The organism is Algoriphagus sediminis, from assembly GCF_030403435.1.
Taxonomy (GTDB): Bacteria; Bacteroidota; Bacteroidia; order Cytophagales; family Cyclobacteriaceae; genus Algoriphagus; species Algoriphagus sediminis.
This window is the reverse complement of record NZ_JAUEPH010000002.1, coordinates 461,373-576,715: the sequence shown is the minus strand read 5'-3', so window position 1 is coordinate 576,715 and position 115,343 is coordinate 461,373. Positions and strand designations below refer to the sequence as shown.

Here is a 115,343-nt window from a genome sequence, read left to right as displayed (position 1 = left end):
TTGAAACCGCTTTAGAAACTTTGGCAGAACTTCATAAAAAATATGTTGAACCAGAACATTCACCGGTCGAGAAAATTGTCTTATTCACCTGGCCTGCAAAAAAGAAGATGCTCAAGTACAGGTCTGATGCCTATGATGCAGAACAATCTGGTTTTGCTCTGGCTCGTTCTATGGGTAGTCTGAGAGAGTTTTTCAGAGAAAAATTCGTGAATGAGAAAAAACCTGGTTGCGATCAGAATATTCATCTCATGTGTCATAGCATGGGAAACAGAGTTTTACAGAGCATGATTACGTCTATTGAAAGTATGGATCTTCCTATCACGAATATTTTTGGTCAAATCGTTTTAGTAGCTGCGGATGTTGATTATGACGCAATGCAGGAGCCAAAAGCTCTTTATAAGACCATTGACCTGGGGTCAAGGGTGCATATTTATTATAACAATAAGGACTTTGCGCTAGAGATCTCAGAGACCACCAAAAATTCCTTCAATCGTTTAGGCCGATGGGGGGCCAAAAAAACCGATAGACTACCAGATGATGTGTACGAATCAGATGTAACGGAGACTATGGATACAAAGGGCATCTCGAATAGGATCACCAATCATAGTTACTTTATCGCTTCCGAAGATGTAGTTCAGGATATCATTGAAGTACTTAGAGGTGAAAGTTCCATCTTTAATTTCTAGAAGATGAAATTTTCAGATTTACATACGCATAATCATATGCGCGCTCACTTTTGGATGCAGGAAAACCCTGATAGGTTTAAAAAAAATAAAAGCTTTAGCCCTTGGACGGTAATTGCTTCAAATAGAAAGGGTTACCTAAAGGGAAAAATGGGAGCATCCTATAGTCAAGCCGATCTAGTAAAAGCGTGGAATGGAAATGTGCGATTGACTTTTAATTCACTTTACCCTCTAGAAAGGCAGTTTGTCAAAGGTTTCAAGCCCACTCCAGGGAAAGATAAATGGTACCGGTTTTTGTTAAGTTTTGCCACCACACATAAATTACCTTTAAGAGATTTTATTCAAACGGCCTACATGAGAATTCCTGATGAGGCAGTGAATTTTTTCCAATCGGAAGACTATGATTATTGGGATTCCTTGAATAGAGAAATGGAATTCGTAAAAAGCCAATCAGGCGAACGAATTAAAAAGAATAAAATTTTTTCCCCTGGGATATTCAGGAGGGTCTTCGAGTCGAAGAAAAAGAGGAGAGCAAAATACGCCGATGAAAATGACGCGAAAGACGCTAAGTATTTTATTCCCTCTTCCAAGCAAGAACTTGCTAAGTCACTAAAGAACGATAGTGAAATCACCATGGTTATCACCATCGAAGGTGCTCACGCATTAGGAACAGATAAAGCCCCTGTCAGTGAAATTAGTAAGCGCATCAAAAAAGTGAAAAATGACTGGCCCATTCCGGTCTTCTTCATCACTTTCGCTCATCATTTTGACAATAAGCTTTGCGGTCACGCACATTCGATTCCTGATGTGGGAAAATTACTTCTGGATCAGACTATTCGAAAAAATGAAGGGTTTAACAAAAACGGATTTAGAATCGCGAGGGAACTATTGGGATTAGACTCGAATAATAAAAAAGACCCTGATTTAGGCTATCGTATTCTACTGGATGTCAAGCATATGAGTGCCAAATCCAGATCCGAATACTATTCTGAGATTGTCAGGCCATGTCTGGAAAATGGGGATGTGATTCCCGTCATTGGATCGCATTGTGGGTATTCAGGTAGGAAAACCTTGGAGCAACATATTCAGCTTCTGGATAGTGAAAGAGATGACTATTGTGAATTTTGCGAGGATGAGACCAAGCTGAGTAAATCTGAAAGAAAAGATCTGATCAAATCCATGAGTCCGGGAAAATTCAATTCTTGGAATATTAACTTATGCGATGAAGACATCGAAATCATTGTTCAAACTGGAGGACTTTTCGGACTGTCTTTCGATCAGCGTATTCTGGGAATTAAGTCTTCTGATTCGGATAAAAGAAATGGGGTTCAGTTGATCTGGGAGAATATCGAAGCTATCGCAAAAGCTGCGTTCCGCAGTAAAAAACTAACGGATGAAGAAAAACCACAAATTTGGAAGTGTCTCACAATAGGTACCGATTTTGAAGGCCTTATTGACCCACCAGATCATTACCCTTCCGTTTTGGAGTTCAAATTGGTCGCAGGAAACCTAGTTCATGAGATAGAGAAAGCCCGGCAAAAAAAGAGCGCAAAGCATCTTTCACACTTAAAAAGTATAGAAGACACGCGCGCTCTGGTTGAAGACTTTTCGTTTAATAACGCTGAAGCCTTTGTGAAAAAGCACTTTCCCAAGTGATCTAATCTTCTGAATCCTTTCCGAAAATTTCTTTAACCACCCAGCCTTTCCCCCACTCTTCTATTTCCTTTTGTGACCAAAGCTCAGGAAAGAAAATTACTTTCTGGAATCTAGGGGGAAGGTATTTCTGCCAGTTGGTACCACCGGTAGCAGCAATATCTACAGGATCCCTCTGAAGATATCTCACAGCAGATTTATAGTGAGCCAAAGGCCAAAAAACATTTGCTTTCAAGTCAAACTGGCGCATCAATTCCGTCAACTGCTCAGTGGGATTATTTATGGAAAGATATTTCTGCCAAATGTTTTTTCTCCTATAATTTTCAATGGTTTCGATCAGCTTCTTTCCATACTTTATCTCAAAGTTTTTGAGCGTAAGGGTTTTCTCGCCTGTTGCTAATTCTATTGCTCCCTTTTGCCAATATAGATGCTCAAAAAGATCATCAGATGGAGAGTGATAATCGTGCTCATCCCTGTAATCAAGAGAAACCAAATTAAAAGCATCTGCGGCCATCAACTCAATCTCACGATATTGAGCGCTTTGGAAACCACTGGAAGGCAAAAGAGACATTCGGAATTTTAAAAACTGTTCCCTCTCCATTCCTTTCCACATCATCGCAAAAGAACTTATCAGGTGATCGAAATACATGAGAATCCTATCAAGTCTTTGCTTGAAAAAATCTTCCTCAATGTCATCCTGATCAGAAATTTGCTCCATTTCAGAAATAATGAGCTTGAAATAAAGCTCCGTAATCTGATGATATATAATGAAGATTTTCTCGTCTTTAAAAGATGTTTTGGGTTGCTGAAGTGACAATAAGACATCCAGATTAATATACTCCCAGTAAGTCAGGTAATCGGCGTAGAGCAAACCTTCGAGATAAGAAAGCATGTCCTGACCTGATGCCTTAAACTTTTCTTGGAGTTGATGTATTTTATCTAAAATCTTTGGGTCAAAATCTGATTCGTGCATGGGTATTTTGTCAAAAAGATAGCTTTTTAGCCGCTTTTCTGTTTATTTCGAATAGCGGTGAAATATCAAACTAAGGGCAAAATTGTCTTTAATAATTCAATAAAAAAAATGAGTATACAAGCACCAGAAATTCAAAAATCGCAAAAGCAGGACCTATTCGAGGGAGTGGATTTTCTTGATTTAGATGACCTGCTTACCGAAGAGCATAAACTAATCCGAAGTTCAATCCGGGATTTTGTCAAGCAGGAGATTTCACCTTACATCGAGGACTGGGCTCAAAAGGCTCATTTTCCTTATGAAATTGTTAAGAAATTCGGGGATGTGGGAGCTTTCGGTCCTCAAATCCCTGCAGAATACGGTGGCGGCGGCTTAGACTATATCTCCTACGGTCTGATTATGCAGGAAATCGAGCGCGGCGATTCCGGTATGAGATCTACTGCATCTGTGCAAGGTTCTCTGGTGATGTACCCTATTTATAAGTTTGGCTCTGAAGAACAAAGGCAAAAGTATCTGCCCAAACTAGCTTCTGGTGAATATCTGGGTTGTTTTGGTTTGACTGAACCGGATCATGGATCCAACCCGAGCGGTATGACCACAAACTTCAAGGATATGGGGGATCATTATTTGCTCAATGGAGCAAAGATGTGGATTTCGAATTCTCCCAAAGCCGATATAGCGGTGGTTTGGGCAAAGAATGAGGAAGGGAGAATCCATGGACTAATTGTAGAAAGAGGTATGGAAGGCTTTTCCACTCCCGAAACTCATGGAAAATGGTCCCTTAGGGCATCATGTACCGGAGAACTGGTTTTTGACAATGTCAAAGTTCCAAAAGAGAATTTGCTTCCTGGAAAAAATGGTTTGGGTGCTCCTATGATGTGCCTTGACTCAGCAAGATTTGGGATAGCTTGGGGCGCAATTGGCGCAGCCATGGATTGCTATGAGTCTGCCAGAAGATATGCTGCTGAAAGAATTCAATTTGATAAACCTATAGCTGGTTTTCAGCTTACCCAAAAGAAATTGGCGGAAATGCTAACTGAGATAACAAAGGCGCAGCTATTGGCCTGGAAGGTCGGAAAAATGATGAATGACGGCACTGCCCGGACTGTTCATATTTCTATGGCTAAGCGAAACAACGTGGAAATGGCTTTGAATATCGCTAGAGAAGCCCGGCAGATTCATGGTGGAATGGGTATCACTGGTGAATATCCCTTAATGCGCCATATGATGAACCTTGAATCCGTTTTGACTTATGAGGGAACGCACGACATACACCTATTGATTTTGGGGCATGAAATAACGGGAATCCCAGCATTCAAATAAGAGAAAAAGGCGATCAAATTTTGATCGCCTTTCTTTATCTCTTTATAATTTTACCTATGTAGAGTTTCTGGGAATCTCCGATTATCCTTATGAAATAAACCCCTTGAGGAACCAAGTCTAAGGAAAGATCAAACTCAGTGTTTGAAAGTGCATTAACCGTTATACTCTGGGTCACTGATTTTCCTTCTACAGAATAAATTTCCATACTGTTCATCTTAAAAGTAGGGTCAGAATCTATCTTCACCCGTGCTTTTGAATCTGCTGGATTGGGATAGATGACCAATTGTTCCGCTTTGACCACCGGTCTTCCAAAGAGACCTGAGATAGTCACCTCAACTGCAGGAAGTTTACTTGCACATCCATTTTCATTAGTTAATTGTACTGAGTATTCACCGGATTCATCTACTAATAAAATTTGACCAGTTTCGCCATCCAGAATTTCATCGCCTTTGAACCATTGGTAAGTAAAATCACCACTTGGGGCAATTAATTCTTCTCCATTCTCCTCAATCTCACCTGTTGGAGCCTCTAATACGGAAACTTCAAAATCCATGGATTCCCAAAGACATCCTCCTTCATATCGGATCAAAGCCGAATACACTCCCTGCTCTGACACGGATAGGGTTTTGTCATTTTCATCTGGTATTTCTTCACCGTCCAGTCTCCATTCCAACACCTCAAACTCGGCATCGGAGTCAAGAGTCAAGATTCCTTCTTCTCCTTCGCAGAACTCTGCATCTCCAGAAATTGTCAATGGGGCGCTTACCTCACCTTTTACTGTAACTACCGCTACTTTCTCGGTTTCATTTCCAGATTGATCTTTAGCGAGAATGACAATTTCAACTTCTTTACCTATGTCCTCGCAGTTAATCGAGTTTCTTGAAAGGATTACCTCCTCAATACCACAATTATCACTCACTGAGGTAACGAAATCATCAGCAACTAAGGTGATTCCACCGAGAACCCGATCAAGGGTGATTTCTAGATTCTGTACTTCTAATTCAGGTGAAATTTGATCTCTCACAAAAATGGGTAGAGAGAATTCCCATGCGTTTTCCATTTCATCCTTTACAAGAATTCCAATTTCCCTGTCACCTAAATCTTCACAGGTGAAAAGAGATTGACTTGTTTCCACAGTGAACTCTCCTTCCTCAGGAGGCCAACTTTCAAACAAATCTTCAGGGGTAAGTCCTGCAATTCCATCCTCATTTAAAGAAATGATAACCTCTTCTTTAAATGAAGGGAAAGGAAGTGGCTCTTGATTGATTTCAATAACTTCAGAGATCACAGGGCATCCCGATAAAGGTTCTAACTCAGCAAAGTATCTACCCCCTTCCTCAATTTCAATCACTTTCCCTTTAAGGCCCTCTAACAACTCCCCATCCTTGTACCAAGCCATGACCTCATAATCAAACTCATCTCCGAGCTCAAGCATGGTGGTACTCTGTTCGAATAAGATTCCAGCTGAAGAGAGAGAAACTGTATCTGATGGGACCCACCTTACAAGGAGAGTACCCGTATCAGGTTCGGATTTATTTCCTGACTGGTCAACAGCCACTGCAGTTATTTCGATAAACTTTTCAACATCTCTCCATCCTATATCTGTACAGGTTATCTCTTCCTTAGAAAGTTCAAAGTCATAGGAGGTAGTACAATTATCATAGTCGATTATTGGGTCAAAATCGAAAATTATAAGTTCTACTGAACCTCTAAGTGGGTCAAAATCAATGTCAGCTGCGGTTATATCCAACTGTGGAGCTATTGTATCCAAAACATATAAATCCAAAATGGACTCCATAGACTCATTATTCTGTCTATTAGTAGTTGTGATCTTTACTTCATTTTTACCAAGGTCTAGACAATTAAAAATAAAACCTCTTGATGACTCAAACTCAAAAGCCTCTGCCGGAGGATTAACCAGAAAATCCTCTGGTTCAAGTGTTGCAGTCGCGGAAAAAGAAGGTGGGAAATCCCCGCTGGAACTAACATTATTTAGATAAATCGCCACTGAATCCCTTATAGTAGGAAACTCTAAATCATCAAGTTCTTCCAATTCCAAAATGAATGTCCCGAAGGTTTTATCCGAATGGACCACCTGATGTGGAATATTCCCTTTGGGTTGCAAGGACTCGTTCCAGGTCATCGGAAATGTAATGGATCCTCCTCCATATTCTCCTGATACTGCTTGGTCTTCATCAAATGGGTTTTGTACATCCCTAATTAAATAGCGCTGACCTTCGATAATTCCCTCTCCAGAAAAATCTATGGCAACCTCATCCAGACCTTCAAGGTTCAGAATGGTCACATAGTATAAACTGGGATCATATGCGTTTTTGGTCACCAGTACCTCAGTACTTTTATCTGGTGAATTCAGTAAAGTACTTCCTGAATCAAACCCGTACTCATCCTTCCAACCTTGAAAAGTCAAATCATCGAATGCACTGTCTTCACCGATAATATTCACGTATTTGTTCTGATCCCAAGTGGCACTTGGGAAGGACTTATCATCATCATCTAGAAAGTTAACAAAGGCCCCGTGGGTGTTATAAAGGGTGTTGCCTGTGAGTCTAAGCCTCGTAAGAGGTAAAAGTTCAATTTGATTTCTACCTCCGTAGAGTACATTTCCAGTAAACCTGAAATCTGAGTTTGGGAAAAAAGTTCTTCCCAAAGTGACGTTGCTCACACCATTTGGCTGTAATCTTCCGCCTTGTAAATCAGAGTAGAAAATATTGTCTGAAACTCTCATTTCCAGACTAATATTATTTTGTGAGCCTATGCTAAAATTATGAGGAGGCCTAAACAATGCCGGTACAAAATCCACCGTGACCCCAGTATTAAAGGAGACATTTCCGGTCACGTTTACTCCTGCATTAGGAGGATTTGTGGTAAAAATATTTATCCCCTGAGAAGCATTTTGAAATACAAAGTTGTTCTGAATTATTTTCGGCCTATCCACGTCATCATGCTGTATATACATTCCATGACCCGTACCTCTGAACTGACCTTGGTAGCCATTATTAAAAATTACACAACCATAAACCTCCAGATTCAACCCAGTTCTCCAGAGCTCCAATCCACCTCCAACTACATCATAGACCCAGCAATTGATTAATTTATTAAAATCACCAAATACGGCAATTCCAGATTCATATGGGATTGTAGCATTGCCATTGCTTTCATCAGACTTTTTAATGGTAGATGAGGAGGTGACATGGAGCCCTACAAACCAGGTATAACTTCCATTTATTGTTAATGCCGTCTCAGCAGTCCTGTTTTTCCCAACATCAAATATTGCTTTGCCTGGGTTTTGGGCCAATACAATGATCGGGTTACCTTGGGAGCCACTGATTTCAGAGACATAATTTCCTTCGTAAGTACCATCCAGTAAAATTAAACTATCACCCGCGCTGATACCTGAAGAAATGCTTAAACCATGAGCAAGGGACCAAGGGGACTCTAAAGTTCCGGAATTGGAAGGGTCTCCATTTGGGGCAACAAATTTCTTTTCAGCTGAGGCACTGAACGCAAGAAAAAAACAAATGAAAAAAAATAAATCTCTTATCATGCAAGCTTACAATTAGGATTCCTATTTCCGGAAAGATGAATCACAGCCAGAATTTTATTAACGGAAACCTTAAGATACAAATATCATTGAATTCTGCTTTTAAGAATCAATGACTGAATTGGGTTTATTGGATCATTTGAAAAAACATAGATATTTCTTTGGTCACGACCAAATCTCCCCGAAGGATCGAAGATTACTTTTAGAATCAGTGATTGTCCAGGGGCTATTTTGTCATCATTCATTTCAAGCCTCATACAAGTGCAATTTCCCTGAACTTTTCTGATTTCTAATATTTCCTGCCCTCTGTTAGTCAATATAATCTCTTCTTCCTTTACCTCAGAATCATCAATGTCTCCCCAGTCTATTTCTTTTCTTGAAATGCTCAACTGTGGCACCTTTCGGAAATTTGCTTTTTCCACTGGAGGAAAATATTCAAAGACATCAGCAATTACGTCGACGATCACACTATCAGAAGAGTTCCACTTTAGAAATACCTGATCCTCGAAAAAGCCTAAATCACCTTTCTTTAAACCATCATAAGATAGACTAATTAATCCCCTACCTTGGGCTGGAATGCTGTCTGAGGCTTTAATTACCCCAATATGCTCAGCACCTGAAATGGCAATGCTATCCGCATAAATAGTTTCAGCCCCAAAGTTAAAGACTTCGACAGTCTTCAATTTGGGTTCATTGGTATAGACATTTCCAACTCTGACTTTCCCCTGCCTAAAACCTAAATCCAATTTTTTAACTGGGTAGTCAATCAATGGGTTGTCCGGATAGGGAATCGAATGCCCTTCTATGTATAGGGTATCTTCCAAAGACTGAAGATTTCCCTTGACAATGACCATCCTTTCAAAATCTCCAACCGCCGAAATTGGGTCAAACTCAATTTGAACCAACCCCTCTCCTCCTCGGGATAGGCTATCTCGTGTAAAGTTGGCGGTGGCACAACCACAGTCAGTGAGCACTTCCTCAATTAACAAAATAGAATCAGCGGTATGGGTAAATTTAAACTCTGCTATTTTCTTTCCTTCTTCTGCCAGAATAGTTCCAAGGTCGATTCTGTTAACCTCCCAAACAGCTTTATTCGCAATGCTTTCTTGTGCAATCGAATGGATTGAGAAAAGTGATAAAATCAGAAAGAATAAAGTAAATAGTTGGCTTCGGGTCATGCATGCAAATAACGAATAAATTCAGCCGAATTATAGGCTGATTTATTTAATTTGCGCCAAAATTAAACCAATGGCTAGAGTTTTAACAGGAATTCAAAGTAGTGGCAGACCGCATCTGGGAAATATTCTTGGGGCAATTGTTCCTGCAATTGAATTGATCAAAAAGAACGAAGAGGAATCCTTTATTTTCATTGCAGATATGCACTCTTTGACCAGCTCCAAAAATGCAGAGTTAAGAAGAGAGAATACCCTTTCCGTTGCTGCCGCCTGGCTTGCCTTTGGTTTGGACATTGAAAAGACTGTTTTCTATCGACAATCGAGACGCCCTGAGGTGGCTGAATTAACCTGGTATCTGAGTTGCTTCACCCCTTTTCCTATGCTGGCGAATGCCCATAGTTTTAAGGATAAATCCGAGAAACTTTCGGATGTCAATGCAGGATTGTTCACTTACCCCGTTTTAATGTCCGCGGATATTCTTCTTTATTCGGCTGATTTGGTGCCTGTAGGTAAAGATCAGATGCAGCATCTTGAAATGTGTAGAGATATAGCCTCTTCTTTTAATCATCAATTGGGAGAAGAAATTTTGACTTTGCCGGAGGCAAGAATCTCAGAGGAAGTAAAGGTGATCCCTGGAACGGATGGTCAAAAAATGAGCAAGTCCTACAATAACTTCATTGATATCTTTCTTCCTGAGAAAAAGTTAAAGAAAAATGTGAATGCCATTATTACGGATAGCACCCCGCTTGAAGAACCCAAGAACCCAGATACCTGCAATGTCTTCAAACTATACAGTCTACTAGCGGATGAGGACCAGATTCAGGAAATGAGAAGTAAATATCAGGGTGGGAATTATGGTTATGGCCATGCCAAAAAAGAATTTCTCGAACTGATATTGGACAAATATGCTGAAGAGAGAAAAGCGTTTGATCTCTACATGAGTAATCCTCAGGAAGTAGAAGCAAAACTCGCTGCCGGGGAAGAGCAAGCCAAAGCTGTGAGCATGGAATTACTCCACAAAGTCAGGGAAAAACTGGGATTTAATTGATAAAAAAACACCGGATAATTCCGGTATTTTCTTTTATATCATAGACTATTATCGACTTCGCCACAGATCCTTCATCTGCTTTCCACTTACGATCATTGAAAAGCGAGTTGGATTAGGAATCAATACAATTCTCACATCTAAATTTTCGAATTGTTCGGATTCAATAGGTACTCCTTGTTTACCTTCCACCTCATAGCTGATTATTCCTCTTGCATCCGGTAAAAGTGGTTTGTAAGTATTCGCAAGATATGCTGTTGGGAGAAGAATATCTGTATCAGAGAGAAGCTGCTCATGAATTTTCTCAAGTTTTTCTTCAAGTAGAGCCTCATATTCTTCGTTGAAATCATCTTCCAAGTCATGAAGCTCTTCTTCCAGGTCATCATAGCTTTCATTGCTATAATCCATGGCTGCCAGTTCATTTCTCTTTTCTACAATCTCCGTTAGGGCTTTATCAAGCTTATCAAAATCCATTTGCACTAATTTTATTTTGACTTACAAAGATGGCTATTCCTTATTTGAAGATGAATTTTTTTTCAAAAATTTCGAAAGGGATTAACTGACTATGAGAATCTTTCCATTTCTACCAGCAGTCTCATATGCTTCCAGTGCAGATTTGAAATCTTCCAAAGGATATTTGGCGGTCACATCCACTTTTTCGGAATTTTGAATCAAAAACCCAAAAACTTCCTGAAATGCCTTAGCTCTTTCGGATGCGGACATACTTTCCATATAGGTTGTCAACCAAAATCCTTCAATTTTCAAATTCCGGAAAATCAACAATCCGCTATTCATCGGAATATTTTCCAAACTCAGCAATCCAAAAACCATCATTTTGCCTCCTGGCTTTAAACTAGCCAAAGCTCGTGCTCCCAAAACACCCCCGACAGCATCAAAAACGACCGAAACTCCTTCTCCTGTTTTTTCCATGATGACCTTTTGGACTTTTTCATTTTCAGAATTCACCACAAGGTCTGCTCCTAATCTTTGAAGAACTTCCTTTTGAGCATCATGCCGAACGGTACATGCCACTTGTATCCCTTTTGCTTTGGCCATATGGATAGCAAACTTGCCAAAAGCAGAAGCGCCCGCAGTGATAAGTAACCAATCTCCTTCTTGCAAACCAGATTTCTGAATCATACCGTAAGCAGTCATCGGATTTACAAATGCCTGGCAAGCCACTTCATCCGGCATTGGCTCAGGAACGGGAATAACCATGGCAGCGGGCACGCAAACGTACTCCTTCCATGTTCCTATCGAGGTAAACATGACCCGGGTTCCTTTAGAAACTTGTCCTTCGGAATCACTTTCCTCTACCACGCCACACGCCTCGAATCCTGCGCTGCTAGGCAGTTTTGGAGTGATTCCATACATTCCTCTGACAAACATTATATCAGAAGGATTGATATTCCTAGCCGTCACCTTAACCAAAACTTCATGAGGCTTTGGCTTTGGAGTGGGTTCATCCACTAATTTTAATACTTGTTCAGGCATACCTACCTTCTCAAAAATCACTGCTTTCATCTGGTTTTATTTGAGTTTATAATTATCACTGTTTATTCTATCAAAACTATGGATATATTCTAAGTCCGGTTCCTCTGATGAGGTATTTTTTCTAACTTAAGATTTCAACCTTTAAAACAAGAGATTCATGGATTTGTCTTCACTTTTTTCACTTGATGGGAAAGTCGCATTAATCACTGGGGCCAGCAAGGGTATTGGCCTAAGCATTGCCACAATTTTTGCTGCAGCTGGCGCAAAAGTTGTCCTAAGCAGTCGCAAACAGGATGATCTAGATCGAGAATCAGCAAAACTTAATACTAAAGGATATTCTACAAAAGGCATAGCTTGTAATGTTGGGAATATGGAAGAGCTAAAGCACTTGGTAGACGAAACAGTAGCAACTTTTGGAGGAATTGATATCCTGGTGAATAATGCGGCTGCGAATCCTGTTTTTGGTCCCATTCACCATACAGACATCTCAGCTTTTGACAAAATCATGGATGTGAATTTAAAAGCTCCCTTTGAGTTGAGTAAGCTCTGCTTCCCACATTTGATCAAATCAGCTTCTCCATCAGTTATCAATATCAGTTCAATCGGTGGCTTATCACCCGAGCCCGGACTTGGAATTTATAGTGTAAGTAAAGCAGCCCTAATTTCCATGACCAAAGTATTTGCAAAGGAGTGGGGCGAGGCTAAAATCAGGGTGAATGCAATATGCCCTGGTTTGATCCAAACAAAGTTCTCTGAAGCCCTTTGGTCCAATGATAAAATCATGGCAATGATGATGAAGCAATTACCCATTAAGCGTGTGGGAACACCTGAAGAAATCGGAGCTATGGCACTTTTCTTAGCTTCTCCAGCCTCCACCTACACCACCGGATCGGTATTTACAGCCGATGGTGGATTTACGATCTAAAAAAAGAACATGACCCAAAGTAAATTCAAGGAGGTAGATATAGATCCTCTCCTATCGAAATACCAGTCCTTTTTGGAAGAACACTTATTTCCAAGGGATTTGGAACTGGTAACAAATCCGTTTTTCCAATCTGAGCCTTTATTGAATGAACTCAGACAAAAAGCCAGAGAACAGAATCTTTTCGCTCCCCATTTATCAGAAGAGGATGGCGGATTGGGGTTATCTCTAACAGATTTTGCAAAGGTTTCTGAAGTTCTGGGACAAAGCCCCCTTGGACATTATGTTTTCAATTGCAATGCACCTGACATCGGAAATATGGAACTGCTCCATATGTTCGGATCAAATGAGCAGAAAGAGAAATACCTAAAACCTTTGATGAGGGGAGATATACGAAGTTGCTTTGCCATGACTGAACCTGAGCATGCCGGAAGTAACCCCATCCATATGTCCACTACTGCCGTGCAGGAAGGGAATTTCTGGGTAATCAATGGTCATAAATGGTTTACTACATCTGCAGATGGAGCCCAATTCACAATCGTAATGGCTATCACAAATCCTCAGGCTGAGTCCCCTTACCAAAAGGCAAGCATGATCATTGTTCCATTGGATAACCCAGGTTTTATCAACGTTCGCAATATTCCAATCATGGGAGAAGCGGGCGAAGGCTATCTTTCACATAGCGAAGTTAAATTCCAGGATTGCAGAGTTCCATTAGATAATATAATCGGTGAGCCAGGTCAAGGATTTGCTTTGGCACAAGAAAGGTTAGGGCCAGGAAGAATCCATCATTGCATGAGATGGATTGGAATCTGTGAAAGAGTCTTTGATATGATGTGCAAGCGGGCAGTTTCCAGGGAACTAAACCCTCAGAAACCGCTGGCGGAGAAGCAGACCATCCAACATTGGATCGCTGAGAGTAGAGCCTCTATTAATGCTTCAAGATTAATGGTAATGGATACAGCGGAAAAGATGCAGCGGCTAGGCGCCAAAGCTGCGAAACAGGAAATATCTACAATCAAGTTTTTCGTGGCCGATGTACTTATGAAGGTAATCGATCGAGCTGTACAGGTTCATGGTGCTCTTGGAATTACTGACGACACCTTACTGTCTTTTTGGTATAGACATGAACGTGGAGCCCGAATTTATGATGGACCGGACGAGGTTCACAAATCGTCTCTTGCCAGAAGCATTTTAAAAAAATACCTACATAAAGGATAGGCCATGACAGATCAAATGGACCTCAACCCTTTGCGTAACTTTCTAGCGGATCACTTTGAGGTGGATTCTAAGGAGTTGGCTATTAGCCAATTTAAAGGAGGTTTTTCCAATCTTACCTTTTTAGCTCAAATCGGGCAAAAATCGATTGTTTTAAGAAGACCTCCTTTCGGTGAGAAGATTAGTAAAGCTCACGACATGAAAAGAGAGTTTTCTGTTTTGCAAGCGCTCAAAAAAGCAGGTTATCGTAAAATTCCCAATCCAATCTTTTTTCAACCAGATGAATCCATTTTCGGAGCACCTTTTTTCGCAATGGAATTTGTTGATGGAGTGATCCTTAGAAATAAATTCCCTGAGCTTAAAAGTTTCAGTGTGGAAAATTTTAGAAAGCTTTCTCAAGATTCGATAGATGTTTTAATCGAATTACACCAACTGGAACTTGATGAATCTGGATTGGGAAATCTTGGTAAACCAGAAGGTTATGTTGAAAGACAAGTAGAAGGCTGGTCTCAGCGATACTTCCGAGCAAAGACAGATGAAATTCAGGAAGTAGAAAAAGCCATTGAATGGCTTTTAAAAAACATACCTAAATCCAATCAATTAGGTTTCATTCACAATGACTACAAGTACGATAATGTGGTTTTAGATCGAAACTCCCCTCATGACATTAAAGCCATTCTGGACTGGGAAATGGCAACAGTTGGGAATCCATTAATGGACCTTGGAACCAGCTTGGCCTATTGGGCACAATCCGATGATCCAGAAATATTAAAGATGTTTAATCTTACTCATCTTCCTGGAAATTTCAGCAGAGAAGAGGTGGTAGATTACTATTTCAGCAAAAGCGATTGCAATAAAGAAAACATGGTGTTTTACTATGTTTTTGGACTGATCAAGGTAGGAGTCATTGCGCAGCAGATTTATAAAAGATTTAAAATGGGACATGCAAATGACCCTCGTTTTGCTGCTCTGATCCAAGTGGTCCAAGCCGCCGGAATGCACGCAATAAAAAGTATAGAAACAGATAAAATCTAATATGAAAATTGAAAATGTATGCATCCTTGGAGCGGGTACTCTTGGGACAAGAGTGGGCCTTCAGTCAGCCATTTCGGGTTACAATGTCTCCATTTATGACATCTCCCAAAAAGCTCTTGACGGGTCATTCCAAGTAATGAAGAAAATTCTTCATCAGCTAAAAAAGTCCGATCTAATCACTGAGGATGCCTCTGTGGAAGCTTTAGCCAAAATTCATTTCACTATGGATTCAAAAAAAGCTGTTGCCAATGCAGACTTAATAAGTGAAAGTGTCACTGAAGAAGTAGATATTAAAAAGAAAGTTTGGAAGCAGTTTGGCGAAATCGCACCCGAAAAAACCATTTTCACTACAAATACTTCCTACATGCTGGCTTCTATGTTTGCCGAAGATTCAGGAAGACCCTCTAAATTTTGTGCGTTTCACTTTCATGATGTCTTTTATTCAAGGGTGGTGGATATTATGCCACACCCTGGAACAGATGAAAGTTTAATTCCAATTCTTGAGGACTTTGGTCGAAGCATCAACCAAGTTCCGGTTTTTGTGAAAAAAGAAAACCCAGGATACATTTTCAATAGTATGCTTCTGGCACTGATTGGGGCTGCTGGTAGACTTTTAACCAATGAGATCGCAGAAATCGAAGCCATCGATAAATCGTGGATGGTCAATTTCCATATGCCAATGGGACCCTTTGGAATTTTGGACAGCATAGGCCTGGATACCGCTTGGCATGTGACTCATAATAGAAGGGATTCTGCATCTCAAGCCTTTGCAGCAAAGCTTAAGAAATACATTGATCAGGGGAAATTAGGAGAGAAAACTGGGGAAGGGTTCTATACCTACCCTAATCCCTCTTACAAGGACCCTGACTTCATCAAATAATCATAGCCATTAGATAAATTCAGCTTTTAGATATTTGATTCTCTCTCCCTTGGCGGAAAAAATACTTTCATATCTGGTCTGGATTCCATAATGCACATCCTTCCATTCGCTCGAATAGAAGTCATGGGTATGCAGGTGGATTTTAATGTCATCACGCTGCTGAAAAAGTTCCAAGGTATAGTCAAAAAGGCCCGAATTATCGGTCTTGAAATGGATCATCCCGCCTTTCCTCAAGAGAGGTTTGTACATTTCTAAAAACCGAGGAGAAGTTAGTCGTCTTTTTTCATCCCCATCTCTCGGAAAAGGATCAGGGAAGGTGATCCAAAGTTCTGAAATCTCATCTTTTTCAAAGAATCGATCTAGTTTCTCGATTTGAGTTCTAAGAAAGGCTACATTTTCCAACCCTTCAGCTATGGCCATGGTGCTCCCCTTCCAGATACGGCTTCCCTTTATGTCAACCCCCACGAAATTTTGGTCCTGAATCTGCCGGGCAAGACCTACCGTGAACTCTCCTCTACCACAAGCAAGCTCCACCACTACTGGATTATCGTTTTTGAACTGAACTTCATTCCAGTTACCAAGAATCTTTTCAAAGATTTCCTTCCCTTCCTGGATGACATTGTCGTTTTCTTCATTTTGCCTGAATCTGGCAAGCTTATTTCGGCCCATTTAAAGTTCTTCAATTTCTGCGACCACAAAGGTACTTCCTCCAATAAAAATCAGGTCATCCTCTGCGGCATTTCTTTTCGCATGAGCCAAAGCTGAATTGACTGAAGGAATAACTATTCCTTTTAAATCATGACGAGACGCAAATTCATTTAACTTTTCGGCATCCATCGCCCTTGGCAAATCTGCCTGGCAAAAAATATAATTTGCACTTTTTGGAAGCTTACTTAAAACTTTGTCTAGGACCTTATCTTCAACAAAACCTAAAACCATCCAAAGATCTTCATAGCTGTAAGTAGCTAATTGACTCAAAATAAACTCAAAGCCCGATTCATTGTGTCCTGTATCACAAATAATCATTGGACGCTCAGATAGAATTTGCCATCTGCCCTTTAACCCAGTTTGTTTTGAAGCCACAGATAATCCCTTTTTGACAGATTCATCTCCAAGTGACCAACCCTTACTTTTCATCACCTCCAGGGTTTCCAAAACTCCGGGCAGGTTGAATTTTTGGTAACTACCAAGTAAATCAAGATTTAGAGGCATGACTTTATCTCCATGTTCAACCTGAAATTCTGCAAGTCCATTGGATGATAAAATTGGGGTAACTTTCCAGTTTTGATCAGCAAAGGAAATGGGGGCTTCAAGGCCTTTTGCTTTGTTTTCGAAAACATCTGTAATTTCCTTCTGGGTTTGAGAAATAATCACCGGAGTTCCTGACTTTATTATTCCAGCCTTTTCTCCGGCGATCTCGGGAAGAGTAGTACCCAAATACTGCATATGATCATAACCTATCGTGGTAATCAAGCATGCTTCGGGTGAAATGACATTGGTACTGTCAAGTCGGCCTCCCATACCCACTTCGATTATTGCTATGTCTACCTTCTCATAAGCAAATTCCCAAAATGCCATAGCAACCGTCATTTCGAAAAAACTAGGTTTGAGCTCAAGGAGAAAATCACTTTGCTCCTCAACAAACTGAATCACTCTTTTTTCTTTAATAGGAATTCCATTAATCCGGATTCTTTCCGTAAAGGATTTTAGATGAGGGGAAGTATACAGTCCCGTTTTATAGCCAGCTGACTGAAAAACTGAAGCAAGCATGTGGGAGCTGCTCCCCTTTCCATTCGTTCCAGCTACATGAATCGATTTGAATTTGCTTTCCGGGTTACCCAGATGGGCACAAAGCTTTAAAGTGTTTGAAAGGTCTTTCTTAAAGGCAGATGCACCTACCCTTTGGAACATAGGAAGTGCAGAATATAAAAAGTCAATAGCCTCCTGATAGGTCATGGTTTAATCCACCTTGACAATAAAAGTGATTTTACCTGTAGAAAATTCTGCTGTGGGGCCGCCCTGTTTCTTGAATTGAACCCGGTTTACCACCTGACGATAGTAAGCTAAAACTTCGTTTGAGACATTGTATTCAAGGGGAACAGCCTGAACCACTTTTCCGGCGTCATCTACTGTAATCTTAAAAACTATTCGGCCATTTCTGGTAGATACCCTATCGTTGATTTCTGGACGTGCTGCAAAATCCCAACCTGCCAAATCAAGGCTATACCCTGAACCTGAACTTTCTCCTTTTCCAGAACCCTCACCCATGAGGGCTCTTCCATCTACGGTTCCTTTTGGATTTCCAGCATCTCCCTTTGTGTTTGAATCACCTTCAGCTCCACCAGAAGCAGCCTTATTACTTTTCCCGGAAGTTCCTCCAGCCCCAAATATTGCTCGTTCATCCACTTTTGGTTTTTCTGGAGCTTTTTCTACAGTCTTTTCTGCCTCGGCTTTCGCGGGAGTTTCTACTACCTCTTTTGGTTCTACCTTTTTCGGCTCCGGCTTCTTTGTACTTTCTACTGCTTTCTCTTCTCCTTTCAATGGGGATGGAGTTTTGGATACGGCCTGGTTAGTAGCTTGAGTAGTCTTTGGCTGAGGCTTAGCTGTTTCCGTTACAGGACTTGGTGCTGGGGTTTTAGGCTCAGTCACTACTTCATTCACCTCACCGGGAGCAGGGCTCTCATTAGTTTGGCTCGGCTGTTCAGAAGGAGGATTAGGATCGCTTCTTTCTCCAGAACCTGTGGGAGTAAATCCTAGATTTAGTTCTAATCCAAAAGTAGGTAAAGGAGGAATGGGTTGCTTCCAGACTACAATAAAGTAGAAGGCAATAAGCAAAAGAATATTAAAGATAAACGTAATTATCCCCGCCCTTTTACGGCTTTTATTCTCTTCCCTATCCGCGTCCCAGTATTCCATTTAGTATGGTTTTGTGGCTATAGAAACATTCGCTTCTAGTCCGGCAGCAATTCCACCAATTTCTACCAGATATTCTACAGGCACGTCTTTATCAATATGCAAGACTACCTGACCCTTTTTATCTGCTAAAAGACTGGTCAACTCTGCCTTTACATTTTCCCGACTTACTACCTTATCATTTACGGCAAATCGCAGGTCTTTAGTTACACTTACCGTTACTTCCTGCATTGCTATGTCAGAAGTTTCACTTGAAGGCAGGTTCACTTCTAATCCAGAAGGTGTGATAAAAGAAGAGGTAAGCATAAAGAAAATCAAAAGCAAGAAGATGATGTCTGTCATTGATGACATGCTAAAAGCTGCATTTACCTTATTTTTTGACTGAAGTCCCATGATTATTTATCCTGAAGTAAATCTATGAACTCAATGGAGGAATACTCCATATTATGGACAAGCTTTGATACTCTGGAAACCAAATAGTTATAACCCAAATAAGCCATGATTCCCACCACAAGTCCGGCAGCAGTTGTGATCATAGCCTCATAAATTCCTGTGGAAAGAAGCTTTGGTGAAACCATACCTTCTTCCTGCGCTACAGCAATAAATGCCTGAATCATACCTGCAACAGTTCCCAGGAACCCAATCATTGGCGCAGCACCAGAAACAGTTGCCAAAAGGTTTAGATTCTTTTCCAATTTATAAATCTCGATTTTACCGACATTTTCTATGGAGACTTCGATATTCTTCAATGGACTTCCGATTCTGTCCACTCCCTTAGCAATCATATTTGCTACAGGTGAATTTTCACTCGCACAGATGATTTTAGCCTTTTCTACCTGTCCGCTTTGGACGAGTACTTTTACCTGATCCATGAGATGTGCAGATGGCTTTGAGGCTTTCTTCAGTGTAATCATCCTTTCCACAAAGATGAAAATGGCCAGAATGAAGAGAAGATAAAGAGGTACCATCATGTAGCCTCCTTTGATCAAAAGATCGAGCAATCCAATGCTCTCATTGCCGGCGTTCATGGCCAGACTATCTGCTGCGGACATGGTGTCCGTAGAGAGGGTTTGAAGAAGAATCATATTAATATTTCAAAATCCATAAAGCTTCTGTGTATTCACTTTTGACGCGTTGAAGCTCAGCATTTGCTGGGGTAAAACCGTTGAATCTACCAATGGCTAGACGATAATTTTCAGAATCTTCGGTAGGGCTGAGCAAGTACAGCTCATTATTTCGGTCCCAATACTTAGAAGCTTCATTTAACGCTAATCGCTCATTAGGCAAACTCCCAACAATAATGAAATATTGTGAAGGACTTGGTTTAGTTTCCACACGGATCAACTCGCCTGGATTATTCTGATCAATAGTTGTACCACTTTCTACATTTTCTGGTACTTCAACTGTCGGATTTTCCTCTACTGCCAAATTTTCAACTGGTCCTTGAGGCTCCGTAGATGAATCTGTGGATTCTGAACCATTGTCTATAGGGGCATCTATTTCGGAATCTGAAACAATCTCACCAGGCCCCTCAGATTCGCCCACTGCTTCAGCCAGGACTTCATCAGAAATAGGAGCAGAAGTATCTACCTTAATCAATTGCCAGGTAATCGCAGAGACAAGCGCCAAACCAATTAAAGCAACCCATAAAACCCAGGATTTCGATTTCCGGGGTATTTCTTTTTTCGGAGTAGCCGGAACAGCTTTTTCTTCAGAAGCTACTATTTGCGAAGTCTCTTCTATTTTTTGAGCCTCTAACTTTTTGGCAGCCATAGCTTTGGCAGCCAAAACCATTTCTTCAGAAGTTTTATCTTCTTTATGAACTTCAGGCTTTTTGGGTTCAAATACCTTTTTCTCCTCCACTTTTGTGGATTTCCTTTTTACTAAAGGAGCGATATCCACAGGGGGTAACCCAAAATCTTTTGGGTCAGTCCAAATATGTTTTGAAGAGTCCTTTTTGGCCATAAGAAAAAAGAAAAACGAAGCTAACCCAATTGTCTAAATACTGTCAAGTATTTAGTGAGAAATTTAGAACTTATACGAAAGTCCACCTACAAGTTGAATCCCTCTGACTGGGTACATTAGCCATCTGGCATTAGAACCGTTGAAAATATTATTTCCTTGAGCAAAGACAGAAAATCTTTCAGTTATGGCAAAGTCAGCTTGAAGCTGAAGATCAGCAATTGTAGGAAGGGTAATGACATTAATGGCATTGCTTTCCTCCAGCATCATGCCTCTGGCCTTTACTCCTCCCATAAAATTTAAATTTGCCTGGATCAAAAGAGATTCGATAGGCCGAATCTGATTATTTATCGATACTTCCCAAACTGGTCGGTGCCAAGCTTCGGATACCTCATTCAATGAATACTGAAATAAATTGATTTCTGAACCTAGCTGATAAGTGTCTGAAATCTTCAGTCCCACCTCCCCTTGGATAGAAATCACTGTTGATTTATCATCGTAAATAATATCAAACTGGGACATTTCATTTGCTGAGTTCACAAAGAAGTAGAGTTGGTTAAATCGATCCACATTCACCGAACCCATGTAATTAAAGACTTCATTGAACTGTCCTTGAATACCTCCTTCAAGGTGATAGTTATTTACTGTATTCAAAATCCTATCTATAGGACCCAGAAAGGGATTTTCACTTACGAAAGAGTGATACGTCTGTCTGTTCACGTCTCCAGAAAACTCAGCAAAAAAGCCAAACTCTTCCGCGAATTGATAATGTGCTTTTAAAGCTGGGAAAATTCTAAAATCACTTGATTTATCCTGAATAGAATCATTTTCAGAAATAATATTTATACCTGCCTCAAAATCAAAATCACCATAACGAAATTCTACAGATGGCCTGATGGAAAAGAAATTTCTGCTTGCTGAATAGTTCAAATTTTCAACATTGGTTCCAGAAAAATTCAATCCTGTTTTGATGGTCCAGTCGTCATTTAATCGGTATTTGACATTTCCACCAAACATGATATCACTCTCTTTGGCTTCATAGCTATCCTCAAAATTTCTAAACCCAACTTTGGCTTCATAGCTCAGCGGGCCTACTTTTTCTATGTCCCTCACTCCTCCATGGATGGAAATTGTATTGAAAACATTGTCCGGTGTCTGAAAATCTGCCGCTTCAAACTCTTCTGGATCAAAACCATAGAAGGAGTATCCATCTTGATTCCAGTGTAATCCTCCGAAAATCTCTACCAAATCCGTGTAGTACGAACCATCAAAACCTGCGTGAGAGTGAGATTCTTTTGACTCTTCTCCTCCAAGTGGTCCTTCGCCAAAACTCTGATGATTCAGCTGAGCAGAAAAGTTAAACTGATCCACTTCTGTAGCCATATACCTTGCTTCAAAAAGTGGAGAAGCAAAATTACCATACCCTGCTTTTACGTAACCCGGATATAGGTCCCTCCTATCCTTTCGATAAACTTTTTGAGCTGCTGTAGTCTCAAGGCTCAAAGGACGAATATTTAAACCATATCGGTTGATTGTGTATTGGAAATCTTCCAATCCTTTTGGCTGGGGTAAAATGGGAAGTTTTTCATAAGCCCTTGGCTGAGTCGGCAAAGTCAAAACCCTGTCCTTTCTGATGATAAACTCCTGATCGGAAACCTCACCTCTTGTTTCTGTTTGAGCCTGAATTTTGGACACCCCAAAAAAGACAATGCCTGCGAGAATAAATATTTTGATCGCCTTTTTCATGATCCCTGCAAATTTTGAAGTTTAGCTTCTGCCATGGCTTTTACCTCTTCGTTTATTGACTTTTCAACGATAGATTCCAATGTGGCTTTGGCCTGAAAATCTTCCCCGGTATCCACATAGTTATCTGCTAGAAGAAGAAACATCCTTCCGTACCAGTAATCAAAGTCCACAAATGGCCCAGAGAAGTCGAAAATCGTTTCGTTCGACTGGGCGTAGTTCTGGGCTTCCCTAAAGTTTAAAGCAAGTAAATAAAGGCCCTCTGCCCCTTGTACCGTTTTGTATTCATTGACCAGTTCCATCAGCGTATCAACGGATTGATCAGAGCGGCCCATGGCTTTCTGTGCTTTCGCCTTAGTCAGAAGTGCATTTGGAGTGGTCTCTGGAAGGATTCCATCCAAAGTCAAAAGCTGATCGGAACTCTGAATCGCTTTACCAAAATTTTGAGTCTCGAAATACGCAATCATCAATCCCTGAACAGCTTCGGCCTCTTCAATTTTATTTCTTGAATTGGCGGCTGCCATCTCCAGATAAGGGATAGCCTCCTGATAATTCTCTCTGGAAAGCTCTATTGATCCAATTCGTTGCATGGCCCTCAGCCTCCTTGGTGACGCTTGTTCACTCTCCAATTTTCTAAAGTTCTCCAGGGCTTTTTCCACCTGATCCGCTTCAAAGTAGCTATCCCCAAGGAAATAGATTGCGTCTACTTTCTGTGCGGAATTTGGATAGCTCCCCAAGTAGTTTTCCAAGGCTGTGATGGCTTTGCTGTAGTTTTTGTCGAAGTAAAGGGCTTTGGCAGCCTCAAATTCCAAAGCCTGTAAACTTCCGCTTGCCGGGTTTGAGGTTTTATAGTCCTCAAGGTAATTTCCAAATTCACTAGACCTACCCTGCAAGGCAAGTGTTTCCTGTAATCCTTTCAAAGCTGTTTCAGAGTTTTCAGAATTCGGGTAATCGCTGAGAATTCGCTGATAATCTACCGCGGTCTGATCATAGTTTTGTAAGGAGAAATTAGCAACAGCTCTGCCTTCTAACGCATATGGTACAAATGGACTACTAGGTCTTCCTCGAATCAAAGATGTGAAAGCATCAACCGCTTGCTGATAATTGGTTTCTTCCAGGTGTACCTGAGCTTTCTGATATAATGCGTCTTCATAATACAGACTATTTGGATAGCCAGAGATCAGTCTATCCAATTGATACAAGGCATCTGCATTTTTACTTTGAAAGTTTTGAACCACTGCTAGTCGGAAATAGGCGTAATCGATTCCTGCATTAGATTCATTTATGGCTCGCAAAAAGGTAGCTTCAGCTTCGGAAAAGCGTTTCTGCACATAGTAGCAGTCTCCAAGCCTCAGAAGTGCATCATCATAATATTGCTTATCCTCTGCGCCTCTAAGCTTCTCGGTATAAAGCTTGAATTGCTCCTCAGCCCTTGGATATTGCTGTGAATTGAAATACGTATATCCTAAACCATAATGAGTTTTTATCAAATATGGGCCAGATGAAGCTGGTCTTAATCTTGTCAATGCCTCATAAGAGCTCGTCGCTGAAGCTAAATCTCCCTTGGCCGAATGAACCTCACCTTCCCAAAACTTAGCGGCCAGCATAAGTTCAGAGTCAACGGGATAGGTCTGAGATTTTTCTAGGTAAGCCAAAGCCGGATTGTACTTTTTATCCCGGTAGTAATTCATCGCCTGATAGAATGCTACTTTTTGGTAGGCTTCTTTGATACGCTCAGATTTATTCGTGATGCGCTCCATTTGTTCCAAAGCCCTCAAGTAGTCACTGGTGTTCATCAAAGCCTGAGATAATAAATCCTCGGCTTGCTGACGATAAATTCCATTTGGATAATTATTCAGGTAATCATCCAGTGCAGTGATTCCTAATTGAAAGCTTCCGTTCTGTAAATTCACCTTGGCGTAATTAATCAGGGATTCTTCTTTCATTTCCTGATTAAAATCGAGTTTGGAGGCAGCGCTGAAACTTGTTGAAGCAAACTGATAATTTTCGAGCTTCACATAGGATTGTCCCAAATAATAACTTGAGGCCTGAGCAATTTCATCATCCCCATTAGCTGAAACCTTTAAGTAATCAGATGCTCTTTGGTAATTTTCGATTTGAAATTGAGCCATTCCGCCTTTATAAACCTCTTCTCTGGAAAGCTCTCCTTTTCGGGAGTTTATAAAGGCATCATAATTTTCAGCAGCTTTGGCAAAGTCTTCTTTTTCATAATAGGCTTCCGCCAAATAAAGATGGATTACTTCCTTTCGATCCAGATTAGTCCCAGAAGAAATCATGGGTTCGGCATAAGAAATCAATTGATCATAGGAGCCCTCCTGATAGTACAATGCAGAAAGAAGATATGGTGTTTTGGTTCGGTATTGGGGACTAACTGATGCTCTTTCGAGATCATTTATTGCTTTGGATGTATTTCCATTTTGCATGGCAATGTATCCACTGTAATAATATGCATCCGGACTAATCTGGGCGTTTAGTGCTTTGGCCTGATCGAAAAATGGTGCAGCCTGGTCTGTTTCCTCTCTCATAAAATGAGCATAACCTTGCTTAAAAAATAGATCTGCTTTCTCTTCATTGCCAAGACCATTTGGATTGACCAGTTTATAGCCTTCCAAGGCCTCCGGATAATTCCTTTTATAGAAGAAGTGATCCCCAAGGTAAAGTCCTGCCGTAGCTACCGATGGATGATTTGGATTATCCAAAATATAGGATTTCATCAAACCCGAACCGTCTGGGCTTTCTAACTCCAAAGCTGATATTGCCCTATGCAATTCAGATGTGTACTCCTGATCGTAATTTGGATTTAGGTCAAGTACTTTGGTGTGATCATATAATGACCCCGCGAAAAGATCTTTTTCGAATAAAAGAAGTGAATTATCTAAAGTTCGCTGAGTACTGGTTTGGTATAGCGTGGATTGGGCGAGCACATTCGCAGCCGTAAGGCACGAAAAAAACAGCACCAGGTAGGTTTTCATAAAGTGGCTTAGCTTTTCAATGCAAAATCTTATAGAGCAACTCTCGGAGGATTTCTCCATCGCGCATACTCACGGAATCTACTCCTTTTAAACGCATGTCGGCCTCCTTGAGGTATGAAAAGACATCAATTATCTTGCCTAAATTATAATTTCTGGCTGCTGATCTATATTCTTTAACAGCGAATGGTGGCACACCTAACTTCCCAGCTAGCTCCCCGTCAGAAGCATTAGGTGAGGTTTGGATTTTCGCCACCCTTGCGAAATAATTGTATAGCAGTGAAAAAAGTGGAATAATCGGATGAGCCTTGGGGTTCTGACTAAAGTAGTTCGCGATCTTATTTGCTTTGATTACATCCTTATAGCCTATGGCACGAATGAGCTCGAAATTGTTATAATCCTTGTTAATTCCAACAAATTGGGAGATGTGATTCACCGTCACTTTGGTCGGCTCCTTAAAATTGATAATCATCTTATCAATTTCATTACTGATTACTTCCAGATTATTCCCAATGGAATCTGATAAAAGCTGGACAGCCCTTGGGTCAATATCATGTTCTATTTCGTTGAAATAGTCTTGGATCCAGTTTGGTATTTTGTAATCCTGAATCTTTTTAGACTCTACGTAGACGGTTAACTTTTTTAATTCCTTTGCCAGTGAGGTCCTCCCATTTAGCTTTTTCTGTTTGTGTCCAAAAACCAGAATCGTACTCGGCTGAGGATTCTGAATATAGTTTATGAGAAGCTTTTGGGAATCTTCTTTTCCAAAATCAGCAAGAAACTGAGCCTCTTTAACCACAACCAGTTTTCTCTCTGCCATCATTGGGAAGCCCCGGGCCTCACCTATGATTTGGCCCATATTACTGTCCTTGCCGTAAATGACAACCTGGTTAAAACTTCTTTCAGCTTCAGGAATCGCATTTTTCTCGATTAACTTTACTATGTAATCAATGAAATAGGACTCTTCGCCTTCCAGAAAATAGACTGGAGCAAATTTTCCAGATTTTAAATCTTTGATTACGCTTTCAGGGCTGTGACTCATTGTGGATTTGGGACTGGGTTTAAAGATAACAGCCACTTGTAAATGATCGCAAAATCCGATTAAACTTTGTGAAGAAAACTATTCCAGGTCTAATTTTGTATTAATAAAAAACAAATAATATGAGCTTCGAAAAGGGTATACAGCAGTACAAGGATGGGAAGTATGAAGAAGCGCTTGAAACCTTCACCTATCTAGTAAAAGAAGACGGGAAGATTGCACAGCATTATCTATTCAGAGGCCGGGTTCTTTCAAGGCTTGGAAAATTTGACGAAGCTCTGGAGGATTTTGATAGAATCACCGCCATGGAACCGTACAACACGGACTGGATGAGTGATAGAGCTGTGGTTCTCCACCTGATGAAGAGAAATGAAGAGGCATTAGTGGAATTTGATCGAGCTGTAAATCTTGATCCGGGTAATCCGTACAGATATAGCAGTAGAGCATTTTTTAAAGACCGAATCGGAGACCTTGAAGGTTCAATCGCAGATTATACCAAAGCCATCGAATTGGATCCTGAAGATGCTGTTGCCTATAATAATCGTGGATTGGTAGAGGAAAAGTTGGGCTACAAACAGAATGCCCAGAGAAGCTTCAAGAAAGCAGATGAGCTCGTTGGATATGACCCTGAAAAAACAAAGCCTAAGGGTAAAGAGAAAAAAGAAACTCACAAAAAAGCCCCTGCCCCTCCTAGCCAGCTTACCGCCCAATCATCTGAAAATAAGCTTTCATTGGGGCACTATTTAAATGTTCTACAATCCATATTCACCGACTCAAAAAGTCGATCTGAGTTCGGGACATTTTTGAAAAATATGTTCACGAAATCAAAATGATTTAATTACCCAAAGTGGGGTACTTAATGAAAAGGCCAATTTCTTCGAAAGGCTTCGATCAAAAAGACGATCCCAAACAGTCTGGGGAAAACTAAGTGTAAATAATATTCCCACTTTTTCATTTTCGCAGTAATCCTGGATACTTTCTACAAGGGAATCTTCAATTGGGAATAGCTTAAAATTCAGTTCTAAATTTCTGGAGAAAGGCTTCAATTCTTCCTGCATTTCAGAGTTCAAAAAGCGGTTTCTTTCATTTATCTTCCTTTCGAAGTGGACCACATCTAGAGTTGATTTGAAGAAATTAGCTACATCACCAACTTTCTGAATGGCTATTTTATCCTCTTCAAGGTAATCCTGAGCGTAGGCAATTTTCTCCATTTCCTTGAAATAAGAGGCTCTTGGAATCACCAGCACATCTTTTTCTGAATTATCGACAATTTGACTGGCCCGGGAACCCATTTTTCCAGAACGGTTACCATTCACTCCATCGGTTCCTATCACGATCAAATCATAGTTCCCGTCTTCTGCAATTCCACAAACGGTATCTACAATTCTCCCCTGAATGATCAAGGTATCACAAGTAGCTAATCCCTTCGGAATGGATTCTTCAACCACTGCTACCTTTAGGTTTTCGAGTTTGGTTTTGATGAATTGCTCCTGCTTTTTACTATCAGTTTCACCGGGAAATAGCTTAAAATAATCCTCCGAATTTACAACGTGTACCAAGGTCAATTGGGATTGATACAGCTCCCCTATCCTTGCAGCGAATTCTATGGCATTCAGTGAGCAATCTGAAAAGTCAACAGGACAAAGAATTTTGTGATTTGATTTCATATGGATGTTTTAATAGCCTTTTTCTCTGTCTACTAAATTAAGCAATTCCTTCCCTTCTTTGAGCCTATCCAGATTTTCTAGCACTTGCGGTGCAGCGGCTTTCGGGTTGGTCACACTTGCAATGTGTGGAGTAAATTGAATCTTTTCATGAGCCCAAAAAGGATGATCTTTAGGAAGAGGTTCCACACGATACACATCTAATAGTGCCCCCGACAAATGCCCGGAATCCAAGGCCTCTATCAAATCTTCATCAACAAGATGCTTACCCCTAGCCACATTGATAATGTAGGTCCCGGGGTTACACTTTTCAAAAAGTTCTTTATTGAGAATGTCTTCCGTATCCTTGGTTAGCGGTAGTAAACAAATGAGGACATTAATCTCATTCAGAAACTCTTCTAATCTATCTTTTGAATAATAAGGATAATCCAGCCCTGTCTTTTCAGAAAATCCATAACCCAAAACCTCAAAATCCATATAACGCAGCTTATCTATCACATCCCCACCAAGAGCGCCCACACCCATAACTCCAATGGTAACCGGAATTTCAGGGTTGGACATATCCCAGACCTTTTCTTTTTGGTCCTTCTGGTACCTCTTGATTTGGCGATGAAAATTCAAAACTCCCATCACGACATAATTTGTCATGGACCATGTCAATTTTTCATCGACTATCCTTACTATCGGAACCTCCGAAGGTATTTCCTTATCCGTCAGAATATGATCCACTCCAGCTCCCATGGAACTTACGAGTTTAAGGTTTGGAAATTCTGACAGAATACCCGGGGGATGCTGCCAAACCATGACTGCCTCCACTTTTTCAGGATTATTAATATTCGGGTAGACTTGAATGTCTAAATCTGGCTTTTCTTTTTTGATCACATCGATCCATTCCTTAGGGTCTCGTCCCGGACTAATGATAGCTAAACTCATTGGTTATTATGGTTCTATTTTTGTTTAAATTAGGGCCGCTTTGGGGATTTGTTTTGTAACAAATCATTCCCCAAAATAATTACAGTAATATGAGAAACTAAGATTCCAACTTTATGAAAATTTACCAAAAAACCCTTCTATCAGTATTTATCTTTTTTTTCGGAATTAGCCTTGTTGCTCATGCCCAGCTAAATATGCCACAGGCTTCTCCATCTGCAAGACTAGCCCAAAAAGTGGGCTTAACGGACGTTACAGTGGATTATAGCAGACCAAGTATGAAAGGACGAAAGATATTTGGAACCCTTGTTCCATATAACGAAGTCTGGAGAACTGGAGCAAATGCAGCCACCAAGTTAAACTTCTCTACCGAAGTGGAAATAGGTGGAGCAAAATTACCAGCTGGTTCCTACGCTCTTTACAGTATCCCTGGAAAATCCGAATGGACCATTATTCTTTCCAAAAACACAGAACTCTGGGGAGCCATGGGTTATTCGGATGCTGATGACGTTGTTCGCTTCAAGGTGAAACCTTCCAAGACTGGAAAGAAATATGAAACCTTTGAAATCACATTTAACAACATGACCGATAACAGCGCTGACCTCTCCATGAAGTGGGAAACTACTCGGGTTGATTTCAAAATCAGCACAGAAGTCGATCCGATAGTAATGGCGCAAATTCAGGAACAGGTAATTGATGCAAAAACCGATAACCCAAGTCTTCTTTATTCGGCTGCCAGCTACTATTACAACAATGAAAAAGATCTTGATCAGGCATACGAATGGATCACCCAGTCAGTAGAAAGCGATCCTAAATATTGGACCATGCACCTTAAGGCAAAAATTGAATTGGGTTTGGATAAGAGAACTGATGCTTTGGCCTCGGCTGAAAAATCAGCAGAAATGGCAGAAGAAGCTAACAATCCAGATTACGTCCGACTAAACGAAAGACTTATGAAGTCCATAAAATAAGAAAAAGGCCTCCTTCGAGGCCTTTCTTATTTTCTACTCAGGCCTTGAATGATCAAAGCAAAAAGCATCACACTAAGGCAACCAATCGCGTTGTACCAGAGATAGCCGATATTCCAGTGGAATCCAAAGAGTCCTTCTCCATTCCTGAAATGGATCAGGAGGATTAAAGCTTCGGAAAGAACAGCTGAAATAAAAACCGCTCTGCCCTTGACCCATTTCATGAAGAAACCTACCAAAAATATCCCCAGAATGGTTCCATAAAAAAGTGAACCAAGAAGATTGACAGCCTGAATTAAATTTTCAAATAATGAGGCGTAGGTAGCAAAAAGGATGGCCCCAAGCCCCCAAAATGCTGTGAATGCTTTCGAAGAAAGTAAATAATGACGGTCAGAAGATTCTTTTTTGATGGAACGCTTATAAAGGTCCACGGTAGTGGTAGAACCTAAAGCATTTAACTCAGAAGCAGTAGATGACATGGCCGCAGAGAAAATCACCGCGAAAAGCAATCCGATTATTCCAGTTGGCAAGTTATCCATCACGAAACGCATAAATACGTAATCTGTATCTCTGGTTTCTGCTACAGGATCATTTTTAAGGATTAGTTCTTTAACCTCATCTCTGATCTCTTCTTGTTCGGTTTTAAGATTTTGAAGTTCTTCCTGAATTTGAGTTTCTCTGGCCTCATCCTTTGCATCAATTGCAGATAGCATTTCGAAATAGGAGGCTTTGCTTTCCTCAAATGCCATTGAATATTCTGATTCTAGCCTCTCAAACTCCTCACTATATTCACTATTCCGAAGATTCTCAGTTTGTACAGAGTTAAATACAACAGGAGGCTGGTAAAACTGGTAGAAAACGAAGACCATCACCCCTATAAAAAGAATGACAAATTGCATGGGGATTTTCAGAAAGCCATTCATAATTAATCCCATTCGGCTTTGAGACAAAGTCTGTCCCGAGAGATATCGCTGAACCTGGCTTTGGTCCGCACCAAAATAAGAGAGAAAAAGAAATAGTGCCGCAGTAACTCCAGACCATACATTATACCGGTCTGAAACATCGAATTCAAAGTTTATGATGTTAAGTTTATCCATTTTACCTGCCACATGAAGAGATTCCTGAAAGGGAATAGGTAGCATTTGAATCACAATAACACCAGCCAGAATCATCCCACCCATCATCACAGCCATTTGCTGTTTCTGGGTAATGGACACCGCTTCGGTTCCTCCACTCACAGTGTAAATAATAACCACTGCTCCGATCAAAATATTAGTAACGGTCAGATTCCACCCAAGCAGTGTAGACAAGATTATTGCAGGCGCATAAATCGTTATACCAGCTGCTAAGCCTCTTTGGATAATGAATAAAAGTGCGGCTAAGGTTCTGGTCTTTAAGTCAAAACGATCTTCCAGATACTCATAGGCAGTGTAAACTTTGAGTTTATAGTACATCGGAATGAATACCACGGATATGATAATCATTGCGATAGGAAGCCCAAAATAGAACTGAATGAAACGCATCCCATCCTCATAAGCCTGACCAGGCGTACTGAGGAAAGTAATAGCAGAGGCTTGTGTAGCCATGATTGAAAGACCTATGGTCCACCAATTCATAGAATTCCTGCCCCTTAAATAAGAATCAAAGTCTTTGGGACCATAGGTTTTGTAGACCCCATAACCTGCAATCAAACCGAGAGTCCCGAATAGAACGATCCAATCTAAAGTACTCATGAATAAGATTGCATCAAAAGGTAAAACATAGCTATGAGCCCGACCAGCGCAATTACGAGACCGATGTATAATCTATTCCACTTGATTGGCTTCTCTTCCACTTTATTGTTCTATCATATTTACAAATAATTTGGTTGCACCGGCTACTCCTGCTGGTAGCTGTCTGAAGAAGGAAATTCCAGTATAAATAAAGGTTCCTTCTCCGTATTTGGCATATAGCAAAGAACCATTCGTTGGGTCTTCACCAGGTTCATTTAACACTAACGGAGTATCGTACTGATCGGCCATCTCTCCTACAAAGTACAACCCTCGCTCCTGAACCCAACCATCAAAGTCCTCTTTTTCTATTTGATTCGGATAAGAAAATACAGGATGATTTTCCTCGAAAACAACTGGAGACTCCTGAACAGTGACTCTCGTTCTACTCAATTCAAAGTCAAAAGGACCTAACTTATCCGTCAGCAATCCTCCAGTAGTGTTGTATTGGGTCACTACTGTACCGCCTGCTCTTACGTAGCCCATGAGTGATTGTTGGTTTTCAACCAAAGCTGGGTTTGTGTTATATGCGCGGATACCAACCACCACAGCTTTGTATTGACTGAGATTTTCAACAGTCAAATCTGATGCGTCAATCATATCTACATCATAACCCAAGGCTTCCAAAACCTGGGGAACATCGTCTCCAGCTCCTTCAATGTACCCTATCCTTTCCCGCGAAAGCTCCCAATCAGCCTTGATAAGATTAACTGATGCTGGCCGGAAATAGGTCAAATTAGGAATATGCTTATAGGAAATTCGCTCCGTGGTTTGGCCAAAGGCCCGAGAGTCACCTGTTATATATTGAGCGGTGGCGATTTTACTTTCTAAAACATCCGATACAAACGCCACCTGATAGTTCCGGGTTTTTTGTGCTTGTAAATCAGTGATTTCAAGAATTCTATATTCATCATCGTTAAGGCCCTCAAACCTCAACTCTCCATCCAGCATTTCATTTTGGAAAGCAACCGAAACTGTAATTTCAGGTTCCTGTCCCGGAAGAAGAAAGATATTCTCTTTGGATAAATTTAAATTCACTTCCGGTACAACGGTCACTGGCTGCTGAATTTCACCATCTACCCTATCATTGTATTTGTACATCAGAGGTACCTGAAATTCAAATTTTTGGCCGGAAAAGGTAAATGCCAGATTCCCTGTGATATTGGGATCATTAAATGGCTTTCCTATTAAATTCTGATCATCCACATCATACATGGCTCCATCGATGGGTTTCTCGAGCCAGTAAGGTTGTGAGTAAGGATAATCCCTCGGAAGGGTAATTGTGATGTTTTGGCGGATAGTGACATTATCCTGAGCCGAATTTTGATCGGTCAAAAGGTTCGAGTCAAACAAGCCCAAACTCACATCTCGTAGGGGGTCTGGGCTTGGATTATTTAGGATAAGTTCAAGTTCAAGAGTATCTCCGGGTGAAACCAATTCCACATCCATATTCAACTCCATTTCAATTCCAAGAAGCGCCATGATTAAATGATCAACCTGAACTCTTTTTTCATTAAGCCATAATATGTCTGACGGTTCCTTTGCCAATTCTTGTTTTATTTCGAGCATTACTGGAACATTATTCCATGGCTCTAAAAAATCAAACTCCTCAAGGGCTGTTTCTAGAAGTTGCTCAATTTTTTCACCGTTGGTAATGGTCGTCCATCGATTAACTACACCTTCAAAAGCAGAGTCCTCAAACGGCTCACCTTTTAGGAATTGTAAATAATCTACGGCCTTTCCTATTCCCGGAGTAGATCCAAAGCCTTGAGACTTATGCATTGTTCTACTGTCAGAGGCTATCTGGCTGTATGTTTCTCCCAGCAAATGATTAAAATCTCCGACTGGAAACTCATCGTATTGCTCATTTTCCTCCTTTTCGAATCTCTGTCGAAAATTGTATGCATTCCAAAAAATTCGCTTGGGTTGCCAGGTTTCTACATTTTGAAGTTGCTCTGGAAAAGCATTCGGGTCAGCAGCTAATTCAAAGGCCTCTAAGGAAAGAATGGCAGAAGTGGTGTGATGACCATGGGTAATTCCAGGAGTAGTATTAAACCTGTTAATAATTATGTCTGGTCGAAATTTTCTGACAGTCCAAACCACATCTGAAAGTATTTCTTCTTTGGTCCAGTTTTTAAGGGTTTCATCTGGGTTTTTACTAAATCCGAAATCAGTAGCTCGGGTAAAAAATTGCCTTCCTCCATCTGTACTCCTGGCTTTTAATAATTCCTGGGTTCGTATTTGACCAAGTTCTACTCCAAGCTGAGGTCCTAATAGATTTTGTCCCCCATCTCCTCGGGTAAGGCTCAAATAGGCCACTTCTGCGTGCAAACCATTACTTAGGTAAGCAATCATCCGCGTGTTCTCATCATCAGGGTGAGCTGCTACATAGAGTACTCTTTTCGTCTCTTTAATACCCAACAGCTCATGATAAAGCTTCGAAGAGGGTTGTGATTGCGCAAAAAGGCTGAAAATGACTGTGGAGAAATAGAGCGTGAACGCTCCCCGTATCCAAATTTTCAAGGCAGTTTTAGGTTTAGAATTCTTTGAAAGCTATAACAGCCCTGAACCAAATAAAAATTATTTATGATTAGCGGAAAATTTACTTCCTGGCGGGGCGGATGTATTTGATTTTTCCAGGAAGGGTATAACCAAAGGTAAATTCAAAAAAATCAGCTTTGGCCTTATGGGCCTTTATGGTCATACCTGTGAAAAAGCCGGATTTGGTTCTCCACCTCACACCAATTCGCTCATAATATTGTGTGATCTCTTGGTTTAAGTCTGTTCTATGAATATAAACACCCAAGGCTATGGGTACATAAAGCTGCTCGGTAAGCTTCCATTCCCAGGACCCCACGATGGCGAAAGAAGCCTTATCCCCGAAATTAAAATTCCCATCAGGGAATCTGCTTTCCAGACCTGCGGCATAAAACATATCAACTCCTAGACCCAGTCGATATTTATATGAGGCTTCCCACAAATAATTCACTCCTAAACCCCCTCTAAAATAGGATGGGTCCCCTATTTCATAATTCCTTACACCAGTGTACACAGCAAAATTCCAAAAACCTCTCTTTTCTAAGTCAGGGTAATCAGGAATTCTATTTTCGTCAGAAATACCTGGGCCCAGATAACTCCGAAGTCCTATACTTACTGGTACCATATTCAGACCCTTATTTGGTTTTGTAGATGCCCCATTTGAGAAATGTTTTAGTCCAACGGAGGTAGTCAAATCTAGGGTTTTGCTGATTTTATAACTGGCATTCAGTCCAAGGTGCACATAGGCATTCACCCTCGTACCCAGGTAATTATTTAAGGGATTTGTTACTTCATTGAATGGGTTGGCGTTAAATCCTATACCAAACTGACCAAACATTCCAAATCTTAATCTTTTTTGATCAGTATACCTTTCAAAAGGTATGTCCATATAAGTATAGATAGCCATAGGCCTGCCTATCTCTTCAAAATAAGGTAAGGCAGTAGTAAAGCCGAATCCCATAGTAGGATATCTATAGAGATGGTCCGTGTAGTTTGGCCTTAGTCTTTTCCAGCCAAGTTTCACATCTATAGCTCTGAATTCGATGATTTCATTGAGAGTATTTGACCAATCTTCGCCGGTTCCTGTGAATGGACCTGACTCATAGGAAAAGTTGATGGACTTCTGGAATTTGTTTTGTCCGAAGGCTTGAAAACTTAAAAAAAGAAGAAATAGAGCAGCGATCCTTTTCACTAATCCTTATCAATTGAATTACCCAAAATTAGTCAAAGAGATTTATTTCATAAAAAAAGGCTGACCTTTTGGCCAGCCTTACTTTACGATTTCTCTGAATTAGTTTTCCATCCAATTTGGCCCAAGAAGCTCTACCAGCTTTGCATTGTATTTCTCAGCATCTGCCTCATTTTTCAATCGAGTGTGAATCTGGAAAAGAACAATCATTGTATTGGTATCCTCTGGTTTTTGAGCAAGAGCACGCTCAAAGTAAGGAACTGCATCCTCATAATACTGATTAGCCTCCTTGCCCATGGACTCGGATCTTTTCTCCCACTCCTCATCCGAAAGATTATTAAGTTCTGCCAAGATCTCTCTAGACCTATCTACCATCAAGGCTCCTGTATAGTAATTTCCTTCATAAAAATCAGGGTCAATTTCTACAGTCTTCTTATAGTCTGCTAATGCACCTTCTATATCTCCAGACTGCTCCTTCAAGTATCCAGATCTCAAAAGAATACCTGTATTTTCCGGATCATTCTTAAGAGCCTCCTTAACTGAAGCCATCGCCTCATCTAGTTTATCAAGTTGAAGGAGAAGTTGAATTTCGTATTCAGCCAGCCCTTTGTCACTAGGATAATCCTCACGACCTTGTTGAACTATATCGTATGCTGCTTCAGGGTTTCCTTCTGCGCTTTCAATTTGTACAAGGTTGTAATAAGCATTAAGCTTGTTGTACTCCGGTATATCTAAAAGAATGTTGAAGTGTTTTCTGGCGTCTTCAGTTCTTCCTAGATCATTTGCAAGGAAACCCGCATTATAGTGTACTGTAGTATCCGAAGGGTCAACTTCTCCGGCAAGGTTAAAGAACTCATAAGCCATCTCGTAGTCGTCGGAGTTGTATCTCTCCACTGCTTTATCAAATGCAGTATTTTTTAGGGTGAAGATAGAATAGGGTCTTAGGTTATCTGGTACTCCCAGCATATCTTCTGCATAGATATCCTCTCCTACTCCATCCGTCTTATCTGAACCTCCTTTTTCAAAAGCTGATACAAATGACTCGTAGGAACCTTTTCCAACTTCCAAATTTCCCATAGTATTAGTAGAATCAGTTCCAAACATTTTCAATTGGATCTGAGCCTTAAGGAGCATCACTTCTGGATCATCCATGGTCTCAGCATTTTCTAATGCCATATTAATATTGGTAAGAGCAGATTCAAGCTCCCCCTTTTTATAGTCCTTTTCAGCATCCCTTACTACCTTCTTTTGGCCAAATACCAAAGCAGAAGTAGCTACTAGGGCAAGTGTTAAGATTAGCTTTTTCATCTTAGTTTGTTATCTGTTTTTTTTTGGTTGATTATTATTTTTCTTCAGCTTCAGAGTCATCTTCTGAAACGTCTGGGTTTTCATTTTTTATGTCTTCGGTGTTGTCCTCATTCTCGACAACTTCGCTTTCTTCATCTTCTTCAATGGAGATTTTTTCAACTGATGAAATCTGATCTCCATCAGCAAGCCTAATCAATTTCACGCCTTGAGTGGCACGACCCATCACTCTTAAGTTATCCATAGAGATTCGAATGATAATACCTGATTTATTAATGATCATCAAATCATCTGCATCCACTACTTCTTTTATGGCAACAAGTTTTCCGGTTTTATCCGTCACATTCATCGCTTTGACTCCTTTACCTCCTCTATTGGTGATTCTATATTCACTCAGCAATGAACGTTTACCATAGCCATTTTCAGAAACTACAAGCAAAGTCGCATTCTCTTCGGAGGCACAAACCATGCCAACGACAAAATCTTTTTCATCATTTAACGTTATGGCTTTTACACCTGTGGCGGTACGGCCCATGGGCCTTACAGCTGACTCATGGAAGTGAATCGCCCGTCCAGAATTTGCAGCAATGACGATATGCTGATCGCCATTCGTCATTTTCACATTAACAAGCTGATCTTCTTCCCGGATGTTAAGCGCGATGATTCCATTGGTTCTTGGACGGCTATATTGCTCAAGAGTGGTTTTCTTAATTATCCCGTTTTTGGTGGCCATCACGAGAAAGTGATTATTCAAATAATCTTCATCCTTTAAGTCACCTACCTGAATTATAGCCCTGATCTTATCATCCTTTTCAATGCTGATTAGGTTTTGAATTGGTCTTCCTTTGGAAGTTTTAGAGCCTTCTGGGATGGCATAAGTCTTCAGCCAGAATAATTTACCCTTATCTGTGAATATCAAAAGGTAATTGTGAGTAGATGCAGTAAACAAATACTCTGTAAAGTCATCCTCTTTGGTGGTCACACCTCTGGAACCTACCCCACCGCGACCTTGAGTCCTGTATTCTGTCAAAGCCGTTCGCTTCACATATCCCTGGTGAGAAACGGTGATCACCACTTCCTCATTTGGAATCATATCCTCGTAACTGAAATCCTCAGCATTATGCTCAATTTCCGTTCTTCGGTCATCAGCATAACGATCTCTCATCTCACCAAGTTCAGTCTTGATGATTTCCATTCTACGGTCTTCATTACCCAGAATATCCTTTAGCTCATCGATGAGTGCCATGATTTCCTTGTACTCCTGAACGATTTTTTCTCGCTCCATTCCAGTGAGCCGTTGAAGTCTCATATCGAGAATAGCCCTTGCCTGAATTTCAGATAATTCAAACTTCTCCATCAAACCATTTCTCGCAGTTTCCGGATCAGCAGAATTTCTGATTAGGGTAATAACCTCGTCAAGATTATCCAAAGCAATAAGGTAACCTTGGAGAATATGTGCCCTTTTTTCGGCCTCTTTTAGCTCATATTCAGTTCTTCGAACCACCACTTCATGTCGGTGATCTACATAATGCCTGATTAAATCCTTAAGATTTAATGTATGAGGCCGCCCTTTTACTAGGGCTACATTATTGACTGAAAAAGAGGTCTGAAGTTGAGTATGTTTATAAAGGTTATTCAGCACCACGCTAGGCATGGCATCTCTTTTTAATTCATAAACGATTCGCATTCCGGATCTATCAGATTCGTCCCGAATCGCTGAAATACCTTCAATCTTTTTCTCATTAATTAGTTGAGCGGTTTTCTCAACCATGCTGGCTTTGTTAACCATATAAGGAATCTCGGTGATAATAATCATCTCCTTGTTCCCATTTTCCTTGGTTTCAACATTAGCCTTTCCTCGAACAACCACTCTACCCCTGCCGGTCTCAAAAGCACTTTTTACTCCGTTATAACCATATATGATCCCACCAGTAGGGAAATCAGGAGCTTTTATGTGCTCCATCAGCTCACCTATGGTAATATCCTTGTTGTCAATATAAGCTACAATTCCATCAATTACCTCACCAAGATTATGAGGGGCCATATTTGTAGCCATACCTACCGCAATTCCAGAAGCACCATTTAAAAGGAGTGCGGGAACTTTAGCAGGCAATACGATAGGTTCTTTCAGGGAATCATCGAAGTTGAATTGAAAATCAACGGTATCTTTATTGATATCTGTGAGGAGCTCTTCGGCAATACGCTTAAGTCGCGCCTCTGTGTAACGCATTGCTGCAGGATTATCACCATCAATGGATCCGAAGTTACCCTGGCCATCCACCATGGGGTATCTAAGTGACCATGGCTGTGCCATTCTCACCATAGTATCATAAACCGCTGAATCTCCATGAGGGTGGTATTTACCCAAAACCTCTCCGACAATCCTGGCTGATTTTTTATAGGGTTTGTTATGTAAAACGCCCAGCTCCTGCATTCCATAAAGAATACGTCTGTGAACAGGCTTTAGTCCGTCTCGGACATCTGGAAGTGCTCTGGAAACAATAACTGACATCGAATAATCGATGTAAGCTCCCCGCATTTCCTCCTCAATATTAATGGGTATGATATTCTCGTTTTCGCCTTGGGCCATAAGTCGCTATCTGGGTGTCTAAAATCAGGACGCAAGATAGTAAAAAGCCCAAGGTTTTGAAAAGGGAATTCGATTACAAAATCAGGTAATATTAATCAATACCACTGTCCTATTTTTCGGTTTTGATAATTGAATATTCCACTGCCTCTATATTCGATTCCATTATGCATATGCTTCATCACTACCCCGCATCCGCCGACTTTACATCTTTTGGTCCCGGGGATGCGTATAGCAAAACCAACTTGCAAAGCGTAGACATTTTGGTCAAGCATTTGGATGTCAGGAAGATTGGGGTTGGCATATTGGAAAGACCTGAACTCAGCCCCACCCTTAATGAACATTTTGGTGTACTCAGAAAAGTCTCTTTCAATCCGTAAACCAACACCAAAATACGGATCATCAGAAACAGTCACATTGGGATCCATGCTCGATTGAAGCTTCAGTTGACCAAATTCTGCCTCCAATAAAAATCTCCAGGGGTATCGCTGTCTTGCTCTTTGCGTGAGCTCTGACTGCATGTAAAGATTGTTCGTGGAATAGCGACGGTATTGCCATTTAAGAAAACTCTGTCTCCTCTTGGCATCATACAAAACCAGTCCAACCGTCCCATAAAGCTTACTCACCTGATAACTAGCTCCTTCAAAATTAAACTCATGATCTGAGCCGCGAAGGTTGGAGAAATTCCCCCATTCCATTCCATATCCCCCACCTATAGTCAAAAGACTAAAAAGGTTTATTCTTAGTCCGGCATTAATTGGCATTGCCCATTCACTTGACTTCAAATCAACTGGAGTTTCTTCTGAAAGCTCAAGGATATTGTCAAAATTCTGGACCTGGTAGAATGGGAAATCGTAGGGATTTTCGGAGTAAAAAGGCATTGTAGATTGATGAAATGCTGCCCCTGTAGAAAGTTCGAAACTAAAATTCTCCAAAATGTTTCTAAACGCATTACCCACACTGCTCTCGCTTTTAGGAGCCTTGGCTTTATCAGAAATACCAAAAATATCCTCCCCCTGAGCCAAAGAGAGGCTATAAATACTTGAAACAAAAAAAATAAAGATGCTATGGGTGAATGCTTTCAATCTCATATAATGAGTAACGTTGATTGTTTCAGAATGGTGTAAAATAAAAAAAAGCCTCCAAAAGGAGGCTTCGAAATTCATTAAGTTTAGATCAACCTTCGGAACCGTCTTCCTCAGCCACATTATCTGTTTCTGCGGCCTGAGCAGATTTCATTTCCTCGATCATCTTGTCTAATTTCTCCTTCACTGCTGGATCATCCTTGGTAGCGGCAAGAACTTTATTATAGGTTCCTGCACCAAGAATTTCATCATCCATGATCAGTTCAGTCTTATAATCCTTAACGCTTCCCTGAAGAGCATCCTGGAAGTCCTTCACTGCTTGAAATGCTGCTTTCTCTTCCTCTGTAACATTAGCTTCCGCCATTTTGGCCTCATCGCCCCATGCAGCCTTGATTTCATTGTATCTGGCTCCACCATCGATCACTTCATTATTAAGGATCATGTTCCGCAACTCTTCAGTTTTGGCATCTACATAATTCGATGTCATTACCTCCACATTCGCATATTTTTGAAGGTCTTCGTCAGTTACAGCCTCAGCTGCTTCTTGAGCGTAACTTGCCAACCCGACAAAGGCAAAGAGCGCTCCGAAAAGCATTAGTTTTTTCATAAGTATCGTTAGTTTAAGATTCAGCCTTACAAGAAATAACAAAAAGGCCTAAAAATCAACGATAGAAAGGGTTTTTAGATTTTTTTATGATAAATGGCAGGACCACCGGATAAAGAGACTCAACCTTTCAATTCACTGATAGTTTTTAAGGGCTTATTTGATTTGAAAACAAAACTTCCTGCAACTAAAATATCCGCACCTAATTCAATAAGCTTTGAAGCATTCTCAGAATTAACTCCTCCGTCAATTTCTATTTCAGCCCTAGATCCTGAATCAAGTATCATCTCTTTTAATTTCCGGACCTTATGGTAGGTGTTTTCTATAAACTTTTGTCCGCCAAAACCAGGGTTCACAGACATCATACAAACTAGGTCTATATCTTTAAGAATTTCAGACAAGGCTTCCACTGGTGTGTGAGGATTTATAGCTACACCAGCTTTGGCACCCAAAGAATGTATGGCTTGAATAGTCCTATGCAGGTGAGGACAAGCCTCAATATGTACACTGATGATTTGGGCACCGGCATCCCGAAAAGCTTGCAGATACTGATCCGGGTGCTGAATCATCAGATGCACGTCTAAGGGCTTCTCAGCATGTCTTTTTATCGCTTCTACCACGGGAATTCCAAATGAAATATTGGGCACAAAAATACCATCCATGATATCCACATGAATAAAATCAGCCTCTGATTGATTGAGCATTTGCACCTCTGATTGAAGATTAGCAAAATCTGCTGCTAAAATAGAGGGAGCAACTTTTACGGACATAAAGCTTCGGTTGGGTGATAGATTTTAATTTCTGATTAGCTTCGTTCTTCTCGGCTGTATTCCATCCATCGCCTGAAGAATATAAATACCAGAACTAACCTCATTCAGTCTCAAAATGTAGGGTTCTGTTACCCTATTTCTGTTTAGCTCGGTCTGGATGATTTGACGGCCATTCATATCCGTCAGAATAACTTCAGTACTTAGCTCATTCCCAACCATTATGGATAACACATCACCTTTGGCAGGGTTAGGATAAATTTTCCAAACTATCTCCTCTTGCTCCACTACATCTAGGATTTCACCGTAGTATGCCCGGTAAAAATTAGGTATACCAAAACCTAGCAAATTATCCGGATTATCAGACTGAGTCCCACTTCTTTTAAGATTTTCTACTAATTCCTCTCTGGACCAATCAGGCCTTGCTTGCATCAGGCCTGCGGCCAAAGCTGTCACCTGCGGTGCGGAAAAGGAAGTTCCATTTGCAAAACCCAGGCTTCCATTTGACCTAAGCAAAGCTACTCCAGAGGCAAAGGTAGCGAGGTCAGGTTTCATCCTGCCATCTGCCGTGGGACCTCTACTACTGAATCCTGCGACAACGAGATCACTTGTAGTTCCACCTATTGTAAGGACATCAGGTGCATCTGCAGGAGCGACGAGGGTGCTTTCACCTGAACCATAATTACCCGAGCTATTCACTACCAAAATCCCCTTCCTAGACGCTATCTGTGCTCCTTGGGTAATGACAGCAGTTTTTCCATCCATATCCTCAGAGCTGTAATTCATGCTTGGGTCATCAAAATCATAATACCCAACTGAGCTATGGATAATATCTACTCCAAGGCTATCTGCATACTCAGCTCCTCTTACCCATGTGTATTCTTCTATTCTGTATTCGGTATCATCGTCCTCTGTAATGATCAGGACATAATTGGCGTCGGGTGCGCCCGCCTGAAGGGTTTCTGGGTCATTTGAAGCTATAAGAGATAAAACGTTGGTCCCATGCTGATTATCAAAAAAAACATCTGCCATCCAAGGTCTTACAAAGTCTCTGGTCGCTACTAACTGGTTGTTGTCAAAAAGCTGTGAAAAAATGGATTGGGAGTTAACTGCTGGAAAACCCGCATCCATTACCGCTATGGTGATCCCTTCTCCGCGAAATCCTTCATCATGCATTTCTGGAATGCCTAATAACTCATTTTGAAAATAATAAGGCTTCTCCCCTTCATCTAAAATCCGCTTGTTTTCAGAAAGACAGGTCTCCCTGGTTACGCTAGCCAATACTTTTTCTCGTATTCGGGCATTTGGATTGACTCTGAACCCAGGAGCTACATATTCCACTTTTTCCACAAATGGAAGCTCTGAAACCTCCTTGACTGCACTTTCACTTAAAACGGCAACCGATGCATTAAACCATTTAGAGTTAAAGATGATGTATTCACTCAGTATTTCTACCTCGCTTATATACTTGTTTGAAACAGGTAGGTCCAGACTATCAATTTGTACGCCCTCTTTCGATCTACGGTCCAGTGCCTTCTGGGTTAAATACTGAGATGGATTAGATAAGGAAAATTCTTCCTGAGGCTTGTACTTGTAGAAGACGGCGTATCTATCCTGAGCTTTGGCCGAAAAGGCCCAAAGCAGAATTACCATCAACCAACCAAACTTCTTACTCACGTCCATAATCTACCAATTTCATAAATGATATTTTACCTGAATCGATCAATTGATCTCCAAGACAATCATTTCTAGAGCAGTAAGTTACAACTTCAAAGTATTTTTCCACTAAACCTATGTCTCGGGCATAAATCTCGTACCTGTTGTCCCTAAAGGTAATTTCATCATCGTCTTCGTTTTGAAGAACCCTAAGCAAATCAGCTTCGCTCCGCTCACCCTGCTCAAAAGAAATGCTAGAAACGTACTCAAAATCATCCTTGGCTTGATTTGTATAGATATTCGCGTCCCAAGAAGTTCCTTGAGAAGGAGGAAATACTAAATTTACCGAAATTTGGTTTTGACGGTTTTCTAGGAAAGAAAAGTCCTTAATGTGTCTGGTAAAACTCGATTCTCTTACCCAATTGGATTGATCGATAGATTTGAATCGATCCACAACAAAAACACTTTCTCTTTCTTCATTCAGAAAAAAAGTCCTGACCTCATCCCGATAAAAAAAGCTCTCGGATTCAAAATCATTCTCCCCAAAATAGATTGTTTGATTCACCTCATAAACCCAAAACAGACCAACTTCCAAAGGCTGATATTCAAACCCCAAAGGAATTGGATCTTCTATTTCCCGATCACAGGAAAATAAAAAGATCGCCAGAAAGCTTATGAGTAAAAGTCTGTTCATTCAAAGATTTTCCTAAAAATACTACTTAGTCAAAAGAAAAGTCAATTCTTTTCAAAATCATTCTCGTTCGGTTTTCACAAAATGGCGCTCTGATTACCTTTGCATCAAAGAAAATCTATGGCACTCTCCACTTTTGTCAAAATTAACTCTGTCAACAACCTAACTGATGCTCGGTATTGTGCAGGAATGTATGTAAACCTCATTGGGTTCGATGTTTCACCAAACTCCGAAAAACCTGTTTCCCCAACCACATTCAACGAAATCACAGGATGGCTATCGGGTGTAGACTTCGTAGCAGAATTTAAAGAAGAACCAATTGAAGAGGTTAAGGAGGTAATAAAAGAGTACAACACAAAATGGGTAGAACATACCCGCCTAGATCCTTTACATGCGCTTCGCAAAGAAGGATATGAATGCATTTATAAGCAGGACATCACTAATGTAAAGTCCGTAAAACTAGAGCTGGCGGAAGACCTAAAAGCTCGTGGAATTCTACTTCATATCACTTCCAAAAATGAAAAGTTAACGGAAAGAGAAATAGAGATAGTAAGAAGTTTGGCTGAAAAATGCGAAGTACTTCTTGGTTCAGGTATCGCCTCATCAAATGTGCATAGGCTGCTCCAGGAAATGCCAATTAAAGGAATTACCCTTACAGGTGGTGATGAGATTAAGGTAGGCTTAAAGGATTTTGACGAACTTTCAGAAATACTTGAAGAACTTGAAGTAGAAGACTAAGTCAATATCTCTAAACACCTGATTTTAAGTCAATCCCATAGATCCTTCAAAGTATAAGGACTGTTTTCTCCGGTAAAGAATGTGCCGTCAACGAAACGGTGAGAAATTCCAATATTATCTAGATTTTTTAAGTCCTCACTGTCTAGATTTATTTTTGATGAATCAAAGTTTTCCTTGATCCGACTTTTATTTGCGCTCTTTGGAATTACGGCGATATCCCGAGCAATTGACCAAGCTATTAGAACCTGACCTGCACTGGCTCCATGCTTTTCCCCAATTTCCAAAACGGTTTCATTTTTAAGCAAAACCGGATCATTTTCATGAGCAGCTGTTCTTGAGTCTCCCGAACCTAAGGGAGAATAAGCTGTCATCAGAATTCCATTTGACTTGCAAAAATTCACCAATTCCTTCTGAGGCAAGAAAGGATGCATTTCAATTTGGTTCATTTCAGGCTTTTGGCCGTCGGCATCAAAAATCTCCTTCAGCTTTTTTTGGTTAAAGTTAGAGACCCCAATGTGCTTGGTTAGTCCTTCTTTTTTAACCTCTTGCATTGCTTGCCAAGTCTCTGTTAACGGAGCCTCCTCATAAGTCAAGAAGTCTTCTCTTTCTTTTGCGAAGGTCACTCCTGAGCCAAAAGCAAGAGGCCAATGCACTAAATATAAATCTAGATAGTCGAGTCCTAGATCATTTAAAGTTTGCTCTATTGCTGGTCGAACATGCGACTTTTTATGAGCATTATTCCAAAGTTTAGAAGTAACAAAAAGCTCTTCTCTTTTCACTAATCCCTCCCGAATGGCCTGATCGATTCCTTCTCCAACTTCCTTCTCATTTTGGTAGATTCTGGCACAATCGAGATGTCTGTACCCTGCCTCAATCGCCCAATAAACGGCTTTTTTTACTTCACCAGGTTTACTTTTCCAAGTTCCAAGGCCTAGAATTGGCATCTCGTCACCATTTTGAAATTTTAGATTTTTCATTTGAAGTTTAAACGTTTGGAAGTTGAATATACAAAAGCCCTTGGGTTCAGTCTACCCCTTTTGTATTCAAATATTTTTTGAAACGGTTCATAACCCAAAGGTGGATTCTCGCCTGGGTATTTACATACACAAACCACGGAAGTCGAGGAACAAATTCATGGATGGCAGAAATGATGTATTTCCCATCCAAAACTCCCCTAAATTCAAGCCAGCCATAATCAAATCTCTTAACGAGCCATCCGCCGGATATATAAAAAAGCTGACGGTCTTGATCGCTTCGATCAGGAATCATAGTCAATTGAAGCATAGGCTTTTTACCCCATAAAAGATGAAAATTGATTTCTCCAGTCTCTTTACTTTTCCCTTTAATCAAAAAGCTAAAAAAAGTAGGTAACCAAATGTTATAGCGGTTTGCCACCCATGTGGCGGTGTGTTTATTAATATTCTCCATACGCTGAATACTTCTCACCGTATTTCTTACCCCCGGATTTTGGATAAATTCTGGTAGCTGAGGTTCTTCCTCTGAGTTCAAAGCTATTTTCACAGAGGAAACAAAATCCAAATAATCGATCTCCAAGAGGTCAAACTTTTTATCTTCAGAAACTACTAAAGTGTGCCGAAGACTTTCTACCAAGGGATAAACCAACTGTGGCGGCCCTTCTCCAAAAAGCCCCACCCAAAACTTTGATAGGCCTAAAGAAAAAACAGGGACTGAAAAAACAAGCCTTGGTTTTCCCATGGCTTCAGCTGTTTTTTCCAGCATTTCCCGGTAGGGCAAAATATCATTTCCTCCAATTTCAATTGGCCTATCATAGGCCTTTGAATTACCTATACAGACGTCCATAATGGTCAAAGTATCTCTCAATGATATAGGCTGTGTAAGAGACTCGGTCCATTTTGGACACATCAGGACCGGAAGGTTTTTCACCAGATTTTTGATCATATCGAAAGATGATCCTCCTGGCCCTACGATAATAGATGCCCTCAGAGCGGTCAATTTGGCCTTTCTTGAACCTAACGTTCTCTCCACTTCAAGGCGACTCTTGAGATGTCTTGATAACTGGCTCTCATCTTCGTCTGGCAATAACCCGCCCAGATAAACGATCTGTTGAACCCCAGTCAAAGATGCTGCCCGGCTAAAATTATCTGCCAGAAGTAAATCGGTGTCCTCAAAACTCCCCTGATTCAGTCGGGTGCTGGAATTCATGGAATGAATAAGATAAATCGCCACATCCACACCTCTCAAGGCCTCTGTAGTGGATGAAATGGAATACAATTCAACCTGCCTCCATTCCACATTTGGGTTGGGATTATACTTTACTTCCTTTCGGCTCAGGCCGATCAGATTATACTTTTCATGAAAATGATGAATGAACCAGCGACCTATATAACCGGAAGCACCTGCTATGGCAACTGTTAATTTTTTCTGGTTTTGAGTAGATGTTTCCATGTCGGTTACATGTTAAGAACAGGAAACAAGGCGTTCGGTTCATTTCACCCTCGCCATTCTGCTTGCTTCAGTGGTAGTGAAATATTTTACATCCAAAAAACTCTTCTCCCAATTAGGTAAATCCCCAGCCTCAAAATATTCCAGAAACTTTTCTGTCACCTGTGCAAAATGGGCTTCATGCCCCTTTCTGTAAATTTCCGGGATTTTTATTTGATAGGTGTTGCCTTCCATTTGGATCATTGAAAGGCCAGTAAAATTTGTTTGAAGACTATTTTCAACTACTTCCCTCAAATCATCAACTTGATCCTCTAAAAGTTCAACATAAAGCTGTGGAACGTAGTTTTCCTCTGTTCCTTGACGAATAATCAAATTCGCTTTCGAACCATGGATTTTACTAAAATGTGTATCTCCTCCTCCTTGAGGTGCTTTGAAGTCCCAAGCCACTTTGACCTTGGCATAAACTCCTCCAAGTGTATAGAGCATTTCTCCATTGCAATCCACAGCCAAATTTGTTTTTAAGGTATCCAGCCCAGTGACTTGATTAAACTCATCGGGACTCAAAACTGTAGGCCACAGCCTGGCATCAATCATTTCAATATCCGTACGATTTATAACTGACTCTGACTCAAGGGTCCATTGGATTAAATCCACCAGATGCGTGGTCACATCCACTAATCCATCACCCTCTACCGAGCTATCGAAAAACCATCCGGGCCGCACTAAAGGCTTTCCTGAAACGGTTTTAGAAAAATGATGCACAGACTCTTTGCTGATTCCTGGGTCTTCGGCTGATCCAGCCACCTGTTCTCCAAAAATCTCAGGATACTTTGTTAGCTCCTTCTGTAGAATTGAAGTAATCTCAAATCGCTCAGTCATTATATCATATAAAAGCAGCCCTTTTTCATCTGCTATTCGCAAAGCTTCTTCGAGTTTTTCAAAACCCGCGGGATTAAGGACCAGAGGCTTATCCGCGTAAACGTGAAATCCAGCTTTGACCGCTTCAAGGATATAGTCGATCTTTCGATCATTTTTTCCTGCTACCACCATCACATTTCCAGGGGACATCGAAACCATTTGGCTGAGTGGATCAGCTGATTCATGCCATTCTATGTTCCAGGAGGTGGGGTTTTCTTCACGGGAATTATACCCATCAATTCTAGCTAAATAATCATCCAATTCAGGCCCTGGAGATGCGAAAACTTCAATAGTTGAATCCACATTACTATACATGTCCTTATGAATCAATGCAGCATGAAAATGTCCTGGATCAAGCGTCATGATTTTTATCATCGGCTTTGTATCTGATGTGATTTTGGTCTCAGAATTTTTGCTCGTGCAAAAGGATAATAAGAGGGCTAAAATCAGAACAAAATTAAAAGATTTCTTCATCCTAAGCCTTCACAAAATTGGTCCCATATGGAGCTCTCTGATCTCTCTCAAGATGTGAATTAGCCTCTTGGTCATTGACGAACTTTTCACTTTTTGGATCCCATTCCAACTTTCTACCAAGTTTCATTGCAATATGGCTTACAAGACAAACGGAACAGGCTCTGTGACCAATCTCCACAGGAGAAAGTAATTCGTTCTCCCCTTGAATTGCCCCCAACCAATTACCATGATGTTCATCTGATTTTTGTAAGTGAATTTCATTAGACCCAATTTCAGATTTCAAAATCTTGGGATCAGAAGCATCCAATGCTTTCGTGCTGTTTGCCTGATCCACGGGATCTGATGCAGATGCCACATAATTTCCTCGGGAAACCCAAATCCAACCATCTTCGCCCTCATAACGAATTCCATTTGGGTAACCTCCACTCGTGAGCATACGAATCCCATTTTCATATTCCGCTTTGACCATAAAGTCCCCGTGCACATTCCACAAACCGGACCTCGGGAACTCAGCCACTGCCTCAATAAATCTTGGACCAGTCAGCTCTGTGTCCATTCCCCATGCTGCAGAATCGAAGTGATGTTGCCCCCAACCTGTAATCATACCGGCACCATATTGCTCCAATCGTAGCCAGCCAGGTCTTCCATACCCTTTTTGAGGATGAACGCCTATTTCCGTATATGGAACTTCTGGTGTCGAACCCAGCCATGCATCGTAATTAAGGTTTTCAGGAACAGGCATTTCAGGAGCCTCTGGACCAGAGGGGTCCCCAGGAAGACCTATTCTCACTGTGTGAAGTTTCCCGATTCGCCCATTCCGGACTAATTCCGCAGCAATCCTGAATTGAGGACTAGATCGCTGTTGCGTTCCAAGTTGGAGTTTTACGCCTGTCTTCTTTACTGCCTCCACCAGCTGTTGTCCCTCTTTAATGGTTAATGAGGTTGGCTTTTGAAGATAAACGTGTTTTCCGGCGTAGGCTGCTTCCATGGCTGGTTGAGAATGCCAGTGATCCGGAGTGCTGATCACCACTGCATCAATTTCAGGATCTAAAATCAACTCCTTATAATCCTCATACATTTTTGTATTGCTGTACGAGCTCGAGTTCTTTTTAGCATAGTAGCCATCTACCCAAGCTTTACCATCAGCCATTCTATTTCGATCCAAGTCTGAGACTGCGATAATTTGTGCCACATCATGCTGCCAAACTCCAGGAAGGTCATGATCCCTTGCTATTCTTCCACATCCGATTTGACCAATCTGAATTTTATTACTCGGGGCATTTTTACCAAAAACAGATGCCGGAACAATAGTCGGGAATCCTATGATTCCTGCCGTAAGGGCACTTTTCTTCAAAAACTTTCTTCTTTTCATTTTGCTCATTCTGGGTCTTACTCAATTTATTTTACAAAATCTCTCCAATAGTTTTCTGCTTCTTCTGGACTTAAGTCTCCATCGAAAACTATCATCCTATACTTGAGGGTGTATTTATTATTTGGAAGGATCATCCAGGATTCATGTCGGATGGGACAAAATTCAATAAATACGTTTCCTTTTCCATCATAATTATCCTCTGGCCAAACCCGCATCGGCTCCGGGTGGGCTCTGTTGGTATTATGACTTAGAAAAAGAATACCGCTTTGCCCTGCAGGGCTATTACTCTCACCTTTGACGATTATCCAACGAGCGTTTTTCCCATCCGCCGTTTTCCGGATATCCCCCTCAGAAGTCAAAATGGTACTATTGTCTCTCCCCCAGATTTCCGTGGCTCGAAAACCTAAACCTCCACCATAGCGATAATCATCCAAGAGAATTCCCTCATCCAGCTCTGTGAAAATGGTAGTGGTATAATCTACCAAGTATCGGTTATCGTCAGCAGGCTTAACTTTTATTCTTAGATCTTCTTTGATGGCTATTTGCTTAGACTTCTCAGCTTTCAAATCAAAGTGATGTTGTCTTACATTAAGCTCCGCTGCTCCACCAGCCACCTTCTCCGAGATGACATGAGCAAATTCCACTCTGCCCTTTCTATCTCCAATATTCCAAAAATCCACCTCTCTCCCATCTATCGTCGCGCGGGTATACGGTCCCCAAATACCATAATGATGATAATGATCACTAGGCTGAATTCGGGTAAGAATTTGTCCTGAGGGAGATTTTAAAGGATGGATAAACCCCGATTTACTGAAGACATCATCCACCCCTTCCGGTACAGGTTCTTTTTCAGTTTGATAACTCAAGACCACCTTACCATTTAGAGAAAAATCATATCCTTTAGACGTCTTGGTAAGCCCCGAAAGCTGCCCAAAGGCAACGTGCGCCCCCAATGAAAAAGCTATACAAAGACAAATGATTTTTTTGTAAGACATGATAATTTCAGCTAATTAGGTAGTCAAAATGAAATATATCGAAATATCCTAAAGATTGACGAACCGCTAATCCAAAACCTATGAAGTATAAACTCACGTTTCTTTTTCTCTTTGCTTTGATTTTTCAGGGCTTCACCCAAAGCCTGGAGGAAGTGCCATTTGACAGAACCTGGAAAGGAAAAATTGAATTTTTGGCTCCGGAAGAGACTTCCTTTGACTGGGAGAAAAAAGGTCGGGTGCTGGTATTTTCCCTCTTTACAGGTTTCGAGCATTGGGTGATCCCACATACTGAGGAGGTTGTGAGAGTTTTGGGAGAAAAATCAGGTGCTTTTGATGTGGAACGCTCAGTGGACATCAGGGTCTTTGAACTGGAAAACCTTAAATCTTACGATGCCATCGTACTGAACAATACCTGTTCTGAGAGAGATTACAGAAACCTTTTTTGGGATCAGCTTAAAAGAAATTCGAATGGAGACTCCGCTTCCTTGATGTCAAAAGCTGTAGAACTGGAGAATAATCTCATCCAATATGTAGAGCAAGGTGGAGGGCTCATGGTTCTTCATGGCGGGATCACCACTCTCAACCAATCTGAAAAATTCAGTGAATTACTCGGAGCAAGCTTTGATTATCATCCCCCCCAGCAAGAAATTCAAATCAGGCTTTCCAACCCAAATCACCCATTAGTACAAGCATTTCCTGCTGAAGGATTTAAACATATTGATGAGCCTTATTTCTATAATGGGGCCTTTTCAAAGGGTGATTTTACTTCATTGCTGCATTTCGAAAATGCCTCAATCAAGTCCCAAAGAGAAGGACAGGAATTAACCGAAGGTGTGACTCCAGCGGCCTGGATTCGGGAGCAAGGTAATGGAAGGGTGATGTATTGTGCCCCCTCCCACAACGCGCAAAGCTATGACAATCCTGATCTCCTCCGTTTTTTTCTTGACAACCTTCAGTGGGTTGCGGGTCAAGTGAGTTTTGATTAGGTTAATGAACCGGCATTAAACTTCCTATCACCGCCTGAGCAGCAATTCTGCCAGAGGTCATTGAAGCATTTATTGAGCCATTAAGAAGGAAATCTCCGGCGAGATATACATTATCAACGATCTTTGCTTCTGTGGGTGGAATTTCATATTTCAGGTCTTCCAGTTTGGGAAGAGCATAACCTATTTCATAGGTTTTTTCATGATGAAAATACTCTGCTTTGACCCTGGAAATCCTTTCAAGTTCAGCTTGCACTTTCTTAACCAACTCATCTCCAGAATAATCATGATCCAATACGGTCACTGAAAGCAATGCTCTGCCTTCGGAGGAATATTCTGAAGAAACATCGCTCATGTAAACTATATTATTTATCAAACCCTTAGTACCTGGAATTAACCCAATCATGGGCCTGGCGATAAAAGATTTTTGTGTAGAAAAATAAAGATTTGTCACCCTTTGAGGTTCCGCAAATTGGCCCTGAAGCTGAGGCATTACCTTATCCGGTTGAGTAGCGATTATCACTTTATCCGCTTCAAGGGAGGAGCCATCCTTTAAATAAATCTCGGTCCCTTTGACTTCATCTACAGGAGAATCAAAGAAAATCTGCGTTTTTGACAATTGTTTCCTTAGCATTTCGGGAATCTCTCCCATTCCTTTAGCCGGAATCGCGGCATGCCCAATTGAAAACATCTTGAAAACAAACTCAAACATTCTGGAAGAAGTATTTAAATGAGGCTCTAAAAAAATTCCTCTAAAAAATGGCAGAAAGAAGTTTTCAATAATTTGGGGTGAAAAGCCATATTCCTGAAGATACTGCAGCGTAGGCTTTGACTCTGAAGCGAAAATTTCAGCCTCGGATTTCTTTTTCAAATCCTGAGTAAGGCTAAACATTTTGACCTTATCCAGGAAAGTGCCAACTTTCGAAAAAGCCATGGACACTATTTTCAGTGGATTACGAAGAGGATCAGAAATGATGTATGACTCATTTTCACCGAAAATCACCGCACCTGGAGAAAAAAGCTTCAAGTTCAAAGCAGAATAATCAAGATATTTCTGAGTCTCGGGATAGGCCGTGAGGAGCACCTGAAAACCGTGATCCATTCTGAAACCCTTCAAAACATCCGTCTTAACTCTTCCTCCTATTCGATCTGAGGCTTCGAGAATTATTGGAGAATAGCCGGCCTTTTCTAATTCCAAAGCGCTAACTAATCCGGATAATCCTGCTCCAATGATATAAATCTTTGTTTCTTCCATAAATAAATGCTTTTCTACTTTGGTCTAGGTATGAAAAATGAACTACCATAAAAGCAAAGAGTTTTGGGATTTCACCAAAGCTTTTGACGTACGGTAAATTTAAAAATCTAAAAAATACTAAACTGCTCAAAATTTCAATCTTATGAGAAAATTCATCCTTCTGACACTTTCTGTTTTGAGTTGCTTCTTGCTAGAAGCACAAACTTACTTCCCGGAAAAAGGAAATTGGGATAAAGCTAATCCATCCGAAATAGGAATGAATGAAACCTTGCTTCAGGAAGCCATTGACTTTGCGATAGCTCATGAAAGCGATGCCAACCCGAATCTCAAGGTGGCGCACTATGAAAGTGGGTTTGGAAGAGAACCTTTCGGATATCCAATTGGACCGATGAAAACGAGAGGTCAAGCTACAGGTTTGATTATTTATAAAGGCAAACTGGTAGGCCAATGGGGAGATCCTGATCGGGTGGACCTAACCTTTAGCGTAGCAAAAAGCTTCCTTTCCACTACCACAGGTCTTGCCTGGAGAGAAGGTTTAATTAAAGACGAAATGGATTTGGTTTACCCTTACATGGCGCCGATTTACCCATATCAGCCCGCTAAACTAATCATGGACAAAGCAGACCATGTTTATGAGGATGATGTTTTTGAGTTGTTTGATACAGAACACAATAGAAAAATTAGGTGGGATGATTTGCTACGTCAAACTTCTGATTGGGAAGGGAGTCTTTGGGGTAAGCCTGATTGGGCAGATCGCCCAAGAGAAGGTGTGGCGGAGAAAAGAGCCCGACCTCAAAATGAACCCGGCTCAGTATATGAATACAATGACACAAGAGTAAATGTACTTGCTCTGGCTGTGATGAATGTATGGAGAAAGCCTCTTCCGGTGGTCCTGAAAGAGCATATCATGGACCCAATTGGGGCGAGTGACACTTGGAGATGGACTGGGTATGAAAACTCATTTGTCATTCTGGATGGACAGATTGTACAATCAGTTTCAGGAGGTTCACACTGGGGAGGTGGCATGATGATTAATGCATGGGATCAGGCAAGATTTGGATACCTCACTTTAAGAAATGGCAATTGGAATGGGGAACAATTAATTCCAGAGGAATGGATTGAAAAATCCAAAACTCCAACACCCGCCCAACCAGACTATGGCTTTATGAATTACTTTCTCAATAATGACAAAAAAGCAATTCCTGCAGCTCCGAGCACAGCCTTTTTTCATCTAGGTGCGGGAACCAATATGGTGTATGTGGACCCTGAAAATGATCTTGTCATCGTGGCGCGTTGGATCCCAAATGCCGACAAAGCGGAACTAGTAGAAAAGGTGCTAAACGCAATAGATTGATTTAGTGTATATGAAACCAAAATGGAATTCATTTTAATGAAAAAAAAGATATTTCTGCCTGACTCTAATGGAAGAGATTTTACCCATTCTACAGACCTTTGTCCATTATTCTTTGCATCTACTGGCTCCTGGACTGATCGCGTATGTTTTCTTCAAAAAAAATTGGAAGAAAGCATATGTGATCATGCTTCTAACTATGTTGGTCGATTTAGATCACCTTCTCGCCGACCCGATATTTGACCCAAATCGATGTGGCATAGGTTTTCATCCCCTCCACTCCTATTATGCTATAGGAGTTTATTTCGTTTTGCTTTGGCCAAAAAAAACCAGAATAGCGGCTGTGGGTCTACTTTTTCATATGCTTACCGATTTTCAGGATTGCCTATGGATGCGGTTTCAGGCTTAGACTTTGCGTCCAGCTAAAGGGTGTTTTGAAAATGGAATATGATGTTCCAAACCGATAATATTTACCTTCCCCCCAAGTCTCTCATAATTTTCCTGAAAAATCCGAAGTGAATCCATCACTGAGTGATCAACCAATTTGGTTTGACTCAGGTCAATTGAAATAATCTCTCCTTGTTCTATACTTTCGAGGGCCTTTTTTATGGGTAAGAAATTTGAAAAAATAGCCGCCTTTCGGATTAAAAAGCTATGACCAGAATTCTCTTTCTTTTTTTCAAAGTCCGCTTTGAAAAAGGAATGTAGAGGCACTCCATTGTAGACGTGGATAAATATTTTAACCCCAATTCCCGCGGCTATGCCAAGGAGTAAATCTTGAGCTAAAGTTACAATGATGGTAGTGATAAAGATTACAAGCTGATCCCATCCAATTCGATAAGTTTTCACAAACTCTGAAGGGTGCGCGAGCTTAATCCCCACAGCAATTAACATGGCTGCCAGGGCCGCATTGGGTATCATTTCGATGACTGGAGCTGCCACCAAGACAAAAACCAATATGAAAAGACCATGGAAAAAATTTGCCCATCTGGTTTGTGCTCCATTCGAGACGTTTGCTGAGCTTCTTGCCACCTCAGAAATCATAGGTAATCCACCAAGACAAGCGCAGATAACATTACCAATGCCAATTCCTACAAGATCCTTATTGTTGTTTGATCTTCGTTTATAGGGATCGATATGATCTACGGCTTTTACCGTCAACAAAGATTCAAGAGAGCCTACCAGTGCAAACATGATCACATACTTGATGAATATTCCCGTATTCGTCATACCTGTCAAATCCGCATTGAACTGAAGGCTATTGGCTAAATTTCCAACTTTCAGCAGGGCAAAAGGCCCTTCAGTTTCTCTGAAATCAAAGCCCAATTGGATAGGTATGACAATTAGCAAAACCACCAAAGGTGATGGGATTTTCGCAAGAAAAGACACAGGAATCTTTTTCCAAACTAGCATTATGACAAGACTAATCATCCCAACAAAAGTACCCTCGGGATCAAGGTTCAAAATGAAGGATGGAATATTTATAAGCATTTCAACGATTCCCTGACCTTCGTAAATCTCAGGTTCAAGGTTCAAAAGGACAGGTAATTGCTTAATGATAATGATCAACCCTATCGCGGCTAACATTCCATGCACTGCTGAAAGTGGAAACACATCTGCAAAGCTTCCCAACTTGAGCAAACCAAAAAGAATTTGAACCAAACCTGCTACTACCATTGCACCCAGTGCTAGTTTCCACCCTTCCAAACCTCCCCCAAAAGCAGTGACAGAGCCTGCTACTACCACGATCAAACCAGCAGCCGGTCCTTTAATGGTAAGTTTTGATCCAGCCAAAAAACTAACTATAACACCTCCGACAATGGCGGTGACAAGCCCCATAATCGGGGGAAATTCAGAGGCTTTTGCTATTCCCAAGCTCAAAGGCATAGCCAATAAAAAAACGACAAACCCTGCTGTGGAATCCGCTAGGATATTTTGCTTAAATCCTGCGAAACCGTCCTTGGGAATTTCACTCTGTTGCTTCATAATGCTGAAGCGACCAAATTAATAAAACATATGTGCTTATTCAGAAGGATGGCAACTATGATCTTTTAAAATTTCCTTTCTGACGATTTTCATTAGTGCGTCTAACAGTTTAAACAAAAAAAAGCCCCGATTACTCGGGGCTAAGGGTGATGAGAACAACTTTTCTCAAACTCCTTAATTTGAAGAAATCTGAAAGACCTACTTCAGGTTTAAGGAAACCTATCATCAATTATTAGAACACTAAACTTTAAACTCCTTGATATGCATCTATCTTTCGCCACTTTCAAAACTTTATTCTGATATATGAATCAAACAACCCCTATTCAGAATAATCTTCCTTAAGTGAAGACTCGTTTAATCGTCTTGCATACAAATATACGGAAGGATTTTCAGCTGGTTACTAGTGGATTAGCTTATTTGATTTTTATCAATTACATTTTTATGTATGCGTAATGTTAATGACTGTTAAAATTAGAGATTGAAAATGGAAAAGGATTTACTCATATTGGACTCATGAAAAGAGTCGGAATTTATTTGTTTGATGATGTTGAGGTTTTGGACTTTGCCGGACCATTTGAGGTGTTCTCTGTTGCGGCTCAACTTAGTCGTTATGAAGAGTTCGAAGTATTCACATTTTCTGACGAAGGAAGAACCATCAAAGCTGTAAATGGTCTTTCGGTAAATCCAGACAGCGATCTTTTTAAACTTGACAAGGTAGACTTCCTTGTTATTCCCGGAGGTCAGGGCAGTAATGAGGTGATCAAAGAAATTGATAGTCTATCCAAGCTCGATCTTCTTATTAAGCAATCTAAATGGACCATGAGTGTCTGTTCCGGATCAAGGATGCTTGGCGTCTTAGGTTACCTCAAAGACAAAAAATATTGCACCCATCATAGCGTTTACGGCAGTATGGCTGAAATAGAACCATCAGGAGATCCGCAGCCAAATTTGAGGTTTGTTCCTGCCAGTGATACCATTTATACATCCGCCGGTATCTCTGCCGGTATTGATTTATCTTTTTTCTTACTTGAAGCTACCTTCGGAAAGGACCTTGCAGAGGAGACTGCCAAGTATATGGAATACCTACCCTATCTTCAGAAAACATGATCGCCAAAACACCCGAAACCCCATATTATGCCGTAATTTTTTCAAATATCCGTACAGATGTTGATGAGGGATATTCCGAAATGGCAGAAGCCATGATTGAACTAGCTTCTCAACAAAAGGGCTACCTGGGTCATGAGAGTGTACGGGATGGATTAGGAGTCACCATAAGTTATTGGGAAAGTCTGGAAGACATTCGAAATTGGAAAAAGCATCAGGATCATGTATTGGCCCAAAATTATGGTCGGGAAAAGTGGTACTCGGCTTACAAAACAAGGATATGTTTAGTGGAAAGAGATTATGGCTTTGGCCTGTAAGGCTAAAAGGCATAACCAAAACTTAATCCACCGTACAATGGCCAAAAAACACCATATCCAAACAAAGGAGTCATACCCACTCTAAAAAGAAAGCCTCCTTCTTTAGGCTCTCGTCTATAGCCTATAGTCATGGTGCCAAACAAACCATCTCCAATGGTTTCATCGCTGCCCCTGGCCTGAGTATTCGTATTATCAAAGCCAAGCGCATAGGTAGCTCCAAGCCCTAATTCAAAGTATTTTCCATTCTTCCCGAGAAGGTAATTTAAACCAAAAGGAAAAGTAGCTGCTCCAGTGCCATCGAGAGCAATAAAGGAAGCACCCGCCCTGAAACCCAAACCATCTAAGCGCTGATCAAATCTTTGATCGTAATTAAAAGAGTAAAGCCCACCATTGCCAAAAATTTCAGCATACACGGCTTTGCTTCTCACTCTCTCCGTCTCTTCCTGAGCATCCGCACAAAAGAAAAGAAGAGTCAAAAAACTGGTAAGTATTAATTTAGAATGCATAGCCAAAACCTACACCGGCATACAATGGCCAGAAACCGTTATTGTTGAAAATCGGGTTTAAATTCACTTTCCAGGTGAATCCTCCGTCTACAGGAATTCTCCTGTATCCAAAATTCAAGGTTCCCATAATACTAGGAGAACCATCCACATCCAAAATAAAACTGTAAGATGGACCACTGGTGTCTGTACATACCCAATTTCCATTCTGATCTATAAATCCATCATAGCAATAGTAGTCATCATACTGCTGATCAAAGGCAAAAAATGTGAAGCCAAAGCCCATTTCAAAATAGTGAGGTCCTCGTCCGTATAGCTTGTTCACCATGATCGGCATAGAGAAAAAGCTTTCATTGCTGGTTGCAAAGCCCCCTACTCCCACACGCATACCCCAAGAGTCTAGCCTCGTTTTATCGAACCTGAAATCATAATTGAAACTATAGGGTAACCCTGCGCCCCCGAGCTCCACATAAACTGATTGTGTTGGAGGATTCTGAACTTCCTGGGCATCCGCCGAAAAAGCAAAAATCGACCAAAAAAACACTGAAAGAGTTAGAATTTTTTTCATGAAATAGCTGGTTTAAAAATTTCCTAGAGGGTAAAATTTTCTCGCTCAAATTTATACGATAAAAGCTGATTTAGATTTGGTTTATGCGTAAATAATTTTCAATTAAGTATTTTTGACGCATGAAGAAACGCCTGGTCATGCCATCTCGATTAAGAAAAATCTTGAGCCTTACGATGGGCTTATCAGGATTTTATATGCTTTTATTGGTGGTTTCCTCCTGCGAGACGGACCCCAGCCTTCAGAATCCATTTGGTGAGTGTGGCCCTGCGGCCAAAGCTGATGCAGTAGATATTTCAGTATTTTTTAGTCCTTATGAAAATGAGACCTATGCTATTGAAAGTGACACGGTCCAATTAAAGGATTTCGCTTTCAATTTTCAGTTGATTCCGGAAGTTCAAAGCTCTTCCCAAAAGGGTTTATTTCCAGGACAGGCGTATGCACTTTCTTGTGCTCAGACTTTTGACTTTCAAAATATTTCGAACATCACGATCATCCTTAAAAAAGAATTCAATAATCTACCGGTAGGTACAGATATTTCATTTATGCTTGAGCTTCCGGATGGTTCTACTTTAGATCAATTAAGAGATTTCAAAAAATCTACGGCCTACTACAGTTATAAACTCAATATTGTACCTGAAAATTTCAGCCAATTAGAAACGCAAACCTTTTTATTTTTGCGTGATGGAACACGTATAGTCGTGGATTCTACCAGCCCATATATTCAAACAATTTGATGAAAGTTCTTCAAAAAATCTTCCTTGGGGTGTTCGCTCTGGCGGTCATCCTGGTCATCGTTTATATGCTCGGTCCTAAATTGGATCCGATAGATCTTGAGATTCATTACCCAGCTTCCGATGTAACAAACGTGGAAAGTTATATCAAATCCAGAGAGGACACGGTAAAAGGTCTTAAACCAGGGAATGAAGCCTACGTGGTCTGGGCAGATTCAACTACCAAGGAGAAAACACCAATTTCCATTGTATACATCCATGGTTTCGGTGCCAGTCCCATGGAAGGTGATCCAGTACACCGTTTCTTAGCAGCTCATTTCGGAGCAAATCTATTCGTTACCCGGCTTCCAGAACATGGTATAAATCGAGAAAATGGAATGGAGTATTTAACTCCGCAAGCTTTGGCTGATGCCGCAGGCGAGGCCTATCAAATTGGTAAAATTCTTGGAGATGAAGTAATTATTGTGGGAACATCCACCGGAGGTTCTTTGGCATTGCTTCTCGCATCACAGCAGCCAGACATAAAAGCGGTAGTTACCTATTCTCCAGCCATTCGTGATTACGGTCAGCGTTTGGAGTCTTTTTATTCCCCTTGGATGCAAAAACTAATGGTCTTAACCGCTGCCGATAATGGAGTCTTGCGACAAGATCGGGAAGGAGAGAAAAAGATGTATTGGTCTGAGCAGTATCACATCAATGGTTATGAGAGTCTAGCCCAAATTTTTTATTCAGGAATGAAAGAGGAGACTTTTGAAAAAATCAATCAACCACTCTTTTTGGGATACTTCTACAAAGATGAGGAGGAACAGGATTTCGTAGTTTCGGTTCCAAAAATGCTAGAGATGTATGAGCAAATCCGCACCCCGGAATCGTTAAAGGTCAAGAAAGCCTTTCCTGACGCAGGTGATCACGTGATTGCCAGCTCCATTACTTCCGGGGATTGGGAAGGAGTTCTATTCTCGACGATTGAGTTTCTGGAAAATGTGGTTGGTTTAGAACCAGCTGAGCAATTCGAAGGGGTTGATTTGGAAAGAGTCACTTTGGACTAATCGGCTTTTTCTTCCTCCAAAAGTAATCGGAAAGGAACAGCCGGAAGTCCTATATGATTTTGGAGATTGACCTCAGGATTATCGGCCCATGCATACCTGATTTCCTGAATATTCTGAGGGCTCTCCACTACTATCAAAACCTGATTCTCTGATAATATTTTGGCCGAAGCTAATTCAAAACTCTCACCATCCTGAGAGACAATAAAGCCTTTAACTTCTTCACCACTCTCAAGTTGCAATCCATCTCCTGTAGATACAAAAGTCAACAAAATGCCATCAGGACGACGCTCCCAGTTAGATACTTCGGGGCCCTGGTCTAAAATTTCTTCTTCAAAAGAAATAGTTCTGGCTTGAAGCCAAAGCCTCTCTCCCACATCTTTCTTATTTCTGGGATGGATGTCCTCAGCTTCCCCAATATCAATGGTTACCGCCATTCCCGTATTCGGTAAGGCTAGGGTTTGCCTTTGCGCCTCGCGCAAATGAGCCCAATCACTATCAGGCTGCAGCTCTTTCCTTTCCAGCCAATTTGCTAGCTGAACAAAAAGAAAAGGAAAATCACCTAATTCCCATTTTTCTCTCCAGTTTTGGATCATGGCTGAGAAAAGCTCCTGATATTCATCATGCCTTCCTGCATTACTTTCACCTTGATACCAGATCACACCTCTGATTCCATAATTTATCAGAGGATGGATCATGGCATTATACATTAAACTCGGTTTCCAGTTAAGCCACTCAACATTTGGAAGTTGGGGCTCCACAATATCATTTGAATATGTCCAGCTTCCTTCAAGAGAAACTTTATTTGTCCCTGATTGTATGTACATTCCATCAGGTGCTCCAACAGAAGGCCGGTTGTTCCAGGTATTGTAAGTTCTGATGGTGAGTACATTTTGACCTACATTCACCAGATCAGATGGAATTTCAATTGGTGGCATTCCCACTCCTACCTCGTTGTGATGATGAAGGAGCTTTCCATTAAGAAAGACAAAAGAACCCTGACCGACATTGGGGAAAACCAATGTATTTCCCTCTTTTGTATTTAAGCTAAACTTCTTTCGAACCCAGGCGATGTGTTCCAGAGGATTATCCGCTGGCAGATTTATCCTTTTCCAATTAGTATCATTGTAATCTAAAGAAGCCGCCTCCCGAGCAGCTAGTGAATCAGGCCTTTGCACAAGCAAATCCCGGATCTCCCTGCGCTTTTCATTTGCTTCAATTTCAGCTCCTAATAATTCTGGTGATTCAACTATTTCTTGAGCTTCCTCAGAATAAGCACCTGATAGTTTAGCCAGAGCTTCTGCTTCCGTCCATCCTTCTGCCGGTGTACCTCCCCAGTTCGATTCTATTATTCCTACAGGAACCTCCTTCTCAAGGTGATTTCTTTTGGCAAAAAACCAGGCAACAGCCGAAAAATCAGGCATATTCTGAGGATTTGCTATTTTCCATTCTCCCCCTGAGACATCTGTTTCTTTCTCTATTCCATAATCTTTAGGAACCTTGAAAAACCGAACGGACTCGATTCCTCCTGAAGCAATTTCTTCCTCAGCACCAATAACTCCAGCTGCCAAAGGCCACTCCATATTGGACTGCCCTCCTGCGAGCCAAACTTCACCTATATAAACATCAGAGACTATTTCTTTATTTATCTGCAATTGAAAAGGGCCCCCTGCTTCAAATTCTGGTAGTTCAATCTTCCACGTACTATCTTCTTTAACCGTTCCACTTGCGACGGTTCCAGCAAGAGCTACGCGGATTTTTTCACCAGGTCCTCCCTTACCCCAAATTTTGACGACTTCTCCCCTTTGAATAACCATACCATCGGAAATTAATCTTGGAAGATGAACTTCAGAATCGTATGAAATGGGTTCACAGCCTGACCAAAGAATCAGGATAAAAAGATGAAGAAAGAGAGACCTTTTCATTGACTTACTGAATAAATCTGTTTAAAAGATTCTCATAGTATTCTTGCTTTCCACTGGTCATTTTGGGTTCCCCAGCTGCCAAAGCATGATTTCTCAAGTCTTCTAAAGAAAGCTTTCCACTTTCAAAATCTTTCCCAATTCCAGAATCATAGCTAGAATATCTATCTTTTCTTTTCTGGAGATAATCAGATTTTTCAAGAATACTTTCAGCAATGATCATGCTTCTCGCGAAAGCATCCATACTACCAATATGTGCATGGAATAGATCGTCCATATCGGTGGAGTTTCTTCTGATTTTAGCATCAAAGTTTACACCACCACCTTGAATACCTTCACTAGTCAAAATTACCAGCATAGCCTCCGTCAACTCCTGGAGATTCAGGGCAAATTGATCCGTATCCCATCCGTTTTGGTAATCACCTCTGTTTGCGTCTATGCTTCCGAGCATACCTGCATCTGCTGCCACCTGTAGCTCATGTTGGAAAGTATGTCCCGCCAAGGTCGCATGGTTCACCTCAATATTTAACTTGAAGTCTTTATCCAGACCGAAATGTCTCAAGAAACCAATTACTGTGGCCGCATCATAATCGTACTGATGCTTGGTTGGCTCCATTGGCTTTGGTTCAATAAAGAAGGTCCCCTTAAAACCGTTGGATCTGGCATAATCCCGAGCCATGGTAAGGAATCTGGCTAAATGCTCAGTCTCTCGCTTCATATCAGTATTCAGGAGAGACATATATCCCTCACGTCCTCCCCAAAAGACATAATTTTCACCATTCAGCTTAATTGTGGCATCAAGTGCATTTTTTACCTGAGTTCCTGCGAATGCCAGCACATTGAAATCTGGATTGGTGCTGGCTCCATTCATGTATCTGGGATTACTAAAGACATTGGCCGTTCCCCAAAGTAACTTCACCCCTGTAGATTTTTGCTTTTCCAAAGCATAATCCGTGATGATCTGCATATGCTTTTCATAAGTCTGAAGACTATCTCCTTCATCAATCAAGTCGATATCATGAAAGCAATAATATGGAGCACCGATCTTAGTGATAAATTCAAAAGCTGCATCCATTTTATCTTTCGCCCTTTGAACCGGATCAGCAGCTTTATCCCAGGGATGATTTAGTGTACCTGGTCCAAAAGGATCTCCTCCCGTTCCGCAGAATGAATGCCAGTAGGCTATCGCAAACTTGAAGTGCTCCTTCATGGTTTTCCCACCGATCATCCGGTTTTCATCATAGTACCTGAAAGCTAACGGATTATCAGAATCCTTCCCTTCAAATTTTATTTTCTCAATGCCGGAAAAATATTCTTTACTCATGGTTTATTAGGTTTATTTGTTTGATTATTAATTAATTATACACTCAAAGCTAGCGCAAGCTTATGCTTCCAATGCTCATAGGCTTCTTTGTAAGAGTCAAGGAAATAGGGGTTTGGCGAAAAGGTTTCTAAGAGTTCTAAATTCTCAAAAGCCTCTTCAGGAGATGCAAAAAGACCAATACCCACTCCAGCTCCTCTCGCTGCTCCTTGGGCCCCATCTGTATCATAGAATTCCAGTTCGACCTCATTCATATGGATGAAGGCACTCCTAAATACTGGACTTAAAAACATGTTCGCTCTACCAGCTTTTACCTTATCCACTTTCATTCCCATGTTTTTCATGATTTCAAAACCATAAGAAAGTGAGGACACGATTCCTTCCTGGGCAGCTCTAAAAACATGGCCTTTCGAATGCCTGAGCAAATCCAAATCAATCATTTGCGCTCCCAAAAATCTGTTCTCAAGAATTCTTTCAGCCCCATTTCCGAAAGGTAGAAAGACAAGTCCTTCAGAACCCACAGGAACAGATTTAGCTAAAGAATTCATCTGTGGATAGTCAATATCCCCCTGTCCGAAATTCTGTCTTAGCCAACTATTTAAAATACCTGTGCCATTTATACACAGAAGTACTCCAAATGAAGGATCATTAATCTTGTGATTCACGTGGACAAAGGTATTCACCCTGGATTTTGGATCGTAAAGTGGATCTTGGGTAATACCATAGATAGTACCAGAGGTACCAGCGGTTGTAGCGAATTCTCCAGGTTTGAAGACATTTAATGAGAAAGCATTGTTTGGTTGATCTCCGGCCCGATAAGAAATAGGCACGCCCGCATCCAGCCCGGTCTCCTTACTTGCTTTTTGAGTAATTCCCCCCTGAGAAGAGAATGAGGAATGAGCCGCAGGCATCCATTCCTCAGGAATTTGATATTCATCCAAAAGGGCTTTACTAAGTCCATTTTGTTTAAAATCCCAAAATATTCCCTCTGAAAGCCCGGTCTCTGAAGTAGAGATTTCCCCAGTCAGTTTCATGGCGATAAAATCACCAGGAAGCATAATTTTATGAATTTTGGAGGCTGTTTCTGCTTCATTTTCGATAACCCATCGAAGCTTTGACGCAGTAAAATTCCCTGGAGAATTCAGAAGATTGGAGAGGCAATACTCTTCACCTAAAGACTGAAATGCCTTCTGCCCTACCTCAATGGCACGGCTATCACACCAAATTATTGATGACCTGAGAACATTTTGATCCTTGTCTACCAGCACAAGCCCGTGCATTTGGTAAGCTATTCCTATACCTTTTAATTCCCCGGATTTTAAACTTGCCTTATGGCTTACTGACTTTACAGCTTCCACCGTATACTTCCACCACATTTCAGGATCTTGTTCAGCCCACCCTGGTTCAGGGGAATCAATTGGCATTTCTTGTTTTGGAAAGGAATCTGTTCCTACTACTTTACCGGATTCAGCGTCCAGCAGACTAGCCTTTACTGAGGAACTCCCAATATCTAATCCTAATAACAGTTGTCTCATGATTTACCAAAATACTATGTAAAGCGCTGCAATGATTCCAGTAATAAGGAATGCCCCGATTTTAAATGAAGTACTGGTTCTGAAAAGATCACGGTTGATATCTATAGAATTCGGGTGATCTTTTCCTTTACCCTCCAGCAAAGAAATTCCAATCATCAAAACTGCTAGGACTAGAAACACCACTCCCATCCTATCGATGAAAGGAAGATTTGGAAAAACCACCTTCAATACAACCGATAATGGAATACTCAAAGCGGCCCCAACTAAAGCGGCATTGGATGTGGTTTTCTTCCAGAAAACCCCGAAAAAGAAAATGGCAAAGACACCTGGACTTATAAATCCGGTGTATTCCTGAATAAACTGGAAGGCCTGATCCAGTTGACCTAGTGCTGGTGCAACCAGAGCAGCAATCACGAACGCTACCATGGCTGTAATCCGGCCGACTCTCACTTGCTTCTTTTCACTGGCCTGAGTGTCAAAATACTTTTTGTAAATATCCATTGTGAAAATAGTGGATGTACTATTAGCCATGGAGGCTAAAGATGAAACAATGGCAGCTGTCAATGCTGCGAAAGCCAAGCCTTTCAGTCCAACAGGTAATAATTGTAGAAGTGTAGGATAGGCTCTATCTGATTTAACTAATCCTGTTCCGGGATCAGTCATGGAATCAATGAAGCTCACGTCAATTCCGTCCTTTACAATCACCCATGCAGCAATTCCCGGAATCACCACGATCAATGGCATCAGAAGCTTTAAGAACCCTGCGAAAATCATCCCTTTCTGAGCTTCATCGAGACTTTTGGCCGCCAAGGCCCTCTGAGTGATGTACTGGTTAAAACCCCAATAGCTCAAGTTTGTAATCCACATCCCTCCAACTAATACACTCAGGCCCGGGAGATCCAAATAAGCATCTCTTGTCCCTCCACTTCCATCAGGGATCATCATTTCTCCCTTGGAAAGAATCATAGAAAAATGACCCGGAACCTCTTTTCTTAGCAATCCAAGACCCTCCCAGGCATCTCCTCCTCCTACCATTTGCAAAGCAATGTATGTAGTGGCCAACCCTCCACAGATCAGGAAAACGACCTGAATCACATCAGTCCATGCCACCGCTTTCAATCCTCCATAAATGGAATAAATCATGGCAAATAGCGCAAGACCAATGATTCCATAAACTAGTGGCACATTAAGGATCGTATTTAAGCTTAGCGCCCCTAAATAGAGCACAGAGGTAAGGTTCACGAATACATAAAGTAATAGCCAAAAGACCGCCATGGTAGTCCTAACTCTTGCATCATACCTATCGAGTAAAAACCCAGGCATAGTATAGATGCCTTTTTTAATGTACACAGGAAGAAAAAATATGGCCACAACAAGTAGTGTGGCAGCCGCCATCCATTCATAGGTAGAAATGGCCAATCCAAGGGCAAACCCTGAACCTGACATTCCTATAAATTGCTCTGCTGAGATATTTGAAGCTATCAGAGAAGCACCCACGGCCCACCAGGGCAAAGCTTTGGATGCCAAAAAATAATCTGAAGAGTTCTTTTCATGCCCTTTTTTCTCCTGGGAAACAAAAATCCCCATTCCTATAATAAGAAGGCAATAGCCTATAAAGACGACCAGGTCTAATGGTTCTAATAGCATATTTTGGGTTGATGGTTGATTTAAATCCGTTTGATTTTTTTGAAATTAAGCCATTAAAGATAGTGTTTTCAAGCAAACGTTTGCATTCATTTTTATATGGGTTTTGAATCAGCTTGAATTTGAGCTTATTAGGGCTTAAAATTTACAAATGAGTTGGGATGAATTGGTGTTTATGCAGAAAAATTGAAGGTCAAAAAACTGAACTGAATGTTAAAATGTCACGTTTACGGTCATTTAATTGTTCATTCGTGAACAGTTCTCCACCCTGTCCTAATTTAATCCACCTGGTAAATCAGTCAAAAAGTGCCATTTGACGATTATTAAGACTATTGATCAAAAAAAACCAAATACAAATAAAGTAAGACCTTACCTTAGCATCATAATTGAACAATGATTGGCATGTCGAATAAAAGTAGTGTTTTTGATATGATAGGACCGGTAATGATCGGGCCTTCATCTTCACATACTGCTGGCGTGGTCAGGATTGCAAGAGCCGCGATTCGGGTTTTGGGATCGGTTCCTGACTCGGCAGAAATTACCTTCTATAATTCATTTGCCAGAACTTATGAAGGTCATGGTAGCGACCGAGCAATTATCGGAGGACTACTAGACTTTAAAACAGATGACCCGAAGATCAAAGACGCTCTGAAAATAGCAGAGGAAAAAGATTTTCAGTACAAGTTCAAATCCATTGGCAACTCTTCAATTCATCACCCAAATACAATCAGGTTAAAACTGGTCAAAGGTGACAAATCAATTGAAGTTGTGGGTGAAAGTCTCGGAGGAGGAGTGATTAATATTGCTGAGATTGATGGATTTGTGGCTAATTTTTCAGCTCAGAACCATACTTTAATCATAAAGGCTGACGACATATCGGGAGCAATTGCCTTCATTTCAGCAGTCATTACCCAAGAAAAAGCAAATATTGCCACCATGTCTGTTTCTAGAAAAGGAAAAAATGACCTAGCTTGCCATGTAATTGAAATGGATTCAGGAATTAATGCCATTACGGTGGAATACTTAAAATCATTATCCTGGATCAAAGAATTAATTTATATACCAGATATAGACCTGTAAACCAACTATGAAAAAGCTTTTTCTGAGCTTCTGGATAGGTTCACTTTTCTTGGTTTCTTTTCAGAGCTTTGCCCAGGAGGGCAATGTTTATGACCTGGAATCAGCTGTGCAAACAGCATTGGAAAACAACCTGAACCTACAAAGAAGCGAACTTAATCTTCAAAATTCAGAGGCAAACTTGCTCCAAAATAAAGGGCAGCGTTACCCCTCGTTTTCGACTGGGGCAAGCTCCGGATACCGATGGGGTCGTTCCATTAACCCAGTAACCAACCTCTTCGAAAACAATCGAATCGGAAACGTGAATCTTTTTGCAAATTCAAATGTAACGCTATTTGGAGGTGGTAGAATTAATAACAATATCAACCAATCAAAGAGTGATATTGAAGCAAATACCTATAATATAGAAGCCACAAAAAATACGATTACCCTAGATATCATTAATCTTTTTATCAATGTGGTTTTCAACCGTGAGCAATTGAAAATTGCAGAAAATCAGCTTAAAACTACTCAGGAGCAACTCGAAAGAACCACAAAGTTGGTTAATGCGGGATCGCTTCCATTTCTTGATCAACTGGATATTCAATCTCAAAATGCCACAAACGAATTAGAGGTGATCAACTCAAGAAATGCCCTGAGAATTTCTAAGCTTAATCTCGCTCAGGCTATGCAAATTCCTTTTACTGAGGATTTTGATGTGATCGAGCCAGAATTTGAAATCAATGAAGATTTAATGAGCACCGAGACTTCAGAAGGCATTTATGAAGTCGCTGTAGATATCATGCCTGAGATCAAAGCTGCTGAAGCAGGTGTAGAAAGTGCAGAATATGGAGTTAGAGTTGCAAAAGGTTCATTCTACCCTACTTTAAGTGTGGGTGCAAATGTTTTCTCAAACTACGTAGATCAGGTGTTTGGAAGAGAAAGACCTACTTTCGGAGAGCAGATTGAGGCCAATTTATCTCAATCCTTAAACTTTCAGCTCAATATCCCCATTTTCTCTAACCTGAACAATAAGGCTAATTTACAAAGAGCCCGAGTTCAGCAACAGTTGAGTGAAATTTCTGCAGTCGAGGCAAAAAACCAATTACGTCAAGACATTGAATCTGCATTTAATAGTGCACTGGCAGCCGAACAATCTTATGAGGCCTCGCTGGTGAGAGTGAAAAGTCTTGAGGAATCCTTTAGAATTGCACAGCAGCAATTTGACCTGGGAGCCATTAACTCTGTAGATTTTCAGGTGGCTCAAAACAACTTCTTTAATGCCCAGGCAGATCTTTTAAACGCAAAATATACCTACATATTCAGAGTGAAAGTATTGGACTTTTATCTCGGTAACCCTATTAATCTTAACTAAACCATGGCCAATAAAAAATCAAATAAACTTCTTTATTACCTCTTGGGAGGTGTTGGATTAATCATTGTTTTTGCCATCATAGCAAGATCTGCAGGATGGATTGGGGGAGTTCCCGAGGTGGAAGTTGAATTAGCGGAAGCAAAGAGTGCTACCATTGTCGAGAAAGTAAGTGCATCTGGAGAAATCCAACCAGAAGTAGAAGTAAATCTTAGCCCTGACGTGGCTGGAGAAATTATAGAATTGAATGTGAAGGAAGGTGACTCAGTGGCAGTCGGAAAGCTCCTGGTCAAGATTCGTCCTGACAACTTCATTTCGGCTTTAGATCGAAGTAAAGCGAACCTAAATCAGCAAATGGCAAATTTGGCTCAATCCAAGGCTAACTTGCAAAGAGCAGAGGCACTTTTCAGTAGAGTAGAATTGACTTATGAGCGCCAAAAAGTGCTTTATGAGCAAAAAGCTATTTCAGAGTCAGATATGGAGCAGGCTCAAGCCGACTATATTTCTGCTCAAAAAGACTTAGAAGCCGCAAAGCAAAATGTATTGGCATCTGAGTTTGTAGTAAAAAGTTCAGAAGCTACTGTAAATGAAGCGGCTGAAAACCTAAGACTTACTAATGTTTACTCTCCGGTGAGTGGAATTGTATCTAACCTACTAGTAGAACAAGGAGAAAGAGTGGTAGGAACTCAGCAAATGGCAGGGACAGAAATGCTAACCATTGCAGATCTTTCCAAGATGGAAGTGAGAGTTGATGTTAACGAGAATGATATCATTCGACTTAGTTTGGGTGACACCACTATCATCGATGTGGACTCCTATTCCAACATTAATAAGACTTTCAAAGGGATTGTAACCAGCATAGCAAACACCGCGAACGCAAAAGCAACCGCCGATGCAGTTACAGAGTTTAAGGTGAAAATCAGAATCCTGAATGATTCTTATGCTGATTTGGTAGCTCAAGGAAATAAATATCCATTCCGTCCTGGAATGACTGCATCTGTAGATATCATTACTAACTCTAAAAGTAATGTACTCTCAGTTCCATTGGCTGCGGTTACGACACGACCTGATCAACTCGATACCCTAGCAGATGGCTCGACTAAGGTTAGGGAAATCGTCTTTGTGAATGATGGAGGAACTGCAAAAATGAAATTCGTGAAAACAGGAATTTCTGATTTCGAAAACATTGAAGTTTTAGAGGGACTAGAATCAGGAGAAGAAATAATCTCAGGACCTTATTTTGCTGTCAGCAAAAACCTTAAAGACGGAGATAAAATTAAAGAAGGACCTGGCTTTGGAGCCTCAGCCGGAGAAGGGTCAGACGGAGTTCAGGTGAGGGTCAATTAACCACCTAAGCTCAAGAACAATAAAGCCTCAAATCAAAATTTGAGGCTTTTTTTTACCATTTCTTCAGCTGTTCATAGACAAGGTGAAGCGGAAAACCCATCACATTAAAATAAGAGCCTTCAATTTTGCTCACCCCGATAAACCCAATCCATTCCTGAATCCCATAGGCCCCCGCCTTGTCAAATGGCTTGTACTCTTTAATGTAATGCCAGATTTCCTCTTCTGTTAGCATTTTAAAAGTAACGGAGGTCTGATCCTCGAGCGTGATGGTCTTCAGTGAGTCTCTCAGGGTAACAGCGGTCATTACCTCATGAGTCGCGCCTGAAATGCTCTTCAGCATGTCGAATGCTTCACTCTCATTTTTTGGTTTCCCAAGGACATGTTTACCTAAGACTACCACCGTATCTGAAGTGATCAGAATTTCATTAGGCTTTAATTCTTCTGGAAAGGAATCCGACTTCAGCTTGGATAAATATGCTGCCACAAAGGTGGCGGGAATTCCTTCCGGTATGTCCTCATCCACAGAATTTGGTTTGATTTCAAACTCCAATTCCAATCCCCTCAAAAGCTCCTGTCGTCTTGGAGAACCAGATGCCAGTATTAAGGATTTATCTTTCAGTTTTTCTAAAAAAGGCTCCATAGTCAAAGTCAAATTCTTCCTGATCAATACTTGCCATCACCAAACCACCCAATGCTTTAGGATAAAAAAAGGTGGATTTTTGCGGCAATACTTCACCAGAATTACAAACCTCCAACACTTGCTCCATTTCCAGTTCTCTGGTGATCACAGCAAAACTAGCCTTTCCATTCCTTACTTCTGATAGGCATCTGGAAAAATTTCTTTCATAAGCTATTTGCTCAGACATGCGCTGATCTGAAAGAGGAATTCCCAAAACCCTCTGAAATAACGCATCATGAAGAATGGCCAAATCTAGTTTCCTGACAGGCTCTGGTTTTTCCTGATTTAATTCACGAAACCTATCCGCCTTCAGACCAATCAGATAGCAATTCTCAGGAAAAACTAATCCAAACTTGCCCTGAGTATGGAAAGCATATTGTTCAAGTTCTTCAGAATCCGAAAAAGGCTTTATTTCAAACCAGTCTCCTAATTTTTCTAAGAATTCCGCTTCGGAAATATCCAGATGATAAAAGAGTCTATGAGTGGGTAATATCTGAATATGATTACCCCTAGCATTGGTCAGGTACATGAGATGAAAATCTGATGCTGACCATTCCTTTTCAGTTTGGCCTTTATTTTCATTTCTGTACGAAATGGCACTCTGTAGTCTATGATGACCATCAGCGAGGATGACTTTTTTAGATTTGATTACTTCGAGAAACTTACGGATGACTGCTGCATCATGAATCAAAGCCACTACCTCCCTGACACCCTGGTAATCTTCAAGCTCATATATTGGAGATTTCATAGCGGCATCCATAAAACCTTCAAGTTGAAAATCAGGGTCTTCATACAGCCCATGGGTCGGGCTAGCCTGAAATTTAGTTTCTTTCAATAAATCCATCCGGTCGCCTACGGCAGATACTATAGTATTCTCGTGGCGCAAAATCTCCTTTTCATCCCAATCATATGCCTTAATCTGTATGATGAACCCTTTTCTGCATCTTTCATCGTGCTCCCCTGCCACCCGGAAATATTGATAATAAATATAGATTCCAGGAATCATGTCCTGTTTCAGAATTCCCTCTTTCTTCCATTTCTCTAAAGTTTTCTTCGCTTGAAGAGTTGGGTTATCCCCTGAAGGAACTGAAATTTGAATGCTGTTTAATGGATTTTCATAAAGCAGTTTTCTCTGCCTTTCAGATACTACGTCAAAAAGAGGTGCAGTCAAAGTATCCAGCTTCTCAGCCAGGGAGTCGTTGTATCGCCAGGCTTTGATAGGTAAAATTTCGGCCATTAATTATACAGTCTTTTTTTCCAGGATGACTCTTTCTTCTGATTTCCAGGCAAAGCATGGCTCGTGGAATTCTGCCTTTCATCCAAAAACTTAATTGCAACTGCTGCCAAAATCTCCTTCTCTTCTTCAGAAAGTTTAGTGTTAAGTAGTTCTGGCTTGAAGTACTTTTCTACAAACTTAGTGTCAAAATTTCCTGAGGTGAATGCTTCATGCAAGATCGCAAATCGACAAAAATCAAGTGTAGTCTTAATTCCTGTGATTTTATATCCATCTATAGCCCTAACCATTCTGGCTATAGCCTGATCTCTCGATTCCGCGTGTGTGATTAATTTGGAAATCATTGGATCATAATAGATTGGGATCTGCATACCTTCTTCGAAACCATCATCCACCCGAATTCCGGGTCCATTTGGTCGTCGATAAGTTTGAAGTTTACCTATGTCTGGTAAAAAGTTATTCTGAGGGTCTTCTGCATAGACACGAACTTCTATGGCGTGACCGTTGATTTCTAAATCTTCCTGAGAAAAAGTAAGCTCCTTGCCTTCAGCAATTAGAATCTGTTCCCTCACCAAATCCTTACCTGAAATCATTTCGGTGACCGGATGCTCTACCTGAAGCCGGGTGTTCATTTCCAGAAAATAAAAATTTAAATTTTCATCCACTATAAATTCTACCGTCCCCGCTCCTTGATAATTACAAGCCATAGCCACTTTTATTGCCGCATTTCCCATTGCTTCCCTCATCTCAGGAGAAACTACAGCTGATGGTGCTTCTTCAATTACCTTTTGATGCCGACGCTGAATAGAGCACTCACGCTCAAATAAATGAACGATATTTCCCTTAGAATCTCCCAAAACCTGGATCTCAATATGCCTTGGGGATGTGATAAATTTTTCAATAAATACTGCTCCATCACCAAAAGATGATTTAGCTTCTGAAACGGCCCGATTCATCTGATCTTCGAAATCTTCCTCCTTTTCGACGAGGCGCATTCCTTTACCCCCTCCACCTGCACTGGCTTTAATAAGAATAGGATATCCTATTTCCCTTGCCTTGGCCTTAGCCAAAGCAATATCTGAAATGGCTTCCTCAGTACCCGGTACCAAGGGAATATCATACTGGGAGACAGCCTGCTTTGCAGCAATCTTACTACCCATTATTTCAATAGCTTCGGCACTAGGTCCCACGAAGATCAATCCATTATCAATCACCTTGCGGGCGAAATCTGAATTTTCTGAAAGGAAACCGTAGCCCGGATGAATCGCATCCACATTGAGCCTTTTACATTCTTCGATTATCTTATCGGCAAGCAAATAGGATTCAGATGAAGGAGGTGGTCCCAAACAGACTGCTTCATCAGCAAAAAGTACATGCGGTGAAAGTCGATCAGCCTCACTAAACACTGCGACAGTCTGAATCCCCATTTCTTTAGCTGTACGCATTATTCGTAAACTAATTTCTCCTCTGTTCGCTACGAGCAGCTTTTTTATTTTAGGCATGATTTTCAGCTATTTGGGTTGTGATCTTACGGCGAAATAAGTGAAAAACTTTAAGTATTGCCTCATATTGACCGAAAGCAGGAGGCATTTTTGCATGGCAGGTATATAAGTTTTATTTTTGGCGAATTTTAAAGTCAAAAGACTTAACAACTTATCTAAATACTCATACATTGGATTTATTCGCAAAACTACAGACCAATCTTGGGCCACTAGGCAAACATTCAAAGTTTTCTGATGGCTACTTCTCTTTCCCAAAATTAGAGGGAGAAATAGCTCCAAGAATGAAATTTCAAGGCAAGGAAGTACTTACCTGGAGTCTAAACAACTACCTAGGACTGGCCAATGATCCCGAAGTAAGAAAAGCTGATGCTGAAGCCGCCGCAAAATGGGGGGCAGCTTATCCAATGGGTGCAAGAATGATGTCTGGGCAAACCTCGCTTCATGAAAAGCTGGAAGCCGAACTAGCCAAATTTGTCAAAAAAGAGAAAGCTTATCTCCTGAATTACGGATATCAGGGCATAATGTCTGTCATTGATTCCTTACTGGACCGGAAAGACGTGGTAGTGTATGACTCAGAATGCCATGCCTGTATCATAGATGCATTAAGAATGCACATGGGTAAGCGATATGTCTTCCCACATAATGATATAGAGAACTGTGAAAAGCAACTCGAGAGAGCGACCAAGCTCGCTGATGAAACCGGGGGAGGAATTTTAGTCATTACTGAAGGTGTATTCGGAATGACTGGAGATCAGGGTAAGCTTAAAGAAATAGCTGCCTTGAAATCAAAGTTCCAATTCAGGCTTTTAGTAGATGATGCACATGGATTCGGAACAATGGGACCTACAGGTGCCGGAACCGATGAAGAGCAAGGTGTTCAGAATGAAGTAGACCTCTACTTCTCCACCTTTGCAAAATCCATGGCAAGTATTGGGGCTTTCATTGCTGGTGACGAACAAGTGATTCATTATCTCCGATATAACATGCGTTCTCAGATTTTCGCAAAGTCTCTTCCCATGCTCTTAGTAGAAGGTGCTCTAAAGAGATTGGAGCTTCTTCAGACAAGGCCAGAGATGAAAGAAAATCTATGGAAAGTAGTGAATGCACTGCGAAATGGACTGCATGATCATGGTTTTAGCACAGGTGCTTCAAATTCCCCTGTAACACCAGTTGTATTAAATGGAACAGTAGGGGAAGCGGCCTCTCTCTCTAAGGATTTACGAGAGAACTATGGCATCTTCTGCTCTGTAGTGATTTACCCTGTGGTACCTAAAGGTATGATTATCTTGAGGTTAATACCTACCGCAATGCATAGTCTTGAAGATGTAGAGGAGACCGTGAAAGCCTTTGCAGCGATCAAGGGAAAATTAGATGAAGGTGTTTATAAGAATTCAGAGCTAGCTGTTTCTTTTGGAGAATAAAAAAAATATCCAAAAAAACGCCTATTAGGATTGATATAGCAGTTTTTTGGACTATATTCACTTCAAATAAACTTATCATCAACCTAAAAAAAACACTTTTACTATGAGCAGATTTAGTGAAGTAAGAGACCTCATTCACGGAATGGAGGAAGATTTCGAAAAGTTCTATGAGAAAGGCAACAAAGCTGCCGGTACCCGAGTAAGACAGGGTATGCAAGAGCTTAAGAATATCGCCCAGGATATCCGTAAGGAAGTTCAGGACATTAAAAACAAAGGATAATTTATTAATCCATAAAAAAAGGTGGCTCTCGAGCCACCTTTTTTTGTTTCTACCAAGCCCTATTGGGGCTTGTATACATTATTTTCCCTCTGAACATCAGCCATCCTCTGTGAAGGATCAATTTCGATTGATCTTATAGAATCAAAATCTCTCTCTATCCTGACCGTTTTGGTGTAATTGGTCCAGGGCCAGTCTTCAGTAATCAATCTTTCAGGCATTCCCTCAGGGTTTGGTTTTTCACCTCTCATGATTCGCAATGGGAAATACAATTGCTCCTGACTTCCATCCTTATAGGTAATCACCACGTCTATAGGCATGGGCATAAGTCCAATCCTTCGAAATACAATCTCAGTTCCTTCGTCCATGTCATTCACAGCTTCAATGCCATAATCTATGGTCTTGGTACTGTAAACAAAGTACTCTCTATACCAATCCAACTCTATGCCACTCTCCTTTTCCATAATTCGTATAAGGTCATTAGAATTAGGATGTCTGAATTTCCAAGTATTGAAATATCTGAGCAGGCCACGATCACGAACCTCTTCACCTATCACATAACCTAATTGAGCCATGAAAACAGCCCCTTTACTATAGGCAGCTCTTCCGTAGGCATAGTTCGTATTATAATGATCTGAATGTGTGGTTAAAGGCTCTTCCTGACCTGATTTAGCCAAAGAATAATATCCTCGATAAGAACCTCCATGAACATCTCCAGTTTCCTTAAAGATGGCGTTCATACAGAGACTAGTGGCATAACTGGTGAAACCTTCATCCATCCACGCATATAAAGATTCATTGGTAGCCAAAACACCATGATACCAGCTATGAGCTAATTCGTGGACCATGACACCGACCAAGCTTTGCAAGGTCCTTTCTCCTGTAATCAATGTAGACATGGCATACTCCATACCGCCGTCACCTCCTTGAACTACTGAAAACTGCTTATAGGGATACTGACCAAAATTCTCGGATAAGTACTCTATGGCCTTTGGGGTATATTCTTTTAATTGTTCCCATACCCGGCTAGTTTTTTCACCTGGGATAAAGAAATGGTGGACCGTGATTCCGTTATCCATTAGGATTTTATCATGCTGGTATTTTGGATCTGCACCCCACATAAAATCATGCACCTGAGGAGCTACAAAATGCCAGGTGAGCAAATCACCTTCAGGCCTCTTGACTTCCATTCCTTCTTCCTCGTAGCCATGGCCTATTTCTTCCGGATTCTGGAGATAACCTGTGCCACCAATCACATAATCCTTATCAATAGTAATTTTTACATCGAAATAACCCCAGATCCCATAAAACTCTCTACCGATGTAAGGATTGGCATGCCAGCCTTGTTCATCATAGTTAGCCATTTTAGGATACCACTGAGACATAGAATATCGCACACCTTCACTTCCATCTCTACCAGACCTTCTAATCTGCAAGGGTACCTGACCCACAAAATCCATTTCAAATACCGTTTGAGAATTTGGTAAAATTGGCTTTTCAAGCGTTACCTCCAGAATGGTTCCATTCTCAAAAAAAGTGATTTCCTCCCCATCCATTTTTAAAGATTGTACATGCAAAAAACCAATCTCATCAGAAGATAATTTAGAGATACGATCTCCTACCCTTCTGTCTGGATCATTGATGGTTCTGGATCTGACATCCATCATGCTCCCGGGCTGGAAGGCATTATAATAAAGGTGATAAAACACTTTATTTAAGGTGTCAGGTGAATTATTGGTGTAAATCAGTTTTTGATGCCCTTCATACTGATTTCTCTCCACATCCATTTGGACATCCATCTCGTAATTTACTGCTTGTTGGAATCTTCCTGTTTGGGCGTATGCCGAAGTTGTAAGAAACAAACAAAGAAAAAGCCCCATCAAAGGCTTCAATATTGGTGATTGCATAGACTAAAATTTTTGACGAAAATAATTCATATCCCCACCACTCTCAAACCAGCTATCAAAAATTAAAAACTAATAGCAGAAAGCAAGCTTTATCCGTTCAGGTAAAATCGAGCGTTTGTGCACTTTGTTTTTGTTTTCTTTGATATCGTTGACCATAGCTATGGACATCACCCTTTGAAAATTTAAAAAGTATCAACATGAAAAAAACCATCATCTTTTTTCTGAATCTATTTCTGAGCTTTGCGCTACTAGCGCAAGAAGTAGATATGGATCAGTTTGCTTCCATGAAAATGAGAAGCATTGGACCGGCAGGTATGAGTGGACGAATCGCAGCCATAGACGCAGTGGATTCAAACCCGAATATCATTTACGCCGGCTCCGCTTCCGGAGGCTTATGGAAGTCTACCTCTGGCGGAATCACTTGGGAGCCGATCTTCGACGATGAGGCAGTGCACTCTATCGGCTCAATTTCCATTTATCAAAAGAACCCAAATATCATATGGGTCGGTACTGGTGAAGGTAACCCAAGAAACTCATTAACTATGGGATATGGAGTCTATCGATCATTGGATGCTGGAAAAACCTGGCAACTCATGGGACTGGAAAAAACACGGGCTATCCACAGAATTATAGTTCATCCTGATGATCCGAATACAGTTTTTGTAGGAGCTATCGGATCTCCGTGGGGAGAGCAGGAAGAAAGAGGAGTTTACAAAACCACAGATGGAGGAAAGACTTGGGATAAAATCCTTTATGTAGATGAAAAAACAGGTGTTGGCGAAATGATTATGGACCCAAACAATCCGAATAAAATCTTTGTAAATATGTGGCAACATCGCCGCTACCCTGACTTTTTTGAATCTGGGGGGCCATCTTCAGGTCTCTACGTAACTCATGATGGAGGTGAAAATTGGAAACGCCTCGATGATAGCAACGGTCTGCCAAAAGGAGAACTAGGGAGAATGGGATTGGCTATTTCTGCAGCAAACAGCAACAAGGTTTATGCCCTCATAGAGTCTAGCAAAAATGCACTTTATGTATCTATGGACGGTGGAGATAACTTTGAAATGATAAATAGTGGCAGTGACATTGGAGACAGACCATTCTATTATTTCGAGATTCATGCAGACCCGAAAAATGAAAATCGCCTCTACACCCTTTATTCAAGAGTTGGGATGAGTGAGGATGGAGGTAAATCCTTCAGACAAATACTTCAGTACCAAGGAGTTCATCCAGATCATCATGCTTGGTATATTAACCCATATGATCCAAAGCTTTTAATGGATGGAAATGACGGAGGATTAAACATCTCTCGCGATGGAGGAAAAGACTGGTACTTCGCGGAGGGAATTCCAGTGGGTCAGTTTTACCATGTCAATGTAGACAATGAAATTCCTTACAATATTTATGGTGGAATGCAGGACAATGGCTCCTGGGTAGGCCCCTCGTATATCTGGAGAAGGGATGGTATCCGCAATACCTATTGGCAGGAAGTCTCCTTTGGAGATGGCTTTGATGTGGTCCCACATCCAGGAAATTCGAGATATGGTTATACCATGTCCCAAGGAGGAAACCTCCAGTTTTACGATAAAGAAACTGGTCACCAACGATTCATTCGCCCAACCCATCCTGATAAGGATGTGTTCTTGAGATTTAACTGGAATGCGGCAATAGCTCAGGATCCTCATGATGAAAATACGGTTTACTACGGATCCCAATTTTTACATAAGTCTACAGATTCGGGTGTGACATGGGAAATCATTTCCCCTGATTTAACCACAAATGATTCTACTAAGCAGAGACAGCAAGAAACCGGCGGGCTGACTTATGATATTACCGGTGCTGAAAATCATACTACCATTTTGGCGATTGCACCAAGCCCCATTGATCCCAATGTCATATGGGTGGGAACGGACGATGGAAATCTTCAGGTAACCAAAGACGGAGGTGAAACCTGGGAAAATGTGGCAAGTAAGCTAGATGGACTTCCAGAAGGATCATGGATTCCTCAGATTAGAGCTTCAAAATATGATGTGGAAGAAGCATGGGTGGTGGCAAACAATTACCGAAATAATGACTTTTCAGCCTACGCTTATCATACTGATAACTCTGGAAACAGCTTTACAAGAATTGCAGATGACGAAAAAGTTTGGGGGTATGCACTGTCTATCCTTCAGGATACAGAAGTTTCGGAACTTGTCTTTTTAGGAACAGAGTTTGGCTTATATGTGTCTTTCGACAAAGCTCAGACGTGGAATAAATGGGAGCATGGCTATCCTAAGGCAGTTTCTACCTATGACCTTACCATTCAAGAGAGAGAAGCTGATTTGGTAATTGGAACATTCGGAAGATCTTTCTGGGTGCTGGATGATATCAGACCACTCAGAGCTTACGCTCAAAACGGAGGCCAGGCACCTGAAGGAAAAATTACAGCTCTGGAATCACCTGTAGCCTATCAGGTAGAAATCCAACAACCACATGGTGAAAGATTTCCTGCAGATGGAAAGTTTGCCGGAGAAAACAGGGACTTTGGAGGGAGATTGACTTACATCATTAATGATGACACCACCAAGCTGGATACAGTTACGGTAAATATCTATAACCAAAATGGTGATCACATTCGAACTCTAAAATCCAACCCTAAGGTTGGTGTTAATAAGGTTAACTGGAGACTGGATAGAAAATCAACCATCGAAAGACCAGGTGCCAGAACCGATCGCTTTTCTGAACCTAGCGGAGGAAGTGCTATACCGGGAACCTATCGTGTAGAATTCCAATATGGTGATGAAACTGCTGAAACTGAAATTGAAGTCAAGAGTGATCCAAGAATACAGGTGAACCTTGCAGACCTTCAGGCCCAGGAAGAATTCAATCTGAGGGTGGAAGCCTTGATTTCAGAAGTGAATCAAGCCACCTACAAACTTGATGAGGCTGAGAAAACTGCCAATAAAGTGATTGAATTAACCAAAGGCCTGGAATCAGATGAGGCGAAAGAGCTTTCTGAAGCCGCTAAGGAGATCAAAAAGAGCATTGAAAAGGTCAAAGAAGAATTCAATGGACCCGAGATGGAAGGTCAAGGTATAGTTAGAAATCTCTACCCAACAACCGTTTCAAGAACATATTCCATCAGAAGGTATTCTGCCTCATCCTTCGATAGTCCTGGTGAAACGGAAGAAAGGCTCTATACTCAGGCCAAAGAAGCTTCTGAAGAGGCCATCCGTGTGACGGAAGAGTTTATAGAAGGAGAATGGAAAGAGTTTGAAGAAAAGGTGAAATCTACTCAAATCAACCTGTTCGAAGAATTCAATTAAAAAACCCCATGTCCACAAAAAGGTCTCCAGATTTGGAGACCTTTTTTTATTATGCGAGTTAATGACGGACCCGCGCTCAAAAATCTCATGGAAAACTGCCACTAGCATCGTAGTGGCCAATATGATCGGTACTGGAGTTTTTACCAGCCTTGGGTTTCAGTTTATTTCCACCGATGACTCAGCGGCCATTCTTTTGGCTTGGCTTCTTGGAGGATTATTGGCTTTCATCGGAGCCCTGATTTATGCAGAGCTCGGAACTCACTTCAAAAAGTCGGGCGGGGACTACGTTTTTCTTAGTGAGACAATCCATCCTTCTTTTGGCTATTTATACTCTTGGGTTTCTCTGACGGTCGGTTTTTCAGCTCCTATTGCCATAGCCGCTATGGCTATGAATCGATATCTATCTCCTATCACAAATGACTCCATCCTTCCAGGTCTAGTAGCACTACTATTCATCCCTTTGGTGCATATTTTTTCTATTCAGCGATCAGCAAGATTTCATAATCTCTTCACTGCATTCAAGATCTGTTTTATTCTGGGGCTAATTTTTTGGGGGCTTGGAGCCAAAGCCACCCCTAACAACGCCCTGAGTTTTTCGAATAATTGGTATAAGGGCTTATGGTCCCCCGGCTATGCGGTTTCTATGGTGTACATTTTCTATGCGTTTACAGGCTGGAATTCGGCTGCTTACATTGTCTCTGAAATTGAAAACCCGAGAAAAAACCTTCCTAAAGCTCTTTTATTAGCCTCAATCCTAGTCACCATAATTTATTTGGGTTTCCAGTTTGTCCTACTCAAACTGGGGACATTGGGTGAAATGAGTGGGCAAATTGAAGTTGCTTTAATTGCATTCAAGAATGTGACAGGAGAAACTGGAATCCTAATCATTGGATCTCTGATAGGTTTGCAGCTCATTGCCACGATTAGCGGATATCTTTGGGTGGGCCCAAGAATTACCCAAGCAATGGGTAAGGATTTTAGGCTTTGGGAATTTGTCGGAAAAAGCAATCAAAGCGGAATTCCGGTTCGAGCCGTTCTTCTGAATACCCTGATCAGCTTGCTTCTTTTCCTTACCGGATCATTTGATCAGGTCATGGTTTATGCTGGTTTCATACTTCAATTAATGGGCTGTGTTACAATCTATGCCTCTTTGAAATTGAAGATGAGAACAGGGTTTCGAGCCCCATTCAGACCATGGCTTCAAATTGGATATTTGATCATCAGCTTGCTGATCCTGGCTTATATTTTTTGGGAAAGACCTAAGGAAAGCCTATTGGGGCTTGGACTGCTCGCAGTAGGTTCTTTATTATTTGTCTTTGACAAAAAAGTCACCAGAAAAAACTGAGATCCTGAGAATTAATTAGAGGTCTGGTAGTGATTCTTATAGTAGGACTGATATTCACCCGAGGTCACATGATCTAACCAATCCTGATTCTTTAGGTACCAGTCAATGGTAATCTCTATCCCCTCCTCAAATTGGAGGCTTGGCTCCCACCCTAATTCCTCTTTTATCTTGGTGGCATCAATAGCATATCTAAGATCATGTCCTGCACGATCCTTAACAAAAGTGATGAGTTTTTCTGAGCTCCCCTTTTCCCTCCCTAGTTTTTCGTCCATCTTTTGGCAGAGAAGCCGAACGATATCAATATTCTGCCACTCATTAAATCCTCCAATATTGTAAGTATCTCCGGCTTTTCCTTTATGAAAAACAGTATCGATTGCTCGGGCGTGATCTTTTACAAATAACCAGTCACGGACGTTCTCTCCTTTTCCATAAATTGGCAGTGGCTTATTATTTCTGATATTATTGATGCAGAGCGGAATCAGCTTTTCCGGAAAGTGATTTGGACCGTAATTATTCGAGCAGTTTGATATCACTGTCCGCATCTTATAGGTATTGGCATAAGCCCGAACAAAGTGATCAGAAGATGCCTTAGAAGCTGAATACGGAGATTGAGGATCGTATGGTGTGGTTTCTAGGAAAAAACCATCGTCGTGAAGTGATCCATATACCTCATCGGTAGAGACATGATAAAACAAGTGATCTTGTAAATTATCCGCCCAGGCAGACTTTGAGACATTTAGTAAATTGACAGTGCCCATCACGTTCGTGGCGACGAAGGCCAATGGATCAGAAATAGATCGATCCACATGGGATTCCGCGGCTAAATGAATAACATCAGTGATTCCATGTTCTGAAAAAATTCTTCTTAATGCTTCGGAATCTTGAATGTCTGCTTTCTCAAAAAAGTAATTCTGTGCGCCTTCGATCTCCTTAAGGTTTTCCAGGTTCCCAGCATAAGTCAGTGCGTCCAGATTTATAATTCGATAATTGGGATACTTTTCTACAAAAAGCTTGACCACATGGCTTCCAATAAAACCCGCACCGCCGGTTATAAGAATTGACTTTGTCATTTTTGGGAATAATATTTTTTGTACCAATCCAGAAAAGCAGCCACTCCGTCTTTCACTGCAGTTGTTGGTTTGTAACCTGTATCTTCCATTAAATCAGTTACGTCAGCATGAGATGCTGGAACATCCCCTGCCTGCATGGGTAGTAATTCCATTTTGGCTTTTTTGCTCAAACCATCTTCTACTGCACGGATATAATCCATAAGCTCCACTGGTGATGAATTACCAATATTGTAAACTTTATAGGGAGCCTTGGATTTGCTTATGTCTCCTGTCTTTTCTGAATAGTTAGGATCTCCTTTTGGAGGTCTATCAGCCACCTTAAGCACCCCCTGTACAATATCATCCACGTAGGTGAAATCGCGTTTCATCTCTCCTTTATTAAAGACCTTGATGGGTTCTCCTCTCAGAATGGCTTCAGTAAAGAGAAACAAAGCCATATCGGGTCTTCCCCACGGTCCATAAACCGTAAAGAATCTCAAACCTGTAGAAGGAATACCAAATAAGTGGCTGTAAGTATGAGCCATAAGTTCATTTGACTTCTTCGATGCTGCGTAAAGGCTTATGGGGTGATCAACAGAATCTTTTGTCGAAAATGGTAACTTTTCATTCGCCCCATAAACCGAGCTAGAAGATGCATAGACTAAATGCCTCACGGGATGAAATCTACAAGCCTCCAGGATATTCAAGAAACCAACAATATTACTTTCCACATAAGCTTCTGGGTGGGAAAGAGAATATCTGACCCCTGCCTGAGCAGCAAGATTAATCACCACATCAAACTTCTCACTTTCGAAAAGCTTCATCAAAGCTTCCTTATCAGCAAGGTTTAATTGAATAAAAGAGAAGGGCTTAGAATCAGCTGTAACCAGCTTTCCTTTGATTATCTTTTCCCTATTTATCCCTAACTCTGAAATTCGGGCATATTTCAGGTTTACATCGTAATAGTCATTGACTATATCTAGGCCGACCACCTCATCTCCCCGCTCCAATAGATGCTTACAAACATGAAAGCCAATAAATCCGGCTGCCCCGGTGACAAGGTATTTCATATGGTTTCTTTACGGTTACTCACCCTAACTTAAAGATGCTTTTGATAGGCTTCAAATATTGCTTGGTGAATCTTTGATCGTTCATATTTTTCTTCTATCTCAAGAAGCAAATTATTTGCAAATTCTGCCATTTTATCGCGCTTAACAAAAGCAAATTCTAGCGCTTCGGTCAATACAGCTTTGTCTTTTACCGGGAAAATTAATCCGGTTTTCTGCTGGGTAACAATGTCTCGATTTCCTATTATATCAGAACAAATAATTGGCAATTGCATCGCCCCTGCCTCTAGAAGCACATTCGGAAAACCCTCCCTGTGCGAGGCATGCACCAGCACATCTGAAAGAGCCATATAATGCGCCACATGATCAGTCCAGTCGATCTGTACTATTCTTGGGTGATCATCAATCTTTTTAGTGGTATCAGCTGGCAGAGGGTCTAAATCCTTTTCATAGCTACCGAGTAGGACCAGTTTGGCCTTATTAACAATTTTAGAACCAAGAAATGCGTCCACCAATTCGGCAATACCTTTATCTCCAACCAAACGACCGACCGCTAAAATGATAAAATCATTTTCAGCAGGCATGATTCTCATGGTAGCCGCCACCAAGTGATTCTCCTTTAGTACTCCCCTATTGAATTTACTGAGGTCAACACCATTAGATGAGCCATGACCGATAATCTCTAATTTGTCTTTAGGACAAAACTGATTTTCCAACACGAAATCATAAAGCCCTTTGGAGTTTGGCCAAACGGCCGTCGCAGCATTATATGTCCACTTTTCGGCTTTTTCCAGTAAGGACTTTTTATTTCCCTCAGCAGCCATTGCCGGTATTCCTGCCAATGTGTGTATTCTGGTTTTTATTCCAGCACGTTTTGCAGCCATCATTCCGATCAGCCCTGCCTTAGGCGTATGAGTATGAACGATATCTGGTTTTTCTTTTTTGAAAAGTTTGGTAAGTGCCATCAGGCACTTCAAATCATGCAAGGGAGTGATTCGCCGGGTAAAGGGAATTACTTCGTGTCTGCACCCCTCCAACTTTTCAATCTGAGGGATTTCTTTTCCATCCGCACTTACCATGATTACTTCCCATCCTTGCTCGGACATATATTTCATTTGTCCTGCAAGCAAAAGCTTTAAAGAAAGAGGAACCGTGGTAACTCGGATTAATTTTGGCATGAAAAATATTATAAAAGCCCAAAGGTAAAATTTCTAAATATCAATTAAAGCCCTTACTTAAATTTTCCTATCCAAAATTACTCCCAGTCATTTTCTTCTAACTGAAAAATTTCTTCTAAGCTAGTTTCAAAGGTTTTTGCAATCTTCAGCGCCAACACGGTTGAAGGAACGTACTTACCTGATTCTATGCTGTTTATGGTTTGCCTGGAAACTTTAATCCGCTCTGCCAGATCCTGCTGAGTGAAGTTCTTTTTAGCTCTTTCTACTTTGACAGTATTTTTCATCTTAAAGGGCCAAGTGAAATTTCTTCTGCTTATACATCACCCATCTAAACCGAGCAATGAAAATAATTTGAATCAAAAACAGGTTGAGGACTAAAAATTCAAGATAGACCTCACCGTAGAATATTAGAGTTCCTAAAACCAAAAAGGCAGAATAAGCATAAAAAGCGATTAGAAGTGATTCTAATCGTAGCTTTTGAATGTATTCATCTTCCTCTTTCTCCTTTGAAAAGGCGATTAAAAAAAGGGTTAGAAAGACACCTAAAATGGCTAACTCATTCGTGAAGTTTTCATCTTCATCAACCAGAAACCCTCCTTCTCTCACACCCTGGATTTCAAGCCATGGTATTTCGAAATCATAATAGCCATTGGCAATTAATAGGATGACTGTTGGAATAAGCAAGCACCAACCAATAATCTGAAATCGGTGTGGTAAAAGAAATGAAGTTAGCATAGTGAAGTGGGTTTAGTTATTTTTCGATTGGTACAGCTGATAGCGAAAAGCCGCATACACATAAAGGTTTAAAAGGAAAAGAACCAGATAGGGCGAGAACCATTCAGAGTCAAGACCTCCATTTGTAAAAAAGCTAATCAAGACAATGGCTAGCAGCCCCCAAATGGTCCAATAAAATCCTGTCTGAAAGGATTGAAGTCTAAAGGACTTAATCATCTCATCCTCCTCTTCTTCCTTGCATAAATTCAAAATAATGAAACCCAAAGCCCAACCCGCATAAATGAATTGGCCTAGATTATCTGGAGTGAAATTTTCCATAATCACACCAAGAGCAATTCCCAAAACCACAGTTATTGGAAAAATGGAAAGAGCAAGTTTTTTCCACCAGGGAGAAAACATGGGTACTTTTAAAATCGATTCTTCTTTCATGAGGTAAAGTAATTTTTACCAAATGTAAATTTTGCTTTACATTATGTCAAGTAAAATTTTCAAAAAAATGTTAAATCGATCTATTTAAAAAATTGGAGCCGAAAATGATGATTAGCATTTTCATAGAAATGAATCCATTTACCTACCTTTAATTTATTATTTCAAGCCAGCCATTAAGAAAATGAAAAAATCTATCGCAATTATAGGTTCAGGGAACCTCGGCAAATCCATCGCTCAAGGACTTCTAAAAAATGAGGACTTTGAACCGAGCCAATTAATTCTTACTAGAAGAAATCCAGCCAATCTATCGGAATTTACTTCGCGGGGAGTTACCATCAGCTCAGACAATCGCCTTGCTGCCGAAAAGGCGGATATCCTAATTCTTGGGGTTAAGCCTTTCACCATACCAGTAATCTTGGACGAGATTAAAGACATTCTGGAAAGCAAAAAAATAATCCTGATCTCATTAGCTACTGGAGTAAGTCTGAATGAAATAGCGCAGCAGACCAATTCTTCTCAAGTCATATTCAGGGCGATGCCAAACATTGCCGCAGATATTCAGGAATCGATCACCTGTCTGTGTTCCAGGAATGAGACGGTTGATCAGAAAACCGAAGTAGAAAACCTTTTCAACCATATAGGACAAAGCATCAGTATTGATGAATCTCTTATGGAAGCGGCGACAGTACTAGGGGCATGTGGTATCGCATATGTCCTTCGCTTCATTCGCGCTATGATCCAAGGTGGTATTCAAATTGGATTTGATTCCGACACGGCAAGCAAAATAGTAAATCAGACCGTGAAAGGAGCTGCAGAGCTTATGATCAAAAATGAAATGCATCCCGAAGAAGCAATAGACAAAGTTACAACCCCAAAAGGATGTACCATAGTAGGATTAAATGAGATGGAACACCATGGCTTCAGCTCTTCCATGGTTCGAGGGGTTTTAGCTAGTTATGAAAAAATCGAGAAGTAGTTCGAAATCGATTGTATTGGAAATTTTCAGCTTATTCTAAAAAAGTTAATATTTAAATAATGTTCAATAAGTTTAAGATTGTTTTTCTTTTGAATCTTTTTACTAGATTTGTCTCGGGTGATAAACAACTTTTACAAATTCCTTTTTGAAAAAACGATTTTTAAAGGAAGGACTGTTTGGTAATTTTTTATCCTTCCTTCTACTTATTGGACTAATGAAAAAAGCTCTCGATTTTTCGAGAGCTTTTTTTTGTACTTGACATTTTTATGAATGTTGAAACTTATTCGAAAATTTCAATCAGTTTATTTTCCAATGATTGACCTCTCAGATCACGAGCGATGATTTTACCTTCAGGATCCAAAAGAAAGGATGCTGGAATCGCATTAATTTGATAAGTAACAGGCGCGGTTCCATTGAAATAATTTAATTCTGAAACCTGTGGCCAACCCAAATTATCATCAGCAATAGCTTGAACCCAAGGCTCTCTGGCCCTATCCAATGAAACTCCAAAAATTTCGAATCCTTCATCTTTATACCTATCGTACATTCTGACCAGATTCGGATTTTCCACGCGGCAAGGCTTACACCATGCAGCCCAAAAATCAATTAAAACATACTTACCACGATAATCTGATAGCTTTAGTAATTCCCCATTTGGATTTAGTGACTCAATCTCCGGTGCCACCTGTCCAATAGAAAGTGCTCTTATTTCATCTAACTGTTGCTTTATCTGCACAATCATTTTTGTGTCGGGATATCTTTGATTCAGCTCAGCCACTAAGCTGTCTATAAAGGGGAAGTCATTTTTGGTATTTAAAAAACCGATGGCAGCCAGGGAGGCAAAGCTATCTCCCATGCTGTTGATGGTTTCCTTTACTTGATCAGATTGGTTTGCCTCCAACATCATGGCCTTTTCCTGAATAGCTTTAATAGCTTCAGTATCGTTAGAACTCATAGCCTGATAATACTCGTCATTTAACGCTTTAACCTGAGTTTGGTAGCTATTCATAAGAGTTTCGATCTTAGCCATTTCCTGACTATCCTTCGATCCTTGGATTTCAAGACTATTTGGAGCTGAATAATCATAATTCACCTGAACATCTTCCTCAAACAGGGCAAGACGAACCGTCTTTTTACCGTGTAAATTAAGTTCCAAAAAGACAGGAGCATCAAGCTCCATTGAATATTCATACTCTCCATTTAGAACCTCCAAAGTATCTAAAACCTCAGGTCGGCTATCCGTAAATTTGGATAGAATAAGATCTCCTTCGGGTACGTTAGATAACACACCAGAAATGGTGACTTTACCCTCCTGCGCTTGCTGGGTGCCGCCCCCACATGAGCTTAAAATCAAACCCAAAACAAGGGCAAATGATGTCATAGCGAACTTCATATTTACTTTTCTAATATTTCTGTTAAAATCTTTTGGGCAACCTTAGGGTCTGCTTTTCCCTGGGACTTTTTCATTAATTGCCCCATAAACATGCCCAATAGCCCTTTTTTGCCTGATCGATACTCTTTTACTTTTTTCTCGTTTTCAGCGATCACTTGCTCCGCCAGAGGAACCAGTGATGACTCATCGCTTTCCTGAATCAGGTTTAACTTAGTGGCAATTTCCAATCCACTCTGATCAGGGTTTCTAACCAACTCAGGAAAGATATTTTGAGAAGCCGCTGAGAAACTAACTTTCCCGGATTTTACTAAGGATATCAATTCAGCAATCTGGCTTGGTTCGATAGTGAAACGGTTAATACCTATTCCAAGTTCATTCAAAATGGATTTAACCGGACCCATCATCCAATTTGAAGCCGCTTTATATTCTGAAGTGTGACCACAGAGCTTTTCGAAGTACTCTGCCACTTCCTTGCTTTCGGTAAGAAAGGCGGCATCATAGTCTGGCAAACCAAAGCTTTCTACAAATTTCCTATGATATTCTCTTGGCAAAGGCGGTAATTTACTTTTCACCTCCTCAAGCCACTCTTCTGAAAGATGAATTGGACTCAGATCAGGCTCGGGAAAATAACGGTAATCATTGAGCTCTTCTTTTTTACGCATTCCGAAAGTCAAACCTTTATCTGCATCAAAGGTCCTGGTCTCAGAAATGATCTCTACTCCTTTTTCCAAAAGCTCCACCTGCCTGATAAATTCATGATTTATTGCTTTGGATACATTCCTGAATGAATTCATATTCTTCACCTCCACTTTCTTTCCAAGCTCACTCGATCCCTTTGGTCTGACTGAAATGTTTGCATCGCAGCGAAAGGAACCTTCCTCCATATTTCCATCGCAAATTCCAAGATACATAACCAGCTTTCTGAGTTCGGTCAAAACGGCAGTCGCTTCTTCTGCCGAGTGCATGTCCGGCTCAGTTACTAGTTCTATCAGAGGAGTTCCTGCACGATTAAAGTCTACCAGTGTGTCACTTTCCCCAGTCAGGTGAATGGACTTACCCGCATCCTCTTCCATATGAATTCTATTCAATTTAATTCCCCTCTTAGAACCGTTTTTCAACTGAATAGGCACTACACCTCCTATGCAAATCGGGCTTTTGTCTTGGGTAATTTGATACCCTTTCGGAAGATCAGGATAGAAATAATTTTTTCTATCAAAAATATTAACCCGACTGATTGTACAGTCACAAGCTAGCCCCATGCGCACAGCATACTCTATGGCTTTCTTATTTACCTTCGGCAAAGTGCCAGGATGTCCAAGTGTAATTTCAGATACTTGAGTATTCGGTTCTTTCCCATAGGCAGTCGAATCGCCTGCAAAAATCTTACTTTCTGTGGCTAACTGGGCATGAACCTCGAGTCCGACCACCAGCTGATATTTATCTAAAATTTCCTGTTGAGACATAGGACGATTTTATTTCAAAAATATTTCTTCCGCACGCCTCACCACTTGGTCCAGACCATTGATATTTTTACCCCCGGCTGTCGCAAAGAAAGGTTGTCCTCCTCCTCCGCCTTGGATTTCTTTAGCGAGGTCACGGACAATCTGACCAGCATTAATATCTTCGGCTGCTAAAACAGAATCAGAAACTGCCACCGAAATTTGGGGTTTTCCAGCAATGTCCGCTGCAAGAATAATCAGTGAATTTTCGATTTCATTCTTCAGCTCAAAAGCAATTTTCTTTAAAGCGTCAGCCCCTGGTAAAGCTACTTTTGCAATTAATACATTCTTATTTCCCAGGTCTTTAACTTTTGAAAGCAGTTCTGTTTTTAAACCTGCGGCTTTCTCCTGATGAAGACTCTCGATCTCCTTTTTCAGCTCATTCCTTTCAGCAATAAGCCCTTCCACCGCCTTCTTTAAATCCTTCGGGTTTTTCAAAACCTCCTGAATTTCTTTAACCAGTTTTTCCTTATCCCGGAAATAGTTTTCAGCCTTTTCAGAAGTGATGGCCTCAATACGCCTTACCCCTGAAGAAATCGAACCCTCAGAAAGAATTTTGAATAAACCAATACGTCCTGTGCTAGGCACATGCGTTCCTCCACACAGTTCCACTGAGAATTTCGGATCAAAAGTAATTACACGAACAAAATCCCCATATTTCTCACCAAATAAAGCCGTAGCCCCTTGCTTCTTGGCTTCTTCAATTGGAACATTTCTTTGTTCAACCAGCTCAATATTTTCACGTATTTTGCTATTCACTATCTCCTCAACTTGCTGAATTTCTTCGTCGGTCATTTTAGAGAAATGTGAAAAATCGAATCGCAACACCTGATCATTGACCAATGAGCCTCTCTGCTGAATATGATCACCAAGTACCTCTCGAAGTGCAGATTGCAAGAGGTGTGTGGCTGTGTGATTGTTCATAGTGAGCTTTCTGCGATTTGACTCCACTATAGCCTCAAAGGTCTCTTCAGGTTTTTCCGGAATTTTATCTACAAAGTGAACAATCAGATCATTCTCCTTTTTAGTATCTAAAACCCGAATTTGATCATAATCTGACTTTAGGATTCCAGTATCTCCAACCTGACCACCGCTTTCGGCATAGAAGGGAGTTTTATCCAAAACGATTTGAAATTGATTCCCTTTTTTACCCTTAACCGTTCTGTATTTAATTATGTGGCATTTGGCTTCAAGAAAGTCATATCCTATGAATTCCACACCAGTATCTGGCCGAAGTGAAACCCAATCGCCCATCTCTTGCTCAGAGGCTGCTCGGGATCTTGTTTTCTGGATTTCCATTTCCTTCTCGAATCCCTTCTCATCCAGAGATAGTCGGCTCTCCCTCGCGATGAGGGAAGTTAAATCCAATGGAAAGCCGAAAGTATCATATAGCTCAAATGCCACTTCTCCCGGAATCACTTTCTCCCCTTTTGAAGACAATTCAGCCTTAATCTGATCCAATCTTTTTAGGCCGTTGTCCAAAGTCCTCAGAAATGAGCTTTCTTCTTCAAAAATCACTTTTGAAATGAAATCCTTCTGAAGCCTTACCTCAGGAAAAATATCTCCAAAGTTTTCTGAAATCAGATCACATAGCTCGTATAAAAAAGGAGATGTAAAACCCAAAAAGGTATATCCATATCTAACCGCTCTTCTGAGGATCCTACGTATTACATAGCCTGCCTTATTATTTGAAGGGAGCTGACCATCTGCTATAGTAAATGAAATAGCACGAATATGATCCACAATCACCCGAAAAGCGATATCCGTTTGCTCATCAACACCATATTTTTTACCTGATTTTTCCTCCAAAGCCTTCAAGAAGGGTGAGAAGAGATCTGTGTCGTAATTGGAAGATTTGTTTTGAATCGCCCGAACAAGCCTTTCGAAACCCATCCCCGTATCTACATGCCTTGCTGGTAAATTTTTAAGACTGCCGTCAGAAAGACGGTTAAACTGCATAAAAACCAGGTTCCAAATCTCAATTACCTGCTCGTGATCCATATTCACCAGTTCATTGCCTGGAACCTGTTCACGCTCTTCATCAGGTCTTAAGTCAATATGAATTTCTGAACAAGGACCACAGGGACCAGTCTCGCCCATTTCCCAGAAATTGTCCTTCTTGGACCCCATGATAATTCGCTCCTCGGGAACGATTTCCTTCCAAAAATCGAAAGCCTCTTTATCCATCGATAGATTATCGGACTCATCACCTTCAAAGACGGAAACATACAATCTATCCTTATCCAAGCCGTAGACTTCCGTCAACAACTCCCATGCCCATGCAATTGCCTCCTTTTTAAAGTAATCCCCAAAAGACCAGTTACCAAGCATTTCAAACATGGTGTGATGGTAGGTGTCCACTCCCACTTCTTCCAGGTCATTGTGTTTTCCACTTACTCTAAGGCATTTTTGGCTATTCGCTACACGTGGAAACTTTGGCTCTTCATTACCCAGAAAAGCGTCCTTAAACTGGTTCATCCCAGCATTTGTAAACATAAGGGTAGGGTCATTCTTGACCACAATGGGTGATGACGGCACATAATGGTGCTTTTTCTTCTCAAAAAAGTCGATAAACGTCCGACGAATTTTTTTTGCTTCCATGAAGTATTGTAATCGCTTTTTGTTTGTCCTAAATAGGGAAATCCCTGGACAATTATTGGGCAACAAAATTAGAATAATTGGTGGTCTTTATCGCATTTCATAAGAAAATACCTATTTCTAGTGAGTGATAAAGGCTTATTTAAATTGCGGGTTAACCATTCCACGAATCTTTTGCATATTTAAGGAAACACTTCACCACGAAAAATCACTAAAATGTCCTATTTGGATAAAATCACCTCACCTACACTTTTGCTTGATGAAAAAATCTGTCGCGCCAATCTGAAAATGATGGCCGATAAGGCACAAAGACATAGAATGGAACTTGTTCCCCATTTTAAGACTGCCCAATCCCGCTTAATAGGAAGCTGGGCAAAGGAATATGGAATAAAGGAAATCACAACCTCCAGTGTGAAAATGACTAAATATCTTCTTGGGGATGGATGGGAAAATATCCATATCGCATTTCCATTTAATCCACGTGAGGTTGAAAAGTTAGATGAGCTGGCCTCATCTCAATCCATTTCAGTTCAACTCATAAACACCGAAACCACAAAGCACCTAGCTTCTACTCTAAGCAATCCCGTAGGTTTTTTTATCGAAATTGACGCAGGATACGGACGTACAGGAGTAGATTCCAGAGATTATTCCAAAATCCAAGAAATTCTGGACATTGCTAAAAATACTCCCAACCTGAATTTCAAAGGATTTTACCTACATCCCGGTCATACGTATTACGGCAATATTCCTGCTATCTATGAGGAAACCAGAGAGGCATTAGGGAGGCTAAAGAAAGAATTTAAACCTCAATTCCCTCATCTGGTTACCCGAACTGGAGACACCCCAGGATGTGCCGTTGTTGAGGATTTTGGAGATATCGACCAGCTAGGACCAGGTAATTTTGTTTTTTTTGATTTAATGCAAGCCTACCTGGGTAGCTGTGCAAAATCGGATATTGCTGTAGCCATGGCCGTACCAGTGGTGGATATAAAAAAAGATAGAAAAGAAATCCTCGTGCATGGAGGCGGAGTTCATTTTGCCAAGGATGTCCTTCAAAATGAAGATGGCTCTATGAATTTTGGGGAATTGGTTTATTTGAAAGATGATGGGTGGGAGATTCCAAATGATGGATCTCACCTTAAAAAGATTTCTCAGGAACACGGGCTTCTCAAAGCTTCTGATGAGTTATTGGGTAGGGTTAAAGTTGGGGATTTGATAGGCATTCTTCCTGTTCATTCGTGTATGACAGCGGATTGTATGGGAGAATATCTGACCTTGGATGGGAATTGGGTGGATCATGCCGAAGGACCAAAAAACTAAAAGAATGGAAAAACCTATTGCATTGATTACTGGAGGATCCAGAGGAATTGGTTTTGGGATTGCTAGCGAGCTGGCCAAAAACGGATTCGATTTAGCTATTAACGGGGTTCGGGATCAGAAAAACGCAAAAGCCAACCTAGAAAAACTTCAGCAACATGAAGCTAAGGTCGTTTATCTTCAAGGAGATATTTCCAAAACGGCTGATCGGAACACTATTCTACAGGGTATGAAAGAGCACTTCGGCAAAATCAATTTACTGGTAAACAACGCTGGAGTTGCCCCAAAAACAAGAAATGATGTCTTCGAAATCACAGAAGATGAATATGACTATGTGGTGAATGTAAATGAAAGAGGGACCTTTTTTCTTACACAGATTTTTGCCCAATGGATGGCAGAACTTAGGAATGACAACCCGAATGATCCGATGACTATCATTAATGTAACATCTGTTTCAGCGGTTTTAGCTTCCACTCTTAGGATGGCCTATTGCATGTCAAAGGCCGGTGCATCGATGATGTCCAAAACGATGGCCGTGAAGATGGCTGAATTCAAAATTCCCGTTTATGAAATACGTCCTGGGTTTATGGATACGGATATGATTGAGGCTGTACGTGAACACTATCAAGAACTTGCCAAAAGTGGATCTACTTTAGAACCGAGAATTGGAAAACCCAAAGATGTAGGTAAAGTTGTTTCAGCTTTGGCCACTGGCCAAATTCCTTACGCTACGGGTCAAATCATCAATGTAGATGGAGGTCTTACTCTTGAACGGATGTAATATTTTTCTCAATCAGGATGGACTCAACCCACCAAAAAGGCAGCCCATCTTCAGTTACTCCTTCAAGCCTTAAATCAATTTCATTTACTCCTGAAGGAAGATAGATTTCAAATTCATATCGACCTTCTGCGGTAGTGACAGAAGGATTCCAATAAAGAGTTTGCCTTCTTCCCAAAGATGTTTCCGCATTAGGTTCATTTGGAAATGGAATTTGCCTAGCATAGCCTTTTAGTAAAAATTTATTGAAACCAAAATCATTGAAATTTCTTTCACCGCCTGGAATGAATCTATCTCCCCTTTTGGTTTCTATCATTATCACCCCAGCAAATCCACCTAATCCAAAAACAGGAGCATTCAAGGTATAAATGGCAATGGATTTAACCTCATCGGTAGTGTAATTCTGCAAAACTTGAGAAGCTGTCTCGGTCGTAGAATCCGTCTGGTACCTGAACCCATCAATTATCAAAAGAGGATCCCCAGCCCCTACTCCGAAATTATAATTACCTAAGCCGCCATTCCCACCATTTCCGAGTCGCATTCCAATTACTTGATCTAGAGTACTACCTGGCCAATTATCCAGATCTTCGCTGTCTAAAGCAAAGTTTGGATCACCGTAACCGTAGTATCGATCCTCCATGGCCTCGATCTTTTCATCCTCCGCCACAAACTCCTCCAGTAAAATGAAATCGCCAAACTCATCGTAGGCACCTCGATTAGCGCTCATTTCGTAGATGGAGTAATCGAGCTTTGGTGATGATCCCCTAAAAACAGGAGTTTCTCTGTCTAACAATTCCACTGACCCATATGGTTTTCGCTTTTCGTCAAGCGCTGCCATGGCTAGGGTATCCCATTCAAAGAAGTTCAATCCAGTGGCTCTGAAATACCCGCTAGTATCTGTAGAAACTACTCCATAATCAGCCAAGTCTCCTCTTACTATCGTGATCGGGTTGATATCTGGCTGTCTTTTTTTAGACTTAGTGAATCTACCTTCTACCGTGATGCCATATTCGATAGGGTATTGTGGATTGATTGAAAGGGGATCCTTACTTTCTTCATCAAGCCACTCGAAGGCCTTAATCAGGTTATTTTGATTATCCATACTGGAGACAAATTGCTGATCTGTAGCGCTCAGAATGAAATTTGCCCCTAGAGGTTCATCCAATGCATCCAAAAGCTCAATTGTCACCAAAATCACTTTTTGGCCTTCTTTCATAAAGACAGAATCCCTAAAATGAAAAACAAGATCCCCTCCATAATCCCTGTTTTGAGTGGCTTGCGCTTCAATATTTGTGCCCTTAGCCAGAACCGGAATGGCTCTCTGGTATACATCTTTTTCAGGATAGTTTCTCATCCATTCTGTATAGGCTTTGATAAAATAATCACCCGGAGGCAAGGAGTCTGGTAGTTGAAACGCCCCATTAATTTTACCATCCCTGATCGGGTACTTTTCTTCAAAGACAAGGTCAGATTTCGAATCCCTGAATTCCAAATAGAGGAGCCGACTCAGGGAATCCTTGAAGAACTGATTTTTGTAAAGCATTATCCCTCCAAGCCAAACGCTCTCCCCTGGAAAGTAATAGGGTTTATTCGTAGTGATATAGGGCCTTTCCCTCAGGTTTTCCCATCTATTAGCCTGAGCTTTCACTACATTTAGTTCCTCAGCGAAATTTTCGAATGTTTGAGGAGGTATGAAATCATGGGGTAAGGTTCTACCCATCCTTGGCCTTCCCAAGTATCCTGACAATACAACCTGAGTTGGGTGAATGGGGACACCATTACGATCAATATCGAAATAACCTCTAGGTGCCGAAATCCAACCCACAGGATGGTAAATATCCTGATAATAGTTATTTAGCCAGCTTTTCTTTAAAAAGTGAACTTCTACCCTATCAGGCCAGATAATTCTGAAATTTCCATTTTTCAAAGGAATGCGACGAATAGAATCCTGAGATAAGGGAACGATAGACTCGCCTAACTCTACGGTGTAAGTATTCGTTCTTCTTCTATCCATTTGTTCCGGATGAGTTATATACAAATCAAAGCCTTGCTCATCCGCTCTCTGGACTAGCAAAGAACGCATCAAGTGTTTTAATGAACCTTGATAACTGGTTTCCTTTTGAAGCTGGTACTGCTTCTTGGTCAGCGAATCTTTAGGTTCTATTTCTTCAAAAAAAGCCAGACCGAAGTATTGAGACTTGTCCTTGTAGAGCTTATAATCCTGAAGGTAATATTCTATTTTGTAGCCTAATGCTGAATTTTCTATAATCAAAGGTTGCTGAGCTGTGGCCTGAATGTAGTTTGGGCCTTTATCCGGTTTTACCTTCTCAAATTCTAAAACCCATGGATTTAGAATTTCCTGCCCATCTGAAATAGGGTCATCTGGGAGAGCTAAAAACACCTTTTCGAATCTTTTCAAATTCCTTTCCCAGGGTTTATCTCTGCGGCTTTTCAGTTCCACTTCGGAGAGAACAGATTCCAAGGGAGTTAGAGTAAAGTCAACAGTTTTAGTTTCGCCCTCACCAATGGAGACTTCCTGACTGAAAGTCTCATATCCAACAAATGAAGCTACCAGACTTAAGGTCCCAGGAAGATCATTTCTTGAAATTTCGAAAAAGCCATTTTCATCAGAAACTGTTCCTATGGTTGTATTATTAATAAATACATTACAAAATGGCATAAACTTTCCAGTGGAGCCATCTTTTACAGTTCCTCTGATGGTCTGAGAGTAAAGATTCCCCACTATCAGAGAAAAAAAAAGTAGAAGAAAAACACGCTTTGAATTCACTTTTGTCAGATTGGGTCTTTCTATCCTAACACACGGAAACTACCCAATTTGGTTGTAAATTGCCAAGATTTGGGATAAGCGGAAAAAATACCAGCTTTAGTAACCCAAAGTTTTTAACATTCCTTCTTCGTCCTGATCTCCAGCAAAAAGCCGATGGGTTACCTTACCATTTTCATCCCGATCAATTAACACATGCTTCGGAGCTGGAATAAGACAATGTTGGATTCCGCCATAACCTCCTAAGGATTCCTGATAGGCACCGGTATGGAAAAACCCAATATATTGAGGTCTGCCTTTTTCGATTTTTGGGAGATAAATATTGAATTGGTGCGCTTCAGAATTATAATAATCCATCCCATCACAAGTCAAGCCCCCCAATGAAATATTCTGGTAGGTTTCATCCCAGTTGTTTACCGCAAGCATTATGTACTTCTGATTTAATCCCCAGGTATCGGGAAGCTGAGTGATAAACGAACCGTCTATCATATACCAAAGCTCTTTATCGTTCTGAAGCTTTTCATCCAAAATTGAATATAAAACCGCACCACTTTCCCCTACGGTGTAGCTACCAAATTCAGTAAAAATATGAGGTTCAGGAGTATGGTTTTTGTCACACATCCACTTAATATTCTTCACAATTTGACCAGCCATATATTGGTAATCATAATCGAAAAATACATTAGTCTTTATGGGCCATCCCCCACCTATATCCATGGTATCCAGAGTGGGTACCATCTTCTTCAAGTCTACATACTTTTGGATGAACCGGGTTAACTCCGACCAATAATATGCTGTATCACGGATTCCTGAGTTAATGAAGAAATGGAGCATTTTAAGGCTAACGCGAGGATTAGGCTTAATTTTCTCTTCATACAGTTTGATAATATCCCTGTATCTCACTCCTAAGCGCGAAGTGTAAAATGCAGATTTTGGCTCCTCATCAGCTGCAATTCTGATTCCCACCTGGAAAGGCACTTTCACATGTTCCAGATAGTAGTCTATTTCGTCCAGATTATCGAGCACAGGAATACAATTGATAAAGCCATCATTCAAAAGCTCAGAAATATATTGCTTATAAAGCTCTCTTTTGAATCCATTACAAACGATGAAAGTATCCTTACTTATTTTCCCTTTTTCGTAAAGCTTTCTGACCAGAGGAATATCAAAAGTCGATGAAGTCTCTATATGAGCTCCATTCTCCAAACATTCATCCAAAACAAAGCTGAAATGGCTTGATTTAGTGCAATAGCAATAAGTGTAATCAGCCTTGTACTCGTGTTCATCGATGGCGTTTTGGAAGTATTTTTTGGCGTTTTGAATGCTCTGAGAAATCTTAGGCAAGTACGTCAGTTTGAGAGGTGTACCATACTCCTCGATAATTTCCATCAAATCGACATCATTGAAATGCAGTTTGTTGTCCTTTAAGGTGAATTCCTTGGTAGGAAAGTCAAAGGTCTGTTTGATTAAATCAACGTATCTATTCATGATGGTATACTTTCAGGTTTACAAGGCCCAAATATCTGATAAATTGCTTAATGCTAATATCTAATTGTATGGCTTTTATTTTAAGTTTTGTAAATGGTTTGGTTAAGGATAGAAAACTTAAAAGCAAACGAACCACCCATCTCATTAAATAAAACAATGGCCAAATCAGCAAATATTCCGGTTGATATAAGCTCTATTTTGGCTACTTTTACACAAAAAATAAACCCAACCATCGAGATATTTTCAGGATGCGAGAAATTAAACTAGTAGAGGTTAGATCAGAATTAGCTGCGGGTACGAGAGGTGCCAGTATGGGCATAGACGCGCTGAAAGTGGCCAGCCTTGATAAGAAATCCTCCTTTTTCACCCAGTTCGAGCCTATAAACGTGCCTGATGCAAATAATTATCTCTGGAGAGATAATGAGTTTCCAAATGCCAAACATATTGATGGAGTCTATCAGGTTTTGAATAATGTCTTTAATACCGTCGAACTCCTAAGACTTGATGGAAAATTCCCCATTGTTTTAGCTGGTGACCATAGCACTGCAGCGGGAACTATCATGGGCATCAAGGCTGCTCATCCAGAAAAAAGGCTAGGTGTCATTTGGATAGATGCACATGCAGATCTTCATACTCCATATACTACTCCATCAGGAAATATGCATGGGATGCCTTTGGCTATGGTTTCGCGAATAGATAATCTTGACTCTAAGCTCAATGAGCCTAGTGAAAAAACAATTGATTATTGGAATAGAATCAAGAGTATTGGTGGAGATTTTCCAAAAATCAGCCCAAAGGACATTGTTTTTATTTCTGTTCGAGATACCGAAGAACCTGAAAATTATCTCATTGAGAAATACGGAATAAAGAATTTCGAAACGAAAGAAGTACGAGAGAAGGGTGTATCAAAAATAGCAGAGGAAGCTCTTCAACACTTAAAATCCTGTGATCAAATTTATATTTCCTTTGATGTGGACAGCATTGATAGTAATATTTCGAAAGGGACTGGAACTCCGGTAGAAAATGGTCTCACAGTGGATGAAGCCATTTCCCTGAATGCTGAATTAATCAAAGATAAAAGGGTTTGCTGTTGGGAAATTGTAGAAGTGAACCCCACTCTCGATTCAGAAAATGCTATGGCAGAGATTGCCTTTGATGTCCTTGAGACCACAACCAACTCCCTTGTGGAGAACTTTTAATCAATACCCCAAGAAAACCCAAACGGGTAAGTCAAAATGAATACGCAGGAATCAATCCAAAACGGGATACAGAATGCTTTTAAAGAGCATTTTGAGGTAGAATTAACGAAAGATCAAATCTCTCTTGTACCGACAAGAAAAGAATTCGAGGGTACCTACACTTTTGTGGTGTTTCCTTTTTTGCGTAGCACTAAAAAAAGTCCTGAAGAATCTGCCAGATTGATTGGTGAGTATCTAAAAGATAATGTCCCAGAGGTGGTTGATTTCAATGTGGTCAAAGGGTTCCTAAATCTAGTTTTGGGAAATGCTTCCTGGATAGACCTTTTCGAAAATATTCGGAGTAATCCCAGCTTTGGCCAAAAGCCATCAAATGGTCAAAGGGTAATGGTAGAGTATTCCTCTCCTAACACAAATAAACCCCTCCACCTGGGTCACCTGAGGAATAATTTTCTTGGATATTCTGTAGCGCAGATTCTGGAAGCCAATGGTTATGAAGTAATTAAAGCAAACCTAGTGAATGACCGCGGAATTCACATCTGTAAATCCATGGTGGCATACAGTAAGTTCGGAAATAATGAAACTCCCGAATCATTAGGAATCAAGGGAGATCATCTGGCTGGAAAATATTATGTTCTCTTCGATAAGGAGTACAAAAAAGAAGTTCAAAAGTTAATAACCGAAGGAAAATCTAAAGAGCAAGCGGAAAAAGAAGCTCCAATTCTATTGGAAGCTCAGAACATGCTGAGGCTTTGGGAGGCTAATGATCCAGAAGTGGTAGCGCTTTGGAAGAAAATGAATTCCTGGGTTTATGAAGGTTTTGAAGAGACTTATCGAAAGATGGGGGTGTCTTTTGACAAATACTACTACGAATCTGACACCTATCTTCTTGGAAAAGATATTGTAGAAGAAGGCCTGAAGAAAGGAGTTTTCTTCCAAAAAGAGGATAAATCAACTTGGGTCGATTTGAGTTCAGAAGGTCTCGATGAGAAATTGGTTCTCAGAGGGGATGGAACCTCCGTTTACATGACCCAGGATATGGGTACCGCTGATCTGAAATACAATGATTTCAAGCTTGATAAGTCAGTTTATGTGGTTGGAAATGAACAAGACTATCACTTTGATGTACTTTTTAAGATCATGCGTAAACTGGGCCGCCCTTATGGTGATGGCTTATTTCATCTAAGTTATGGCATGGTTGATTTGCCTTCCGGCAAAATGAAATCCCGAGAGGGAACCGTGGTAGATGCTGACGATCTCATGGATGAGATGATTCAAACTGCCGAAAATCATACCAAAGAGTTGGGAAAAATCGACGGATTCACTCCAGAGCAGGCAACAGAGCTTTATGAGATTCTTGGAATGGGAGCCCTTAAATATTTTCTACTCAAAGTAGATCCAAAAAAGCGCATGCTCTTCAATCCCCAGGAATCTATTGAATTCCAGGGAAACACGGGACCTTTTATTCAGTACTCACATGCCAGAATCAAATCGATTTTGCGAAAAGCAAAGCAATTAGGCATTGAATATAAATCCACCGACTTTAGTGGTATTTCATCTCTTCATGAATCCGAACAGAATTTGATATTTATTCTGGGTGAGTTTGAAAAGAAAATTCAGCTGGCAGGACAGGAATATTCACCTTCTGTAATCGCACAGTATCTTTTCGATCTTGCTAAAGATTACAATCGATTCTATGCTGATGTGGCAATTTTCCAGGAGGACGATCCTCTGCTGGTTTCTTTCCGAGTGGCACTTTCTGAGATGACCGCAAAAACAATCAAAAAGGGCATGGGTTTATTAGGTATAAGTGTCCCAGACCGCATGTAATATGAAAAATTCAATTTTAATCTTTTGCCTGTTTGTACTTTTTGGCTGCCAAAAAGCAGTTCAAAGACCAGAAACACTGGAGGCAAGTTTAGCTTTAAACCCCAAAACCATGGAAAGCAGCTTTTATGACTTTGAAATGAAGGACCTTGACGGTAAGACTAGAAAATTCTCTGAGTTCAAGGGAAAAAAAATCCTGGTGGTAAATGTAGCTTCGAGATGTGGATATACACCTCAATATGAGGGACTTCAGGAGCTTTATTCAAACTTTTCAGACAAGGTCGTAGTACTAGGATTTCCTGCAAATAATTTTGGAGGCCAAGAGCCTGGTAGCAACGATGAGATTAAAGAGTTTTGTACAGCTAATTACGGGGTGACTTTCCCCGTTTTTGAAAAGGTTTCCGTTAAAGGATTTGATAAGCACCCTATTTATAGATGGCTAAGCGATCCGGAATTGAACGGATGGAATAGCGAAGAACCTAGCTGGAATTTCTGCAAATATCTAATAGACGAAAAAGGCGAACTCTTGAAATATTACCCTTCTTCTGTCACTCCTCTGGATGAGGACATTTTAAGTCTAATAGAAGCTTAAAAAAGGTGCAGGTAGAAATTAAGGACAGGAAGCAAGCCTGGCTCCATGCCATTCGATTAAGGACTTTACCTTTGGCTCTAGCAAGTATTCTTGCCGGATCCATAATTGCATATCAGCAGGGTGTTTTCCGTTGGAACATATTTTTTCTAGCCTGCCTAACTACCATTTTTTTACAAATTCTCTCCAATCTTTCAAACGATTACGGAGACACGATTCACGGTGCAGACCATGAAAAGAGAGAAGGCCCTGTTCGAGCTGTACAATCAGGCTTGATTTCACTTAAAGAGATGAAAAAAGCAATTTATCTCTTCGGTTTTTTTTCATTGATTTCTGGTCTTTTGTTGATTTTTCTCGCCTTACAAAGTATCCTACTTTTCGGCATTTTCTTACTGCTTGGGCTTTTGGCCATATGGGCAGCAATTACCTATACTTCTGGAAAAAATCCCTATGGTTATATTGGATTGGGGGATTTATCGGTATTTCTATTTTTCGGGCTTCTTGGGGTAATTGGCACCTTTTTTCTTCATAGCGGCGATTTCTTTTCACCAGTAATCTGGATTGGTATTTCTCTGGGTTTCTTCAGTACCTCGGTCCTCAACATCAATAATATCCGGGATATAGAGTCTGATACCCATGCTGGTAAAAAATCTATTCCCGTTAGGATTGGTCGCAGTGCTGCCATTCAATATAACTGGTTCTTAATCCTAGCTGGTAATATAACCTTGGCAATCTACATTCTTCTGACCCAAAACCTGGGAGGTTTATTTGCTCTTCTGGCTTTTCCCTTGATGATAAAAGTAGGAGTCGGCGTACAAAATGCGCAAACCTCCAAGCAAACAGATCCATTTTTAAAGCAAATGGCCCTATCCACTTTACTTTGGGTAATATGCTTTGGAATAGGAATTCTTTTTTTATAAATCTGACAAATGTCCTTTTAGAGTTACATTTTTTCCTATAATTTGGAGGAAAACCCACAATATTATGACAAAGGTTCTTATACCCTACGATTTTTCAGATCAGGCAAACTTTGCCCTTAATTTCGCCATCAAAATTGCTGAGACCATGGATAACATTCACATTGAAGTTCTCCACGTGATGGAAATTCCAAACAGCACTAGTTTCACCACCATGGGTGGCGGAGAGCAGTTTCCTGATATTGAAAATCAAGTATTTTTTGTTGAGCTTATGGAGCACAGGAAGGAGCAGATTGCAAAATTGAAAGAAAAACACAGCGGAAAGCCCTACTCCTTTGATGCTAAAATAAAGCTTGGAAATGCTTTTCAGGGTATTTCTGAAAGCATAAATGAAGAGAGTCCTGATTTGGTAATAATGGGCTCCAAAGGAGTAAGTGGAATGGAAGAGGTTTTGATCGGAAGTAATACTGAAAAAGTGGTAAGAACAGCCTCATGCCCTGTGGTGACTGTGAAAAGCGAAACAGACCCTAAGGATATCCATAAAATTGTTTTTGCTAGTGATTTTAGTAACGAGTCGGCTGAAGTAGCGGCAAGAATTAAGAGACTTAAGCATATTCTTCAAGCCCAGCTTTACTTGGTTTATATAAATACACCAGGGAATTTTGAAACCAGCAGAGAGTCTATTCAGCGGATCAAAGATTTTGCATCCAACCATGGAATCGAGGATGCCAAAGCTGAAATCTATAATTCAAGATCCGAAGAATCTGGAATTTTAGAGTTCGCGGATGATATAAATGCGGACCTCATTGCCATGACAACACATGGTCGTACTGGATTTCTTCACCTTGTGATGGGAAGTATCACTGAGGACGTGGTAAACCATGCTAAAAGGCCCGTCTGGACATTGAAAGTGGAATAACTTCTTCCACCCTCTAAATTTGAAATTGATAATGGGTAGAAAAAATAACGATTGGAAAAATCGCAATGGAATGGTGTATTCCACAGATGACGATTTTGAGTTCGAAGAAAATTCTAATCTTGAAGAAGAAACACTGTCGGCATCTCAGCAAAACCTAAAAGTAATGCTGGACAAAAAGGCCAGAGGAGGAAAGAAAGTTACTCTGGTGGCCGGATTTGTGGGTTCTGAAGATGACCTAAAGGAATTAGGCAAAGAATTAAAAAGTAAATGTGGGGTTGGTGGCTCTGCTAAGGATGGAGAAATTCTAATTCAGGGGGATCATCGGGACAAGGTTCTCGACCTGCTTTTGAAAGGAGGATATCGTGCGAAAAAATCCGGTGGCTAATTCCACTCGCCCATATTTTCTTTTTCAAGCCAAGCTTTACCCCGTACTTCCCTATCTTATTTATAAAGCCAACAAGGTAAAGAAGACGTATCCTACCCCACCAGCAAAAAGTGAGTTTCTGACTTTGGGAAATTCAGAAAAGAAGTATCTGATTCTGGGAGAATCTACGGCTGCGGGAGTAGGCGCCAAAGATCCAAAAGGGACCATAGCGCACAGAATTTTTGAAACAGCAGGTCCTGATTTACAGGTGATCAATCTTGGAAAAAATGGAATCAGGGTGAAAGAAGCTATTCCAACATTCCGCCACCAGCTAAATTCCATTGAAGATAAAGTGGATGGACTTTTTATTTTTTTGGGGGCCAATGACTGCTTTAAGCTCACTCCACCAAATGAATATCAAAGAGCACTTTTAAGACTTTTGGATCAAATAAATTCTCAATTCCAACCTAATTGGATTTATCTTGCCGATATCCCCCCAGTTCAAATTTTCCCTGCTTTTCCACCCATTTTGAAAAGTTATTTGAAGGAACAGAGGAGCTTTTTAAGAACTGAAATGAAACGAATCGCAAGCCTTGATGAACGTATTGTCTTTGAGTCAATAGAATTGGACCTAGATGAGTCTTTTTTCTCTGAGGATCTTATCCACCCTTCTTCTTACGGCTATTCAGCCATTGCTGATTTTTCTCTGGCCGGGCTAAAACGTGCGAACAAAATCTAGGTCAATCACAATTCACAAAACTTTATCAGTCCTTGGAGGTTAATTGACCATTCCTATCTTTGCAGAAGAAATGAAGAAACTCAAAAAAAATAAGACATTTTTCTCCAGGGCATGCCATCTTCCTGTAGTTCATCATTTCCATCATTCCTAATCAGGAATATTTTTAAATCTACCCGGTGTCGTCGATGATAGGGATTCCACGAGCACCAAAAGTATTACCCAAATTAATTTCAAAGCATAAATTGCATTATGGAAAACATAATCCGTATTGCCGTTCAAAAAAGCGGCAGACTATCTGATGATTCCCTAGGCCTTATTAAAGAATGTGGAGTCAAATTTTACAATGGTAAAGGCAAGCTAAAGGCTGTATCTCATAATTTCCCGATTGAATTTCTCTTTTTAAGAGATGATGATATTCCAGGTTATGTAGCTGATGGAGTAGCAGACATTGGAATCGTAGGTGAAAATGAACTTGCTGAGAAGGAAAGTAACGTGACTGTTTTGAAAAAGCTCGGCTTTTCAAAATGTCGTCTTTCTTTGGCCATTCCCAAAGGAGTAGACTACCCAGGTCTATCTTTCTTTGAAGGAAAAAACATAGCCACCTCCTACCCTAAAATTCTTCAGAATTACTTAACAAAAAATGGTGTAAATGCTGAAATTCATGAGATCAGTGGATCGGTGGAAATCGCTCCAAGCATTGGACTGGCCGAAGGAATCTGTGACATCGTAAGCTCAGGTTCTACTCTTATGATGAATGGACTTCAAGAGGTAGAAAAAATCTTCAAATCAGAAGCCGTTCTGATTGGAAACCCAAATCTGAAGGATTGGCAAACTGAGATTGTCGAGAAGCTGCTTTTCAGAATTAATGCCGTTCAGGAGGGTAAAAGCAACAAATATGTGCTTTTGAATGCTCCAAATGAATCCTTAGACAAAATCATAGGGTTGATTCCTGGAATGAGAAGCCCAACTATTTTGCCTTTGGCACAAAGCGGATGGTCCTCGGTGCATTCGGTTCTTAATGAGGACCAGTTTTGGGAAAACATTGAAGAACTACGGGCAGCTGGCGCGGAAGGCATACTAGTAGTTCCCATTGAAAAAATGATCGTCTAAATCCTCAGGATCTATGAAAATTCTTAATAATCCGAGTTCGGAAATATGGAAGAAAAGCCTTGAACGACCAGTTCAGAAAGCCAAAAAAATCAATAAGGTAATCAAACCGATTTTTAAGTCTGTAAAGAAAAAGGGAGATCAAGCTTTGATTCAATTTGCTGAAGAGTTCGACGGAGTAAAACTTACAGAAATCCTTGTCACTGAGGAGGAAATCAAAGCAGCAAAAAATCAGGTTTCTACAGAGCTTCAGGAAGCCATCGAGGTGGCTTATACTAATATTTCCAAATTCCACACAGCCCAAAAGCAGGATGAACTGGTTGAGGAAGTTATGCCCGGAGTAATTTGCAGAAGAAAAAGTGTCCCTATTCAGAAAGTAGGACTTTATATTCCTGGAGGAACGGCTCCACTATTTAGCACCGTTTTGATGTTGGCAGTTCCTGCTGTGATCGCAGGCTGTAGTGAAATTATCCTATGCTCACCTCCGGATAAAGAAGGGAATATTCACCCAGCTATTTTATACACAGCAAGTCTGGTCGGACTTAGAAAAATTGCCAAAGTTGGTGGTGCACAGGCCATAGCTGCTATGACCTTTGGAACTGAGTCCATATCAGCTGTGGATAAAATTTTCGGCCCAGGAAACCAATATGTGACAGCTGGTAAACAAAGAGCAACCAACTACGGTGTTGCTATTGATATGCCTGCAGGCCCATCTGAAGTTTTGGTTTATGCTGATGATTCGGCTAATCCGGCATTTGTGGCTGCTGACCTTCTTTCACAGGCCGAGCACGGCATAGATTCTCAGGTGGTCTTGGTAACTAACTCAGAAGACTTTGCAAAGAAATCCCTTAAAGAAGTAGATAAGCAATTGAAAGATCTTCCCAGAAAGGATATTGCTAAAAAGGCTTTAAAAAATTCCACGGCAGTGGTGGTAAAAAGCAGAGAAACTACTTTAGATATCATCAATAATTATGCACCTGAACACTTGATAATAAGTGTAGAAGATGAAGAAGAAGTAGTTGATGGTATTGTGAACGCAGGTTCGGTTTTCATAGGAAAATACACACCCGAATCAGCTGGAGATTATGCTTCTGGGACGAATCATACTTTACCAACTTATGGTTATGCAAAGAATTACAGTGGAGTTTCCCTGGATAGCTTTGTTAAGAAAATCACTTACCAGAAAATTACCGAAAAAGGGCTGAAGCTTCTTGGTCCCACGGTAGAAGTAATGGCTGAAAACGAATTGCTAATGGCACATAAAAATGCAGTCAGTATTCGATTAAATTACTTAAAGAATCAAAAATGAATTTTGATCTAAAGGCATTGCTCAGACCACATATTCGAGAGCTGAAACCTTATACCTCAGCTAGGGATGAATACAGTGGAAAAGATGGAATTTTTCTTGACGCCAATGAAAATCCATTTGGATCTATTACCACTGAAAACTTCAACAGATATCCTGACCCCTATCAGCAAGCCTTAAAAGAAAGGATCGCCACGATAAAAAACGTGTCACCTTCAAGGATATTTCTTGGGAATGGGTCTGATGAGCCTATAGATTTATTATTTCGGGCCTTTTGCAATCCAGCCCAGGATAATGTCATCATTTTACCTCCCACGTACGGAATGTATGGAGTAAGTGCTTCAATAAATGCAATTGAAACCATTTCTATCCCACTAACTGAGGATTTTCAATTGCAGAAGGAAAAGGTACTGGAAGCAGTATCAGAAAAGTCAAAGATCCTTTTCATTTGCTCTCCGAATAATCCTTCAGGCAATTCCTTAAACCCTAATGAAATTGAAGAATTGATTCAAAAATTTCCAGGAATTGTAGTTATTGATGAGGCCTATGTGGATTTTATGTCTGGAGAAAGTTTTGTAAAAAAGCTAGAAGAGTATCCAAACCTTGTGATTCTTCAGACCTTTTCTAAGGCTTGGGGTCTCGCATCACTTCGGCTAGGAATGGCTTTCGCCAGTGAAGAAATAATTTCTGTGCTGAATAAAATAAAGCCGCCATATAACATTTCAGGACTGACTCAGAGGACTGTATTGGATGCTCTGGACAATACCGATAAAATGAAAAGAATGGTCGCTGATATCCTGATTCAAAGAGATAAATTAAAGAAGGAATTGGAATCACTTGATGGAGTGATTAAAGTTTTTCCTTCAGACGCTAATTTCCTACTGGTGAAAGTTCCAAATGCCAATAAAGCTTATCAGGATTTGATTGGTAGAAAAGTAATTTTGAGAAATCGGTCTAATGTATTGCTTTGTGAGAATTGTCTTAGAATAACCATTGGTACCGAAGAGGAAAACAAGATATTGATTGCAGAGCTTAAAAATTGGCTTACCGAAAACTCATAACCCATGAAAAAAAGAGTTCTTTTCATCGACCGTGATGGCACAATAATCAAAGAGCCACCTACTGATTATCAAGTAGATAGTCTGGAAAAACTTGAGTTTCTTCCCAAAGCCATATCTAATCTCAGAAAGATTGCCGAGGAAACAGATTACGAACTGGTTATGGTGACCAACCAGGATGGCTTGGGAACCGATTCATTTCCTGAAAAAGACTTTTGGCCTGCGCAATATAAAATGCTTAAAACCCTTGAGCAGGAAAATGTTGTTTTCTCCAAGATCCATATTGACAAGACTTTCGAACATGAAGGTGCGGACACCAGAAAGCCTGGAGTTGGGCTTTTGAAAGAATACTTTTCAGAGGAATATGACCTGGAAAAAAGCTATGTCATCGGAGATAGAGATTCTGATATTCAGCTAGCAGAAAACCTCGGTGCCAAAGGGATTTTCATCGGAGAAGGAAACCCAAAGGCTAGTCTTCAAACCACAGACTGGGATGAGATTTATGAGTTTTTAAAATACCCTCCCAGAAGGGCTGAAATCAAACGGACTACATCAGAAACTGATATTTCAGTTTCACTAAACCTGGATGGAAAAGGGAAATCAAATATTTCAACTGGTTTGAGCTTTTTTGATCATATGTTGGATCAACTTGCCAAACACGGAAGCACGGATCTGAATATTCAGGTAAAAGGTGATTTGCACATCGATGAGCATCACACCATAGAAGATACAGCTCTTGCTTTGGGCGAAGCCTACCTGAAGGCCTTGGGTGATAAAAAAGGCATTTATCGCTATGGCTTTTGTTTACCCATGGATGATTCTTTGGCACAGGTAGCTATTGATTTTGGTGGAAGGCCTTGGATTGTTTGGGAAGCTGACTTCAAAAGGGAAAAAGTGGGTGATATGCCAACGGAAATGTTTTTTCATTTCTTCAAATCCTTTTCCGACACCGCTAAATGCAATCTAAATATCAAGGTGGAAGGAGACAATGAACATCATAAAATCGAAGCAATCTTTAAGGCCCTGGCACGAGCCATAAAAATGGCAGTGAGAAGAGATAAAGATAATTTAGATCAGTTACCCTCGACCAAAGGAGCACTTTAAATTTTTTAACTGTAACAAAATAGGATTTAAGGCCGTTATTTTGTTTGTTTAGTTATGGTACGAAATTTACGTAATCTTCCTGTTTTTATAATTCTAGTCCTTTTTTCTGCCTGTCGAAGTGACCTCAATGATATTCAGGCGATTTTCGAAGCAGAAAAATATGAAGAGACCATCGACAGGCTGGACACTTACCTATTTTTCAATGTGACGGATGTTAAGGCTTTCCACATGCGCGCCAGATGTTATGAGGAATTGGGGATGTATGAAGAGGCGAAAAGAGATTTCCAACGAGTCATTCAGTTAAACCCAGATTATGCTCTGGCTTATGCCGGTTTAGGTAAAATTGCTTTTGAGCAAAAAGATTATAAACAGGCAGAATTACATCTGTTGAGAGCCGCCACAATGGAAGCTGATAATTTTGATATCCTTTACATGTTAGGGAGAGCACAAATCATGACGGAAAAATATAGGACTGCCGAGGGTTTTTTGCGGCAGGCCCATGAAATGAATCCGGATTTCGGAAAAATCAATTTCTACATTGGGATGAGTTTGGCTTTTCAGGGAGATGCTCTCGGTGCTGCAGCAGCATTCAATCAATACGTACAGCATGAGCCTGATCACATCACAGGCAGGTATAATCGGGGGTTTGCATTGATGCGGGCAGGGTTTATCGATTGGGCCATTGAAGATTTTGATGCAGTTCTTTCTCAGGAGCCTGATCATTGGGACGCCATGGCTCAAAAAGGTATCTGCCTAAAACAAAAAGGAGACGCTAGCGGATGTCTTTTAGTTAACAAAGCCGCTCAAAAAGGTAGTATTTATGGACTAGCTGCAGAGGACCTTTGTAGCTGAGAAAACAATCTCCTTTCCAAAGCTTCCTTATAATTTTTCCTAGCCCCTTCAGACTCCACCAAGAATAAATAAGGCTCTATCATTTCTAGTTCCATAAGGTGAAATACACCGCTTATTATGACTCCATCCACTCGTGCATAGAGGGAGTTTTGGCAAAATCTATCTACCAGAACTTGAACCGAATCCAGAAGTAATTGATCTGGGTGGAACGCTTTTATGGTTCCTCCAAAGTAATGCTGTACTCTAAAATCTTCTTGTGCTGGGGTTTTTAAAACCGCATGTGAAAAAATTGAATTAAAATAAATCAAAGAATACTCCCCTACTTCAGCTACTTCCTTGACAAAAGGCTGAATGAGAAATGATTCCTTTTCAAGCAAAGAATTAAGTTTTGGCAAGAAATCTTGAACATGTTTTTTATCGAGTCTAAAAGTGTTTTTGGCACCTCCGGATACAAGAGGTTTAATCACGAACTCATCGAAGGGAAGACCTTCAAAGTCATCTTTATAGATAGAACTTTGAGCGGCAAGCTTTTTCCCTGAAATAACTGGAAATCCCATCTTTTCTACATCAAAGAGATAAGATTTATCCGAATTCCACCTTAATATTTCCAGACTATTTAAAACCGGAATCTGAAGCATTTCAAGATGATCCAACCAGGATCTGAATTCTTCATAATGATCGAAATAATCCCAGGTGGATTTGATAAGCAAAAAATCGAACTTCGACCAATCAGCATTCTTGTCAGACCATGGAATAAGCTCATTTTCGATCCCTAATTCATCTAGTATTTCAGCTAAAATTTGATTTTCATCTGCAGTGTTGTGATCATAGGTCCCTTTTGAGACGTATGTCACGATCGCCACCTTGTTCTTCATCCCGATTATTTGGTCAATTGTAAAAGAACACTAAAATTATCGAGGAATGGGTTAAAAAAACACGTATTTCCGTTTAATTTTGATTAATTCAGTCTATGCTTAAAGAGAAAATTGTCATTGTTCCTACCTACAATGAGGTGGAAAACATTCAAGAGCTCATCGATACGGTGATGTTTCTAGAGGGTGACTTTAATCTTCTCATCATAGATGATGGCTCACCAGATGGCACCGCCAAAATCGTTAAAGAAAACCAAAAGAATTATCCAGATCGACTTTTCCTGATTCAAAGAAAAGGGAAACTCGGCTTAGGGACCGCTTACATTACAGGTTTCAAATGGTCTATTCAAAACGATTATCAATACATTTTTGAAATGGATGCAGATTTTTCGCACAATCCAGCCGATTTGATCCGGCTTTATGAAGCCTGTCATAAAGATGGCTTTGATCTGGCTATAGGGTCCAGATATATAACCGGTGTAAATGTGGTGAACTGGCCAATTGGAAGAGTGCTAATGTCTTACTTTGCCAGCGTATATGTAAAATTCATTACTGGGCTTCCCGTAAAAGACGCTACTGCGGGATTTAAATGCTATAAGAGAAGAGTTCTCGAGGGTATGAAACTGGACAAGATCAAGTTCATAGGATATGCTTTCCAAATCGAAATGAAATTCACTGCATGGAAACTTGGCTTTCAGATTAAAGAAGTGCCCATAATTTTCACAGATAGAACCAAAGGTACTTCAAAAATGAGTAAGGGTATTTTTAAGGAGGCTATTTTTGGTGTGATTTCAATGAAAATCAAGAGTATTATTTCACCCTACAAACTCAATCAAAGCGAATCGATTTTATCGGATCAACCTTCGAAATTGCGAGAACTGGAACAAGAGTCACCAGCATCGTCAATAGACTAATTCCAAGGTTCAAAGCCAGAAAAACCGGCCAATTCCAATAAATTGGCACATATGCCATATAGTAACTCGCAGCATCCAGAGGGATTAATTTGAACTGATCTTGCAAAAATCCCAATCCTAAACCGATGGCATTTCCAATCAGCAAACCCCTCAGGAGAATTCTAAAACCATTCCACAAAAATATTCTTCGAATCTGTTTATCTCTTGTTCCCAAGGCCTTCAAAACCCCAATCATCTGCGTTCTTTCCATGATCAGAATGAAAAGAATTGCACCCATATTGAATATGGCTACAAATCCAATGAGACCAACAAAGACATAAACATTGGTATCCAGCAAGGCCAGCCAATCGAAAATTTCCCGGAATTTCTCCCTACTATCTACCAGTTTCAAATCTGAATCCAGAACATTTTCAATTTCCCGAATTTGGCTTTGCGAAGCTTCAGAATCATCTACAAAAATCTCCAAACCTCCAATCTGGTCATTGGTCCAGCCATTTAGATTACGAATCGTTTGGAGCTCTCCTATTACCACTTTTTGATCAAAATTTTCCAGATAAGTTTCAAAGATTCCTACCACTGTTGCCCTTCTAAATCTTGGAGGGTTCTGAACAAAATAAAGTGTCACACGATCTCCTAATCCAATCAGGAGCCTATTCGCCAGGTACTTGCTGATCATGATTTCGTTGGATGTGCCCTCTTCAGGTATTTGCAACATCCTTCCCTCTATTAGGTATTGCTGAAAGGTCAAAGAGTCAAAATCAGACCCCATTCCTTTCATCAGGATTCCTTCCACTTCAGACTCTCCTTTCATTAAGGCGGCCTTATTCGCGTAAGATTGGACCTTTTCTACAAATGGTAATTCCCTGTAATTCTCAAAAAATCGACTCCTTTTGCTAAAAGGCATTTCTTCAAAAGCATTACTCATCATGTATCGCTGAACCTGATAATGACCGGTAAAATCAAATACCCGGTCAGAGACGGTGGATTGAAAGCCACCGAGAATCATAAAGGCCAAAATGGAAACCCCTAGACCCAGAGCCAAACTCCCAATGGCAATCCGATGTATGGTTTCTGAAAAACCTCCTGCCCTTTTGAAGCTCAGTCGATTAGCTATGAAAAATGAGAAATTCAAGGAGGATTTCTGTCTTTAATTGAATTACAGATGGATGAATTTTATGGGGCTAAGGTACATAAGATTTAAATCCGTCAAAAGCACTTTAAAAACTTAAAAAATGTCTAAAATATTCACACAGCCGGTCATTTTGACTAGTTTTGATAAAGAACCCAAA

The 115,343-nt window shown here is 40.6% G+C and carries 97 protein-coding genes (1 of these 97 only partly in view); 41 read left to right on the top strand and 56 right to left on the bottom strand.

The genetic code is table 11. The features are described from left to right. Positions 1–686, top strand: partial view of an alpha/beta hydrolase gene (locus QVH07_RS05680; protein WP_289999186.1) — the 3' portion only. The gene continues 355 nt to the left of window position 1, outside the view; the window shows 686 of its 1,041 coding nt (coding positions 356–1,041); its start codon lies beyond the left edge, outside the window; its stop codon occupies positions 684–686. A gap of 3 nt (positions 687–689) precedes the next feature. Continuing rightward, on the top strand, positions 690–2,339 hold the full coding sequence (locus QVH07_RS05675; RefSeq protein ID WP_289999185.1) for an amidohydrolase family protein: 1,650 nt from the start codon (positions 690–692) through the stop codon (positions 2,337–2,339). Between the two features lies 1 nt (position 2,340). Here the strand turns inward: QVH07_RS05675 and QVH07_RS05670 are convergent, their stop codons facing one another. Continuing rightward, on the bottom strand, positions 2,341–3,309 hold the full coding sequence (locus tag QVH07_RS05670) for a tryptophan 2,3-dioxygenase family protein (protein ID WP_289999184.1): 969 nt from the start codon (positions 3,307–3,309) through the stop codon (positions 2,341–2,343). Between the two features lie 108 nt (positions 3,310–3,417). Here QVH07_RS05670 and QVH07_RS05665 point away from each other — a divergent pair, with 108 nt between their 5' ends. After that, positions 3,418–4,629 carry an acyl-CoA dehydrogenase family protein gene (locus QVH07_RS05665; protein ID WP_289999183.1) on the top strand — a complete coding sequence of 404 codons (1,212 nt, stop codon included), beginning with the start codon at positions 3,418–3,420 and terminating at the stop codon, positions 4,627–4,629. Positions 4,630–4,663: 34 nt separating this feature from the next. On the opposite strand, the gene QVH07_RS05660 is transcribed toward QVH07_RS05665, so the two are convergent. Both QVH07_RS05660 and QVH07_RS05655 read right to left on the bottom strand, forming a co-directional pair. Further along, positions 4,664–8,194, bottom strand: coding sequence for a T9SS type A sorting domain-containing protein (locus tag QVH07_RS05660; protein WP_289999182.1), 3,531 nt, complete (start codon positions 8,192–8,194; stop codon positions 4,664–4,666). A gap of 83 nt (positions 8,195–8,277) precedes the next feature. Further along, positions 8,278–9,369: a DUF1573 domain-containing protein gene (locus QVH07_RS05655; RefSeq protein WP_289999181.1), complete on the bottom strand. Its 1,092-nt coding sequence runs from the start codon at positions 9,367–9,369 to the stop codon at positions 8,278–8,280. Positions 9,370–9,439: 70 nt separating this feature from the next. On the opposite strand from QVH07_RS05655, the gene trpS reads away from it, so the two are divergent. Continuing rightward, positions 9,440–10,414, top strand: coding sequence for a tryptophan--tRNA ligase (gene trpS, locus QVH07_RS05650; RefSeq protein ID WP_289999180.1), 975 nt, complete (start codon positions 9,440–9,442; stop codon positions 10,412–10,414). A gap of 48 nt (positions 10,415–10,462) precedes the next feature. Here trpS and QVH07_RS05645 read toward each other — a convergent pair whose 3' ends face one another. Continuing rightward, the gene (locus QVH07_RS05645) at positions 10,463–10,885 is read right to left on the bottom strand and encodes a hypothetical protein (RefSeq protein WP_289999179.1); all 423 of its coding nucleotides are present in this window, start codon (positions 10,883–10,885) and stop codon (positions 10,463–10,465) included. Between the two features lie 81 nt (positions 10,886–10,966). Then, positions 10,967–11,935, bottom strand: a complete 969-nt coding sequence (locus tag QVH07_RS05640) for a zinc-dependent alcohol dehydrogenase family protein (protein WP_289999178.1) — start codon at positions 11,933–11,935, stop codon at positions 10,967–10,969. Positions 11,936–12,062: 127 nt separating this feature from the next. Between QVH07_RS05640 and QVH07_RS05635 the strand changes: the two genes are divergently transcribed. The 4 genes from QVH07_RS05635 to QVH07_RS05620 are packed head-to-tail and all read left to right on the top strand — an operon-like array spanning position 12,063 to position 15,960. Beyond that, entirely contained in the window at positions 12,063–12,830 is a 768-nt protein-coding gene (locus QVH07_RS05635) for an SDR family NAD(P)-dependent oxidoreductase (protein ID WP_289999177.1), read from the top strand. Positions 12,831–12,839: 9 nt separating this feature from the next. Then, positions 12,840–14,048 carry an acyl-CoA dehydrogenase family protein gene (locus tag QVH07_RS05630; protein ID WP_289999176.1) on the top strand — a complete coding sequence of 403 codons (1,209 nt, stop codon included), beginning with the start codon at positions 12,840–12,842 and terminating at the stop codon, positions 14,046–14,048. A 3-nt stretch (positions 14,049–14,051) separates the two neighbouring features. Then, positions 14,052–15,080, top strand: coding sequence for a phosphotransferase family protein (locus tag QVH07_RS05625; RefSeq protein ID WP_289999175.1), 1,029 nt, complete (start codon positions 14,052–14,054; stop codon positions 15,078–15,080). Position 15,081: 1 nt separating this feature from the next. Beyond that, the gene (locus QVH07_RS05620; RefSeq protein WP_289999174.1) at positions 15,082–15,960 is read left to right on the top strand and encodes a 3-hydroxyacyl-CoA dehydrogenase; all 879 of its coding nucleotides are present in this window, start codon (positions 15,082–15,084) and stop codon (positions 15,958–15,960) included. A gap of 9 nt (positions 15,961–15,969) precedes the next feature. On the opposite strand, the gene trmB is transcribed toward QVH07_RS05620, so the two are convergent. The 9 genes from trmB to holA all read right to left on the bottom strand — a co-directional run bounded on the left by trmB (position 15,970) and on the right by holA (position 26,610). Then, positions 15,970–16,629 carry a tRNA (guanosine(46)-N7)-methyltransferase TrmB gene (gene trmB, locus QVH07_RS05615; RefSeq protein WP_289999173.1) on the bottom strand — a complete coding sequence of 220 codons (660 nt, stop codon included), beginning with the start codon at positions 16,627–16,629 and terminating at the stop codon, positions 15,970–15,972. After that, the gene (locus QVH07_RS05610; protein ID WP_289999172.1) at positions 16,630–17,916 is read right to left on the bottom strand and encodes a bifunctional folylpolyglutamate synthase/dihydrofolate synthase; all 1,287 of its coding nucleotides are present in this window, start codon (positions 17,914–17,916) and stop codon (positions 16,630–16,632) included. It lies immediately after the preceding gene. 3 nt (positions 17,917–17,919) lie between these two features. Then, entirely contained in the window at positions 17,920–18,876 is a 957-nt protein-coding gene (locus QVH07_RS05605) for an energy transducer TonB (protein WP_289999171.1), read from the bottom strand. Continuing rightward, entirely contained in the window at positions 18,877–19,266 is a 390-nt protein-coding gene (locus QVH07_RS05600) for an ExbD/TolR family protein (protein WP_289999170.1), read from the bottom strand. A 2-nt stretch (positions 19,267–19,268) separates the two neighbouring features. Continuing rightward, a complete protein-coding gene (locus tag QVH07_RS05595) occupies positions 19,269–19,958 on the bottom strand; it encodes a MotA/TolQ/ExbB proton channel family protein (RefSeq protein WP_289999169.1) in 690 nt (229 codons plus the stop codon). A 1-nt stretch (position 19,959) separates the two neighbouring features. Next, on the bottom strand, positions 19,960–20,838 hold the full coding sequence (locus QVH07_RS05590) for a hypothetical protein (protein ID WP_289999168.1): 879 nt from the start codon (positions 20,836–20,838) through the stop codon (positions 19,960–19,962). 63 nt (positions 20,839–20,901) lie between these two features. Further along, the gene (locus QVH07_RS05585) at positions 20,902–22,581 is read right to left on the bottom strand and encodes a TonB-dependent receptor (RefSeq protein ID WP_289999167.1); all 1,680 of its coding nucleotides are present in this window, start codon (positions 22,579–22,581) and stop codon (positions 20,902–20,904) included. Continuing rightward, positions 22,578–25,571 carry a tetratricopeptide repeat protein gene (locus QVH07_RS05580; protein WP_289999166.1) on the bottom strand — a complete coding sequence of 998 codons (2,994 nt, stop codon included), beginning with the start codon at positions 25,569–25,571 and terminating at the stop codon, positions 22,578–22,580. The genes QVH07_RS05585 and QVH07_RS05580 overlap by 4 nt, the downstream gene beginning before the upstream one ends. A 16-nt stretch (positions 25,572–25,587) precedes the next feature. After that, positions 25,588–26,610 carry a DNA polymerase III subunit delta gene (holA, locus tag QVH07_RS05575; RefSeq protein WP_289999165.1) on the bottom strand — a complete coding sequence of 341 codons (1,023 nt, stop codon included), beginning with the start codon at positions 26,608–26,610 and terminating at the stop codon, positions 25,588–25,590. A 119-nt stretch (positions 26,611–26,729) separates the two neighbouring features. On the opposite strand from holA, the gene QVH07_RS05570 reads away from it, so the two are divergent. Then, positions 26,730–27,440, top strand: coding sequence for a tetratricopeptide repeat protein (locus QVH07_RS05570; protein WP_289999164.1), 711 nt, complete (start codon positions 26,730–26,732; stop codon positions 27,438–27,440). Here QVH07_RS05570 and QVH07_RS05565 read toward each other — a convergent pair. Next, the gene (locus QVH07_RS05565; protein WP_289999163.1) at positions 27,432–28,274 is read right to left on the bottom strand and encodes a universal stress protein; all 843 of its coding nucleotides are present in this window, start codon (positions 28,272–28,274) and stop codon (positions 27,432–27,434) included. The two genes, QVH07_RS05570 and QVH07_RS05565, sit on opposite strands and share 9 nt — an antisense overlap. 9 nt (positions 28,275–28,283) lie before the next feature. Further along, a complete protein-coding gene (locus tag QVH07_RS05560; RefSeq protein WP_289999162.1) occupies positions 28,284–29,204 on the bottom strand; it encodes a 2-hydroxyacid dehydrogenase in 921 nt (306 codons plus the stop codon). A 113-nt stretch (positions 29,205–29,317) separates the two neighbouring features. On the opposite strand from QVH07_RS05560, the gene QVH07_RS05555 reads away from it, so the two are divergent. Continuing rightward, a complete protein-coding gene (locus QVH07_RS05555; protein ID WP_289999161.1) occupies positions 29,318–30,172 on the top strand; it encodes a DUF2911 domain-containing protein in 855 nt (284 codons plus the stop codon). A 26-nt stretch (positions 30,173–30,198) separates the two neighbouring features. On the opposite strand, the gene QVH07_RS05550 is transcribed toward QVH07_RS05555, so the two are convergent. From QVH07_RS05550 to QVH07_RS05505, 10 genes are all read right to left on the bottom strand, one after another. After that, on the bottom strand, positions 30,199–31,902 hold the full coding sequence (locus tag QVH07_RS05550) for a sodium:solute symporter family protein (protein ID WP_289999160.1): 1,704 nt from the start codon (positions 31,900–31,902) through the stop codon (positions 30,199–30,201). A gap of 102 nt (positions 31,903–32,004) precedes the next feature. Beyond that, entirely contained in the window at positions 32,005–34,461 is a 2,457-nt protein-coding gene (locus tag QVH07_RS05545; RefSeq protein WP_289999159.1) for a PIG-L family deacetylase, read from the bottom strand. 79 nt (positions 34,462–34,540) lie between these two features. Next, complete coding sequence (locus tag QVH07_RS05540) at positions 34,541–35,668, bottom strand: acyloxyacyl hydrolase (RefSeq protein WP_289999158.1); 1,128 nt, start codon at positions 35,666–35,668, stop codon at positions 34,541–34,543. Positions 35,669–35,767: 99 nt separating this feature from the next. Further along, positions 35,768–36,973, bottom strand: coding sequence for a tetratricopeptide repeat protein (locus tag QVH07_RS05535; RefSeq protein ID WP_289999157.1), 1,206 nt, complete (start codon positions 36,971–36,973; stop codon positions 35,768–35,770). 34 nt (positions 36,974–37,007) lie between these two features. After that, positions 37,008–39,560 (bottom strand): DNA gyrase subunit A, encoded by a 2,553-nt coding sequence (gene gyrA / locus QVH07_RS05530; protein WP_289999156.1) that lies wholly within the window; start codon positions 39,558–39,560, stop codon positions 37,008–37,010. A gap of 95 nt (positions 39,561–39,655) precedes the next feature. Beyond that, complete coding sequence (locus QVH07_RS05525; protein ID WP_289999155.1) at positions 39,656–40,648, bottom strand: hypothetical protein; 993 nt, start codon at positions 40,646–40,648, stop codon at positions 39,656–39,658. 85 nt (positions 40,649–40,733) lie between these two features. After that, entirely contained in the window at positions 40,734–41,249 is a 516-nt protein-coding gene (locus tag QVH07_RS05520; protein WP_289999154.1) for a hypothetical protein, read from the bottom strand. Between the two features lie 119 nt (positions 41,250–41,368). Next, on the bottom strand, positions 41,369–42,016 hold the full coding sequence (gene rpe / locus QVH07_RS05515; protein WP_289999153.1) for a ribulose-phosphate 3-epimerase: 648 nt from the start codon (positions 42,014–42,016) through the stop codon (positions 41,369–41,371). Between the two features lie 24 nt (positions 42,017–42,040). Then, the gene (locus QVH07_RS05510) at positions 42,041–43,696 is read right to left on the bottom strand and encodes a S8 family serine peptidase (RefSeq protein ID WP_289999152.1); all 1,656 of its coding nucleotides are present in this window, start codon (positions 43,694–43,696) and stop codon (positions 42,041–42,043) included. Then, positions 43,683–44,363, bottom strand: coding sequence for a hypothetical protein (locus tag QVH07_RS05505; RefSeq protein WP_289999151.1), 681 nt, complete (start codon positions 44,361–44,363; stop codon positions 43,683–43,685). The genes QVH07_RS05510 and QVH07_RS05505 overlap by 14 nt, the downstream gene beginning before the upstream one ends. Positions 44,364–44,480: 117 nt before the next feature. On the opposite strand from QVH07_RS05505, the gene trpF reads away from it, so the two are divergent. After that, positions 44,481–45,098 (top strand): phosphoribosylanthranilate isomerase, encoded by a 618-nt coding sequence (trpF, locus tag QVH07_RS05500; RefSeq protein WP_289999150.1) that lies wholly within the window; start codon positions 44,481–44,483, stop codon positions 45,096–45,098. Positions 45,099–45,127: 29 nt separating this feature from the next. Here trpF and QVH07_RS05495 read toward each other — a convergent pair whose 3' ends face one another. The 5 genes from QVH07_RS05495 to QVH07_RS05475 form a co-directional block, all read right to left on the bottom strand. Then, a complete protein-coding gene (locus QVH07_RS05495; protein ID WP_289999149.1) occupies positions 45,128–46,075 on the bottom strand; it encodes an aldo/keto reductase in 948 nt (315 codons plus the stop codon). 46 nt (positions 46,076–46,121) lie between these two features. Continuing rightward, complete coding sequence (locus QVH07_RS05490; protein ID WP_289999148.1) at positions 46,122–47,525, bottom strand: NAD(P)H-binding protein; 1,404 nt, start codon at positions 47,523–47,525, stop codon at positions 46,122–46,124. Positions 47,526–47,564: 39 nt separating this feature from the next. After that, on the bottom strand, positions 47,565–48,815 hold the full coding sequence (locus tag QVH07_RS05485; protein ID WP_289999147.1) for a putative oxidoreductase C-terminal domain-containing protein: 1,251 nt from the start codon (positions 48,813–48,815) through the stop codon (positions 47,565–47,567). 100 nt (positions 48,816–48,915) lie between these two features. Further along, on the bottom strand, positions 48,916–50,286 hold the full coding sequence (locus tag QVH07_RS05480) for a Gfo/Idh/MocA family protein (protein ID WP_289999146.1): 1,371 nt from the start codon (positions 50,284–50,286) through the stop codon (positions 48,916–48,918). A 26-nt stretch (positions 50,287–50,312) separates the two neighbouring features. Next, positions 50,313–51,281 (bottom strand): DUF6807 domain-containing protein, encoded by a 969-nt coding sequence (locus tag QVH07_RS05475; RefSeq protein ID WP_289999145.1) that lies wholly within the window; start codon positions 51,279–51,281, stop codon positions 50,313–50,315. A gap of 80 nt (positions 51,282–51,361) precedes the next feature. Here QVH07_RS05475 and QVH07_RS05470 point away from each other — a divergent pair, with 80 nt between their 5' ends. Next, positions 51,362–52,267 carry a ThuA domain-containing protein gene (locus tag QVH07_RS05470; protein WP_289999144.1) on the top strand — a complete coding sequence of 302 codons (906 nt, stop codon included), beginning with the start codon at positions 51,362–51,364 and terminating at the stop codon, positions 52,265–52,267. A 1-nt stretch (position 52,268) separates the two neighbouring features. Here the strand turns inward: QVH07_RS05470 and QVH07_RS05465 are convergent, their stop codons facing one another. Beyond that, the gene (locus QVH07_RS05465) at positions 52,269–53,519 is read right to left on the bottom strand and encodes an NAD(P)/FAD-dependent oxidoreductase (RefSeq protein ID WP_289999143.1); all 1,251 of its coding nucleotides are present in this window, start codon (positions 53,517–53,519) and stop codon (positions 52,269–52,271) included. Positions 53,520–53,661: 142 nt separating this feature from the next. On the opposite strand from QVH07_RS05465, the gene QVH07_RS05460 reads away from it, so the two are divergent. Both QVH07_RS05460 and QVH07_RS05455 read left to right on the top strand, forming a co-directional pair. Continuing rightward, the gene (locus QVH07_RS05460; RefSeq protein ID WP_289999142.1) at positions 53,662–54,873 is read left to right on the top strand and encodes a serine hydrolase domain-containing protein; all 1,212 of its coding nucleotides are present in this window, start codon (positions 53,662–53,664) and stop codon (positions 54,871–54,873) included. A gap of 67 nt (positions 54,874–54,940) precedes the next feature. Continuing rightward, positions 54,941–55,279, top strand: a complete 339-nt coding sequence (locus tag QVH07_RS05455; protein ID WP_289999141.1) for a DUF6122 family protein — start codon at positions 54,941–54,943, stop codon at positions 55,277–55,279. Here QVH07_RS05455 and QVH07_RS05450 read toward each other — a convergent pair. Further along, positions 55,276–56,856: a SulP family inorganic anion transporter gene (locus tag QVH07_RS05450; protein WP_289999140.1), complete on the bottom strand. Its 1,581-nt coding sequence runs from the start codon at positions 56,854–56,856 to the stop codon at positions 55,276–55,278. The genes QVH07_RS05455 and QVH07_RS05450 overlap by 4 nt on opposite strands. Before the next feature lie 513 nt (positions 56,857–57,369). Here QVH07_RS05450 and QVH07_RS05445 point away from each other — a divergent pair. Further along, entirely contained in the window at positions 57,370–57,963 is a 594-nt protein-coding gene (locus QVH07_RS05445; RefSeq protein WP_289999139.1) for a DJ-1/PfpI family protein, read from the top strand. Next, positions 57,960–58,277, top strand: coding sequence for an antibiotic biosynthesis monooxygenase family protein (locus tag QVH07_RS05440; RefSeq protein ID WP_289999138.1), 318 nt, complete (start codon positions 57,960–57,962; stop codon positions 58,275–58,277). Before QVH07_RS05445 ends, QVH07_RS05440 begins: the two co-directional genes overlap by 4 nt. A 2-nt stretch (positions 58,278–58,279) precedes the next feature. Here QVH07_RS05440 and QVH07_RS05435 read toward each other — a convergent pair whose 3' ends face one another. Together QVH07_RS05435 and QVH07_RS05430 are read right to left on the bottom strand one after the other, a co-directional pair. Further along, entirely contained in the window at positions 58,280–58,753 is a 474-nt protein-coding gene (locus tag QVH07_RS05435; RefSeq protein ID WP_289999137.1) for a hypothetical protein, read from the bottom strand. 19 nt (positions 58,754–58,772) lie between these two features. Continuing rightward, complete coding sequence (locus QVH07_RS05430; RefSeq protein ID WP_289999136.1) at positions 58,773–59,348, bottom strand: hypothetical protein; 576 nt, start codon at positions 59,346–59,348, stop codon at positions 58,773–58,775. A 119-nt stretch (positions 59,349–59,467) separates the two neighbouring features. On the opposite strand from QVH07_RS05430, the gene QVH07_RS05425 reads away from it, so the two are divergent. Further along, positions 59,468–60,082: a hypothetical protein gene (locus QVH07_RS05425; protein WP_289999135.1), complete on the top strand. Its 615-nt coding sequence runs from the start codon at positions 59,468–59,470 to the stop codon at positions 60,080–60,082. Next, positions 60,082–61,128: an alpha/beta hydrolase gene (locus QVH07_RS05420; RefSeq protein WP_289999134.1), complete on the top strand. Its 1,047-nt coding sequence runs from the start codon at positions 60,082–60,084 to the stop codon at positions 61,126–61,128. The genes QVH07_RS05425 and QVH07_RS05420 overlap by 1 nt, the downstream gene beginning before the upstream one ends. Here QVH07_RS05420 and QVH07_RS05415 read toward each other — a convergent pair. Genes QVH07_RS05415 through QVH07_RS05400 form a run of 4 tightly spaced genes read right to left on the bottom strand, consistent with a single transcriptional unit; the run spans position 61,125 to position 67,550 of the window. Next, positions 61,125–63,050, bottom strand: a complete 1,926-nt coding sequence (locus tag QVH07_RS05415; RefSeq protein WP_289999133.1) for a sialate O-acetylesterase — start codon at positions 63,048–63,050, stop codon at positions 61,125–61,127. The genes QVH07_RS05420 and QVH07_RS05415 overlap by 4 nt on opposite strands. Before the next feature lie 4 nt (positions 63,051–63,054). Next, positions 63,055–64,371: a xylose isomerase gene (gene xylA, locus QVH07_RS05410; RefSeq protein ID WP_289999132.1), complete on the bottom strand. Its 1,317-nt coding sequence runs from the start codon at positions 64,369–64,371 to the stop codon at positions 63,055–63,057. Between the two features lie 35 nt (positions 64,372–64,406). After that, on the bottom strand, positions 64,407–65,903 hold the full coding sequence (locus tag QVH07_RS05405) for a xylulokinase (RefSeq protein WP_289999131.1): 1,497 nt from the start codon (positions 65,901–65,903) through the stop codon (positions 64,407–64,409). Positions 65,904–65,906: 3 nt separating this feature from the next. Beyond that, a complete protein-coding gene (locus QVH07_RS05400; RefSeq protein ID WP_289999130.1) occupies positions 65,907–67,550 on the bottom strand; it encodes a sodium/sugar symporter in 1,644 nt (547 codons plus the stop codon). Between the two features lie 399 nt (positions 67,551–67,949). Between QVH07_RS05400 and sdaAB the strand changes: the two genes are divergently transcribed. From sdaAB to QVH07_RS05385, 3 genes are read left to right on the top strand one after another with little or no spacing between them, the layout of a single operon-like run. Then, on the top strand, positions 67,950–68,627 hold the full coding sequence (gene sdaAB, locus QVH07_RS05395; protein WP_289999129.1) for an L-serine ammonia-lyase, iron-sulfur-dependent subunit beta: 678 nt from the start codon (positions 67,950–67,952) through the stop codon (positions 68,625–68,627). Positions 68,628–68,634: 7 nt separating this feature from the next. Then, the gene (locus QVH07_RS05390; RefSeq protein WP_289999128.1) at positions 68,635–69,978 is read left to right on the top strand and encodes a TolC family protein; all 1,344 of its coding nucleotides are present in this window, start codon (positions 68,635–68,637) and stop codon (positions 69,976–69,978) included. Positions 69,979–69,981: 3 nt separating this feature from the next. After that, entirely contained in the window at positions 69,982–71,322 is a 1,341-nt protein-coding gene (locus QVH07_RS05385) for an efflux RND transporter periplasmic adaptor subunit (protein ID WP_289999127.1), read from the top strand. A 52-nt stretch (positions 71,323–71,374) separates the two neighbouring features. On the opposite strand, the gene QVH07_RS05380 is transcribed toward QVH07_RS05385, so the two are convergent. From QVH07_RS05380 to QVH07_RS05370, 3 genes are read right to left on the bottom strand one after another with little or no spacing between them, the layout of a single operon-like run. Beyond that, complete coding sequence (locus tag QVH07_RS05380) at positions 71,375–71,962, bottom strand: Maf family nucleotide pyrophosphatase (protein ID WP_289999126.1); 588 nt, start codon at positions 71,960–71,962, stop codon at positions 71,375–71,377. Beyond that, positions 71,931–73,238, bottom strand: a complete 1,308-nt coding sequence (locus tag QVH07_RS05375) for a DUF1015 domain-containing protein (RefSeq protein ID WP_289999125.1) — start codon at positions 73,236–73,238, stop codon at positions 71,931–71,933. Before QVH07_RS05375 ends, QVH07_RS05380 begins: the two co-directional genes overlap by 32 nt. Then, a complete protein-coding gene (locus QVH07_RS05370) occupies positions 73,238–74,737 on the bottom strand; it encodes an acetyl-CoA carboxylase biotin carboxylase subunit (RefSeq protein ID WP_289999124.1) in 1,500 nt (499 codons plus the stop codon). Before QVH07_RS05370 ends, QVH07_RS05375 begins: the two co-directional genes overlap by 1 nt. Before the next feature lie 170 nt (positions 74,738–74,907). On the opposite strand from QVH07_RS05370, the gene QVH07_RS05365 reads away from it, so the two are divergent. Together QVH07_RS05365 and QVH07_RS05360 are read left to right on the top strand one after the other, a co-directional pair. Next, entirely contained in the window at positions 74,908–76,158 is a 1,251-nt protein-coding gene (locus tag QVH07_RS05365; RefSeq protein ID WP_289999123.1) for an aminotransferase class I/II-fold pyridoxal phosphate-dependent enzyme, read from the top strand. A gap of 103 nt (positions 76,159–76,261) precedes the next feature. Continuing rightward, entirely contained in the window at positions 76,262–76,438 is a 177-nt protein-coding gene (locus QVH07_RS05360; protein WP_289999122.1) for an Hc1-related histone H1-like protein, read from the top strand. Between the two features lie 59 nt (positions 76,439–76,497). Here the strand turns inward: QVH07_RS05360 and QVH07_RS05355 are convergent, their stop codons facing one another. After that, on the bottom strand, positions 76,498–78,342 hold the full coding sequence (locus QVH07_RS05355) for a M1 family metallopeptidase (protein WP_289999121.1): 1,845 nt from the start codon (positions 78,340–78,342) through the stop codon (positions 76,498–76,500). Positions 78,343–78,539: 197 nt separating this feature from the next. Here QVH07_RS05355 and QVH07_RS05350 point away from each other — a divergent pair, with 197 nt between their 5' ends. Together QVH07_RS05350 and QVH07_RS05345 are read left to right on the top strand one after the other, a co-directional pair. Further along, a complete protein-coding gene (locus QVH07_RS05350) occupies positions 78,540–81,653 on the top strand; it encodes a WD40/YVTN/BNR-like repeat-containing protein (protein WP_289999120.1) in 3,114 nt (1,037 codons plus the stop codon). Between the two features lie 61 nt (positions 81,654–81,714). Then, a complete protein-coding gene (locus QVH07_RS05345) occupies positions 81,715–82,998 on the top strand; it encodes an APC family permease (protein WP_289999119.1) in 1,284 nt (427 codons plus the stop codon). An 11-nt stretch (positions 82,999–83,009) separates the two neighbouring features. Here the strand turns inward: QVH07_RS05345 and rfbB are convergent, their stop codons facing one another. From rfbB to QVH07_RS05315, 6 genes are all read right to left on the bottom strand, one after another. Next, positions 83,010–84,068: a dTDP-glucose 4,6-dehydratase gene (gene rfbB, locus QVH07_RS05340; RefSeq protein WP_289999118.1), complete on the bottom strand. Its 1,059-nt coding sequence runs from the start codon at positions 84,066–84,068 to the stop codon at positions 83,010–83,012. Beyond that, entirely contained in the window at positions 84,065–85,117 is a 1,053-nt protein-coding gene (locus tag QVH07_RS05335; RefSeq protein ID WP_289999117.1) for an NAD-dependent epimerase, read from the bottom strand. Before QVH07_RS05335 ends, rfbB begins: the two co-directional genes overlap by 4 nt. Positions 85,118–85,146: 29 nt before the next feature. After that, complete coding sequence (locus QVH07_RS05330; RefSeq protein ID WP_289999116.1) at positions 85,147–86,292, bottom strand: glycosyltransferase family 4 protein; 1,146 nt, start codon at positions 86,290–86,292, stop codon at positions 85,147–85,149. A gap of 77 nt (positions 86,293–86,369) precedes the next feature. Further along, positions 86,370–86,576: a helix-turn-helix transcriptional regulator gene (locus QVH07_RS05325; RefSeq protein WP_289999115.1), complete on the bottom strand. Its 207-nt coding sequence runs from the start codon at positions 86,574–86,576 to the stop codon at positions 86,370–86,372. Between the two features lies 1 nt (position 86,577). Further along, positions 86,578–87,027 carry a hypothetical protein gene (locus tag QVH07_RS05320; RefSeq protein WP_289999114.1) on the bottom strand — a complete coding sequence of 150 codons (450 nt, stop codon included), beginning with the start codon at positions 87,025–87,027 and terminating at the stop codon, positions 86,578–86,580. Positions 87,028–87,039: 12 nt separating this feature from the next. Further along, entirely contained in the window at positions 87,040–87,456 is a 417-nt protein-coding gene (locus tag QVH07_RS05315; RefSeq protein WP_289999113.1) for a hypothetical protein, read from the bottom strand. Between the two features lie 181 nt (positions 87,457–87,637). Here QVH07_RS05315 and proC point away from each other — a divergent pair, with 181 nt between their 5' ends. Beyond that, positions 87,638–88,432 carry a pyrroline-5-carboxylate reductase gene (proC, locus tag QVH07_RS05310; protein ID WP_289999112.1) on the top strand — a complete coding sequence of 265 codons (795 nt, stop codon included), beginning with the start codon at positions 87,638–87,640 and terminating at the stop codon, positions 88,430–88,432. A 280-nt stretch (positions 88,433–88,712) separates the two neighbouring features. Here the strand turns inward: proC and QVH07_RS05305 are convergent, their stop codons facing one another. The 3 genes from QVH07_RS05305 to alaS are packed head-to-tail and all read right to left on the bottom strand — an operon-like array spanning position 88,713 to position 93,925. After that, positions 88,713–89,813, bottom strand: a complete 1,101-nt coding sequence (locus tag QVH07_RS05305; protein WP_289999111.1) for a TlpA disulfide reductase family protein — start codon at positions 89,811–89,813, stop codon at positions 88,713–88,715. A 14-nt stretch (positions 89,814–89,827) separates the two neighbouring features. Next, positions 89,828–91,288, bottom strand: a complete 1,461-nt coding sequence (gatB, locus tag QVH07_RS05300) for an Asp-tRNA(Asn)/Glu-tRNA(Gln) amidotransferase subunit GatB (protein ID WP_289999110.1) — start codon at positions 91,286–91,288, stop codon at positions 89,828–89,830. A gap of 9 nt (positions 91,289–91,297) precedes the next feature. Beyond that, positions 91,298–93,925, bottom strand: a complete 2,628-nt coding sequence (alaS, locus tag QVH07_RS05295; protein ID WP_289999109.1) for an alanine--tRNA ligase — start codon at positions 93,923–93,925, stop codon at positions 91,298–91,300. A gap of 213 nt (positions 93,926–94,138) precedes the next feature. On the opposite strand from alaS, the gene QVH07_RS05290 reads away from it, so the two are divergent. Both QVH07_RS05290 and QVH07_RS05285 read left to right on the top strand, forming a co-directional pair. Beyond that, positions 94,139–95,242: an alanine racemase gene (locus tag QVH07_RS05290; protein WP_289999108.1), complete on the top strand. Its 1,104-nt coding sequence runs from the start codon at positions 94,139–94,141 to the stop codon at positions 95,240–95,242. A 4-nt stretch (positions 95,243–95,246) separates the two neighbouring features. Then, positions 95,247–96,020 (top strand): 3-ketoacyl-ACP reductase, encoded by a 774-nt coding sequence (locus QVH07_RS05285; protein WP_289999107.1) that lies wholly within the window; start codon positions 95,247–95,249, stop codon positions 96,018–96,020. On the opposite strand, the gene QVH07_RS05280 is transcribed toward QVH07_RS05285, so the two are convergent. Continuing rightward, positions 96,001–98,805 (bottom strand): carboxypeptidase-like regulatory domain-containing protein, encoded by a 2,805-nt coding sequence (locus QVH07_RS05280; RefSeq protein WP_289999106.1) that lies wholly within the window; start codon positions 98,803–98,805, stop codon positions 96,001–96,003. The genes QVH07_RS05285 and QVH07_RS05280 overlap by 20 nt on opposite strands. 96 nt (positions 98,806–98,901) lie before the next feature. Further along, the gene (locus QVH07_RS05275) at positions 98,902–100,290 is read right to left on the bottom strand and encodes an arginine decarboxylase (RefSeq protein ID WP_289999105.1); all 1,389 of its coding nucleotides are present in this window, start codon (positions 100,288–100,290) and stop codon (positions 98,902–98,904) included. Positions 100,291–100,538: 248 nt separating this feature from the next. Here QVH07_RS05275 and rocF point away from each other — a divergent pair, with 248 nt between their 5' ends. The 12 genes from rocF to QVH07_RS05215 all read left to right on the top strand — a co-directional run bounded on the left by rocF (position 100,539) and on the right by QVH07_RS05215 (position 112,268). Beyond that, positions 100,539–101,489 (top strand): arginase, encoded by a 951-nt coding sequence (rocF, locus tag QVH07_RS05270; protein ID WP_289999104.1) that lies wholly within the window; start codon positions 100,539–100,541, stop codon positions 101,487–101,489. A 36-nt stretch (positions 101,490–101,525) separates the two neighbouring features. Beyond that, on the top strand, positions 101,526–103,316 hold the full coding sequence (gene argS, locus QVH07_RS05265) for an arginine--tRNA ligase (RefSeq protein WP_289999103.1): 1,791 nt from the start codon (positions 101,526–101,528) through the stop codon (positions 103,314–103,316). A gap of 1 nt (position 103,317) precedes the next feature. After that, a complete protein-coding gene (locus QVH07_RS05260; protein ID WP_289999102.1) occupies positions 103,318–103,905 on the top strand; it encodes a glutathione peroxidase in 588 nt (195 codons plus the stop codon). Between the two features lie 5 nt (positions 103,906–103,910). After that, positions 103,911–104,822 carry a 1,4-dihydroxy-2-naphthoate polyprenyltransferase gene (locus tag QVH07_RS05255; protein ID WP_289999101.1) on the top strand — a complete coding sequence of 304 codons (912 nt, stop codon included), beginning with the start codon at positions 103,911–103,913 and terminating at the stop codon, positions 104,820–104,822. A gap of 64 nt (positions 104,823–104,886) precedes the next feature. Further along, positions 104,887–105,738: a universal stress protein gene (locus QVH07_RS05250; RefSeq protein ID WP_289999100.1), complete on the top strand. Its 852-nt coding sequence runs from the start codon at positions 104,887–104,889 to the stop codon at positions 105,736–105,738. Between the two features lie 31 nt (positions 105,739–105,769). Further along, positions 105,770–106,123: a translation initiation factor gene (locus QVH07_RS05245; RefSeq protein WP_289999099.1), complete on the top strand. Its 354-nt coding sequence runs from the start codon at positions 105,770–105,772 to the stop codon at positions 106,121–106,123. Beyond that, a complete protein-coding gene (locus tag QVH07_RS05240; RefSeq protein ID WP_289999098.1) occupies positions 106,101–106,841 on the top strand; it encodes a GDSL-type esterase/lipase family protein in 741 nt (246 codons plus the stop codon). The genes QVH07_RS05245 and QVH07_RS05240 overlap by 23 nt, the downstream gene beginning before the upstream one ends. Positions 106,842–107,090: 249 nt before the next feature. Further along, complete coding sequence (gene hisG, locus QVH07_RS05235) at positions 107,091–107,951, top strand: ATP phosphoribosyltransferase (RefSeq protein WP_289999097.1); 861 nt, start codon at positions 107,091–107,093, stop codon at positions 107,949–107,951. A 13-nt stretch (positions 107,952–107,964) separates the two neighbouring features. Further along, entirely contained in the window at positions 107,965–109,257 is a 1,293-nt protein-coding gene (gene hisD, locus QVH07_RS05230) for a histidinol dehydrogenase (RefSeq protein ID WP_289999096.1), read from the top strand. Beyond that, complete coding sequence (gene hisC / locus QVH07_RS05225; RefSeq protein ID WP_289999095.1) at positions 109,254–110,315, top strand: histidinol-phosphate transaminase; 1,062 nt, start codon at positions 109,254–109,256, stop codon at positions 110,313–110,315. The genes hisD and hisC overlap by 4 nt, the downstream gene beginning before the upstream one ends. A 3-nt stretch (positions 110,316–110,318) precedes the next feature. After that, positions 110,319–111,416: a bifunctional histidinol-phosphatase/imidazoleglycerol-phosphate dehydratase HisB gene (gene hisB, locus QVH07_RS05220; RefSeq protein ID WP_289999094.1), complete on the top strand. Its 1,098-nt coding sequence runs from the start codon at positions 110,319–110,321 to the stop codon at positions 111,414–111,416. Between the two features lie 54 nt (positions 111,417–111,470). Next, entirely contained in the window at positions 111,471–112,268 is a 798-nt protein-coding gene (locus tag QVH07_RS05215) for a tetratricopeptide repeat protein (RefSeq protein ID WP_289999093.1), read from the top strand. Here QVH07_RS05215 and QVH07_RS05210 read toward each other — a convergent pair. Then, on the bottom strand, positions 112,235–113,143 hold the full coding sequence (locus tag QVH07_RS05210; RefSeq protein WP_289999092.1) for an ATP-grasp domain-containing protein: 909 nt from the start codon (positions 113,141–113,143) through the stop codon (positions 112,235–112,237). The two genes, QVH07_RS05215 and QVH07_RS05210, sit on opposite strands and share 34 nt — an antisense overlap. Before the next feature lie 95 nt (positions 113,144–113,238). On the opposite strand from QVH07_RS05210, the gene QVH07_RS05205 reads away from it, so the two are divergent. Beyond that, the gene (locus tag QVH07_RS05205; protein WP_289999091.1) at positions 113,239–114,054 is read left to right on the top strand and encodes a polyprenol monophosphomannose synthase; all 816 of its coding nucleotides are present in this window, start codon (positions 113,239–113,241) and stop codon (positions 114,052–114,054) included. On the opposite strand, the gene QVH07_RS05200 is transcribed toward QVH07_RS05205, so the two are convergent. Then, entirely contained in the window at positions 113,969–115,186 is a 1,218-nt protein-coding gene (locus QVH07_RS05200) for an ABC transporter permease (protein ID WP_289999090.1), read from the bottom strand. The genes QVH07_RS05205 and QVH07_RS05200 overlap by 86 nt on opposite strands. Positions 115,187–115,343: the final 157 nt, after the last annotated feature.

Excerpts from the sequence above, each read along its gene's own strand:
- QVH07_RS05675 (WP_289999185.1), top strand. The coding sequence starts at position 690 with ATGAAATTTTCAGATTTACATACGCATAATCATATGCGCGCTCACTTT.
- QVH07_RS05670 (WP_289999184.1), bottom strand. The coding sequence starts at position 3,309 with ATGCACGAATCAGATTTTGACCCAAAGATTTTAGATAAAATACATCAA.
- QVH07_RS05665 (WP_289999183.1), top strand. The coding sequence starts at position 3,418 with ATGAGTATACAAGCACCAGAAATTCAAAAATCGCAAAAGCAGGACCTA.
- QVH07_RS05660 (WP_289999182.1), bottom strand. The coding sequence starts at position 8,194 with ATGATAAGAGATTTATTTTTTTTCATTTGTTTTTTTCTTGCGTTCAGT.
- QVH07_RS05655 (WP_289999181.1), bottom strand. The coding sequence starts at position 9,369 with ATGACCCGAAGCCAACTATTTACTTTATTCTTTCTGATTTTATCACTT.
- trpS (WP_289999180.1), top strand. The coding sequence starts at position 9,440 with ATGGCTAGAGTTTTAACAGGAATTCAAAGTAGTGGCAGACCGCATCTG.
- QVH07_RS05645 (WP_289999179.1), bottom strand. The coding sequence starts at position 10,885 with ATGGATTTTGATAAGCTTGATAAAGCCCTAACGGAGATTGTAGAAAAG.
- QVH07_RS05640 (WP_289999178.1), bottom strand. The coding sequence starts at position 11,935 with ATGAAAGCAGTGATTTTTGAGAAGGTAGGTATGCCTGAACAAGTATTA.
- QVH07_RS05635 (WP_289999177.1), top strand. The coding sequence starts at position 12,063 with ATGGATTTGTCTTCACTTTTTTCACTTGATGGGAAAGTCGCATTAATC.
- QVH07_RS05630 (WP_289999176.1), top strand. The coding sequence starts at position 12,840 with ATGACCCAAAGTAAATTCAAGGAGGTAGATATAGATCCTCTCCTATCG.
- QVH07_RS05625 (WP_289999175.1), top strand. The coding sequence starts at position 14,052 with ATGACAGATCAAATGGACCTCAACCCTTTGCGTAACTTTCTAGCGGAT.
- QVH07_RS05620 (WP_289999174.1), top strand. The coding sequence starts at position 15,082 with ATGAAAATTGAAAATGTATGCATCCTTGGAGCGGGTACTCTTGGGACA.
- trmB (WP_289999173.1), bottom strand. The coding sequence starts at position 16,629 with ATGGGCCGAAATAAGCTTGCCAGATTCAGGCAAAATGAAGAAAACGAC.
- QVH07_RS05610 (WP_289999172.1), bottom strand. The coding sequence starts at position 17,916 with ATGACCTATCAGGAGGCTATTGACTTTTTATATTCTGCACTTCCTATG.
- QVH07_RS05605 (WP_289999171.1), bottom strand. The coding sequence starts at position 18,876 with ATGGAATACTGGGACGCGGATAGGGAAGAGAATAAAAGCCGTAAAAGG.
- QVH07_RS05600 (WP_289999170.1), bottom strand. The coding sequence starts at position 19,266 with ATGGGACTTCAGTCAAAAAATAAGGTAAATGCAGCTTTTAGCATGTCA.
- QVH07_RS05595 (WP_289999169.1), bottom strand. The coding sequence starts at position 19,958 with ATGATTCTTCTTCAAACCCTCTCTACGGACACCATGTCCGCAGCAGAT.
- QVH07_RS05590 (WP_289999168.1), bottom strand. The coding sequence starts at position 20,838 with ATGGCCAAAAAGGACTCTTCAAAACATATTTGGACTGACCCAAAAGAT.
- QVH07_RS05585 (WP_289999167.1), bottom strand. The coding sequence starts at position 22,581 with ATGAAAAAGGCGATCAAAATATTTATTCTCGCAGGCATTGTCTTTTTT.
- QVH07_RS05580 (WP_289999166.1), bottom strand. The coding sequence starts at position 25,571 with ATGAAAACCTACCTGGTGCTGTTTTTTTCGTGCCTTACGGCTGCGAAT.
- holA (WP_289999165.1), bottom strand. The coding sequence starts at position 26,610 with ATGAGTCACAGCCCTGAAAGCGTAATCAAAGATTTAAAATCTGGAAAA.
- QVH07_RS05570 (WP_289999164.1), top strand. The coding sequence starts at position 26,730 with ATGAGCTTCGAAAAGGGTATACAGCAGTACAAGGATGGGAAGTATGAA.
- QVH07_RS05565 (WP_289999163.1), bottom strand. The coding sequence starts at position 28,274 with ATGAAATCAAATCACAAAATTCTTTGTCCTGTTGACTTTTCAGATTGC.
- QVH07_RS05560 (WP_289999162.1), bottom strand. The coding sequence starts at position 29,204 with ATGAGTTTAGCTATCATTAGTCCGGGACGAGACCCTAAGGAATGGATC.
- QVH07_RS05555 (WP_289999161.1), top strand. The coding sequence starts at position 29,318 with ATGAAAATTTACCAAAAAACCCTTCTATCAGTATTTATCTTTTTTTTC.
- QVH07_RS05550 (WP_289999160.1), bottom strand. The coding sequence starts at position 31,902 with ATGAGTACTTTAGATTGGATCGTTCTATTCGGGACTCTCGGTTTGATT.
- QVH07_RS05535 (WP_289999157.1), bottom strand. The coding sequence starts at position 36,973 with ATGAAAAAGCTAATCTTAACACTTGCCCTAGTAGCTACTTCTGCTTTG.
- gyrA (WP_289999156.1), bottom strand. The coding sequence starts at position 39,560 with ATGGCCCAAGGCGAAAACGAGAATATCATACCCATTAATATTGAGGAG.
- QVH07_RS05525 (WP_289999155.1), bottom strand. The coding sequence starts at position 40,648 with ATGAGATTGAAAGCATTCACCCATAGCATCTTTATTTTTTTTGTTTCA.
- QVH07_RS05520 (WP_289999154.1), bottom strand. The coding sequence starts at position 41,249 with ATGAAAAAACTAATGCTTTTCGGAGCGCTCTTTGCCTTTGTCGGGTTG.
- rpe (WP_289999153.1), bottom strand. The coding sequence starts at position 42,016 with ATGTCCGTAAAAGTTGCTCCCTCTATTTTAGCAGCAGATTTTGCTAAT.
- QVH07_RS05510 (WP_289999152.1), bottom strand. The coding sequence starts at position 43,696 with ATGGACGTGAGTAAGAAGTTTGGTTGGTTGATGGTAATTCTGCTTTGG.
- QVH07_RS05505 (WP_289999151.1), bottom strand. The coding sequence starts at position 44,363 with ATGAACAGACTTTTACTCATAAGCTTTCTGGCGATCTTTTTATTTTCC.
- trpF (WP_289999150.1), top strand. The coding sequence starts at position 44,481 with ATGGCACTCTCCACTTTTGTCAAAATTAACTCTGTCAACAACCTAACT.
- QVH07_RS05495 (WP_289999149.1), bottom strand. The coding sequence starts at position 46,075 with ATGAAAAATCTAAAATTTCAAAATGGTGACGAGATGCCAATTCTAGGC.
- QVH07_RS05490 (WP_289999148.1), bottom strand. The coding sequence starts at position 47,525 with ATGGAAACATCTACTCAAAACCAGAAAAAATTAACAGTTGCCATAGCA.
- QVH07_RS05485 (WP_289999147.1), bottom strand. The coding sequence starts at position 48,815 with ATGATAAAAATCATGACGCTTGATCCAGGACATTTTCATGCTGCATTG.
- QVH07_RS05480 (WP_289999146.1), bottom strand. The coding sequence starts at position 50,286 with ATGAAAAGAAGAAAGTTTTTGAAGAAAAGTGCCCTTACGGCAGGAATC.
- QVH07_RS05475 (WP_289999145.1), bottom strand. The coding sequence starts at position 51,281 with ATGTCTTACAAAAAAATCATTTGTCTTTGTATAGCTTTTTCATTGGGG.
- QVH07_RS05470 (WP_289999144.1), top strand. The coding sequence starts at position 51,362 with ATGAAGTATAAACTCACGTTTCTTTTTCTCTTTGCTTTGATTTTTCAG.
- QVH07_RS05465 (WP_289999143.1), bottom strand. The coding sequence starts at position 53,519 with ATGGAAGAAACAAAGATTTATATCATTGGAGCAGGATTATCCGGATTA.
- QVH07_RS05460 (WP_289999142.1), top strand. The coding sequence starts at position 53,662 with ATGAGAAAATTCATCCTTCTGACACTTTCTGTTTTGAGTTGCTTCTTG.
- QVH07_RS05455 (WP_289999141.1), top strand. The coding sequence starts at position 54,941 with ATGGAAGAGATTTTACCCATTCTACAGACCTTTGTCCATTATTCTTTG.
- QVH07_RS05450 (WP_289999140.1), bottom strand. The coding sequence starts at position 56,856 with ATGAAGCAACAGAGTGAAATTCCCAAGGACGGTTTCGCAGGATTTAAG.
- QVH07_RS05445 (WP_289999139.1), top strand. The coding sequence starts at position 57,370 with ATGAAAAGAGTCGGAATTTATTTGTTTGATGATGTTGAGGTTTTGGAC.
- QVH07_RS05440 (WP_289999138.1), top strand. The coding sequence starts at position 57,960 with ATGATCGCCAAAACACCCGAAACCCCATATTATGCCGTAATTTTTTCA.
- QVH07_RS05430 (WP_289999136.1), bottom strand. The coding sequence starts at position 59,348 with ATGAAAAAAATTCTAACTCTTTCAGTGTTTTTTTGGTCGATTTTTGCT.
- QVH07_RS05425 (WP_289999135.1), top strand. The coding sequence starts at position 59,468 with ATGAAGAAACGCCTGGTCATGCCATCTCGATTAAGAAAAATCTTGAGC.
- QVH07_RS05420 (WP_289999134.1), top strand. The coding sequence starts at position 60,082 with ATGAAAGTTCTTCAAAAAATCTTCCTTGGGGTGTTCGCTCTGGCGGTC.
- QVH07_RS05415 (WP_289999133.1), bottom strand. The coding sequence starts at position 63,050 with ATGAAAAGGTCTCTCTTTCTTCATCTTTTTATCCTGATTCTTTGGTCA.
- xylA (WP_289999132.1), bottom strand. The coding sequence starts at position 64,371 with ATGAGTAAAGAATATTTTTCCGGCATTGAGAAAATAAAATTTGAAGGG.
- QVH07_RS05405 (WP_289999131.1), bottom strand. The coding sequence starts at position 65,903 with ATGAGACAACTGTTATTAGGATTAGATATTGGGAGTTCCTCAGTAAAG.
- QVH07_RS05400 (WP_289999130.1), bottom strand. The coding sequence starts at position 67,550 with ATGCTATTAGAACCATTAGACCTGGTCGTCTTTATAGGCTATTGCCTT.
- sdaAB (WP_289999129.1), top strand. The coding sequence starts at position 67,950 with ATGTCGAATAAAAGTAGTGTTTTTGATATGATAGGACCGGTAATGATC.
- QVH07_RS05390 (WP_289999128.1), top strand. The coding sequence starts at position 68,635 with ATGAAAAAGCTTTTTCTGAGCTTCTGGATAGGTTCACTTTTCTTGGTT.
- QVH07_RS05385 (WP_289999127.1), top strand. The coding sequence starts at position 69,982 with ATGGCCAATAAAAAATCAAATAAACTTCTTTATTACCTCTTGGGAGGT.
- QVH07_RS05380 (WP_289999126.1), bottom strand. The coding sequence starts at position 71,962 with ATGGAGCCTTTTTTAGAAAAACTGAAAGATAAATCCTTAATACTGGCA.
- QVH07_RS05375 (WP_289999125.1), bottom strand. The coding sequence starts at position 73,238 with ATGGCCGAAATTTTACCTATCAAAGCCTGGCGATACAACGACTCCCTG.
- QVH07_RS05370 (WP_289999124.1), bottom strand. The coding sequence starts at position 74,737 with ATGCCTAAAATAAAAAAGCTGCTCGTAGCGAACAGAGGAGAAATTAGT.
- QVH07_RS05360 (WP_289999122.1), top strand. The coding sequence starts at position 76,262 with ATGAGCAGATTTAGTGAAGTAAGAGACCTCATTCACGGAATGGAGGAA.
- QVH07_RS05355 (WP_289999121.1), bottom strand. The coding sequence starts at position 78,342 with ATGCAATCACCAATATTGAAGCCTTTGATGGGGCTTTTTCTTTGTTTG.
- QVH07_RS05350 (WP_289999120.1), top strand. The coding sequence starts at position 78,540 with ATGAAAAAAACCATCATCTTTTTTCTGAATCTATTTCTGAGCTTTGCG.
- QVH07_RS05345 (WP_289999119.1), top strand. The coding sequence starts at position 81,715 with ATGACGGACCCGCGCTCAAAAATCTCATGGAAAACTGCCACTAGCATC.
- rfbB (WP_289999118.1), bottom strand. The coding sequence starts at position 84,068 with ATGACAAAGTCAATTCTTATAACCGGCGGTGCGGGTTTTATTGGAAGC.
- QVH07_RS05335 (WP_289999117.1), bottom strand. The coding sequence starts at position 85,117 with ATGAAATACCTTGTCACCGGGGCAGCCGGATTTATTGGCTTTCATGTT.
- QVH07_RS05330 (WP_289999116.1), bottom strand. The coding sequence starts at position 86,292 with ATGCCAAAATTAATCCGAGTTACCACGGTTCCTCTTTCTTTAAAGCTT.
- QVH07_RS05325 (WP_289999115.1), bottom strand. The coding sequence starts at position 86,576 with ATGAAAAATACTGTCAAAGTAGAAAGAGCTAAAAAGAACTTCACTCAG.
- QVH07_RS05320 (WP_289999114.1), bottom strand. The coding sequence starts at position 87,027 with ATGCTAACTTCATTTCTTTTACCACACCGATTTCAGATTATTGGTTGG.
- QVH07_RS05315 (WP_289999113.1), bottom strand. The coding sequence starts at position 87,456 with ATGAAAGAAGAATCGATTTTAAAAGTACCCATGTTTTCTCCCTGGTGG.
- proC (WP_289999112.1), top strand. The coding sequence starts at position 87,638 with ATGAAAAAATCTATCGCAATTATAGGTTCAGGGAACCTCGGCAAATCC.
- QVH07_RS05305 (WP_289999111.1), bottom strand. The coding sequence starts at position 89,813 with ATGACATCATTTGCCCTTGTTTTGGGTTTGATTTTAAGCTCATGTGGG.
- gatB (WP_289999110.1), bottom strand. The coding sequence starts at position 91,288 with ATGTCTCAACAGGAAATTTTAGATAAATATCAGCTGGTGGTCGGACTC.
- alaS (WP_289999109.1), bottom strand. The coding sequence starts at position 93,925 with ATGGAAGCAAAAAAAATTCGTCGGACGTTTATCGACTTTTTTGAGAAG.
- QVH07_RS05290 (WP_289999108.1), top strand. The coding sequence starts at position 94,139 with ATGTCCTATTTGGATAAAATCACCTCACCTACACTTTTGCTTGATGAA.
- QVH07_RS05285 (WP_289999107.1), top strand. The coding sequence starts at position 95,247 with ATGGAAAAACCTATTGCATTGATTACTGGAGGATCCAGAGGAATTGGT.
- QVH07_RS05275 (WP_289999105.1), bottom strand. The coding sequence starts at position 100,290 with ATGAATAGATACGTTGATTTAATCAAACAGACCTTTGACTTTCCTACC.
- rocF (WP_289999104.1), top strand. The coding sequence starts at position 100,539 with ATGCGAGAAATTAAACTAGTAGAGGTTAGATCAGAATTAGCTGCGGGT.
- argS (WP_289999103.1), top strand. The coding sequence starts at position 101,526 with ATGAATACGCAGGAATCAATCCAAAACGGGATACAGAATGCTTTTAAA.
- QVH07_RS05260 (WP_289999102.1), top strand. The coding sequence starts at position 103,318 with ATGAAAAATTCAATTTTAATCTTTTGCCTGTTTGTACTTTTTGGCTGC.
- QVH07_RS05250 (WP_289999100.1), top strand. The coding sequence starts at position 104,887 with ATGACAAAGGTTCTTATACCCTACGATTTTTCAGATCAGGCAAACTTT.
- QVH07_RS05245 (WP_289999099.1), top strand. The coding sequence starts at position 105,770 with ATGGGTAGAAAAAATAACGATTGGAAAAATCGCAATGGAATGGTGTAT.
- hisG (WP_289999097.1), top strand. The coding sequence starts at position 107,091 with ATGGAAAACATAATCCGTATTGCCGTTCAAAAAAGCGGCAGACTATCT.
- hisD (WP_289999096.1), top strand. The coding sequence starts at position 107,965 with ATGAAAATTCTTAATAATCCGAGTTCGGAAATATGGAAGAAAAGCCTT.
- hisC (WP_289999095.1), top strand. The coding sequence starts at position 109,254 with ATGAATTTTGATCTAAAGGCATTGCTCAGACCACATATTCGAGAGCTG.
- hisB (WP_289999094.1), top strand. The coding sequence starts at position 110,319 with ATGAAAAAAAGAGTTCTTTTCATCGACCGTGATGGCACAATAATCAAA.
- QVH07_RS05215 (WP_289999093.1), top strand. The coding sequence starts at position 111,471 with ATGGTACGAAATTTACGTAATCTTCCTGTTTTTATAATTCTAGTCCTT.
- QVH07_RS05210 (WP_289999092.1), bottom strand. The coding sequence starts at position 113,143 with ATGAAGAACAAGGTGGCGATCGTGACATACGTCTCAAAAGGGACCTAT.
- QVH07_RS05205 (WP_289999091.1), top strand. The coding sequence starts at position 113,239 with ATGCTTAAAGAGAAAATTGTCATTGTTCCTACCTACAATGAGGTGGAA.